Here is a 108,551-nt window from a genome sequence, read left to right as displayed (position 1 = left end):
CGGTGCGGGGGGCGCGTCCGCTGTGCGGCTGGTGGGGGCGCTGGCTATGCGGGCGGCCGGAGCGGTAGAGCTGTCCCACATCAGCGGAGTCGGGGCGGTGAACACTTCTTGGCCGGCGGGGTTGGTGGCCTGCAGGTTGCCGTGCTCGTCCGCTGTGATGTCCAGGCCGTCGGCCTGCAGTTTGAGGGCGATGCTCTGGAGCTCCGGGTGGGTGGCGGCCTCGGCGTTCTTGACGACCAGGAGCTGGCTGAAGCCGGCCGATCCGGCCTTCAGCTTCAAGTCGACCCCGGGCAGGACCTCCGGGTAGGTGGCCGTGTCTCCGTCCACGGCGGGCTCGGGCAGCGCGTCCGGCCAGGACCAGGCCATGCTGCGGCCGTCCTTCACCACGGTGACCAGCGGACCGTCGCCGCCCCCGGAGAACTCCACGCCGACCTCGGTGGCGCGGGCAGCGTAGCTGCCGTCGCCCTGCTGCTTCAGGGTGGTGTCGATGTCGACGAGTCGACCGCCCTGACGTACCCACTGCGGCAGGGCGTAGCTGTCCTGGGTGAAGCTCCCGTCGGGGTTGGCGAAGACCTGCGAGGTCTCGCTGCGCCGGGACGTCACCTCCACCGGCTCACCTGTCCGGGCAGCCTCCTCCGACGCCCACTGCTCCGTCGACTCGGCATCCGCAGTGGCCTGTTCGGTGGCCGAGGCAGAAGGTGCCGGTAGCGTCAGAGGCAGGGCGCAGGCTGCCATGATCGCAGCGAGGAAGACCGGAACTACTCGCGCTCTTCGTCTCTTCGAGCGCACGCCGGCCGTCGTTTTTTCCATCCTGTCGAACCGCTTTCTCGGTAACTGAGTATGCCAGTGCTTTACCCAGATGACTAGCGCGAATGGATGGTGATTGTATATGGAAACCAAAAATACATAAAGATCCACAAGCGTGCAAAATTGCCTCCATTGTCCGCTACAGGCGATAGACGACAATTACATAACCCCACGTCAAAGGCACGTACAGGGGCTCCGGCCGGCCGCCACCCAGACACCCTCACGCCTCCCACCTGACCCCATTCCCGGGCAACCCGGGCGACCCGGGCGACCATGATCACGAGATGATCAATTTACTCAGCCGGGCCCTCTTTTCCTTGCCCTTTCCTTGGCTAAAGTCCATACGTTTATGTCCAAGCAAGAAGCAGGGGGAGAATCCATCATGCGGTGGAGGAGAAACTCCAATCCGCTCTCCAGACGTTCCGTGCACCGGATGACCGCGGTGGGCGTCACCACGTTGATGCTCAGCGGGGCCCTGGGCGGGCCCGTCGCCGCTGCGGCGGAACTGGAGCTGCGCAAGCTGACCGAGACCGAGCCCGTACCGGTGGACGAGGTGAAGACCTCGCCGCTGAAGCCGGTCGATCAGACCCGCGGCAAGAACCACAAGCCCGACGCCAAGGCGCACTGGCCCGAGGCCGACAAGGCCCGCCTGGAGGCGCCCACACCGGGAGCCAAGGCCGCACGCGCGCAGGTCGGCGGCCTGCCGGTGGCGCTCGTATCCCCGGGCAGGTCCGCCCGTGCCGCCCACGCGGTCGACGCCCTCGACGTGCAGGTCCTGGACCGTGACGCGGCGCGCAAGGCGGGCGTGGACGGCGTGCTGCTGGCCGTGCGCGGCACCGCGGCCAAGGAGGCCGACGGTACCGCGCGGCTGAGGATCGACTACTCGTCGTTCGCCGGGATGTACGGCGGCGACTGGGCGTCACGGCTGACCGCGTCCGTGGTGGACGACTGCGCGCTGGCCGATCCCGCGTCCACGAAGTGCAAGCCGGGAACGCCGCTGGCGGTGACGAACGACGTCGAAGCCCAGCAGATTTCCGCCGATGTCCCGTTCACCGCCGTCACTCCCGCGTCCTCCGGCACCACCGCGTCCTCTGACTCCACCGCCTCCGCAGAGTCCGCCGCGCCGTCGGCCGGCCCGTCGGAAGCCGCCGAGACGGCCCCGCAGACGCTGGTGGCCCCGGCGAAGACAAAGAGATCCGCCACCGGGCTGGCCGCAGCGGACGGCGTGACGCTCGTGGCCCTGGCCGCGGCCGCCTCCGGCCCGACCGGCGACTTCTCCGCCAGCCCACTTTCCCCCTCGGGCAACTGGACGGCGGGCGGCTCCTCGGGCGGCTTCTCCTGGAGCTACGACATGCCCACCCCGAGCGTGCCCGGCGGGTTGACCCCCGACCTGGGGCTGTCGTACTCCTCGCAGTCCGTCGACGGCCGTACCGCGGCCACCAACAATCAGGCCAACTGGATCGGTGACGGCTGGTCCATGACGCCCGGCTCGATCGAGCGCCGCTACGTCCCGTGCGAGGACGACAAGACCGACGGCAACAACCCGACCGCCAAGGTCGGCGATCTGTGCTGGAAGAGCGACAACGCCACCCTCAGCCTGGGCGGTGAGTCCAGCGAGCTGGTCAGGGACGACGCCACCGGCGGTTGGAAGAAGAAGCACGACGACGGCACCCGGATCACGCGCGGCACCGCCTCCGGCCGCGCCAACGGCGACAACGACAACGAGTATTGGCTCGTGACCACGCCGGACGGCACCCGCTACTACTTCGGCTACAACCGCATGGCGGGTTACAGCACCGCGCAGGACGAGACCAACTCGACCTGGACCGTGCCGGTGTACGGCAACCAGAGCGGTGAACCCTGCCACGCCACGACGTTCGCCGACTCCTGGTGCCAGCAGGCTTGGCGCTGGAACCTGGACCTGGTCATCGACCCGCACGGCAACGCGATGATCTACTACTGGGACAAGGAGACCAACCACTACCAGCGCAACGTCAACAGCAGCTACCAAGGGACGCTGACCCCCTACACTCGCGGCGGCCACCTCAAGCGCATCGAGTACGGGCTGCGCAGCACCGCCTACTACGGGCAGCCCGCCGGGAAGGCGGAGTTCACCGTCGCCGAGCGGTGTCTTCCCACCGCCACGTTCGACTGCGCCGCGAACAAGTTCACCTCGGCCAACGCCAAGAACTGGCCGGACGTTCCCTTCGACCAGTACTGCACCGCGTCGTCCACCTGCGAGGGGAACTCCTCCCCCTCCTACTTCACCCGCAAGATGCTCACCGGGGTGACCACCTACGCGCTCGACGACGGCGCCCTGCACAAGGTCGACACCTGGACGTTCAAGCACCAGTTCCCCTCGACGGGGGACGGGACGGACCCGGCGCTGTGGCTGGCGGCGATCACCCGCACCGCCCACGCCGGCGGCACGGACATCACCCTGCCCGACGTGACCCTGCAGGGCATCCAGCTGCCCAACCGCGTCGAGGGCGCCGTGGATGAGATCCCGCCGTACAACCGCTACCGGGTCCGCGCAATCGAGAACGAGACCGGATCGACCCTGGGCGTGACCTACTCGGCCGCCGACTGCACCGCCACGTCCCTGCCCAGCCCGGCGTCGAACACCAAGCGCTGCTACCCGGTGATCTGGTCGCCGCCGGACGCCCCGGCCGCCGGCTTCGAGCCGTACCAGGACTGGTTCCACACCTACGTGGTCACCCAGATGCTGGAATCCGACGACGTCGCCGGCGCCCCGGTCAAGCGCACCGACTACCGCTACCTGGACGGCATGGCCTGGGCTAAGGACGACGACGAGTTCACCAAGGCCAAGCACCGCACCTGGGGCAACCGCCTGGGCTACGCCCGGGTGCAGACCCTGACCGGTGACCCGGCCGAGGGCAAGCAGACGCTGGCCGAGGACCGCTACTTCCGCGGCATCGACGGCGCCAAGGTCGCCGACTCCGCCGGCACCGAAGTCACCGACCACGAATCCTTCGCGGGCATGAAGCGCGAGAGCGCCACCTACAACGGCGACGGCGGCGCCCTCATCGCCGCCACCAGCTACACCCCCTGGCACTCGGCGGCCACGGCCACCCGCTCGCGCAGCGCCGACAACCTGCCGACGGTGTACGCCTGGCGCACCGGCACCAAGGAGGAGCAGACCCGCACCGCCGTCTCCGGCAGCAGCACCCCACGCACCACCAGGACCACGCGCACATTCGACTCCTACGGCATGGTCGACTCCGTCTCCGAGACCGGTGACACCACCAAATCGGGCGACGAACGGTGCACCACCACCAGCTACGTCCGCAACACCGGCAGCAACCTGCTGGACCTGGTCGCCGAGACCCGGACGGTGGCCAAGCCGTGCGGTACCACCCCGTCCCTACCGAACGACCTGATCTCCGCCAGCCGCACCTACTACGACGACGCCACCGACACCACCACCGCACCGACCAAGGGCGACATCACCAAGACCCAAGAGCAGGACGGTGCCGGCACCGGCTACGTGACCACCAGCACCAACGTCTACGACGCCTACGGCCGCCAGACCAGGACCACCGACGCCGAAGGCGCCCCCACGAGGATCGAGTTCACCCCGCCCACCGGCCAGACGCCGACCCAGACGGTCACCACCAACGTGCTCGGCCACACCAGCACCGAAATCACCGATCCGCTGCGCGGCGTCACCACGGCGACCATCGACGCCAACGGCAAGCGCACCGACATGGACTACGACGCGCTCGGCCGCCTCACCAAGGCCTGGGACACCGGCTGGCCCAAGGCCGACCACCCGGACCAGCCGTCGGCCGAGTTCGCCTACAGCATCACCCGCACCAAGCCGACGGTGGTCACCAGCAGGACGATCAACCTCGACGGCGCGTACGACACCGCCTACACGTTCTACGACGGCTTGCTGCGCGCCCGCGAGACCCAGTCCTTGGCCCTCGGCACCGGCGGCGCCGGCCGCGTCGTCACCGAAACCCTTTACGACACCCGCGGCCAGGTCTGGAAGACCTACAGCCCCTACTACGCCGACGGCGCCCCGGCCGCCACTCTGGTGACCGGTGACGACACCAAGGTCCCCGCCGCGGCCGAGTACCGCTTCGACGGCGCCGGCCGTACCACCGCGGCCCTGGCCCTGCGCAACGGCGACGAGACCCGCCGCACCGCCACCGAGTACGGCGGCGACCGCACCACAGTCGTCCCGCCCAAGGGCGGCACCGCGACCACCACGGTGACCGACGCCCTCGGCCGCACCACCGAGAAGCGCGCCTACACGGACGCCGCCCGCACGAAGTACCTGACCACCACCTACACCTACGACCCGCGCGGCAACCTCTCCCGGATCACCAACCCGGAGGGCACCGCCTGGAGCTGGGAGTACGACGCCCGCGGTCGGCAGACCAGGGCGGTCGACCCGGACAAGGGCACCACCAGCACCACCTACGACGAGGCCGACCGCCCCGTCACCGCCACCGACGCCCGCGGCATCACCCTGACCACCGCCTACGACGCACTGGGCCGCACCACACAGCTCAAGCAGGGCAGCACCGTGCGCGCCGCCTGGTCCTACGACGACGCGGCCAAAGGCCAGCCCGCGGCCGACACCCGCTACGTCGACGGCCAGGCCTACACCACCCGCATCGACACCTACAACGACCGCTACCAACCCACCCAGACCACCACCACCCTCCCGGTCTCGGCCGGGAACCTGGCGGGCAGCTACAGCTGGACCTTCGGCTACAACAACTACACCGGCGCGCAGATCTTCGTCCTGCACCCGGCCATCGGCAACCTGCCCTCGGAGCGGGTAACCACCGTCTACGGCGAGGGCGACCAGCCGATCAAGACGACCGCGGGACAGGTCACCCTGGTCAACAACACCAGCTACGACGCCTTCGCCCGCCCGGTGCGCACCGAGTACGGCATTCTGGGCCGCAAGGTCTACAACAGCCGCGAGTTCGACGAACACACCGGCGAACTGACCCGCCGTACCCTCGACGGCGACGTGGCCCTGCGCATCGACGACACCCGCTACACCTACGATCTGGCCGGCAACACCACCCGCATCGCCTCCACGACCGGTCAGGACAACACGGTCGCCCACGACACCCAGTGCTTCACCACGGACGCCCTGCAGCGCCTGACGGATGCCTGGACGACCAAGGACGCGGCCGACACCTGCACCGGCGCACCGACCGGCAGCACGGTGGGCGGGGCGGACTCCTACTGGCACACCTACAGCTACGACGACGCGGGCAACCGCACCAAGCTCGTCCAGCACGCCACGACCAGCGCCGCCGCGACCCTGACCAGCGACTACGTCACCGGTGAGGCCACCGCTGCCCAGCCGCACGCCCTGCGCTCGGTGACCACCACCGGTGGCAGCAACGCCGGCACCGAGACGTTCAGCTACGACGAGACGGGCAACACCACCGGGCGCACCGGAGGAGCGCACGGCCAGGCCCTGATCTGGGACCCGGAGGGCCACCTGCAGGAGGTCACCGAGAACGGCAAGACCACGGAGTACCTCTACGACTCCTCCGGCAACCGCATGCTCACCCGGCAGTCGGACGGCTCCACCACCGCCTACCTCCCCGCCGACAACGAACTGACCGTCACCGCGGCCGGCGCCAAGCAGGCCACCCGCTACTACACCCACAACGCCGAGACCGTCGCCGTGCGCACCTCGGCCGGCTACTCCTTCCTCTTCTCCGACCACCAGGGCACCGCCCTGATCGCCGTGGCCTTCGGCACCGGCCAGGCCGTCACCCGCCGCAAGCAGCTGCCCTTCGGCGGCCAGCGCTCCACCACCGGCTCCACCGGTTGGCCCGGCGACCGCGGCTTCCTCGGCGGCACCAGCGACCCCACCGGCTACACCCACCTCGGAGCCCGCGAGTACGATCCGGCCACCGGCCGCTTCCTCTCCGTCGACCCCCTCTTCCTCTCCGCCGACCCCACCCAGCACAACGCCTACCAGTACGCCAACAACAACCCCGCCACCTTCTCCGACCCCACGGGCCAGGCATACGACGACTGCGTCTCCGGCGCCTACAACTGCACCTACGGCCCCGGAGGCACCGCAGACGTCAGAAAGGTCGAATTCAGCCAGGACTACGAGAAGGTCACCCGAGCACGCGGCGGAAAGCCAGCCGCCCACTACTACGCCCAGCAGCAGACCGGCGTGAAGTACACCTACGTCAAGGGACGTGGTGTCACCAGTTACACCAAGTCGCAGATGAGTCAGGCGGAGAAACTTCAGCAGCAGCGGGAGAAGGAGTATCAGCGCTATCTGGCTCAGCTCAAGATGGAACGAGAAAAGGCTGAGAAACAGGCCAAAGAGAACGAGAAGGAAAGTGGTTTCTGGAGCGGAATCGGAACCTCTCTCAAGGGTCGCTGGAACTCCTTCACAGACGATGTGACGAGCCTTGATTGGTGGAAGCACAAGGGGATTGACATCGGAATTGGCGCTCTTGCAACCGTCGGAACGACGGCGTGCATCGCGTCGGTGGTCTGCGGAGGCGGCCTGTTCATCGTCGGCGCATCGACTCTCTTCGTGGCCGGCCTTGGAGCCCACATGGCCGTGGCCAGCGAAGAAGAGCGCAGCCGCGGAGCATCCCAATACCTGTACAGAACCGCCAAAGCAGAGGCAAAAGGCATGTTCTTCGGCGCCACCTTCGGGCGAGGGATGGTAAGCGTACTCCGACACGGAGGGGCCAAGCAGGGAATAGCCGGCCCTGGACTCACCAGTAGAGGAGCATCGGATCCGCTGCTGGCTGGTGTTCCTTGGAGGTCTTGGGGCTCGACGGTGAGGGACCACATCAAGGGACTCTGGTAAACGTTCCCCGACCTAGCGGGTGCCGGGTTGACCATGCCCGGCACCCGCTGTCATCACGACTGGGTAAGCGAAGGACGGATAATGAGGCATGACCGCCATTCGTCCTATTGATCGGAAAGTAGCCGACCTGCAGTCACCATCGAAGCAATCCTGACGATCACTGCCCGCAAGACTGCACGACGTCGCGCAGGAGTCACCGATCGTGGCGACGTGAGATCCTCGGCCGCCTCGATCAGTCGCAGCGTCACACAAAGATCCATATCGCAGAACAGGTCAATCCACTACCTCACCGATCCCTTCCTGGACCTCCGGCTTGCCCCTTCAGCTGTGACGTCAACGCGGAGTCGGGAAACCGGGAGGACGACTGCTTGTCATACGCGCCCCCGGAGGTGTCGAGTAGGTTCCAGTCAGCGAGACTGACGCCAACTATCTTGTTTTGACAGCAACTGACACAACGAGAGAGGAACTGTGATATTCGATGCAGGGCGCCCGAGACGAAGGTGCGGGGGAAGAAGAAAAGGACACCGTAAGCAGGAGTTTCTCGATGCCGGCGGTCTTCCATGAAGATCGACCCTCGGCAGACGTCGGCCTTGCGGTGACGGTCGTTGCCGTCACCGTGGTCAGCCTTCTCTGGAGTGTCGGCTACGGACTCATCGTGGTCGGCGCATTCGCCACCTGGTTCCTGCTTGCCCTGGTTATCATCCGTTCTGGCGGTGCACGGGGGAGGAATACATTTGCGCGCGCATACATAGCCACCTTCGGTTGGGGGAACTGGTTCTGATTGCGTGTTTATCCCTGTTTGACCGCGATGTGTCATCTTTTCCAGCCTCGGCCGCTTCGAGGCTCCAGGGATAGATGTGCCAATGCGCCTGTGATGTGGCCGCAGGGAGCCGTTTCATTCCGACGCCTCCCGCCTCATCCCGACCGCCCCCGGTCGGCGGCCCTTTGCCCGCTGGCCGGAGCGGCTGCCACGCAGTACTACGGAAACATGGCCCGCCGCGGGAGCTACCCCAGCGATCTGTCCGACGAGCGCTGGGCACTGATCGAACCGGTGCTGACCGACTGGCGGGACGAGCGCCGCGGCCGCGGCCTGGTCATCGGCCGACCGGCCGAGCACGACCTGCGCTCGATCATGAACGCGATCCAGTACGTGGACCGCACCGGCATCCCCTGGCGCTATCTGCCGCACGATTTCCCGCCCTGGGCCACGGTCTACGGTTACTTCGCCGCCTGGCAGCACGACGGCGTCTTCGAGCGGCTCAACGGCCTGCTGCGGCGCCTGCTCCGCCAGGCCGAGGGCCGCGACAGCGAGCCGTCCTCCTGCGTGCTGGACTCCCAGACCGTCAAGACCTCCGCCAACGTGCCCCGCGTCGGCCAGGGCCTGGACATGGGCAAGCGGATCACCGGACGCAAACGGCACCTCGGCTGCGACACGCTCGGCCTGCTGCTGGCCGTGGCTGTCACCGTGGCCAGCGTCTCCGACACCGCAGCCGGAATCCGCCTGCTGTCCCGCATCGCCGCCGCCCACCCGCACGTCCGCAAGGCCTGGGTCGACGCCGGCTACCGCACCACCGCCATCGACCACGGCGCCACCCTGGGTATCGACGTCGAGCCCGTCTCCCGCCCACTGGGCAGCCGAGGATTCGTGGTCATCCCGCGCCGGTGGACCATCGAGCGGACCTTCGGCTGGCTCATGCACCACCGCCGCCTCACCCGTGACTACGAGCGGCACCCGCACCGCTCGGTAGCCATGGTTCACCTCGCGATGATCGACCTCATGGCCCGCCGCCTCACCGGCGAAGCCGCCCCGAACTGGCGCGGAACCTAACCCACCGGAACCGAACGCCAATCAGCGAACCAAACACTCAATCAATTATGCGTGTCCACCCCGACAATGATCTCTGTTTGTTCGGACTGCCTCACAGGAACGATCACGGCAACCATCTCCCCTCCGCCGCAGCTGCAGACAACAGCACGCCGGGCGGCACGACGGTCAGACCTGTGACGGTGCCGATGCAAGGCCCCTATGCGGACATGCACGCCCGCCCGACGGCTGCACCATCCCCGGCACGGGCGGCAGATCGCACTCAAGGCATCCACGCGGAGCCAGGCAGGATACGGGCCAGACCGCGCCGCGGAAGGCACCCCTCATCCTCACAGGCAGGATAGATGACCAACGAAGCCCCCGAGCAGCGTGGTTGAGACGTCAGACATCTCGATCAACAGTCCGGGGGACTCGCTTGTTGCACCTCGCGGACCGTCACCTGATCGGTCGCCGCCTCGAAGAAGCTCAGTGAAGGCGAGATTGCGGTTGTCAACGCTGTGGACGAGGCATCGTGCCGGCTCGGCACTCGGAGCGAGGGCTGATTGAATGATCCAGTGATCGAACTAGTGATTGCCTTGGTGGCGGCCGGGCTGGTGGGCTGGCTGTTCCACCGGAAGGCGAAGCAGCGTGCGGACAGTGCCGCTCAGGGAGATGTGATCGAGGTTCCCTGCCTGCTCATGCATCCCTCGGTGGCAGGCCGCTGGCTCCGAGGACGGATGGTGATCGGCCCCTCGACGACGGCCTGGAAGCCCCGCACCAGGGCCGGTGCGGCAGTGTCACTTCCAGCAGGCTTGCGGCAGGTCAGCGTGCGTTCACCTTCGCTGCGCGAAGCAGTAAGGATCAATGGCGGCTCCCGGATTGTCGAGTGCACCTCTTCCGAAGGTGCTGTTCTCGTTGCCGTGATGCCGAATGAGTTGGAACACGTGATCACAGCTCTGGGCAGGAGCGGATCGGAATAAGGTGCGGCTCCTGGCTCATACAAGATTTCTGCAGGTATAGGGATGCTGCTTGTTCCGACAATAGTGACGGGCGCGGCGAGCATGGGTGTGGGTGTGGGAATGACGGGATACTGGCGCTGGCGGCACAGGAAATCATTCCAGGCGTTCCTCATAACTGCTGGTCATGGACGAAATGTCCCTGCGATGACTGGTGGGATCGCCGTATAGAGGGAGGGGCGCTGAGGGTGTGCGTTCCCTGTAGTGCCACTACACGTCTCCCTGATGGTGAACAACGCAGGGCGCGGGACGGAAGGGACAGCCACACGGCTCCCCTGCCATCTGTTTCCCACTGGTACGCCAACAACAACCCCGCCATCTTCTCCGACCCGACCGGGCAGGCCTACGGCAACTGTTCTCCGGCGCCTACAACTGCACCTACGGCCCCGGAAGCACCGCAGACGTGAGAAAGGTCGAATTCGGCCGGGCCTACGAGAAGGTCACCCGAGCACGCGGCGGAAAGCCAGCCGCCCACTGCGACGCCCAGCAGCAGACCGGCGTGAAGTACACATATGTCAAGGGGACGCAGCGTCACCAGCTACACCAATTCACAACGAAAGTGAAGATGACCGTACCGAGACGGCGTTCCTAGCCGATATTCTTCGATATTTTCATCGTAAAGCCGGGAATCTGGATGAGCGTCGCCGTGTGTACGGGTAGTTTCCGGACCGGATGGCAACGAATACCTGTATACGTGATACCCGCTGGAGTTGCCGGACGCGTCGCTAACAGCAAAGTGATACTGCTTGAAGGCGCGCTCGCAGTGATCAACCCCCTTGCGCACCCATATCGTTCCATCAGCAATGATTCATGGGGGCTTGGTCAGTGACGACGGCACGCTACAGGTACGTTTCGGTGGGGAGAGAGCGGCGAACACCGAGGGTGAGGAATACCTCGTGGTCGGTTTCGCCGGCTCGCTGCTCAACCGCGTTTCAAAACCTTCGACAGGGCGGCCACCGAACTCAAGAGGTATCGCAACAGAGGACGACGAGTGCCCGGGGCGGACGGCCCGGGGCGGCGCAAGTTGGTGGCTGATGCCGTCGCGGAGGCAATGCTGCTGACGGCGGCCGTCTGCGCGGTGTGCGCCATGGTCATGAGCTGAGCTCATTTCAGAAGCTCTGTCGTTAACTGGCCGGGAACCAGGGGCTGGCCCAAAGGGCTGCGGTGGTCAGTCACTGGCCGGGTGAGCGGGCACGGAAGAAGGTACGCACCTGTTGTTGGCGGCCGGGCCAGGTGGTGGCGATGTTGGCCAGGCATGCCTTGAGGACGGCCCAGATCCGCTCGACGGTGTTGTCGTGCGGGCGGCTGTTGAGAAGTTGCCGCCGCTCGTCTCAGTTCAGCGGGTGCCGTGGCGTGCTCCCTGACACATACACGAGAAAGGTGGCCCACGCGGTAGGTGACAGTGAGACCTGCCGAGCAGCGGGATATTTGGAGTCGCGTATGTGGATGGCGGTGGGAGCGGTGGCCACTTCGACGCAGTTCGAGCCATCGCCGCTGTAAGTGGACTTGCGCCAGTGGACGGTCTGCACGGCCAGTTCCTCTCAGAGCTCCTTGAAGCAACGGTGAATTAGGTCGCGTGACTTTGTGCTGCTCAGCGCGCACGAGCCCATGCGCTCCAGTACGGCACGGTACTTGCTCAACTGGATCTCCGCGTCGAGGAAGTCGCAAGCTCCATGCTGCAAATCCAGCTGGACCGTGTCGAGCTGTGCGACAGGTCCCTCGACGTAGTCGAAGGACTGCCCTGTGGTGGGGAAGCTGCTTGTGCCGAAGGGAACCACCTGAACGGTGACGTGGGGGAGTTCACTCATGTCGATCAGGTGCTTGAGTTGACTTCGGGAGACAGCGGGACCACCGAAGCCCATACGGAGGGCCGCCTCGTGGATGATTGCCGTGTACGGGGGCGGGTCTTCCCGGTGGAGGGCGCCTTGCCGCTTGATGCGGTGCGTGAGGCGGTATTCGATCTCGTACTGCCGCATGGGGGGCACCACTGCCTGGAACAGAGAACGGGCGTAGTCGGTGGTCTGCAGCAGTGCCGGAATGTGGATGACGAGCGCCGCGTGCAACGCGACGGCGTGATGCTCCAGTTCGGCAAGCTCGACGAGCGCGGCTGGTACGTGCTCGCGATACTCCTCCCACCAGCCGCGTACCCGTCGGCCGGTCATCGCGGCGAGGGCTTCGATCAGCGACTCGTCGGTGCAATCGTAAGCGTGTGCCATGGATCGAACCCGGTCGGCGCTGACAGGCGTACGGCCGGTTTCGATCATGCTCACGCGCGCTTGGTTGACGCCGAGGAGCACGGCGGCTGCAGTGGCGGTGAGCCCGGATCGCTCACGTAGTTTGCGCAGCTCAATGCCTAATCTCCGCTGCCTCAGTGTGGGATTGCTGGTGGGCGGCACTGTCTTTCCTTTCTGGTCGTGACACGGCGTCTACACTCCCTCACACAGGTGAAGACTAGATTCTTCTCACGCATTCAGTGAGATGTATCTCACCCTCTGTCCTACGGTGGTCACATACCACTCAACAGCCCGCGTCCATAAGCCGGAAGCGCACCTGACCCCAGGCACTGCCACCGCCCGGCACGGCCGTCACCGAATACCTCAGACTTCTCTCGCGTTCGGAGGCAAACGATGGTCACCGTATCCCCGCCCGACACCTGGGTCTACGCGCTCCGCCTGCCGCATGACCCCCGCGCCGCACGGGTCGCGCGTATGACCGTGCGGGCGGCACTCCACGGACATGGACTACTTGAAGTCCTCGACACTGTCGAGCTGTTGACGTCCGAGCTGGTCAGCAACGTCTACCGCCACACGAAAGGGCCTGCCGCGCTGCGGCTCGCAGCCCTGGGCGGCGGGCGGTTGCGTGTCGGAGTCCGGGACAGTCATCCGTACGTTCCCGCTCCCTTCGGCAAGCCTCCCTGGGATCGCGTGGCCCCCGCCCCGGCTGGCGCCGAGGATGGACGCGGGCTGCATCTCGTACAGCTGCACGCCGATGTGTGGGGCGGCCTGTCTCTGGGGCGCGATGCGCATGGCCGGAGCGTCGGGAAGCTCTTGTGGTTCGAAGTGGGAGGACAAGGAACGATGACGTGACCGGCGCCCAAAGCGGTCCTCACCGCACGCGGTCTCCCCGACATGCCGCCCTTGTTCATCGTGCCGCGCATGTCTCGGGTGTCCGCGCGTCCCCGGGATGCCCGCGTAAGCGGACCGGGGCCGCCCCTGGGCGGCCCCGGTCACGGTCACCTCTCCTACGGTACGGCGCACCCGTCGGGCCCGCAGACCTCCGCGCCCGCGTCCGGGCCGGCGTCCGCGTCCGTGCTCCGCAGGAGGGTCAGCGGGGAGCGCTCGCCCCAGGCCTGGGTCAGGGCCCGGGTGAAGACCTCGGCGGGCTGGGCGCCGGACACGCCGTACGTGCGGTCCAGGACGAAGAACGGCACGCCGTTCGCACCCAGCGCGGCGGCCTCGCGCTCGTCGGCGCGGACCTCGTCGGCGTACGCGTCCGGGTCGGCGAGGACCGCGCGGGCCGCGTCCGCGTCGAGACCGGCCTCGGCGGCGAGCTCGACCAGGCGGCCGTCGGCGTCGGCGAAGACGGACCGCTCCTCCGCGAAGTTGGCCCGGTACAGGATCTGCAGCAGCTCGTCCTGCCGGCCGTGCGCCTTGGCGAAGTGCAGCAGACGGTGCATGTCGAAGGTGTTGCCGTGGTCACGGCCCTCGGTGCGGTAGGCCAGGCCCTCGGCGGCGGCCTGGGCGCCCAGGTTCTCCTCGCCGGCCCGTGCCTGCGCCTCGCTCATGCCGTACTTCAGGGACAGCATCTTCAGCACCGGCTCGACATCGCCCTTGGCCCGCCCGGGGTCGAGCTCGAAGGAACGGTGGACGACCTCCACCTGGTCGCGGTGCGGGAAGGCCGCCAGCGCCTTCTCGAAGCGGGCCTTGCCCACGTAGCACCAGGGGCAGGCGATGTCGCTCCAGATCTCGACGCGCATGTCTACGGCTCTCTCCAGGTCGTACGGATCACAGGAGACGGAGGCACCCTCCGCTCGGTTCCTGCCAACTCTCACCGGGAGTGCCGTATTCCCCCGCATCGTCCTCACAGGTGACTCATCCTGAGACACCCGCCCCCTCACAGCTGCTTTATGATCGTTAATGAGCCGCCCCTATGTGCCTGCACCCGTTGGCCGGGTGCCATTGGCGACCGCGAACACCATTTGTTCAGCGAATTCTCACGCGACTCCCACACATGTGAAGAAAGGTGAACAGCATGGTCCTCGGACTGCTCCGACGCCGGCGTTCCAGAAGCGGTTCCGGTGCCGCGGCGGGTCTCACGGTCCCCCTGCCGTCCGGCGCGGGCGCGATCGGCTGCGAGGTCGTGGATCCCATGGGCCAGCCCATGGGCGGCGCCGAGGTCACGGTGACCGCGCTGGACAGCCACCGCGTCGCCACCCGTGGCACCACCGACCCCTTCGGCTTCTTCATGGCGACGCTGCCCCCCGGCACCTACAGCATGATGATCGCTGCCGAGGGCCTGACGCCCACCCGGCAGGACGTCGAGGTCGTCGCCGGTGTGTCCGCGCCCACCCTGCGCGTCGCGCTCGAGCCGGCCCGCCAGCTCGAGCTGCCGGCACCGGGCACCTGGCTGTTCGACCCGCCGCACACCGCGATCCGGTTCATCGCCAAGCACGTCGGCATGGCCCACGTCCACGGCCGCTTCACCCGCTTCGAGGGCGGCATACAGGTGGCGCAGAACATGGCCGACTCACGGGTCTCGGCGCGCATCGACGCGTCGAGCCTCACCACGGGCAACAACACCCGTGACGGCCACCTGCGGTCCGCCGACTTCCTGGACGTCGAGCGGTACCCGTTCATCGACTTCACGAGCACCCGCTTCGTCTACCGCGGCGGCTCCAAGTGGACGCTGCAGGGCACGCTCAGCATGCACGGCACCAGCCGCTCGGTGAACCTGGACACGACGTACCTCGGCACGGTGAACGGCGGCTACGAGCAGGAGCTGCGCTGCGCGGCCCTCGCCAAGGCGGAGCTGCACCGCGAGGACTTCACGCTCAACTACCGCTCGATGCTGGCCCGCGGCATCGCGGTCGTCGGCCCCACCGTCCAGCTGGAGCTGGACGTCCAGGCGATGTACCGCACGCACGACACGCCTACACCGCCGGAGTAGGCGGCACGCGCGCGAAGAACCCCGGCCGCTCGAAGCAACCGGGGTTCTTCGTTGCCCCGAAGGGCCGGCGGAGCGTTACCTCTCGAGCCGCCCGTTGAACCGCCGCGGCAGCCCCAGCGGGTTGTCGTCGCGCAGCTCCGGCGGCAGCAGGGCCTCCGGGGCGCCCTGGTACGCCACCGGGCGCAGCCAGCGCTCGATGGCCGTGCCGCCCACGGAGGTGGACGTGGAGGTCGTCGCCGGGTACGGGCCGCCGTGGTGCTGGGCGGGGGCGACGGCGACGCCCGTGGGCCAGCCGTTGACGAGGACACGGCCTGCGAGCGGGGTGAGTTCCGCGAGGATCTCCGCGCCGCGGCCCTCGCCCGCCGCCTCCTCCTCCGACAGGTGCACGGTCGCGGTGAGGTTGCCGGGCAGCCGGGCCAGGAGCGCCTGGGCCTCGGTGTCGTCCGCGTACCGGGCCACGACCGTGAGGGGGCCGAAGCACTCCTCCAGCAGCAGCTCGTGCTCGCCGCCCTCGACGGCCAGCTTCTCCGCCGGGACCGTGAGGAAGCCGGGGCGGACCGTGTGCTCGTCGCCCTCGCCGGCGGTGACCGGGGCCTCGACGCCCGGCAGCTCGGCGCGCTCGGCGACGCCCGCGATGAAGTTGTCGCGCATACGGTGGTCCAGCAGGACGCCGGCGTCGACCTCGCCGACCGCCTCCGTGAACGACTTGAGCAGCCGGTCACCGGCCTCGCCCGCGGGCGCCAGCACCAGGCCCGGCTTCACGCAGAACTGGCCCACGCCCAGCGTCATCGAGCCCGCGAGCCCGGCGCCGATCGCCTCGGCGCGCTCGGCGGCCGCGGCCTCGGTGACGACGACGGGGTTCAGGGAGCCCAGCTCGCCGTGGAACGGGATCGGCACCGGCCGGGCCGCCGCCGCGTCGAAGAGGGCGCGGCCGCCGCGTACGGACCCGGTGAAGCCGGCCGCCGCGACCAGCGGGTGCTTGACCAGCTCGACGCCGGCCTCGAAGCCGTGGACCAGGCCGACGACGCCCTCGGGGATGCCGTGCTCGGCGGCGGCCGCGCGCAGCTCGGCCGCGACCTGCTCGGAGAGCCCGGGGTGGTCGGGGTGGGCCTTGACGACGACGGGGCAGCCGGCCGCGAGCGCGCTCGCGGTGTCGCCGCCGGCGACGGAGAAGGCGAAGGGGAAGTTGGAGGCCGAGTAGACGGCCACGACACCGAGGGGCACCTTGTAGCGGCGCAGGTCCGGGATGGGCGGGGTCGCGGTGTCGTCGGGGTGGTTGATGACGACGTCCAGGAACGCGCCCTCGTCCACGATGTCCGCGAAGGCCCGCAGCTGGTAGCAGGTGCGGGCGAGTTCACCGGTGAGCCGGACCGGGCCGAGCGCGGTCTCCGCGTCCGCCAGCTCGACGAGGCGGTCCTTCGCGCCCTCCAGCCGGTCGGCGGCGGTGCGCAGGAACGCCGAGCGGACCGTGCGGTCGGCGAGGGCGCCGCGCGCGGCGTGGGCGGCGCGGACCGCCTCGTCCACCCCCTGGGCCGTGGCCTCCACCGCGACCTGCTCGCGCTGCTTCCCGGTACGGGGGTCGACACTCCAGACTGGTGCTGCTGCCACCGCGGGTTCCCTCCACATGTCTTGCCGTGCTTGCCGCAGTTCGTACGCCGTCCATCACGTGCGTTCGATATACTGAACGCCATCTCCATTGATGAACACTTGGGAGACTATTTCCCGTCGAACGAAGGGGTCAAGGGCGATGTCGGCTGGCGAGACGGGCGGCGGGGCACAGGTCAAGTCCGCGGTGCGCACGGTGGAGCTGCTGGAGTACTTCGCGGGCCGTCCCGGCATGCACTCCCTGGCCTCGGTGCAGGAGGCGGTGGGGTACCCGAAGTCGAGCCTGTACATGCTGCTGCGCACACTCGTCGACCTCGGCTGGGTCGAGACGGACGCCACGGGCACCCGGTACGGCATCGGGGTGCGGGCGCTGCTCGTCGGCACCTCGTACATCGACGGCGACGAGGTGGTGGCCGTGGCCCGCCCGACGCTGGACCGGCTCTCGGACGACACCACGGAGACCATCCACCTGGCGCGGCTGGACGGCACGAACGTCGTCTACCTCGCCACCCGCCAGTCGCAGCACTACCTGCGCCCCTTCACGCGCGTGGGCCGCCGGCTGCCCGCCCACTCGACGTCGCTGGGCAAGGCGCTCCTCGCCACCCACACCGACGAGCAGGTCCGCAAGCTGCTCCCGGAGACGCTGCCCGCGCTGACCGAGCACACGATCACGGACCGCGAGAAGCTCATCGAGGAGCTCCACCAGATCCGCGAGCAGGGCTTCGCCGTGGACCGCGAGGAGAACACGCTGGGCCTGCGCTGCTTCGGCGTGGCCGTTCCGTACCGCACCCCCGCCCGGGACGCGATCAGCTGCTCGGTGCCGGTGGCCCGGCTGACCCCGGCCCATGAGCAGATGGTCAAGGACGCCCTGTTCGACGCCCGGGACCGGCTGACGCTGGCGACGCGCCGGCTCTGAGCAGGGCGCTCGTGAGGATCCATGAGAGTGCCATGAGAAAACGGACGCCGGGGAACGTCTGATCCCCTCCCGTTCGTCTTCCCGGACGGCATGAACAAGACGATCAGGCGGACCGCCGTCTTCACCCTGCTGCTCGTGTTCGCCCTGCTGATCAGGGCGACATGGGTGCAGTTCTACGACGGCCAGGCGCTCGCGGACGACAAGAACAACCGGCGCAACGTGATGGAGCAGTACGCCCAGCCGCTCGGCGACATCATCGTGGCCGGCGAGGCGATCACCGGCTCCGCGCGCACCCAGGGCAGCGACCTCCACTACAAGCGCACGTACACGGACGGCGAGCTGTACGCCGCCGTCACGGGCTACGGCTCCCAGGTGTACGGGGCGACACAGCTGGAGGGCATCTACAAGGACCTGCTCGACGGCACGGACACCGAGCTCAAGAACCCGTTGGAGGTGCTCACCAAGGAGCCCGCCGCCCCGGGTGACGTGGTCACGACGATCGAGCCGGACGTGCAGAAGGCCGCGTACGAGGCGCTCGGCGACAAGAAGGGCGCGGCCGTCGCGATCGACCCGGCGACCGGCCGGATCCTCGCCGTGGTCTCCACCCCGTCGTACGACCCGGGCACGATCAGCGGTTCCGGCTCCGACGACGCGGCGGCCTGGCAGAAGCTGACCAAGGACGAGGACAAGCCGCTGGTCAACCGGGCGCTGCGGCAGCCGCTGCCGCCGGGTTCGACGTTCAAGCTGGTGGTCGCGGCCGCCGCGCTGGAGGACGGGCTGCACGGATCCGTGGACGAGCGCACGGACAGCCCGGACCCGTACACGCTGCCCGGCACGACCACCGTGCTGCGCAACGAGAGCTCCTCGGCGCCCTGCGAGAACGCCACGATCCGGACGGCCCTCCAGTACTCGTGCAACAACGTCTTCGCGAAGCTGGCCGTCGACCTCGGCCAGGACAAGGTCAGGGCCATGGCGGAGAAGTTCGGCTTCGACGACGAACTGGACGTCCCCGTGCGGGCGTACGCGAGTGTGTACCCGTCCGACATGGACGAGGCGCAGACCGCGCTGTCGGGCATTGGCCAGTTCGATGTGACCGCCACCCCGCTGCAGATGGCCATGGTGTCGGCGGCCATTGCCAACGACGGCAAGCTGGTGTCCCCGCATATGGTGGCGCAGACCAGTGATGCCGACGGCACTGTGCTCGAGGACTACGACGGCGACACGGAGACGAAGGAGATCGTCAGCTCCTCCACCGCAGAGCAGCTCCGGTCCGCGATGCAGACCGTGGTCGAGGAGGGCACGGGCACCAACGCCCGGGTCTCCGGCGCCACCGTCGGCGGCAAGACCGGTACCGCCCAGCACGGCGAGAACAACAGCAAGACGCCGTACGCCTGGTTCACCTCGTACGCGAAGTCGGACACCGGTGACGACGAGGTCGCCGTGGCGGTGATCGTCGAGCAGTCGGACGCGGCGCGCTCCGAGGTCAGCGGCAACGGGCTGGCGGCGCCGGTGGCGCAGGCGATGATGGAGGCGGCGCTGGAGGGCTGAGCCCCGCGCCCGTACGGACCGGGCGCGGGGGCGGCCGTCATCGCCTCAGCGGACCCCGAGCAGCTGCTCGACCGGGTCGATCGCGAAGTACACCAGGAACAGCGCCGAGGTCCCCCACAGCAGCCAGTGCACCTCCCTGGCCCGGCCGAGCACCGTCTTGATCAGCACGTAGGAGACGAAGCCCGCGCCGATGCCGTTGGTGATCGAGTAGGTGAACGGCATCACGGCGATCGTCAGGAACGCGGGGATCGCGATCTCGTACCGCTCCCAGTCGATCTGCTTGACCTGGGTCATCATCAGGAAGCCCACCGCGACGAGCGCCGGGGCCGCCGCCTGCATCGGGACCATGGTCAGCAGCGGGGCCAGGAACAGCGCGCACGCGAACAGCCCGCCGGTGACCAGGTTCGCGAAGCCGGTGCGCGCCCCTTCGCCGACGCCGGCCGCCGACTCGACGTACGACGTCGCGGAGGAGGCCGAGGAGGCGCCGCCCGCGACGGCGGCCGCGCCGTCGATGAGCAGGACCCGGCCCAGGTTCGGCACCCTGCCCGCCTCGTCGAGCAGCCCGGCCTCGGCGCTGACGCCGACGACCGTCCCCATGCTGTCGAAGAAGTCGGACAGCAGCAGTGTGAAGATCAGCAGCACCACGGTGATCACGGTGGTCTCGCCGAAGGCGCCGAACAGGCTGAAGCCGCCGATCAGCCCGAAGTCGGGCGCCGCCACGAGGTCGTCGGGGATCTTCGGTGAGGTCAGGCCCCAGCTCGTGACGTCGGCGGCCTTCTCGATCACGATCGCGACGGCCGTCATCACCAGGATGCTGATCAGGATCGCGCCCCTGACCCCGCGGGCGAGCAGCGCGACGGTCAGCAGCACGCCGAGGCAGAAGACGAGGACCGGCCAGCCCGACAGCGCGCCCGTGCCGCCGAGCTGGACCGGCACGGTGGTGTTCGCGGCGTCCGGTATCCGGCTGACGAACCCGGCGTCGACGAACCCGATGAAGGCGATGAACAGGCCGATGCCCACGCCGATGGCCTGCTTCAGCGGCTGCGGGATGGCGTGCATGACGGCCTCGCGCAGCCCGGTGACCACCAGGACGCAGATCAGCAGGCCTTCCAGGACGACAAGTCCCATCGCGTCGGCCCAGCTCATCAGCGGGGCGATCTGGAAGGCGACGACCGCGTTGAGGCCGAGTCCGGCGGCGAGCGCGAGGGGGAGGTTGCCGCCGACGCCCATGATGATCGTCATCACAGCGGCCACCAGGGCGGTGGCGGTGGCCAGTTCGGCCCCGTCGAGCCGGTGACCGAACTTGTCCTCGGCGCTGCCCAGGATGATGGGATTCAGGACAAGGATGTACGCCATCGTGAAGAACGTGGCGAAGCCGCCGCGTATCTCGCGGGCGAAGGTGGAGCCCCGGGCGGTGACCTGGAAGAACCGGTCGACTCCGGTGGCTGCCGGTGGACCGGCCTTCGGTGGGCCGGCCTCCTGCTGCGTGTCGGACATGGCGGATACTCCTCGAAACCTGCGTGCCGGGTGTGCGGTTGCTGGCTGGATTGTTCCCGCGCCGCGTGCGGTTCAGGTTTTCCGCGTGTTACGGAATCCAAGTTCGGTAGGCCACACACCGTTCGAAGGCCCGTACGAAACACTGCTACGCTTCCGGTCCTCGCCCCGGAGAAACGATCATGCGACGCCGGGTCGAACCCGGGGGCCGTGTCCGCACGCGTACCGAGCCCGGTCCGCACGCCCGCGCCCCCGCACAGGTCATCGTCGAGCCGCAGCGAGAGAGGTCGCCCGTGGGCACTGTCGTCGACGACGCCGCCTCCGTGGAGTTCCACGCCTTCTTCGAGCGGCACTACGCCGAACTGGCTCGGCTGGCCGCCCTGTTGACGGGCGAGGCCGACGCGGCCGACGATCTCGCGGCGGACGCGCTGCTCGCGCTCTGGCACCGCTGGGACCGGGTGCGGGCGGCCGACCATCCGGTGGCGTACGCGCGCGGTGTGGTGGCCAACCTGGCCCGCACCCGCATCCGCAGCGCGGTCCGCGAGCGGCGGCGGATCACGCTGTTCTGGTCGCAGCGCGAGGAGAAGACCGAGAACCCCGACGTCCCCGGCATGGTCGATGTCCAGGAGGCACTGCGCAGACTGCCGTTCCGCAAGCGGGCGTGCGTGGTGCTGCGACACGCCTTCGACCTCTCGGAGAAGGACACCGCGCTCGCGCTGGGCGTGTCGGTCGGTACGGTGAAGAGCCAGACGTCGAAGGGGATGGCCGAACTCCAGCGGCTGCTCGGGACGCAGGACGCCCCGCGGCAGGTGCACAGGGCAGCGGTGTCCGGGGCCACCGGAGGAAGGAACCGATGAGGGACGTGCACGACGAGCTGCGCGCCCGCCTGCGCGAGGCGGCCGCGGCCCATGAGCCCGACCGTGCGCGGATCCTGGCCCGGATCGAACGCGGCATGAGCGAGGAGGCCCGCCCGGCCCGCTCCGCGCACCGCGCGCGCCACCCCCTGAGCGGCTGGGCCGGCTGGATGCGGCTCGCGGGCGCCACGGCCGCCGTCGCCGGGATCCTCGGCGTGGGCGGCTACGCGGTCGCCTCGGCGGTCAAGGGCGACGAGCCGGCGGACCGTACGGTCGTGACGTCGCCCACGCCGGTCGTCTCCCCGGACGCGACGAGCCGCGCCCCGCTCCCGCCCGACGACCCGGCCCCGACCGGCGGCACCAGCGAGCAGCCCAGCGGCACCCCGTCCGCGGAGGGCTCCGAGGAGCCGAAGGACCGGGAGTCGAAGGGCTCCGCGTCGTCCCGCCCGCCCGTGGCACGGGACGTGGAGAGCGGGCCGCTGTGGTCCGACGGCTCGGTCGACCCGCACAGCAACGAGTTCTGGGCGCAGAGCAACGTCACCCTGAAGACGGAGGAGAAGCTCACCGCGCTCACCGTCGAGCTGCGGATCGCGCTGACCGAGGGAGTCACCTCGACCGGCGCCTGGCGCTCGCTGCCCGAGCGGGACTTCACGCTGACGACCGGCGAGGAGGACGGCTTCCTCGTCTACCGGTGGGTGCTCAAGGAGGGCCGTACGGTCCCGGCCGGAGAGTGGGTCTTCGCCGGCCAGTACGACCACGAGCGCGGCGGCCGTGACGCCGGGGACGACGACTACACGATCACCGCGACGGCGGACGGCGAACAGCGCGCCGTGGGCGGCGACTTCGCGCGGCAGGGCGACGACGACTCGGACGAGGGCGACTCGTGAGCCGGTGAGTCCGCCGGAGACGGTGCGGCGGAAAAAAGTTCCGCCCACCCGGCAACCCTTCCCCCACCGGTGGCGACCAGCAGTCGAGAAGCACAGCTCTGATCCCCCACCGAAGGAAACGGGACATGACTTCACCAGCAGAGCACCGTGTGCGTCACCCACGCCGCCGCACCGTGCGTCGGCACGCCCTCCTCAGCGGCCTCGGCGCGCTCGGCCTGACCGGCGCCGCCCTCGTCGGCGGCTCGACCCTGCCGACCGCGAGCGCCGCCACCTGGCCGACCCCCACCGGCAGCCAGGCCGTGAGCTCGACCATCTCCGTGTCCGGCACCCGGGACGGCGGCATGGTGCGGTACTACGGCAGCGGCAACCTGGCCGGCGACGGCCAGGAGGAGGGCCAGGACCCGATCTTCAAGCTCGCGAACGGCGCGACGCTGAAGAACGTCATCATCGGCGCGCCCGGCGCCGACGGCATCCACTGCGAGGGCAACTGCACCCTGCAGAACGTGTGGTGGGAGGACGTCGGCGAGGACGCCGCCACCTTCCGCGGCGGCAACGGCACCGTCGCCACCGTCACCGGCGGCGGCGCCAAGAAGGCCGCCGACAAGGTGTTCCAGCACAACGGCGGCGGCACGGTGAACATCTCCAACTTCGCCGTCAGCGAGTTCAAGACGCTCTACCGCTCCTGCGGCGACTGCTCCACGCAGTACACGCGCAAGGTCAACCTCAACACCATCGAGGTGACCGGCACGGGCTCCACCGCACGGCTCGTCGGCATCAACGTCAACCGCAACGACGTCGCCACCCTGCGGAGGATCACGATCTCCAACGACAGCGGCCGCAAGGTCGTCCCCTGCCAGAAGTACAACAACACCACCGCGGTCGGGACGGGCCCGGACAGCACCAACTGCCTGTACTCGTCGTCCGACATCACCTATAGGTGATCGAACTGTCGGCCTTCACGACCCGTCGTGCCCTCGTGCCGTCGTGCTCATGGTCGTGAAGGCCGACGCCAGGGGGCCGTCGCCGTCAATCCACGTCGGTGACTGACCAATTGGTGTTGGTTTCTGAGAGGACATCGCCTGTCTCACTCCTGGACGGAACCGGCCGTAGAAGGATGAGTGCTCCTTCCCGACCGACCACCCCGACTCCAGGGACATGACATGGCACTCTCCCTCGCCGGAGCCGACTTCCCGCCCCACTGGTGTCCGCTCGAGTCCGCGGTCCATCCACGCGTGCGTCAGGTGGAGAGGCGGGCCGAGGCGTGGATCCGGGACAGCGGTATGTGCGCGTCCGAGGAGGAGCGTGCCTGGGCCGTCGCCACCCACAGCACGGACTTCTACGCACGGTTCGCCCCGGACGCGGCGGACGACGAGCGCCTGCTGGCCACCTCGCTCTGGGTGTACTGGGGCTTCGCGTTCGACGACGCCCGGTGCGACAGCGGGCCGCTGAGCTCGCGGCCCGCGCAGTTCAACGCGCTGGCCGGCCGGATCCAGCGGGCGGTCGAGGCGCCCGGTGCGGACCTGGACGGCGAGCGGTTCGCCGCTCCGCTGCAGGACATCGTCCGCCGTTTCCGTGCCCTCGGCACACCGTCGCAGGTACGGCGGTTCGCCCACGCCCACCGGGCCTGGCTGTCCGGAGCCGCCTGGCAGATCGGCAACCAGGCGGTCGGGCGCATGCCCGGCCCGGACGAGTACCTGGCGATGCGGCTGCTCGCCAGCGGCGGCGAGCCGACCTTCGCCATGCTGGAGCTGGCGACCGGGCAGGAGGTGCCCGACGGGGAGATGCAGCGGCCGGCCGTGCGGGCGCTGACGGAGATGGCCGTCCTGGTGGCGGCCCTGGACAACGACCGGCACTCACTGCGCAAGGAGGCCGAGCGGGACCTCGCCGACCAGAACGTCTTCACCGTACTGATGCAGCACCGGTCGCTGTCCCTGCCCGAGGCGGTGGAGGAGGCCGTCCGGCTCCGGGACCGGGTGCTGCTGCGCTTCCTGCGGCTGCACGACCGGGTACGGCCGGGAGCCTCGGCCGCGCTCGGCACCTATCTCCAGGGCCTGCGGTACGGCATGCGGGGCAACGCCGAGTGGGGGCTGCGCGTGCCGCGCTACCTCAGCCTGGGCCGGGTGCCCGACGCCATGGACGACGACCTGCCGGTGCGGTGGGCCGAGGAACCCGCGGACACCAGCCCGTACGCCCCCGCGGGACTGCCGGCCGTCGCGTGGTGGTGGGACGAGGATCTGGCCTGAACGGGTCGCGGGGAAAAGGCGATGCGCCCACATGAGAGCCGTGAGCCGCCCGGCCTTTCCGCCGCCCGATTCCGCTCACCGCGCACCCCTCTCCACTCACCCCTCTCCACTCACTCCTCTCCACTCACTCCTCTCCGTCTCCGCGACCTTCGGGCCCTTTGCGCCCGCATTTCGGTTTCCCGCCCTCATTCGAGGGACGGCCCGGAATTTCTCCGCCGGGCCTGCGGCGCATATCACTAGCATCGTTGCCGATCTGCTGGATTCCCTTTTCTCCCGAGGAGTCGTCGATGTTCTCCCTCCGCCGTGCTGTGACCGTGTGCGCCGCAGCGGCCGCGCTCGCCGTGGCCGCCGCCCCCGCGGCACCGGCCGCCTCCGCTCCGGCCGCCGGGAGTTTTCCGCCGCCCGGCGACGAGTACCACCATCACCACCGTGAGCGTCCGTTGAACTTCGGCCCGTTCGAGGTACCGCGCCGCGGCGACATCAGCGGCGGCATGTCGTGGAACTTCGGCAACGGCCGCGGCTGACCGCCGGTCTGAAGAGCCGGAAGGGTGCGGGTGGGGTGCGCGCGTGCGCATCCCACCCGCACCCTTCCGGTTCCCGCCCTGTTCCCGCGCCTCAGCGTTTGAGCGTGGCGGCGCTGGCCATCAGGACACCGATCACGCACAGCAGGATCAGCAGGGCGTCCCGTACGAAGATCCCGGTGATGCCCTTGTGGTCGGCGGCCTGGGTGGCGGCCTGCACCGCGTAGGTCATCGGCATCACCTTGGCCAGGGCCGCGAGCGAGCCGTGCATCTCCTCCCGCGGCACGAACAGCCCGCACACCAGGAACTGCGGCAGCACCCCGGCCGGCAGGAACTGCACCGCCTGGAACTCGTTGCGGGCGAAGCCGCTCGCCAGGAGGCCCAGCGCCAGCCCCAGCAGGGCGCCCAGCATCGCGATGACCATGAGCAGCACCGCCGGGCCCTTGATGTCCAGGCCCAGCGGACCGATCGCCAGCAGGGTGGACAGCGTGGCCTGGAGCACGGCCAGGAACGCGAACGCGAGGCTGTAGCCGAGCACGATGTCCAGGCGCTGCACGGGCAGGGTCAGCAGCCGCTCGGCGGTGCCGGTGCTGCGCTCGCGCAGGGTGGAGACCGAGGCGACCAGATACATCACGATGACCGGGAAGATGCCGAAGACCTGGGGGCCGACCCGCTCGAAGCTGTCCTCCGCGCCGTGGAACACCAGTTTCAGCAGCACCATCAGCATGCAGGGGATGACCAGCATCAGGGCGGTGCTGCCCCGGTCCCGGCGGATCTGGAGCAGCACCCGGCCCGCGGTGGCGGTGGTGATGCCCGGCGAGAACGGCAGGGCGCGGGACCTGCGGACAGCGGGATTCAGCATCGTGCCCCCGAGGAGAAGTACGGGCGGTCGGAGTCGGCCGACTCGTCGGTGAGCATCGGGGGAGGCACCCGGCCGACGGCCGTCCGGGCGCTGTCCGCCTCCTCGGCCGCGGCGGAGGCCGACACCAGGTCCAGGAAGGCGTCCTCCACCCGCTCGCAGCCGGTGTGTTCCAGGACGTCCTCGCGCCCGGCGGAGGCGAGCAGCCGGCCGGCGCGCATGAGCAGCAGCCGGTCGCAGTGGTCGGCCTCGTCCATGACGTGGCTGGAGACCAGCAGGGTCGTGCCCTCCTCGGCGAGCCGCTGGAAGACACCCCACAGCTCGCGGCGCACCATGGGGTCGAGGCCGACGGTGGGCTCGTCCATGACCAGCAGTTCGGGCGAGCCGAGCAGCGCCACCGCCAGCGAGACGCGGGAGTACTGCCCGCCCGACAGCCAGGCGACCGGCTTGTCGGCGTACGGGGCCAGGTCCACCTCCTTCACCACGCGCACCACCGCGTCCTCGCGGCGCCAGCCCCGCAGTCCCAGCGCCGCGGAGAAGTAGCGCAGGTTCTCCAGCACCGTGAGGTCCGGGTAGACCGACGGGGCCTGGGTGACATAGCCGATACGGGTGCTCAGGCCCCGTGCGCCGGCCGGGAGTCCCAGCACCTGCACATGCCCCGCCGTACTGGGCTGGATACCGACGACGGACCGCAGCAGCGTCGTCTTCCCGCATCCGCTCGGTCCCAGCAGTCCGACGATGACACCGCGCGGAACGGTGAAACTCACGTCCTGGACAATGGCATTCTCGCCGATGGAAACATGCAGACCAAAAACGCTGACGGCCGGCGGACCGGCCGGCTCCGGGCCTGTCATGGGAATATCCTTCTGTCGCTGCTTCACTGCTTCGCTGCTTCACTGCTGCCCGAGAACCGCTGCCGTCGTCGGCGACAACGGCCCCGGTATGGAAACGCCCGGCCGGGTGCATGGTTACGTATGGAAAAAGCCATGTCGCGGGCCAGGAATGCGTAATGCCGCGCCGAATTCAGCGGTCGCGCCGGGTCGTCGCCATCGCCAGGGAGTGCAGCTGCCGGTACACCTCGGGGAGCGGCTCCGCGGCCGCCAGCGCCCGCAGGGCGACCGTGATCTGCCGCTGGGCCTCCCGTTCCGTGGCCGTGCGTCCTCCGGCCTCCTCCACCAGCCGCGCGGCCGCCGCGACATCGGCGGCGTCCAGCGGTTCGGGCCGCTCGTACAGCTCCGCCAGCCGGCGGCCGGCCGGGCTGTCGGCGGCCAGCGCCACCGCCACCGGCAGTGACTTCTTCCGGGCGGCGAGGTCCGCGCCGACGGGCTTGCCGCTGCGCCGGCTGTCGCCCCAGATCGCCAGCAGGTCGTCGACGCACTGGAAGGCCACGCCCAGCCGCCGACCGAACTCCCGCAGACCGGCGACCCGGTGCTCGCTCGCCCCCGCCAGCAGGCCTCCCAGCGCGCAGGCGCCGCCCATCAGCGCCCCCGTCTTGCCCTCCGCCATGGCCAGGTACTCATGGGCACCGACCCGGGCACGCTCCTCGAAGGCGACGTCCTGGCTCTGGCCCCGCATCAGGTCGGCCAGGGCCGCCACCAGTTCCCGCAGCGCGGCGGCGCCCCGGGGCCCGGGTACCGCCGACAGCGTCCGCAGGGCGACCACCAGCAGCGCGTCGCCCGCCAGGACGGCGGACGGGGTGCCGTAGACCGTCCAGGCGGCGGGGCGGTGCCGCCGCAGCGGATCGCCGTCGATCACATCGTCGTGGAGCAGGGTGAAGTCGTGGACGAGTTCCACCGCCACCGCCCCCGGCACCGCGCACTCCGCCGTGCCCCCGACCGCCCGGGCCGCGAGGAGCACCAGCGCCGGCCGCACCGCCTTGCCGCCCGGCCTCCCGTCCGCCGCGCGCAGCGGTCCGCCGTCCGCCTCGTGCCAGCCGCGGTGGTATCCCTCGACGAGCCGTTCCGGCTCCGGGAGTCCCTCGACCGCCTCCCGCAGCGCGGGGGCCACCAGGTCCCGCGCCCACTGCAGCGAACCGCCCTGCTGTCCCGGAACGCGCGCCTCCGCCTCAGGTACGGTCAGCTCCGCCACACCGCTCACCCGTAGCCACCTCAGCCCTCATCAGCAAGATCCCTACGGCAGCTCACGAGACACCACGGGCCCGGGACTCCGCCACCGGCCACACCGGTGCGCCCTCCCGCACACCGAAAACCGCCTGGACAGCCCACAACGCCCTGATAGCCCGCTCATCGGGCAAGGCGGCCGTACGGGCGCGGTCCGGCCGTACGGGCGCGCGGTCCGGCCGTACGGGCACGACCGGACCGTACGGGCGGGAGATCAGTCCATCGTCGAGCCGATGGCCGTCGAGCCCGTGGTCAGGAACGTCGTCTCCGGCAGGGAGCCGTCGGACCCGCGGGCGCCGTACGCGGTCGTCGCGTCGGTGGAGCGGAAGGACGGGGTGGTGACCCCGCTGTCCCAGTTGTTGGCCGCGGAGACCGTGGCGGAGCCCAGCTTCGCGGTCCCCTTCGCGTTGCTCACGGCGAGGTTCCGGGCCAGGCGGGCCTTGCCGGTGGCGAAGTAGAAGCCGGTCTCGATGTTGGCGTACGCCGTGTTGCGGTTCAGCAGGATTGCGCCGGTGTTGGAGTTCTCGGTGAAGCCGTGGAGGGTGTTGTCCCAGGCCGCGTTGTTGTTGACGGAGTGCGCGACCGAGACTCCGCCGCCGCCCAGCTTGAAGCCGTTGCCGTTGCCTTCGAACCCGGCGTCGTTCCAGCGGTTCTCGCCGTTGCCGAACGCCCAGGAGTGCTCGATGGTGACCGGTGAGGAGAACTGCCAGAGGTCCAGCCCGTCGTCCGCGTTGTTGTAGAGACGGGCTCCGGTGATCTTGTTGCCTGTCCCGGAGCCGAACTTGACGGCGATGCCGTCGGCGTTCTGGCCGTGGTTCGCGGCGTCGTAGTTGCCGTAACTGTCCAGGTCCTGCACGAGGTTGTCCGTCGTGCCGTCGCCGCGCAGGGTGAAGCCGGAGTCGCCGTTGTTCGCGGTGACGAGGTTCTTGAAGATCCCGCCGGTGGAGGAGGTGGCGACGAAGCCCTGGGCCGGGGAGTTCTGCCAGGTGATGCTCTGGACGGTCCAGTAGTCGCCGTAGATCCCGGCGAGCCAGGACCCGTCGGGGAGCTTCGAGCCGTCGATCTTCACCTTCTCGCTGCCGTACGCCTTGAGCGTGATACGGGCCGAAGAGGTGCCGTTCGCCGTCGACTTGAGGGTCGCCGTCGGGTAGTACGTGCCGCCGCGGACCTGGATCGTCGTGCCGGCGGACGCGTTCGCGACGGCCGACTCCAGCTGGGCGGCGGAGGAGACGGTGACCGTGGTGGCGGCCTGGGCTCCGTCGTTCGACAGGCCGAGGTAGACGCCGCAGGCACCCGCGGAGACGGCCACCGCGGCGGCGACCGACAGGTTACGGGTTCTGCGATGGCGTCCGGTGCTGGGGCGCACGGGGGTTCCTTTCCATGGGCTACGGGTCGCGAGGCGGGCCGGAGGGGCCACACCGGCCCGCCTCTTCCCCCTCGTCGCCGCCGCGCCGAAAAAGGTTGCCGCCCACTCGCAACAGAGTCGAAAGTTTTCGCCCTCGCCGTCTCCCGCACACCGATTGACGCACCGTGCCCCGCTGGTGACACTCCGAAGGTCGTCAACCGTCAACAGAATCCACCAGACTCCCACAGGATGTGTCATGCGTCGTACCGCTCACACGCTCCTGCTGCCCCTGCTGGCTCTCGTGCCTCTCCTGGTGAGCCTGCTGGGGGCGCCGTCCGGTTGGGCCCACGCCGAAGGGCACCCAGTGAAGAAACCCCAGTACGCCGGCTATCTCTTCGCCTATTTCACGGGCGAGGGAACCGCCGACGGCGAGCAGATCCGCTACGCCCTCAGCCGCGGCAACGACGCCCTGCACTGGCGTGAGCTCAACGCGGGCAAGCCGGTGCTCACCTCCACCATCGGCGAGAAGGGCCTGCGCGACCCGTTCGTGATCCGCTCCCCCGAGGGCGACAGGTTCTACATGATCGCCACGGACCTGCGCATGTACCGCAGCTCCAGCGGCAGCTGGGACGATGTCCAGCGGCACGGCAGCAAGTCGATCATGATTTGGGAGTCCACCGACCTGGTGAACTGGACCGACCAGCGCCTGGTGCGGGTCTCCCCGGACAACGCGGGCAACACCTGGGCGCCGGAGGCCTACTGGGACGACACGCTCGACGCGTACGTCGTCTTCTGGGCGTCGAAGCTGTACGCCGACGACGACCCGGACCACACCGGCTCGTCGTACAACCGCATGATGTACGCCACCACCAAGGACTTCCGCACCTTCAGCGAGCCGCAGATCTGGAGCGATCCCGGCTACTCGGTGATCGACTCGACGGTGGTGGAGCACGAGGGCACGTACTACCGCTACACCAAGGACGAGCGGAACCCCAGCTCCTCCAGCCCCTGCTCCAAGTTCATCACCGGCGAGAAGTCCACCTCGCTCACCGACACCTCGTACGACTTCGTCGCGGACTGCATCGGCAACGGCGACCTGTCCCGCGGTGAGGGCCCGACGGTCTTCAAGTCCAACACCGAGGAGAAGTGGTACCTGTTCATCGACGAGTACGGCGGCCGCGGCTACGTGCCGTTCGAGACGACGGACCTGGACTCGGGCGAGTGGACCATGTCGGAGGACTACCAGCTCCCGGCGAGCCCGCGGCACGGCACGGTGATCCCGGTGACGCAGGAGGAGTACGACCGGCTGCTGGCCGCCTACCCGGTGAGCCCGACGTCCGTCGTGGACGCCACGGCGCGCGGCCAGAAGGGGTACGCGGTCGTCACCGAGGAGTCCTCCAAGGTGGTCCTGCCCATGGAGCCCGACGCCGACCTGCGCCGCCTCGCCCCGAAGCTGTGGGTGGGCGAGGGCGCGACGGTGAGCCCCAGGTCCGGTACGCGGCGCGACTTCCGCAAGCCGCAGACGTACACGGTGACGGCGGCGGACGGCACGCGCCGCACCTGGACGGTCGAGGCCGTGCCGACCCGCAGCCCGGTCCTGCCGGGGCTGTACGCCGACCCGGACGTCCGGTACATGGACGGCCGCTACTGGATCTACCCGACGACGGACGGCTTCGCCGGCTGGGGCGGTACACAGTTCAAGGCGTTCTCGTCGAAGGACCTGGTCCACTGGAAGGACCATGGCGTGATCCTCGACCTGGGACCGGACGTGTCCTGGGCCGACAAGAACGCCTGGGCCCCCGCGATCGCCGAGCGCGACGGCAAGTACTACTTCTACTTCTGCGCCGAACAGCAGATCGGTGTGGCGGTCGCGGACTCCCCCGCCGGTCCCTTCAAGGACGCCCTGGGCAAGCCGCTCATCGGCAAGACGGACTTCCCCGGCGGCCAGATGATCGACCCGGCGGTCTTCACGGACGACGACGGGAAGTCCTACCTGTACTGGGGGAACGGGCGCGGGTACGTCGTCCCCCTGAACGACGACATGGTGTCGTTCGACGCGGCGCAGGTGAAGGACATCACCCCGGACAACTTCCGGGAGGGCTCCTTCGTGGTCAAGCGCAAGGGCACGTACTACTTCATGTGGTCCGAGGACGACACCCGCAGCGAGAACTACCACGTGGCGTACGCGACCGGGCCGTCCCCGCTCGGCCCGTGGACCAAGCGGGGCACGATCCTGTCCAAGCGGCCCGAGTACGGGATCAAGGCCACCGGCCACCACTCGGTGGTGAACGTGCCGGGTACCGACGACTGGTACATGGTCTACCACCGGTTCGCGCTCAACGGTCCTGGTAAGGCGGGCGGTGACGGCACGCACCGGGAGACGACGATCGACCGTATGAGGTTCGCGGCGGACGGGACGATCGTGCCGGTGGTGCCGACGCTGGAGTCGATCAAGGCGGTGGGGCGAGCCGACTGACGGTCCATCGGCCGGCGTGACGGTGCCCGTGACCACGTATACGTATGTGGTCACGGGCACCGGTGCGTCACAACACAGCGTCCAGCCATGTGAAGACCTCGTCCTGCATGGGCGCGGTGAACACATGGCCCAGCTCCGGCCAGACCTTGGTGTGCAGCCGCTCCCCCGCGTGCCGTGATCTCCACACGGCGCGCATCTTCTCGTACGCGGCCTCGACGCCCTCCGCCGGGAACAGGGTGTCCTGGGCGCCGTGGAAGAAGAGCATCGGCCGGGGGGCGGCGATGCTCGCCACATCGGGGAAGTCGAGGTGCCGGGCGAGTCCGGGATGGAGCATGTAGTACGACGACTGCCCGCGCAGCGTGTTGTTGCCGGGCACCATCATCTCCTTCAGCCCGGTCATCCAGCACACGCTCGCCGCGGCCGCGATGTCGTCGCTGAGCGCGGCGGCCTGCCAGGCGCGGTAGGCGCCCATGGAGAACCCGACGGCCGCGACGCGCCGGGCGTCCACCCGGTCCAGGCCGGCCAGGAACCCCGCGGCCCGGGCGTCCTCGCGGGCCATGAGCCCGGCGAGCGAGGAGCCGAGGTTGTAGAAATTGCTGGCCAGGGCCTGCTGCTGCTCGTAGGTGACGGGCCCGCGGTCGCCCCAGCCGAGGGCGTCCAGGGACAGGACGACGAATCCGCGCCGGGCCAGTTCGTCGCCGACGAAACGGCCGCTGAAGTACTTGTCCGCCCACGCCCGCGCGGAGGCGAGCCGGGTGTCGTCGTCCCAGGGCCGGACCAGCTTCTCCTTGCCGATGTCGAATCTGGCCCCGTGGTCGTGCAGGAGCAGCACGGCCGGGAAGGGACCCCTGCCGTGCGGGGTGAGCAGGCTGCCGCGGACGCGTTCGTAGCGGGTGAGGGAGACGGTCACCGACTGCCGCCGGTAGCCGTCCCCGCCGGGGCCGTCGGTGAACTCCGGGTCGTACGGCGTCCTGTCCTGCCGGTCGACGAGGAGGTGCTCCTCCACCTTCGCCCGGGCGGCCCGCCGCCACGCCCGGAAGTCCCGGTGGGGCGAGGTGCCCCAGGCGAGCGGGAAGCGCAGCTCGTCCTTGAGGGCCGGGTGGAAGTCGGGGAGGTTGCCGCCCACGAGGTCCTCCGCGCGTGCCGGGCCCGCCCCCGCGCCCACCCCCGCTCCGGCGAGCAGCATGGCCGTGGCCGCGCCCGTCACGAAGGTCCGGCGGCCCAGTGGATGGCGAAGCGGCTCAGGGATGTGCATACGGCCTCCCGGTGCCGGCGTGGCGCAGGACGTACCGCTCGACCGCCTTCGCGGACCTGAGGACCCGGTAGTCGTACACGTCGGCCGGGTCCCAGCCGACGTCGCCGGTCAGACCGAGGCCGCTCGCCACCGCGTCCAGCCGGGCGGGCCTGCCGTTGAACCAGGACCCGGTGTCGTGGAAGCGCTCGCCCCCGTAGTCCGCGACGGCGAGGGCGGAGGTGCCCCGCGGATAGGTGAAGACGTTCCGCTCGGAGAAGATCGCGGACTCGACGCCGGCGCCGAGCGCGTACAGGGTGCCGTCCGCCCGGCCCCGGTGGACGTTGTTGACGACGTGCACCTGCCCGAAGCGGACACGCGGGGCGCGCTGCGCGATGCCGGTGAAGAGGTTGCGGACGAAGGTCACCTTCAGATGCCCGCGGTCCCGGTCGCCGCGCCCGTCGCCGGAGCCTATGAGGATCGCCTTGTCGTGGTCGGTGAACCGGCTGTCGGAGACGGTGATGAAGTCGGAGCCGTCCTCGATGTCCAGCAGGCCGTCGTGGCGCTGGACGTGCTCGCCGTGGAAGCCGAGAGGGGCCTCGCGGTCCGGGAAGCGGCCGTCGGTGAAGGTGCAGTGGTCGATCCAGATGTTCTTGCCGGTGATCACGGTCATCGCGTCGAAGCGGGCGTTCCAGTCGCCCGCGCTGCCGTCGTCCGGGGACCAGCTGGTGAAGTGGTCGACGGGGGCTTCGAGGCGGAGGTTGCGGACGATGATGTCGGTGCCGGTGTTGACGGTCAGGAAGACACCGAGGAGCCGGGCGTCGTCGCCCGCGCCGACGAGGGTGGTGTTGCTCGGCACGGTCAGCTGGATCTGCGCCTTCTCCCTGTTCGAACCGGTCTGCCGGAGCTGGCGCTGCTGCTTGCAGTAGTCGTAGCGGGTGTCGGACCAGGTGCTGCCGTCCTCGCCGAAGCAGGACATGTACTTGGTGAGGTCGTAGCCGGGGGCGTAGTCCTGCTCGCCGAGCAGGGTGCCGTCGTCCGCCTCGTGGCCGTCGACGGCGCCGACGACGCGGATCACCTTGGGCGCGGTGGGGTTCCCGTCGTTGGCCAGGGCCTCCTTGAGTTCGGCGCGCGTGCGCACCGTCCAGGTCGTGCCGCCCGCCCCGCCGGTGGTGCCGGAACCCGCGGAGGCCCAGCCCTCGGGCGTCGAAGGCCGTCCGTCGGCGGAGGCCGGGGCCGCCTGCGGCAGCAGCAGACAGGCGCAGGCGAGCAGAGCGGTGGCCAGGGTTTTAGGCATACGCATACGGCCTCCAGTCGCCGAGGTAGGTCTCCCTGGTGTGCGACCGCGCCTCCGCGCGCGTGAGCTGCGGCCGGTTCTCCGGGACGGTGACGGCCGCGCCCGGGCCCGTGTTGCGGTACTCCGCGAACCGCATCGTCTGCCAGGGGTACGCCTCCCGCATGTTCGTGTACGGCGCCTCCGCGTCGATGCCGGGCCCGATCCTGGTGTCCCGGACGACGAGGGAGGGCCAGGCGGTGGTCTCGTACGACGGCACCCAGGGCCGGGCCAGCTTGTACGCCCCGTCCTCGGCGGCGGAGGTGACGCGGCAGTGGACGGCCAGGATGCCGTGGGGGTTGGCGCGGGCCGTGGAGGGGGCGAAGACCATGCCCTTGGGTGTGAAGTCGACGTCCCGCCGCACCGTGTGGAAGCGGCAGTGCTCGAAGACCGCGGTCGCCCGGCCGAAGACGAAGTCGACGTCACCCTCGATGTGGCAGCGGTGGAAGTACTGCCGGTCGAAGACGTCGAGCGCGGTCGTGTCGACGAAGAGGGTGTCCTGGTGGGCCAGCAGCCACACGTTGTCGAAGTGCGTCCGGTCCCCCGTCAGGTACGCGGCGACCGCCTGGGTGCCGGTGATCTCCGGGTGGTCGGCGCGCAGCCAGTCGTTGGCGAGGGTCAGGTCGCGGACGGTGAGGCCGGGGGCCGCCGAGGTGAAGGTGGCGGAGCCCGCCGTGCCGTAGGTGCCCGAACCGTCGGGCTTCGGAGTGCCGTTGGCGTTGTCGTACACGATGACGACGTCGCGCGGGTCGCCGGTGGCGCCGCGCAGGGTGAGGCCGGGCCGGTCGGCGGGGACGGTCACGACCTCGCGGTAGGTGCCCGGGTGCACGACGACCGTCCAGCCGGGGCCCTCGGCCGCGTCCACGGCGGCCTGAACGGTGGTGTGGTCGCCGCGGCCGCCGGGGCGGACGTGCAGGACCCGGCGGCGGCGCGGGGCGGCGAGGGCGGGGGCGGGGGTGACGCCGACGGCCGTGAGGCCGCCGGCGATCCCGGTGAGCAGGGTGCGCCGCCGCACCTCAGCGCACCTTCCAGGGCGTCCAGTCGCCGAGGTACGCCTCACGGGTGTGTGACCGCGCCTCCGCGCGCGTGAGCTGCGGCCGGTTCTCCGGGACGGTGACGGCCGCGCCCGGGCCCGTGTTGCGGTACTCGGCGAACCGCTGGTCCTGCCACGGGTACCCGGACGACATGTTGGTGTACGGCGCCACCGCGTCGATGCCGGCGCCGAGGCGGGTCTCGCGCACGGTCAGCATCGGGCGGGCGGTGGTGTCGGAGCTGGGCACCCAGGGGCGGGCCAGCTTGTAGTAGCCGTCCGGGGCCTCGCTCGTCACCCGGCTGTGGGTCACCAGGTAGCCGCGCGGGTTGGCGCCCGCGGTGGACGGCGCGAAGACGAAGCCGTAGGGCGCGCTCGTCAGGTCCGTACGGATCAGGGTGCGGAAGTGGCAGTGCTCGTACACGGCGGTGGCCCGGCCGAACACGAAGTCCACGTCGCCCTCGACGTAGCAGTGCGCGTAGTACTGCCGGGCGAAGGTGCCGAGCGCCCTCGTGTCGGCGTACAGGGTGTCCTGGTGGCCGAGGAACCGGCAGTGGTGGAACGCGGACCGGTCGCCCTGCACCTTGATCGCGACGGCCTGGGTGCCGCTGAAACCGGGGTGGTCGGCGCGCAGCCAGTCGTTGGCGAAGGTGATGTGCCGGGCGGTGAAGCCGTCGGCCTGCACGGTGGTGGTGGCCGAGCCGCTGGTGCCGTAGGTGCCCGAACCGTCGGGCTTGGGGGTGCCGGCCGCGTTGTCGTACACGATCGTGACGTCGCGGGCGTCGTCCGAGGCCCCGAGCCAGGTCATCTCCGTGCGGGCCGTGCTGACCGCGACCGTCTCACGGTAGGTGCCGGGCGCGATGACCAGCGTGCAGCCGCTGCCCGCCGCGTCCACGGCGGCCTGCACGGTGGTGTGGTCGCCGAGGCCGCCGGGGTGGACGTACAGGGTCTGCCCGTTCAGCCGCGCGCGCGGGGAGCCGTACCGGCCGAAGGGGGAGCGCCGTCCGTGGGCCCGGGCGGGAGAGGCGAGTGCCAGGGCGAGCGCGGCTCCGGCACCGGCACTCGCGCCGACGAACGATCGTCTGCTGAGGGAGGGCCGTTCCAGCGGCCGTTCCACGGTCACCGCACCTTCCCGGCGCCCGCGCCCAGGGCGACGATCAGCGGCACGGCGAGCGGGGAGTCGACCCTCTTCCGCAGCGTGGGTGTCCAGCCGGCGTCCGACTGGAGGGTCTCCCCCGGGATCTCCGCGTTGTGGACGGCGATGAGGTCCGTCCGCTTGCCGTTGACGTAGTTGTTCTTCGCGGTGAGCGGGGCCTCGCTCCACTTCTTCAGCGTCTTGGCGGCGCTGATGCCGGACGGGAGGGAGAAGGCGTTCTTCTCGGCGTACAGCTGCGAGGAGGCGCCGACGCCGAAGGAGTAGCCGTACTTCTGGTCCTTGGTGACCACGAAGTGGTTGTTGTACGCGTCGACCTGGCCGAAGCGGACCCGCGGCGCACGCTCCACGATGCCCTTGAAGCGGTTGTGGTGGAGGGTGACCTTGAGCTTGCCGGTGTCGGTGGCGCCGGCGCTGTCGCTGTTGCCGATGAGGATCGTCTTGTCGTGGTTCTCGAACGAGTTCCAGGACGCCGTCACATAGTTGGCGCCGCGCACCACGTCGAGCAGGCCGTCGTGCTGCTGGTAGGTCTGGCCGAAGTAGGTGGGCAGGGTGCTGTCGGGGTAGCGGCCGTCGGTGAGCGTGTTGTGGTCGATCCACACATGGGTGGAGCCATACACGACGACCGCGTCGTACTCGGAGTTCCAGGCGCCGTTGTCGCCGTCGGTCGGGTCCCACTGGGGGAAGCAGTCGAGGGGGGCCTCGATGGTGAGGTTGCGGACGATGACGTTGTCCACGCCCCGGATCTGGAGGCTGCCGCCTCTGATGCCCGCGTCTCTGCCGACGCCGACGATGGTGGTGTTGGCGGGGATGTTGACCTTGATGGCCTTGTCCTGGGCGGCGGCGGAGGCCGCGCGCAGGCCCTCGGGGCTGTCGGCGGGCTCACCGGACAGGTCCTCGTCCAGGCCCCAGTTCTCCGGGGAGTACTTCTCCAGGTAGGCGTCGAAGTCGTAGCCCTCGGCCTCGAACGAGGCGCAACCCTCGGCGACGGGGTCGATGACGCCCTTCACCTTGACGATCTTCGGGGCGTCGCCGCCGTCGGCCAGCGCGGCCTTGAACCCGTCCCAGGTGGTGACCGTGTACACGTGCTCGGCGGAGGCGGCCGCGCCGCCCGTCGTGCCGGTGCCCTCGGCGGCCCAGCCGTCGCCCGCGGCGAGGGTCTGCCGGGCGTGGTCGCGGGAGTGACCGTGACCGGTGGCGGAGGCGGCGGTGGCGGTGACCGCGAGGACGAGCGCGGTGCAGCCGGCGAGGGCGGTGGTGCGAGTGGCAGGTCCATGCCATGTGCGGGTACGCATGAGAAGAGGTCCTTTCAAGCTCGGGGGGAGGGGCGGAGGTGGTACGGACTCACGCCTCGGGCCAGGTGATCCACGACTCGGGGATCTCGTCGTCCAGGCGCCGCACGTCACGGGGCAGGAGCACCCGGCGGCGCAGCAGCCCGCGCGCGACGAGCCGGGCCACGGCGATCGCACCGGGCGGGTTGAAGTGGGTGTTGTCCTGCTCGGCGGCGGTCCAGTTGAAGTACTTCTTGGTCTCCTCCGGGCCCAGCTCCTGCCAGAGCGCGAGGGACAGCGCCTCGATGTCGAGCAGCGCCACGCCCTCCTCGGCGGCGAGGGCGCGCATGGCCGCCGGGTAGTCGCCGTGGGTGCGCACCGCGGTGCCGTCCGCGGTGAACCTGCGGCGCTCGACGGAGGAGGCGAGCACGGGCCGGGCTCCGCGGGCACGGGCGCCGTCGATGTACTGGCGCAGGTGGTCCTGGTACGTCGTCCAGGGCTCGGTGTAGCGCGTGGGGTCCGCGGACTTGGAGTCGTTGTGGCCGAACTGGACGAGGAGGAAGTCACCGGGACGGATCGCGGTGAGGATCGCGTCCAGCCGCCCCTCGTCGATGAAGCTCTTCGAACTGCGGCCGTTGACCGCGTGGTTGGCGACCTCGACGGTGCGGCTCAGGAAGAACGGCAGGGCCATGCCCCAGCCGGTCTCGGGGGCTGCGTCGGCGTACTTCTGGGCGGCGGTGGAGTCACCGGCGATGTAGAGGGTGCGCTCGCGCCGGGGGCGGCCCTGCGGGCTGGGCGCGGAGGAGGCGAGCGCGGGGGAGGTCGCCGCGACGGCGAGGGGGACGGCGGCCAGGGCCGCGGTGGTGACCTGTCTGCGGGTGAGGGACACGACGGTGTGCCTTTCGGAACAGGAACAGGGGCCTTCCGGACGTGGGGGGTGGGGTACGGCGGGGCGGGGAGGTGAAGGGCCGGCGGCTGGCGCGACGTGTGGACGCCGCCGGCCCTCGATCAGTGACGGGCGTCAGGTCAGCCCTTCTTCTGCTCGTTCCACTCCGCCTGCGCCTCGTTGAGCTGGTCGGCCATCGTGTCCAGGAAGTCCTTGGCGCTCATGTCGCCGAGCAGGACCTTCTGGAAGTTGGGCTCGTTGTCGGTCTTGGACAGGGTGTTCCAGTCCGGCAGGTAGTACGGGAGCTGGACGATGGTGGTGGAGCCGTCGCTGAGGGCGTCCGCGGCGAGCTTGGTCGGCTCGGCCTTGGTGATCCACTCGTCCTTCGCGGCCTCGGTGTTCGCCGGGACCTGGCCCGCCGACTCGTTGAACTTCGAGTTGGCCTCGTGGCCCGCGGCGAACTCGATGAACTTCCAGGCGGCCTCCTTGTTCTCGGAGGTCTTGTAGATACCGAGGCCGTCGACCGGGTTGGAGACCTGGACGCGCTTGCCGCCGGGGCCGGTGGGCTGCGGGATGCCGCGGAACTTGTCGGCGCCGAACGCCTTCACGTGGTCCTGGTAGGAACCCAGGTTGTGGTTGAGCATGCCGATGGTGCCCGAGTCGTACTGGGCGACCATCTTGGTGAAGTCGTTGTTGAGGTCGGCGGACGGGGTGGTCTTCTTGTAGAGGGCCGCGTACTTCTCCAGGGCCTCGACGTTCTTCGGGTCGTTGAGGGTGGTCTTCTCACCGCTCTCGTCCCAGAACGAGGTGATCCCGGACTGCCCGTACATCGCGTCCAGCGCCTGCGCGATGGAGCCCGCGCCGCCGCGGATGGTGTAGCCGAAGGCGTTGTTCTTGGCGTCGGTGAGCTTCTCGGCCGCCTCGTAGAACGCGTCCCAGGTGGACGGCTCCTTCAGGCCTTCCTTCTCGAACAGGTCGGTGCGGTAGTAGAGCACACCGTTGTTGGCCGAGGTCGGTATCGAGTACAGGTCCTCCTCGGAGCCGCCGGCCGCCTTCAGCGACTCGATCATGCTCTCGTTGAGCTTGCCGTCGAGCGAGGACTCGGCGAGACGGTCCTGCAGCGGCTCCAGCGCGTTCTGGGCCGCGATACCGGCGGCCATGGCCGCGCCGACGCCGCCGACGTCCGGCAGCCCGCCGCCCTGGATGGCAGTGTCGACCTTGGACTGGTACTCGGTGGAGGCGACACCGACGTACTCGACGTCGATGTCCGGGTTCGCCTTCTCGAAGTCGGCGATGATCTCCTTCCAGATGTCGGTGCGCACACCGCCGTTGTTGTCCCAGAAGACGATCTTGCCCGTGCCGCTGCCCTCGGCGCCGTCGTCACCCGCCGCGCCGCTGCCGTCGTCACCGCAGGCGGTGAGGGTCAGCGCGAGGGCGGCGCCCAGAGCGAGGGCGGCCGGTGTGCGGCTCGCGCCCCGGCTGTTCCTGAGAATGCTGATCTTCATTGGTCGGCTCTCTTCTTCTGGATCCAACGAGGGTGTGTGACGTTGTGGGGGGCTGACCAGGGAGTGTGCTGTGTGGGGTCGTACTGCGTGGGGATGTGCTGTGTGGGGGTGCTCTATGGGTGTGCGCCATGTGGGGGTGGACCACGTGGGGGCCGACCACATGGGGGTGGACCACATGGGGCCGGGACCAGGGAGCGTCAGTGGTGCGCGGGGCGCCCGCCGATCGTCTTCTGCGGCCCGGAGAAGCGGGTCACCAGCGCGGGCACGGCCGCGGCCGGGTCCTTGCGGTAGGTGTAGAAGTCCTTCGGGTCGAAGGCGGTGCCCCACTCGTCGTGCCGGCCGGTCGTGTTTCTGAGGATCGACCCGCGCTCCACCAGTTCGGCGGTCGCGTCGGCCTGGTGCGGGTGCTGGACGCCGTCGTAGTAGCTGTTCTCGATGACCATCCGGGTCGCGCCGCGGGCCCAGTTGCCGTACGTCCAGGTGGGGTCGCCGTCCACGACCTGGGCCGACAGGTAGTTGTTGTAGAGGTGGGCGTAGGCGCAGTTGTCCGCGGAGGGGTTGCGCTGCTTGGTGCCGGTGAACCAGTTGTGGTCGATGGTGATCTCGGTCCGGACGTTGGTGGTCCAGCCGATGCCCACGGCCTTGTTGTGGTTCTTGAACTGGTTGTACGAGACGGTGACGTACCGGCTGTCCTTGCGGATGTCGAGCAGTCCGTCGCCCATGTGCTCGAACCGGTTGTGGTCGATCCACACATGGTCGACGGTGTCCATCTGGATCGCGTCGAAGTCGGTGGTCTTGCCGTCCCAGTCGCCCTCGACGTAGCTGTCCCGGATCGTCAGGTTGCGGATGATGACGTTGCTCGTGCCGGACTTCAGGTTGAGCTCGCCGTGCACGATCTCGCCGGTGTCGCCGACGCCGACGATCGTCTTGTCCGAGGCCACCACGATCTCCGAGCCGAACGGCTCGACGTCGATCGAGCCGGAGACCCGGATGACATACGGCTCCTCGGCGGCCGCGTACTTCGCCAGGGACGCCTGGTCGGTGACGGTCACCACCTTCCCGCCCGCGCCGCCCGTGGTGCCGCCGGCGAGCGAGGCGAAGCCGTGGGCCTTGTCGCTCCAGGTTCTCCCGGGTGCCGCGGCCTCGGCCGCGTCGGCCGGGGCGAGCGCGCCGAGTCCCAGCGAGGCCACCAGCGCGGTGACCGTGATCAGGGACCGGCCGGGGCCCGGCCGGGAACCCTGCTTCGTACCCGGGCGCGACGGGCGCGTGCTGCGCGATTGCGTCATTGCGGCTCCCAACAGGCTTCAGGGGTGGAGTGGAGGTGACGGTCGTCAGGGCGTCGTCGTGCGTGCGGTGATGCGGAACTGCCCGAACGTGGCCGCTCCGGCGTCTCCCCCGCCGGTGGGCGCGACCGCGAACAGGCCGAGCAGGGCGCCGACCCAGCGCCAGGGCGTGGCGGCGAAGACCTGTCCCGAGGCCTGCGGGCCGCCCCCGGTGTCGTACGAGAAGCGGCAGCGCGCCCCGGCGCCGGTGTCGATCCGCAGCCGGGCCCGCCCCTCGGGGGCCGGCTGCGCGGGCGCGGCGTCCCTCTCGCGCTCGGCGACGCCCTCGCCGAACCGGTGCACGAGCCGTACGGTCCCGTCGTCGCCCCGCTCCAGTCCGATCCAGGAGAACGCGTCACCGAGGACGACGAGACCGGCCTTCGCGCCCGGCTCCTCGCTGTTCAGCTCCAGCTCCACCTCGACGGTGGCCGGGATGCCGGGCAGCCGCTGGGTGAGCACGTTCGGCAGCTTGCGCGGGTCGTGTGCGTCGGCGGTCCGTACGCAGGTCAGGCGCAGTCCGTCGGCCGAGTGCCGGGTGGCCCAGCCGTCCTCCGGGTTGGCGGTCCACTGCCACTGACGGCCGTACCGACCGCCGGGGAAGCCGTCGTCGGTGGCGGGTGCGGCGGGGGGCTGCGGGGGCAGGGCGGGCTTGCGGTGGACGGTCACCGGGGTGCCGTCGTCGCCCATCACCGGCCAGCCCCCGTCACCGTCCCAGCGCATCGGCTGGAGATGCACCACCCGCCCGTACGCGCCCCGCTGCTGGAAGTGCAGGAACCAGTCCTCGCCGGCCGCCGTGCGCACCCAGCCGCCCTGGTGGGGGCCGTTGACGTCGGTGTCGCCCTGCTCCAGGACGACCCGCTCCTCGTACGGCCCGAAGAACTCCCGCGAGCGGAAGGCGCCCTGCCAGCCGGTCTCCACTCCCCCGGCGGGCGCGAGGATCCAGAACCAGCCGTCGTGCCGGTACAGCTTCGGCCCTTCGAGCGTGAACCAGCCCGGGATGCGGTCCGCGTCCACGATCACCTTGCCCTCGTCGAGCAGTTCGGTGCCGTCCGGGCGCATCCGGTGCCCGGTCAGGCGGTTCTTGATCCCGGAGCGGGACTTGGCCCAGGCGTGCACAAGATAGGCCTCGCCGGTCTCCTCGTCCCACAGCGGGCAGGCGTCGATCAGCCCCTTGCCCGCCTTGAGCAGGTGCGGCCGGGTCCACGGGCCGCGGATCTCCGGTGCGTTGATCTGGAAGATACCGTGATCCGGATCGCCCCAGAAGATCCAGAATCGGTCGTCGTGGTGGCGCAGCGAGGGTGCCCACACCCCGCAGTCGTGCCGTGGGACGCGGAACTCGGCCGCGGGCTCCAGCCGGTCGAGCGCGTGCCCGACGAGCGTCCAGTTGACCAGATCGCGGGAGTGCAGGAGGGGCAGTCCCGGAACACGGCCGAAACTGGAGGCCGTCAGGTAGAAGTCGTCACCGACGCGCACGACGTCCGGGTCGGACCAGTCGGCGTCGAGGACCGGGTTGCGGTAGGTGCCGTCGCCGAGATCGGCGCTGAAGGCGGCCGAGCCCTCGAGGGGCGAGGACACGCTCATGCGTTCACCGCCTTCCGTACCAGCGCCGCCGCCTCGCTCCGGTCGAGGACGCCGTCGGCGACGACGGTCACGATCCGCCGTACGAGGGTGTCGCCCGGCTCGATCGGCAGCCGCTCCTCGTGGGCGAGGGACGAGCCGACGCCCGGGTACTCCTCGGCCCGGACGAACCACGGGTCCTCGCGGGTCTCGTCGGTCGCCCCGCTGAACACGAGGGTCCAGTCCGAGCCCGCGAGGGCGAGCCAGTCGGCGCGGGTGCCGTGCACCTCCGCCTCGCCCTCCCTGCCGGGGGTGAACACGAGCGGCGCCGCCTCCTCCTTGCGGGCCCGCCAGAAGAAGCCGCCGTACGCCGCGCCGGGGCGCCCGTTGGTGGCCGGGCTGCCGATCGTCAGCGGGCCGTCGGTGGTGTTGGTGAGCGAGAACGTGAAGTCCAGCGCCCAGGCGGCGCCGGTGAGTTCGGTGGCCGCGACGGTCCGGCGCTCCCGCAGCAGCTCGCCGCCCGCGGCCGTCCAGGACAGTTCCTCCACGAAGCCGTCGGGGTCGCTCAGCTGGAAGGACAGGTGCCGCTGGGTGCCGTGGTTGTCGAGCTCGGTGGGGCCCTGGCCACGGACGAAGGTGCGCCCGCCCCAGAAGTTGTGCCCCTCGACGTCGGGAACGGCGACACCGACGCCGAGGTGGTGCAGGTGGTCCGCGGGCGCCAGCTCGGTGACGGCGGTGCCCGCGAGGGTGGTGACCGGGTGCAGGTAGGGGCGCGGTGAGGACTTGGGCGGCAGCTCGGGCCGGGTGGTGTAACGGGCGACCGGGCGGCCCGCGACCCGCAGGACGAGGGGATCGCTTGTCATGAGGTGCTCACCTTCTTCGCGAGCGCCCAGGCGGCGCCCAGCTCGGAGTAGAGGGCGAGGGTGTCGGCGGCCTCGGCCACCAGGGAGTCGATGCCGGGGACGATCCGGCGCGTCTCCCCCGACTCGGCCGGCTCGAACCGCCAGGCCTCCTCCGGCAGCGCGCCCGGGTCGGGGGCCGTCCGGATCGCCTCCACGACCTTCATGAAGGCGCCGGTCGCGGCGGGCGGGACGAGCAGTTCGGCGCCGTCGGTGAGGTGCGCGACGAGGTTCTCCAGCAGGTCCGTGCGGCCGTACTCGAACTCCTCGGGGCCGTGTCCGGCGCGCTGGACGAGGACGCGGTCCTGTTTGTACCAGAAGGTGATCCGGCCGCTGGTGCCGTGCACGAGGACGTACGGCTCGCCGGGCTGCTCGGCGCACAGGGTGGCGGCGACGGTGATCCGGCCGCCGGCCGCGGTGGTGATCCGTACGCAGGAGGTGTCGTCGGACTCGATGGCGTTGGCGCGCAGCAGTTCGGTCTCGATGCCGGTGACGTCCTCCGCGTGGACGGACCCGTCGAGCGCGAGGGCGGTGGCGACGGCGTGCGCCAGGGGGTTCGTCAGCGCCCCGTCGACCACGTCGACGCCGTCCATGCGGCGCTTGCCCGCCCAGGGCGCCCGCCGGAAGTACGCCTCGTCACGGGCCCACGCCCCGGCCCCGCCGACCCCGGTGATCTCGCCGAGCGCGCCCTCGGCGACCATCCGCCGGATCGCGGGCACGGCGTGCGAGCCCAGCGACTGGAAGCCGATCTGGCAGACCACCCCGGCCGCCGCGACCCCGTCCGCCATCCGCCGGAACTCGGCGTACGACGGCGCCGGCGGCTTCTCCAGCAGCAGGTGCACGCCCCGCTCGGCGGCGGTCAGCGCCAGGTCGGTGTGGGTGGGGATGGGCGTGCAGATCACGGCGATCGCCGCGCCGGTCGAGTCGAGCAGGGCGCCGAAGTCGGACGACTGCTCGGGCGTGCCGAGGCCGTCGCCCAGCTCCTCGGCGGTCAGCGGCGTCAGCTCGCAGATCCCGGCGAGCCGTACGAGGCCCTGCTCCGCCAGGCGGCGGATGTTCGCCAGGTGCCAGTGGCCGTGGCCGCGGGCGCCGGCGAGGACCACGGGCAACGGGGTGGTGTGCGCGGTCATCGGATCCTCCCGGCGCCCGCGTTCCGGGCGACCTCGCGGTCCGCCTGCCGGGCGCTGTCGATCTCGCCGTGCAGCGTGGGCGTCCAGCCGACGTCGGCCGTGAGGTCGCGTTCGCTGCCGGAGTTGTACGCGTTGTAGATGGTCAGCAGGTCGACGGGGTAGCCGTTGAAGAGCGTGCCCGTCTGATGCAGGGCCGTGCCGTTCCAGCTCTTCACCAGGTCGGCGGCCTCGACGTGGCCGGGGGTGATGAAGGCGTTGTTCTCGGCGTAGACCGCGGACTCGGTGGAGATGCCGAGCGAGTAGCGGTAGTCGTGGGCGTCCTCGGGGACGACGTAACGGTTGTTGTAGAGGTGCACCTGCCCGAACCGGACGCGCGGCGCGCGTTGCACGACGCCCTCGAACTCGTTGTGGTGCAGGGTGACGCGCAGCTTGCCGCGGTCGCCGGTGGCGGTGTCGCCGTTGCCGATCAGCATCGCCTTGTCGTGGTCGGCGAACCGGCTCCAGGAGACGGTGACCAGGTCGGAGGCGTTGGTGATGTCCAGCAGACCGTCGTGGCGGAGGAAGTTGCGGCCGTAGTACGTGGGCTCGTCCTCGTCGAGGTGCCCCTTGTCGAAGGCGGTGACGTGGTCGATCCACACATGGGTGGCGCCGCGCAGCCAGATGGTGTCGTACGCGGTCTTCCAGTCGCCGAGGCCGCCTGTGTTGGGCTGCCACACTGGGAAGCAGTCGTAGGCGTCGCGGACCTCTATGTTGCGGATGATGACATTGTCCGCGTCCCGCACCTGGAGGCTGGCGCCCTTGAGGACGGCCTTGTCGCCGACGCCGACGATGGTGGTGTTGGACCCGACCCGCAGCTCGACCCGCTCGGCCTGGCGCGCGGCCGACGCCTGCCGGGCCTCCTCCTGCTCCCCGCTCGGCTTGGCGGAGCCCCAGGTGCGCGGGTCGTACGCGGCGAGGTACTTCTTCAGGTCGTAGCCGTCGGTCGCGTAGTCCTCGCAGTCGAGGCGGCGGCCGGTGTCGGAGGTGTTGGCGTCGATGGCGCCCGCGATCTTGATGATCTTCGGGGTGTCGCTGCCGCCGTCGAGGGCGCGGACGAGTTCGGCGCGGGTCCGCACGGTGAAGACGTGGGCGTCGTCGGCGGCGGAACCCCCCGTGGTTCCACCGTCGGCGGCGGCCCAGCCGTCACCGTCGGCGAGCGTCTCGCGGCTGATGTCGCGGGTGCCGGCCGCGGCCGGGGCGGTGCCTGCCCCGGCCGAAGCGGCGTCGGTACCGGGGGCGCGGGTCTCCGCCCCGGCCGGGGTGCCGAGCAGCAGACCCAGCACGCCGGCCACGGCACCGATCCGAACGGCTCTCTTCCGTGCTCCCAGGCCTGCTCTCGTACCTGCTCTCATCCCTTGTCTCACCCCTTCACCGCCCCGGCGCTGAAGCCGGTGATCAGCCACTTCTGGATGAAGGCGAACACGATCACCACGGGGACGGCGGCGATGATGCCGCCCGCGGCGAGCGCGCCCAGGTCGACGCTGTCGGCGCTGAGCAGGGTGTTCAGGCCGACGGGGATGGTCTGCTTCTCCTGGTTGCTGAGGAACATCAGCGCGAACAGGAAGTGGTTCCAGGAGTGCACGAAGGCGAATGAGCCGACGGCGATCAGACCGGGCCGCAGCAGGGGCAGCACCACCACGACGAACGCCTTGAACCGGTTGCAGCCGTCGACCCAGGCCGCCTCCTCCAGGGAGTACGGCACGTTCTTGATGAAGTTGCTGAGGAGGATCATCGACAGCGGCAGCTGGAAGACCGTCTCGGCGATGATGACGCTGCCCAGCGAGTTGATCATCTGGAGCTCGGCGAAGATCTGGAACAGCGGCACCAGCAGCAGCGCACCCGGCACGAACTGCGAGCACAGCAGCGCCAGCATGAACCCGCGCTTGATCTTGAAGTCGAAGCGGGCGAGGGCGTAGCCCCCGGCAAGGGCGACGACCGTGGTCATCACCAGGGTGGCGATGCCGACGTACACGCTGTTCTCGAAGTAGGTGCCGAAGCTCCGCTCGGTCCACACCTTCTCGAAGTGCTCGAAGGTGATCGGCCAGGGCACGAGCGAGGTCGAGCCGGCCGGGCGCAGCGAGAACAGCAGGATCCAGTAGAAGGGGACGAGCGTGAAGACGAGGTAGATCCCCAGCGGCAGGTAGATCTGCCAGCGCGGGACCTCGTCCCAGGCGCGCTGGGCCTTCTTCGGGCGCTGCGGCGGTTCCTCGGCGGCGGGGGCGGGAGCGACCGGACGGGTCCTCTCGACGGCGTTGGTGGTCACTTGTTGTCGCCTCCGAACTTGCTCAGCCGCAGGTAGACGATCGAGCAGAAGAGCAGGATCACGAACGCCACGGTCGTCAGGGCGGACGCGTAGCCGAAGTTGTGGGCGTCGACGCTGGTGTTGGCGATGTACAGCGGGAGTGTCGTCGTCTCGCCCGCGGGTCCGCCGCCGGTGAGGGTGTAGAGCAGGTCGACGTTGTTGAACTCCCACACGGCGCGCAGCAGCGTGGACAGGATGATCGCGTCCTTCAGGTGCGGCAGCGTGATGTGGAAGAACTGCTGGATCCGGCTGGCTCCGTCGACCTCGGCGGCCTCGTACAGGTCCTTCGAGACGGACTGGAGGTCGGCGAGGATGAGGATCGCGAAGAAGGGCACGCCGCGCCACAGGTCGGCGACGACGGCGGCCGAGAAGACGGTCGAGGTGTCCGACAGCCAGCTGGTGCCGTACGAGCCGATGCCCATGTCCGCGAGGTAGCGGGTGATACCCGTCTGGGAGTTGTAGAGCAGCACCCAGATCGCGGAGGTGAGCACGCCGGAGACGGCCCAGGGCGAGAAGACGAGCGCGCGGCCGAGGGCGCGGCCCACGAAGGTCTGGTTGACGATCAGCGCCAGCGCCAGACCGAACAGCAGCTGCAGGCCGACCTCGACGACGACCCACTTGGCGCTGAAGACGAGGGTGTCCCAGAACAGCGGGTCCTCGGTGAACGCGTGGACGAAGTTGTCGAAGCCCGCGAAGCCGTTCCGCCATGGCTTGGTCGGGTTGTAGTTCTGCAGGCTGTAGTAGAAGACGCTGATGACGGGATAGGCGATGAAGCCGAGCATCAGCAGGGCCGCCGGCGCGATCAGCAGGTACGGGAGCCTGCGCGGCGTGGCCGATCCGCGGCGCCGCCGGGGTGGCGCGGGCGATTTCGCCACGGCTGCGGCTTGGGCCATGACTGTTCTCCGTTCTCGGGGTTGCGGGTCGAGCCGGTGGTGCGGGTGCTCGGTCTTGGCAGGTGCGGGTGCTCGGTCTTGGCAGTACCGGCGGTAAGCGCTTTCACAGAGGGTGTCCGGGGCCGTCGCCGCATCGGGGACGGCCCCTCGGCGCGCTCACCCGGCGTACGGGTCCGGTACCTTGCCCGGCCGGGCCAGGAAGGCGAAGTCGCAGCCGGTGTCGGCCTGGGTGATCTGTTCGTTGTAGAGCGCGCCGTAGCCGCGCTCGTACCGCTCGGGCGGAGGCGTCCAGGCGGCCCTGCGCCGCTGAAGCTCCTCGTCGTCCACGTTCAGGTGCAGGGTGCGCGCCTCGACGTCCAGGGTGATGGTGTCCCCCGTCCGCACCAGCGCGAGGGGCCCGCCGATGTAGCTCTCGGGCGCCACGTGCAGCACGCACGCGCCGTAACTCGTGCCGCTCATCCGGGCGTCGGAGATCCGCACCATGTCCCGCACGCCCTGCTTCAGCAGGTGGTCGGGGATGGGCAGCATCCCGTACTCGGGCATGCCCGGACCGCCCTTCGGACCGGAGTTCCGCAGCACGAGCACGGTGTCGGCGGTGATGCCGAGCTCCGGGTCGTTGATGGTCCGCTGCATCGTCCTGTAGTCGTCGAAGACGACCGCGGGACCGGTGTGCTTGAGCAGGTGCGGCTCGGCGGCGATGTGCTTGATGACGGCGCCGTCCGGGCAGAGGTTGCCGCGCAGGACGGCGACCCCGCCCTCGTTCGCGACCGGGTTCTCCCGGGCGCGGATGACGTCGTCGTTGTGCACGAGCGCGCCCTCGAGCTGCTCGCGCATCGTGTCGTACGAGACGGTCGGCCGGTCCAGGTGCAGGAGGTCGGTGATCCGGGACAGGAACCCGGGGAGCCCGCCCGCGAAGTGGAAGTCCTCCATCAGGTACGTCTGGCCGCCCGGCCGGACGTTCGCCAGCACCGGCACGGTCCGGGCGATCCGGTCGAAGTCGTCGAGCGTGAGCCGGACGCCGGCCCGGCCCGCCATGGCGATCAGATGGATCACGGCGTTGGTGGACCCGCCGAGCCCGAGCACGGTCATGACGGCGTCCTCGAACGCCTCCCGCGTCAGGATCTCCGACAGCTTCCGGTCCTTGCGCACCAGCTCCACGATCCGCATCCCGCTCTTCGCGGCCATCCGGTCGTGCCCGGAGTCCACGGCCGGGATGCTGGACGCGCCCGGCACCGTCACCCCGAGCGCCTCGGCGGCGGCGGTGAGCGTGGACGCGGTGCCCATGGTCATGCAGTGGCCGGGCGAACGGGCGAGCCCGTTCTCCAGTTCGGCCATCTCGCAGTCGCCGATGAGCCCGGCACGCTTGTCGTCCCAGTACTTCCACATGTCGGTGCCGGACCCGAGGACCTCGTTGCGCCAGTGGCCCGGCAACATGGGCCCGGCGGGCACGAACACGGTCGGCAGGTCGACGCTGGCCGCGCCCATGAGCAGCGCGGGCGTGGACTTGTCGCAGCCGCCCATCAGCACGGCCCCGTCCACGGGGTAGCTGCGCAGCAGCTCCTCGGTCTCCATCGCGAGCATGTTGCGGTAGAGCATCGGGGTGGGCTTCTGGTACGTCTCGCTCAGCGTCGACACCGGAAACTCCAGCGGGAACCCGCCGGCCTGCCACACCCCGCGCTTGACCGCCTGGGCCCGGTCGCGGAGGTGGACGTGACAGGGGTTGATGTCCGACCAGGTGTTGAGGATCGCGATAACCGGCTTGCCGAGGTGCTCCTCGGGCAGATAGCCGAGCTGGCGGGTGCGGGCGCGGTGGCTGAAGGAACGGAGCCCGTCGGTGCCGTACCACTGGTGGCTGCGGAGCTCCTCCGGCTTCTTCTGCTGCTCCTGAGGGTCCGTCACAGCGACCACCCGGCGGCGATGGCGGCGACCGTGGCCCGCTCGTCCTCGGGCAGCGGCTTGCTGGGCGCGCGGACGTCACGGCGGCACAGGCCGAGCGAGGCGAGGGCCTCCTTGACCACGGTGACGTTGTTGGCGGAGCCGTTGGCGGCGCGCAGCTCCTCGAAGCGGCGGATCTGCTCCCAGACCTTCATGGCGGCCGGGTAGTCGCCCGATCGAAGCGCTTCAATCATGTTCAGCGAGACGGACGGGGCGACGTTCACGAGCCCGGAGGTGAAGCCGGTGGCGCCCGCCGAGAAGTACGAGGGCGCGTACGGCTCCGCGAGCCCGGCCACCCACACGAAGCGGTCCAGACCGGCGTCGCGGGCGAACCCGGCGAAGCGCGCGGCGTCCGGGACGGCGTACTTGACGCCGATGACGTTGGGGCAGGCGTCGGCGAGTTCGGCGAGCCGGGCGCCCGGCAGCAGCGGGTTGCGGACGTAGGGCACGACGCCCAGCTCGGGCACGGCCTCGGCGACCGCCCGGTGGTAGTCGACCCAGCCGCCGTCGGAGACGTACGGGTGGACGGGCTGGTGGACCATCACCATCTGCGCGCCGACCTCGCGGGCGTGCCGCGCGGAGGCGACCGCGGTGGGGACGTCGTGCCCGACACCGACGAGGACGACGGCCCGGTCACCGGCCTCCTCCATGGTCAGCTCGGTGACGAGGCGGCGCTCCTCGGGGGTCAGCGCGTAGAACTCACCGGTGTTGCCGTTGGGCGTGACGGTGGTGATCCCGCCGTCGAGCAGCCGACGCAGCAGCGCCCGGTACACGTCCCGGTCGACGGTGCCGTCCTCGGCGAACGGAGTCACCGGGATCGCCACCACGTCGGCCAGGGCCGTCCGCCCGGTCTCGAACGTCACGCTGCTCATTGATGACCTTCCTCTTCCCGGACCTCCGGAAAGGCCCGATGGACGAACGACGCGATGTGCCCGTGCAGCGCGGCGGCGGCTCCGTCGGCGTCGCCGTCGAGCGCGAGCCGCAGGATCTCGCGGTGCTCCTCGGCCTCCCGCTCCCAGGAGGGGTCCGCGGCCCAGGCGACCGCGGAGACCAGCGCCGCCTGATCGCGGACCTGGTCGAGCAGCCGGCCGAGCAGCGGGTTGCCGCAGCACAGGTACAGCGCTCTGTGGAACTCACGGTTGGCCAGGGATCTCTCCGCGGTGTCGGCCGCCCGGTCGGAGCGGGCGAGCGCGTCCCGGGCCGCCTCCAGGGAGGCGCCGCGGCGCACGGCCCGCCGCAGGGCCTCCGGCTCCAGCAGCAGCCGCACGTCGTAGACCTCGCGCGCCATGTCCGCGTCCACCATGCGCACCGTGACGCCCTTGTACTGGCTCATCACGACGAGCCCGGTGCCGGCCAGGGTCTTGAGCGCCTCGCGCACGGGCGTCTTGGACACCCCGAACTGGGCGGCGAGCTCGGTCTCGACCAGGGCCTGCCCCGGGGTCAACTGCCCGGTGAGGATGCGGTGTTTGATCCCCTCCAGCACGTACTGCGTCCTGGAGGGGATCGGCGTCGGCACAGAGGTCATACGGGCCTCTCGGAGTCACGGAGACAGCACGGAACCACGACCGTCACCGGTGCGGGGCTCGCGTATCTGATCTCGCGTATCGCGTCTCATATATGACGTACGAAGTACGACGCGATGAAGTTAGAAGTGGCTCTGTGTTTCGTCAATGCTTCTGACAAAGAAAGTGCCAGCGACTTGAAAGCGCTTACTACGTTGGCGTCCGGGGCCGCCGGGCATGCCGCCCTCAGACGGTCACGGTCTCGCCCTCGCGAGCGGACCCGGTCGGTCCGCCGAAGGCCGCGGCGGCCCGCCCGGTCGCCGACTCCCGGGTGAGCGTGGGTCCGACATGGGTGACCAGGAGTCTGTCCGCGCCCTTGGCGTACGCGCCCGCGTCCTCCGGCGTGAGGTGCACGGGCCGTTCGCCTTCGCCATGCCGGTCGACGTCGGCCTCGCACAGGAACAGGTCGGCGCCGTCGGCGAGTTCGGTGAGCGCCGGGCACGGTCCGCTGTCGCCGGAGTAGGCGAGGACACGCCCCCCGCACTCGGCGCGCAGCCCGTACGCCTCGGTGTCGTGGTGGACGGCGCGCGCGGTGAGGCGGAGGTCCCCGTGCCGCACCGTGTGGCCGTCGCACAACGGCCGGAAATCGAGGATGCCGCTCAGGAAGCCCGGGTCCGGCCGCCCGAGGAACCGCGCGATCCGCTGCCCGCAGTCACCCGGCGCGTACACGGGCAGCGGCGCGGGCAGGTCGAGTCCGCCGTACGCGTACGCGTAGGCGGCCGCCAGCAGATCCGCGCTGTGGTCCGCGTGCAGATGGGAGATCCAGATCGCCGTGAGCCGTCTCGGGTCCATGTGCCGCTGCAACGCGGCGAAGGTCCCGAACCCGGCGTCCACCCACACGTGAGCGCCCCCGCCGCGCAGCAGATAACCGGAGCACGGGTGACCCGGCCCGGGGTGCGGCGAGGCGGTGCCGAGAACGGTGAGATCGAGGGCCATGAGGGGAGCGTACGGGGCCCCGGGGCGCCCCGTACGTGGGTCGCCCGGCTCCGCCCGCCGTCCCCGGACGGGACCGGCGCCTTATGGCCGAACCCGTCGCCCGCCCCGCGCGCCGCCGCCGTATCGGGCATCCGCCCGATCCCTACGGGAGGGCCTTAGCACCACGCTCACCTCCCATGACATGGACGTTGACGCGCGTCCTCAAGGACCGCGACGCGGGCCTGTACCTGGCCGCGGTGGTGGTGTCGGGCTTCGGCTCCTCCGCCCTGGGCCTGGTGGCGGGCATCTGGACGAAGGATCTCACCGGCTCGAACGCACTGGCCGCGCTGTGCCTGTTCGCCCTGTGGGCACCCACCCTCGCCGGCCCCCTGCTCGGCACCCTCGCGGACCGGGTGCGCCGCCGCCCGCTGCTGATCGGGACGAACCTGGGCCTCGCGGCCCTCGTCCTCGCCCTGCTCGCCGTGGACTCTCCGGCCGGCGTCGGGCTTCTGCTCGCGGTGCTGCTGGTGTACGGCGCCGTGGGCGTCGTCCAGGACGCGGCGGAGTCGGCCCTGCTGACGTCGGTCGTCGGCCCGACCCTGCTCGGGGACTACAACGGGCTGCGGATGACCGCCAACGAGGGCATGAAGCTGCTGGCGCCCCTGACGGGAGCCGGTCTGTATGCGGCGTACGGCGGCCCGTGGGTGGCACTGCCGGCCGCGGTCACGTTCGCCGTCGCGGCGGCGCTGCTGACCCTCCTGCGGATGCGGGAGCCCGTTCCCGTACCGCCCGAGGGGGTCTGGCGGGAGCGCGCCGCCGAGGGTGCCCGCCACATGTGGGCGCGGCCCATGCTGCGCCTGCTGGTGCTGTGCGCGGGCGCGACGATGCTGTGCGCGGGCGTCAACGGGGCGCTGATCTACGCGGTGGTGGACCGGTTGGGCCGCTCCCCCGCGTACACGGGTGTGCTGTACGTCGCCCAGGGCGCCGGGTCGGTGACGGTCGGGCTGGTCACGGGGCCGCTGCTGCGCCGGCTCGGGGAGTGCCGTTTCGCCGCGTACGGCATCGCGCTCACCGCCTGCGCCGTGGCGCTGCGCGCCGGCCCGCACGACGCGGTGGCGCTGGTGTGCAGTGCGGCCGTCGGCGCGGGGCTGCCGTGCGTGCTGATCGCGGCGCTCACTGCCGTCCAGCGGGGGACGCCGGGGCACCTTCTCGGTCGTACGGCGGCCACCGCGACCACCCTGATGTACGCCCCGAACGCCGTCGGCCTGGCCGTGGGCGCGGCGCTCGTCGCACACGTCGACGTGCGGGTGCTCCTGGTGGCCGTGGGGGTGGTCTGCCTGCTGCCGGTGCCGTGGCTCGTCGCACGGCACCGGCGGCAGGGGGTGTCCGGTGGCCTCGGTGGCTCCGGTGGCCCCGGTGGCCCCGGTGACTAGCCCAGCCCGGCCAGGGCCTCCCGTACCGCGGCCAGGTCGCCGTCCGACGCCAGCCCGGCGTGGTACAGCCGCAGTTCGGTCGCGCCGAGCTCCGCCGCGCGGGCCGCGTCCGCCGCCAGGGTGCCCGGGCTGCCGCCCATGCCCGACACCACCGTGAAGTTGGCGGCCAGTACGGCACCCTCCCGGCCCTGCTCCGCGAACGGGGCCAGCAGTCCGGGGCCGCCCGTGCAGGGCACGACCACACCGTCCGCCACCCCGAGAATGTGCCCGGCGTCCACGCCCGCGTTGGCTCCGCAGTGGTACGGCACGGGGTCCGCGTGCAGCAGCACCTGGAAGCCCTCGGGCGCGGCCGCCCGTACCGCCGTGACCGTCTCCTCCTGGAGGGTGCGGGCCCTCTCGTCGCGCCACGCGCGCGTGCCCGCGGCGCGCTCGGTGCCGAGCAGCTTCCCGACCAGCGGCCAGCCGCCGTCGGACACCTCTCCGCGCCACAGGGGCTCCAGCGCCTCCCGCACGGCCGCGGCCAGCCCGTCCGGGTCGAGTCCCGCCCCCGCGTACCCGTCCCGGCACGTCCCGCAGAAGCACAGCGACATCAGGTACTGCCCGGCCTCCCCGAGCCCCACGCCACCGGTCTTGTCATGGGCGTGCAGGTGGGCCAGCCCGTACCAGCCGAGCGACTCCAGCTCCGTGCCGGACGCTCCCGGCCGTACCGCCGCCTCGACCGCCAGGTCCACCAGGTACCGACGGGTCTCCGGCTGGGCGACGCAGGGCGCCCACGGATAGCGGTCGCCGTAGGCGTTGACCACGGAGGTCTCCGGGTGCTCGGCGCCCAGGCGGGAGCTGTGGGCGAGCACCACCCAGGTGTGCACCTCGAGACCGGCATTCGCCAGAACCGCCGCCGCCATGCCGAACGCGTCGCCGGGCGCCCAGTCCCCGGCGGGGTACGGGCGCAGCCGGCGGCCCGACCACCGGGCCTTCACCGGCGGGTACAGCACCGCGGCGTGCTCGGCCGTGACGATCCGGTGGCGGGGGTGGCGGGGGGTCAGCGCGCGCGTGGAGTGGTAGGCGGAGGCGAGCGTCACCTGTTGCACGCCGAGCCCCGCGATGAACTTCCCCGCCGCCGGGTCCCCGTTGACGTCCCAGGGGTAGACGAACGCCGACGCTTTCACTGTTCCTCCTCGTCGAGCAGCGCGTACCCGCGCTCGATCAGCTGCGCGAGCTGCTTGACATGATCCTCCGTCGGCTCGTGCAACGGGGGGCGTACTTCGCCGACGTCGAGACCGCGCAGCCGTACGCCCGCCTTGACCAGCGACACCGCGTAGCCGCGGCCCTGGGCGCGGAGTTCGACGAACGGGCGGTAGAAGCCGTCGAGCAGCCGCTCCACGCGCGCGTCGTCGCCCGTGGCGAGCGCCCGGTGGAAGGCGACCGCGACCTCGGGGGCGAAGCAGAACGCGGCGGAGGAGTAGAGGGTGATGCCGATGCCCCGGTAGGCGAGCGCGGTCATCTCGGCGGTCGGCAGGCCGTTGAAGTACAGGAAGCCGCCGGGTACCGCGCCGCGTACGGCGCTCACGGTCCGCTGCATCAGGTCCAGGTCGCCGAGGCCGTCCTTGAGGCCGATGATGCCGTCGGTGCGGGCGAGCCGGGCGACCGTCGCGGGCGTGAACACGGCGTTGTCGCGCTGGTAGACGATGACGTCGAGGGAGGTCGCCGCCGCCAGTTCGCGGTAGTGCCGCAGCAGGCCCTCCTGGGCGGCGAGCACGAGGTAGGGCGGCAGGGCGAGCAGTCCGTCGGCGCCCGCCTCCTCGGCCAGCCGCGCGTACCGGATCGCGAGCGCGGTGCCGTAGCCCGCGCCCGCCAGGACCGGCACCCGTCCCGCCGTCTCCTCGACGGCGGCCCGTACGCAACTCTGGAACTCCTCGGGCGTGAGGGCGTGGAACTCGCCGGTGCCGCAGCAGGCGAAGACGGCGGCGGCGCCGGCCTCGACGCCCCGGCGGACGTGCGCCCGGTAGACGTCGAGGTCGAGCGCGCCGTCCGGGCCGTACGCCGTCACGGGGAAGAACAGCGGCCCGCCGGGCGCGCCGAGTCGGGCGGCGAGAGGGGCTGACGTCACGGGCTCTCCCTGGGCAGGTTCATGCGCACGCACTGGTGCACGCTTCTGATTGGTGTTTACATTTCTGAACGCGCACCAAGCTAAGCCGCCCCCCGCGGCCGGTCAAGCACGCCAACAAGGCCGCACAGCAGCGGAATTCACCCCTCCGGAGGGCACCTGCCACTATCCTCCCGCGGCACTTGACGCGACAGGTGGCAGATCCTTAACTAGTCTCCGCAGTCCACGCATGTGAATGCCGTACATCCACGTGCACGACCGTCATGACACGCCCACGGCCTGCCGCCCCAAGGAGACCCGAGGATGCCCGCTCCCCGCACCGTTCTGCTCACCGGCGCCGCCGGCGGACTCGGCACCCTGATGCGGGAGCTGCTCCCGGAGTACGGCTACGAGCTGCGCCTCCTCGACATGCGCCCCGTCGACGGCGCACCGGACGCGATCGTCGCGGACCTCGCCGACCGGGACGCCCTGCGCGAGGCCGTCCGCGGTGCCGACGCGATCATCCACCTCGCGGGCATCTCCCTGGAAGCCCCCTTCGAGAAGATCCTGAAGGCGAACATCGAGGGCACGTACAACCTGTACGAGGCGGCCCGCGAGGAGGGCGTGCGGCGCATCGTCTTCGCCTCCTCCAACCACGCGGTCGGTTACACCCCGCGGCCCCAGGGCGACGACCCCCTCATCCCCGTCGACACCCCGCGCCGCCCCGACACCTTCTACGGCCTGTCGAAGTGCTTCGGCGAGGACCTCGCCCAGCTCTACTGGGACCGGCACGGCATCGAGACGGTCTCGGTGCGCATCGGCTCCTGCTTCCCCGAGCCCACCAGCGTCCGCATGCTGTCGGTGTGGATGAGCCCGGCCGACGGCGCCCGCCTCTTCCACGCGGCCCTGACGGCGGACGGCGTACAGCACACCGTCGTCCACGGCTCCTCCGCCAACACCCGCCTGTGGTGGGACCTCACCAGCGCCCGCGCACTGGGCTACGAGCCCCAGGACGACTCCGAGCCGTACGCCGAGAAGCTGATCGCCGAGCAGGGCGAGCTCGACCCGGACAACCCGGCGCACGCCGCCCTCGGCGGGCACTTCGTGAACGACCCGCCGATCTGGCCGTACTGACACACCTCGCATCGAGCGGGCGGGCACCGAACGGGCCCGCCCGCAGTCGTGTTCGGGCACACGCCCTGCCCGATCCCACCTTCCGCCCAGGTCCGACACGGGCGGCCGGCCCGCGAAACGGGCACGGACGGGCACCATCGGGCGCGCAACAGACCTGGTCAGCGACGCACACCGCCTGTAGAACTTCCCCCAGGGGCTCCATCGGGCCCGAACGGGCAGCGACAGTTCAAGGGAGAGCGGGTGTCGGCCATGAGTGCGGAAGAACGTCAGCGCGCCATCGTCACGGCCGCCCGCCGTACGGGGTCCGTCGACGTCACCGCGCTCGCCGCCGAACTGGGCGTCGCCAAAGAGACCGTACGGCGTGATCTGCGCGCCCTGGAGGACCACGGTCTCGTCCGCCGTACCCACGGCGGGGCCTACCCCGTGGAGAGCGCCGGGTTCGAGACGACGCTCGCCTTCCGCGCCACCAGCCACGTCCCCGAGAAGCGGCGGATCGCGGCCGCCGCGGCCGACCTGCTCGGTGACGCCGAGACCGTCTTCGTCGACGAGGGCTTCACCCCGCAGCTCATCGCCGAGGCCCTGCCCCGGGACCGGCCGCTGACCGTGGTCACCGCGTCCCTGCCGGTCGCGGGCGCGCTCGCCGAGGCCGGCACCGTCTCCGTGCTGCTGCTCGGGGGACGGGTGCGCCCGGGCACCCTCGCGACCGTCGACCACTGGACGACGAAGATGCTGTCCGGCTTCGTCATCGACCTCGCGTACATCGGCGCCAACGGCATCACCCGCGAGCACGGCCTCACCACCCCCGACCCGGCCGTCAGCGAGGTCAAGGCGCAGGCGATCCGGGCCGCGCGGCGCACCGTCTTCGCCGGGGTGCACACCAAGTTCGGAGCGGTCAGTTTCTGCCGCTTCGCCGATGCCGGCGCCCTGGACACGATCGTCACCAGCACCCTGCTGCCCGCGTCCGAGGCCCACCGCTACTCGATGCTCGGCCCGCAGGTCCTCCGGGTCTGAGCCCGCTTTCCCCTCGGCCCACTGCCCCCGCACGGGCCGGACGCACCCCTCACTGACCCCAGATGCACCCTTTATATCCCCATACGTCCAGGAGCGATCCATGCGAACCCCGAGCCGACGGAGGCCACGCGCGATAGCCGCGGCCGCCGCAGGGACGCTGCTCGCCCCGCTGCTCTCCGGCTGCTGGACCGGAGCCGGCGGGGCGGGTTCGGGTGGCGACGCCATCAACGTCCTCATGGTGAACAACCCGCAGATGGTGGAGTTGCAGAAGCTCACCCGCGCCCACTTCACCGCGGAGACCGGCATCAAGGTGAACTTCACCGTCCTGCCGGAGAACGACGTCCGCGACAAGATCAGCCAGGACTTCGCCAACCAGGCGGGCCAGTACGACGTCGCCACCTTGAGCAACTACGAGATCCCGATCTACGCCCGCAACGGCTGGCTGCGCGCGATGGACGACTATGTCGCCGAGGACCGGGACTTCGACGAGCAGGACATCCTCGCACCCATGCGCCAGTCGCTGACCGGCGACGACGGGAAGACGTACGGGCAGCCCTTCTACGGCGAGTCGTCCTTCCTGATGTACCGCAAGGACGTGTTCGAGGAGCAGGGCCTCACCATGCCCGAGCGCCCCACCTGGCAGCAGGTCGCCGACCTCGCCGCGCAGGCCGACGGCGCCGAAGGGGACATGAAGGGCATCTGCCTGCGCGGCCTGCCCGGCTGGGGCGAGGTGATGGCGCCCCTCACCACGGTGGTGAACACCTTCGGCGGCACCTGGTTCGACCAGGACTGGACGGCACGGCTCGACTCCCCCGAGTTCGAGAAGGCGACCAAGTTCTATGTCGACCTGGTCCGCTCCCACGGCGAGTCCGGCGCCGCCCAGGCGGGCTTCGCCGAGTGCCTGAACAACATGACGCAGGGCAAGGTCGCCATGTGGTACGACGCCACATCGGCGGCCGGATCCCTGGAGGCGGACAAGTCCCCCGTCAAGGGCAAGATCGGCTACGTACCGGCGCCGGTCGAGAGGACGGAGTCCTCCGGCTGGCTCTACACCTGGGCGTGGGGCATCCAGAACGCCTCCCGGAACACCGACAAGGCGTGGGAGTTCGTCTCCTGGGCGTCGAGCAAGGAGTACGAGGAGCTGGTCGGGGAGGAGTTCGGCTGGTCCAACGTCCCGGCGGGCAAACGGGCGTCGACGTACCAGAACCCCGCCTATCGCGAGGAGGCCGCCGCCTTCCAGGAGATGACCCGTGAGGCCATCGAGGCGGCCCGGCCCACCGATCCGGGGGTGCAGCCGCGGCCGGCGCCCGGCATCCAGTTCGTCGGCATCCCCGAGTTCACCGACCTCGGCACCAAGGTCGCCCTGGAGATCAGCGCGGCCGTCGCCGGGCGCCAGTCCGTCGAGACGGCCCTGGACAAGTCCCAGGAACTCGCCGAGCAGGTCTCCGAGGAATACGAGGGACGCTGATGACCGCCATTACGACACCCCCGGCCGCCGCCGCGCCACCCGCTCCCGCCGCCGGCCGGCCGCCCTCCACCCGGCTGCGCGCCTGGGCCACCCGGGCCCCGCTGCTGCCCGCCCTGATCTTCATGATCGTCGTCACCCAGCTGCCGTTCGTGGCGACGCTGGTGATCTCCTTCCTGGACTGGAACTCCCTCTACCCGGACGCCCGGCGCTTCGCGGGCTTCAGCAACTACGGGGAGGTCCTCACCGATCCCGACCTGCGCCGCTCGGTGTGGACGACGATCGTGCTGACCGTCACGGTCGTCCTGGTCAGCCTGGTCCTGGGACTGCTCCTCGCTCTCCTCCTGGACCGGAGGTTCCGGGGCCGGGGTGTGGTCCGCACCCTGCTGATCGCGCCTTTCCTGGTGGTCCCGGTGGCGGCGGCCCTGCTCTGGAAACATGTGCTCTTCAACCCCGAGTACGGCCTCTTCAACGGGTTGCTGCACTATGTGGGCGGCCCACAGCCGGACTGGCTCTCCGAGATGCCGCTGCTCGCGGTGGAGGCCTCGCTGATCTGGCAGTGGACGCCGTTCATGATGCTGATCCTGCTGGCCGGGCTGCAGAGCCGCGACCACCAGCAGATCGAGGCGGCCCGCGTGGACGGCGCGAGCGACTGGCAGATCTTCCGTCACCTCACGCTGCCGCATCTGCGCCGCTACCTCGAACTCGGCGCCCTGCTCGGCTCGATCTACATCGTTCAGAACTTCGACGCCGTCTTCACCCTCACCTCGGGCGGCCTCGGCACCGCGAACCTCCCCTACACCGTCTACCAGACCTTCTACCAGGCCCACGAGAACGGTCTCGCCTCCGCCGCGGGCGTCCTCGTCGTCATCGGATCGATCATCATCGCGACGTTCGCGCTGCGCGTGGTGTCGTCGCTGTTCCGCGAGGAGGTGTCGCGCTGATGAGCGCCACTGCGAACACCGCGAACTCCGCGATCCGCGTTCCCGGAGATCACCGGACGGGACGCACCCGCCGATGGAGGAGCGCCGGCCTGGGCGTGGCCGCCTGGCTGGCCGGACTGCTGTTCTTCCTGCCCATCGCCTGGATGGCGCTGACGTCGTTCCACTCGGAGGCCGACGCGGCGACCAACCCGCCCTCCTTCACGGCCGCCCTCACCCTGGACGGCTACCGCGAGTTCTTCGGCGTGGGGGGCGGCGCGAGCCCCTGGCCGGCGCTGATCAACTCGACGGTGGCATCCCTGGCCTCGACGCTCCTGGTCCTCGTCCTGGCCCTGCCGGCGGCGTACGCGCTGTCGATCCGCCCGGTGCGGAAGTGGACGGACGTCCTGTTCTTCTTCCTCTCCACGAAGATGCTGCCGGTGGTGGCGGGCCTGCTGCCGATCTACCTCTTCGCCAAGAACACGGACCTGCTGGACAACATCTGGCTGCTGGTCGTCCTCTACACGTCGATGAACCTGCCGATCGCCGTCTGGATGATGCACTCCTTCCTGGCGGAGGTCCCGGTCGCGGTCATCGAGGCGGCCCAGCTCGACGGCGCCCGTCTGCCGACGGTCCTCGCGCGCGTGGTGGCCCCCATAGCCGCCCCGGGCATCGCCGCCACCGCCCTGATCTGCTTCATCTTCAGCTGGAACGAACTGCTCTTCGCCCGGGTGCTCACGGGTGTGGTCGCCGAGACCGCCCCCGTCTTCCTGACCGGCTTCATCACCAGCCAGGGCCTGTTCCTGGCGAAGGTGTGCGCCGCGTCGCTCGTCATCTCCCTGCCGGTGCTCGCCGCGGGGTTCGCCGCCCAGGACAAGCTGGTCCAGGGCCTGTCGTTGGGAGCCGTGAAATGAAGGCCGCCGTCATCGAGTCCGTGGGGAAGGCCGTCGTCGCCGAGGTCCCGGACCCGACGCCAGGGCCGCGCGAGGTCGTCGTCGAGGTCGCCGCCTGCGGCCTGTGCGGCACGGATCTCCACATCCTCCAGGGCGAGTTCGCGCCCAAGCTGCCCATCGTTCCCGGGCACGAGTTCGCGGGCGAGGTCGTCGGGGTGGGCACCCAGGTCACCGAGGTGGCGGTCGGCGACCGGGTGGCGGTGGACCCGTCCCTGTACTGCCACGAGTGCCGCTACTGCCGTACGGGCCACAACAACCTGTGCGAGCGGTGGGCGGCGATCGGGGTGACCACGGCGGGTGGCGCGGCCCAGTACGCCGTGGCCCCGGTGGCGAACTGCGTGAAACTCCCCGACCACGTCCGCACCCAGGACGCCGCCCTGATCGAGCCCCTGTCCTGCGCGGTCCGCGGCTACGACGTCCTCCAGTCCCGTCTCGGCGCCCACGTCCTGATCTACGGCTCCGGCACGATGGGCCTGATGATGCTGGAGCTCGCCAAACGCACGGGCGCGGCGAGCGTGGACGTGGTGGACCTGAACCCGGCCCGCCTCGCCACAGCCCAGCAGCTCGGCGTCTCGGCCTCCGCCGCCACCCCCGACGAACTCGACCGTCCCCAGGGCTGGGACCTGGTCATCGACGCCACCGGCAACGCGGCGGCGATCCAGGACGGGCTGGGCCGGGTGGCGAAGGCGGGTACGTTTCTCCAGTTCGGCGTCGCCGACTACGCGACCCGCGTGGAGATCGACCCGTACCGCATCTACAACCAGGAGATCACTATCACGGGCTCCATGGCGGTCCTGCACAGCTACGAACGCGCGGCGGAGCTGTTCGCGAACGGGGTCCTGGACCCGGAGGTCTTCATCAGCGACCGGCTGCCGCTGGAGCGGTACCCGCAGGCGCTGGAGCAGTTCGCGTCCGGGGTCGGCAGGAAGATCGTGGTCGTCCCTTGATCAGGACTCTTGCAGCTGACCAGCTGATCAGCTGACCAGTTGACCAGGGACTTCTAGGGTGGGGGCATGCGACTCGTCCCCCACCCCGGCCCCGCTCCCGATTCCGGTCACGGGGCGCGCATGACCCGTGAGACCCGCTCCCTCCCCGTGCTCGCGCCGGACGCGGTGGACACGCCCTTCACCATCCTCGGCTATGGCGAGGTCTTCGCCCGCGACACCACCTGGAACGACCACTCCCACCCGTTCCACGAGCTGCTCTGGAACGAGCGCGGCGCGTCCACGGCCGTGGTCGGCGCACGTGTCTGGACGGTCACGCCCGCGCTGGGGCTGTGGATGCCCGCGGGCACGCTGCACTCCGGTTCGGCGGTCGCCGGCACCCGGATGCGCGCGAGCTTCTTCGGCTACGCCACCACGACCTCCATCTCCGACACCCCCGTGGCCGTGGAGATGACCCCGCTGCTGCGGCTGCTGCTGGAACGGCTCGGCGACCCCGGCCTCTCCCCCGCCTCACGGGCGACGACCGAGGCCATGGTGCTCGACGTGCTGGAGCCGTCGCCCCGCGAACTGCTCGTGCACGCGCCCACGTCCGCACTGCTGCGCCCGATCGCCGAGGCGGTGCGCGAGAACCCCGGCGACCAGCGGACGCTGGCGGACTGGGCGTCGGAGCTCGGCGTCAGTTCCCGCACGATCACGCGCGCGTTCAACGCCGAGACGGGCACCAGTTTCGCGCGCTGGATCGCGACGGTCCGCGCGCAGCACGCGGTCGCGCTGCTCACCCGGGGCTGGGACGTCGAGACCGTCGCGGAGCAGGTCGGCTACCGGTCGGCGAGCGCCTTCGGCGTGGCGTTCCGGCGTACGACCGGACTCACTCCGGGGATGTTCCGCGCCTAGGGTCACACATCGCCGCTTGTCCCGATCTCTACAACAGCTGTCCCAAAGAATCGATTGCGACACGGTTCACCCTCACTTAGAGTCCACGGAAGGCAAGCCTTACCTAACTGACTTGCCGGACAGTGGAGTACGAATCATGCGTTCATATCGCCTTCGGTCGCTCGCCGTGGCAGCGGTGGCCGTACTGGGCCTCTCCGCCTGCGGCGGTCAGTCCGACAACACCGACAACGGCGCCGCCGACAAGGGGGCGAAGGCGAGCGGCAGCAGCGCCGGCGCGTTCCCCATGACGGTGAAGCACGCCCTCGGCACGACCACCATCGACTCGAAGCCCAAGCGGGTCGCCACCGTCAACTGGGCCAACGACGAGGTGCCGCTCGCCCTCGGCGTCGTCCCGGTCGGCATGGCCAAGGCGAACTTCGGCGACGACGACGGCGACGGGGTCCTGCCCTGGACCGAGGAGCGGCTGAAGGAGCTCAAGGCCGACACGCCCGTCCTGTTCGACGAGACCGACGGCATCGACTTCGAGGCCGTGGCCGACACCAAGCCGGACGTCATCCTCGCCGCCTACTCGGGTCTGACCCAGCAGGACTACGACACCCTGAGCGAGATCGCGCCCGTGGTGGCGTACCCGGACGCCGCGTGGGCGACGCCGTGGCGCGAGATCATCCGCATGAACAGCAAGGCGATCGGTCTCGCCGACGAGGGCGAGAAGCTGATCTCCGACCTCGAGGGCGACATCGAGCAGACCGTCGCCAAGTACCCGCAGCTCAAGGGCAAGTCGGCGATGTTCATGACACACGTCGACCCGGGTGACGTCAGCAAGATCGGTTATTACAGCGCGCACGACACCCGGACGCTGTTCTTCGAGGACCTCGGGCTGAAGATCCCGGACAGCATCGCGAAGCTCTCCGAGGGCACGGAGAAGTTCTCCGGGACGCAGAGCGCGGAGCAGATCGACGTGTTCGACGACGTCGACATCATCACCGGGTACGGCGACGAGAAGGGCGAGCTCCTCAAGACGCTCGAGGAGGACCCCCTGCTGTCGAAGCTCCCCGCCATCGAGCGCGGCTCCACGGCCTTCCTCGCCGGCTCCGGCCCCGAGGCGACCGCGGCGAACCCGACGCCCCTGTCGATCTCCTGGGTGCTGGAGGACTACGTCGCCGCGCTCGCCAAGGCCGCGGACAAGGTCAAGTGACGACGGTCGACACCCGAGCAGTGCCGGAACCGGACGCCGCCGTGGTGCGGCGTCCGGCCCGTGTCCGGGCCCTGTGGCTGCTGGCCGCCCTGCTGGTCCTGGCCGCGGTCATGGTGGCGTCCGTCGCCTTCGGCTCGCGCAGCGTCGCCTGGTCCGACGTGTGGGCGGCGCTCGGCGGCGCGGACGGCACCCTGGAGGAGGCCGCGGCCACGAAGCGCATCCCCCGTACGGTGCTCGCGGTGCTGGTCGGCGCGGCGCTCGGGCTGGCCGGCGCCGTCATGCAGGGCGTGACCCGCAATCCGCTGGCCGACCCGGGGGTCCTCGGCGTCAACATGGGGGCCTCGCTCGCCGTCGTCACGGCGGTCGCGTTCTTCGGGCTCACCTCGGCGACCGGGTACATCTGGGTCGCGCTGGCGGGTGCCGCGGTCTCGGCCGTGTTCGTACACACGGTCGGCTCGTTCGGCCGGGGCGGCGCCACCCCGCTCAAGCTCGCGCTCGCCGGAGCCGCCACGTCGGCGGCGTTCGCCTCGCTCGTCACCGCCGTCATCCTCCCCCGCAACGACGTCACCGGAAGCTTCAAGCTCTGGCAGATCGGCGGCGTCGGCGGCGCGTCCTTCGACCGCATCGGGCAGGTGCTGCCCTTCCTGGCGGTGGGTTTCGCCGTCTGCCTGCTGTCGGCGCGGGGCCTGAACTCCCTCGCGCTGGGCGACGAGCTCGCGGCCGGACTCGGGGAACGCGTCGCCGTCGTACGGGCCACGGCCGCGCTCGGCTCCGTGATCCTGTGCGGCGCGTCGACCGCGATCGCCGGGCCCATCGGCTTCGTCGGCCTGGTCGTGCCGCACGCCTGCCGGCTGCTGGCCGGTGTCGACCACCGCTGGCTGCTGCCGTTCTCGGCCCTGCTGGGCGGCTCGCTGCTCACCGCCGCCGACGTGGTCGGACGGGTCGTGGCGCGTCCCGCCGAGATCGACGTGGGCATCGTCACGGCGCTGCTCGGCGCCCCGTTCTTCATCTACATCGTCCGCAGGCAGAAGGTGCGTGCCCTGTGAGTGACCCCGTCGTCACCCGGCCGCCGACGGTTCCGACGGTCCACGCCGTCGCCCGCGGCCGCGTCCGCCGCGCGTCCCGGCGGCGCCTGGTCGTCCTGACGCTGGCCCTCCTCGTCGTCGCCGGCTTCGTCGTGTCCCTGATGTTCGGGCAGACCTTCTACCCGTTCGACGACGTGGTCCGTGTCGTCCTCGGCGAGCAGGTGCCGGGCGCGTCCTTCACCGTCGGGCGGCTGCGGCTGCCGCGTGCGGTGCTCGCCGTGGTCGCGGGGTTCAGCTTCGGCCTGGCCGGTGTCACCTTCCAGACGATGCTCCGCAACCCCCTCGCGAGCCCGGACGTCATCGGCATCAGCTCCGGCGCGAGCGCCGCGGCCGCCATCGCGATCGTGACCCTGTCCCTCGGCGAGACGGCGGTGTCGGCCCTCGCCATCGTCGCCGGGCTGGGCGTGGCGCTGCTGGTGTACGGCCTGGCGTTCAAGGACGGTGTCGTCGGCACCCGGCTGATCCTGATCGGCATCGGGATCGCCGCCATGCTGGACAGCGTCATCTCGTACGTGATGTCCCAGGCCGCCGAGTGGGACTTCCAGGAGGCGATGCGCTGGCTGACGGGCAGCCTCAACGGCACGACGTGGGAGCAGGTCGTCCCCGCCGCCGTCGCCCTCGCCCTGCTCGCCCCCGTGCTGCTGTCGCAGTCACGCAACCTCTCCGCGCTGCAGCTCGGCGACGACACCGCCTCCGCCCTCGGCGTCCGCGTCGAGCGCACCCGGATCACGGTGATCGTCGCTGCCGTCGGCCTGATCGCCTTCGCGACCTCGGCCTGCGGGCCGATCGCCTTCGTGGCGTTCCTCTCCGGTCCCATCGCGGCCCGGATCGTCGGCCCGGGCACCTCCCTGCTGGTGCCCGCCGGGCTCGTCGGCTCCCTGCTCGTCCTCGTCGCCGACTTCACCGGCCAGTACGCCTTCGACACCCGGTTCCCGGTCGGCGTCGTCACCGGCGTCCTGGGCGCGCCCTACCTCGTCCATCTGATCATCCGCACCAACCGGGCGGGAGGCTCCCTGTGACCACGTCCCACACCCTGGCGGCCGAGCGGCTCACCCTCGGCTACGGCGACCGCGCCGTCGTCGAGTCCCTCGATCTCGCCGTGCCGCCGGGCCGGGTCACGGCCGTCGTCGGCGCGAACGCCTGCGGCAAGTCGACACTCCTGCGCTCGATGTCCCGGCTGCTCGCGCCCCGCGAGGGCCGCGTCGTCCTGGACGGCAAGGAGGTGCACCGCCTGCCCGCCAAGGAACTGGCCCGCACCCTGGGGCTGCTGCCCCAGTCGCCGCTCGCCCCCGAGGGCATCACGGTCGCCGACCTAGTCGGCCGCGGCCGCCACCCCCACCAGGGCCTCTTCGCCCGCTGGAACGAGAAGGACGACGAGGCGGTGGCGGCGGCCCTGGACGCCACGGACACGGCGGCCCTCGCCGACCGCGCCGTGGATGAACTCTCCGGCGGCCAGCGCCAGCGGGTGTGGATCGCGATGGCGCTCGCCCAGCAGACCGACCTGCTGCTGCTCGACGAGCCCACGACCTATCTCGACGCCAGCCACCAGGTCGAGGTGCTGGACCTGCTGACCGACCTCAACCGTTCGCGCGGCACCACCATCGTCATGGTCCTGCACGACCTCAACCTCGCCGCCCGCTACGCGGACCACCTGATCGCCCTCGCCGGGGGACGGCTCCACGCGGCCGGTACTCCGGAGGAGGTCCTGACGGAGGACACCGTCCGCACCGTGTTCGGCCTGGACAGCCGCATCATCGAGGACCCCGTCTCGGGCAGGCCCCTGATGCTCCCGATCGGCCGCCACCACGTCAGACCGACGGCCGACGCCCGATCGGCGGCAAAGTAAGGGAACGGCAAAGCGGGTCCGGTCGTTCACCAGGCATGACAGCTATGACCCCCGGCTCGAACATCCCCCTCTCCGCCGCCCGCGTGGCGGTGGACGTCGCCGCGCCCGTGCGGCTCGACGTATCGGGCCTGCTGCTCACCGCCGACGGCAAGGTGCGCTCGGACGACGACTTCATCTTCTACAACCAGCCCACGGGCCCCGGCGTGACGTACCGCTCCGGCGGCGGCACCACCCCCGACTCGGTCACGGTCGACACGGCGGCCGTCCCGCCGGGCATCGAGAAGATCGTCATCACCGCGAGCCCGGACGCGGCGGGCCAGACCTTCCAGGGCATCGAACCGACGGCCACGATCCGCGACGCGGACGGCGGCTCGGTGCTCGCCACCTTCACCCCGCCCCAGCTCGGCACCGAGACGGCCCTGGTGATCGTGGAGATCTACCGGCGCAACGGCGCGTGGAAGGCCCGCGCGGTCGGCCAGGGCTACGCGAACGGCCTGGCCGGCATCGCCACCGACTTCGGCGTGACGGTGGAGGAGCCCGCCCCGGCCGCCGCCCCCGCTCCTGCCGCCGCTCCCGTCACTCCGCCCACGCCCACAGCCACGCCCGCACCCGCGACGCAGCCCCCGGTGACCCCGCCGGCCCCCGCCACGCCCCCGCCCGGCACCGGCACCGGCACCGGCACCGGCAAGATCAACCTGGACAAGGGCCGCGTCAGCCTCCAGAAGAACCAGACCGTCTCCCTGGTCAAGGGCGGCAAGCCGCTCCTCTCCCAGGTCAAGATGGGTCTCGGCTGGGAGCCGGCGTACCGGGGCAAGGACATCGACCTGGACGCCTCGGTCATCGCGTACGGCCCGCAGCGCAACCACATCGACAGCTGCTACTTCGGCAAGCTCTCGATCGTCAACGGCGCGATCAAGCACTCCGGCGACAACCTCACCGGCGAGGGCGGCGGGGACGACGAGGTGATCGTCGTCGACCTCGGCCGTCTCCCCCAGGAGGTCACCGGCCTGGTCTTCACGGTCAACTCCTTCTCCGGCCAGAAGTTCACCGAGGTCGCCAAGGCCTACTGCCGGCTGATCGACGCCGCGTCCGGCGAGGAACTGGTCCGGTTCGACCTGACCAGCGCCCAGCCGCAGACCGGCGTGATGATGGCCAAGCTGATCCGCCAGTTCTCCGGCGAGTGGGAGATGACCGCGATGGGCGACTTCGTGAAGTCCCGTACGGTCCGGGGCATGGTGAAGCCGGCGGCCCAGGCGCTGTGACCCCGCCGGTCCGCAACCCCGCCGGTCTGTAGTCCAGCCGGTCCGTAGTCCAGCCGGTCCGTAGTCCAGCCGGTCCGTAACCCCGCCGGTCACCGGTTCAGGGGGCCGCCCGCCCGCACAGGGGATCATGCGGCGGGCGGCTCCTCACGTCGTCCTTCCGTGCGCACCCGCACACCTCCTGTCACTCGCGCCCCTCGTACCCCTCGCGCCCCGCACTCCCTTTCCCTCACGCCGGTGGACTCTCCCACACGCCCCTGCTCCCGGCTCTTCGTACCGCCGGTCCCCCTGCGCCGCACCGGCTTCCGCCCCTAAGCTGCCCTCGCTCCGACAGCGCGGTGGCGATACGTATCCGCACCCGCTGGCAGCCATCCGCACGCACCGACGGGGAGCAGATGGAACCCGCCGCCATTGGCGCCCGGCTCGCGTCGAGCGTGGTCGCGCCGCTGATCAGAAAACTGTTCGTGACCGAGGGCCCCGGTGCCGGTCTCGTCGACCGGCCCGTCCGGGTCTCCTGTCTCGTCTCCTTCCGGGGCGAGAAACGCGTCCTGTCCGAGGACGACCTGCACAAGATCGCCAAAGAGCTGGTCAGCCGCGCCGCACAGTCCACGGGCGTACGGGAACAGCTGCCGATGTACGAGATACGCGCGGTGGCGCACGCGGTGGCGAACTCCCTGCGCGCCATGGACTGCATCGACATGGACGATGTGCAGGCCGTCCAGCTGGGGCACATCGCGCTCTCCAGCCATCTGCGGGCGCAGAGCCGCTCCGCCACGCTCGGGCTGTCGAACGACGCCGTGCTCCTCTACAAGTGCGTGCTCGACACTGCCTGCCTGCACATCCTGCACTTCTTCACCCAGCGGTCGACCTTCGTACCCCGCACCCTGGTCGAGCAGAGCCGCGGGATCGCGGAGCTGTCGCGCCGGATCGACACGCTGATCGCGCGGACCCCGTCGCCCGCCGACGGCCCGTTCGAGGAGCGGTACGCCCAGTACATCGCCGCGAAGCACGGCAGGCTCACCATCTTCGGGCTGGACCTCACCGAGTCCCCGGACACCTGGCCGCTCGACGCCGCCTACCTGAGCCTGGACGCGGTGGGCGCCACCGCCGGCCCCATTCCGCTGCTGCTCCCCGCCGACCAGGTGCTGGCGGGACGGAACCGGGTGCTGCTGCGCGGCGTCGCCGGCTCGGGGAAGACCACGCTGGTGCAGTGGCTCGCGGTGTCCACCGCCAAGAACCACCTCGACGAACGTCTGCTGTACCTCTACGGCCTCGTGCCCTTCGTGCTCCCCCTGCGCACCCTCACCCGCGGCGGGGCGAAACTCCCCACCCCCGACGAGTTCCTGTCCGAGGTGGGCTGTCCCCTCGCGAGCGCGCAGCCGACGGGGTGGTTCGACCGGGTCCTGCGGTCGGGGCGCGGCCTGATCCTCGTCGACGGCATCGACGAGGTCCCGGAGAGCGAGCGGCAGGAGGCCCGCCGCTGGCTGCGGGACCTGGTCGCCACCTATCCCCGCAACCGGTGGCTGGTCACCTCACGGCCCTCCGCCGTACGCGAGGACTGGCTGGTCGACGACGGTTTCGCCGAGCTCGACCTGGCCCCCATGAGCCGGGACAACGTGGCCGAGTTCGTGAAGCGGTGGCACAAGGCCGCCGGCGTCGGCGACCAGTACGCGCAGGACCTGCTGCGGGCGCTGCGCGCCAAGCAGGACCTGGCGCGGCTCGCCACCAACCCCCTGATGAGCGCGCTGATCTGCGCGCTGCACCAGGACCGCCGCGGCTACCTCCCCGACGGCCGCAAGGAGATCTACGACGCCGCCCTGTCCATGCTGCTGTCCCGGCGCGACCGTGAGCGGGGCATCTACAAGCCGGGCACCGTCCGTATCGCCGAGGCCCACCACGTCCAGCTGATCCAGAAGCTGGCGTACTGGATGATCCGCAACGGCCGCTCGGAGATGGACCGCGCGGACGCCGTCGACCTCCTGGCGCGGGCCCTGCCGGCCATGCCCCAGATCGCCGAGCAGGGAACGGCGGAGGAGATCTACCGCCATCTGCTGATCCGCAGCGGTCTGCTGCGCGAACCCCACACGGGCTCGATGGACTTCATCCACCGCACGTTCCAGGACTACCTGGGCGCCAAGGCCGCGGTGGAGAACCTCGACTTCGACTTCCTCATCGCGCACGCCCACCTCGACCAGTGGGAGGACGTGATCCGGATGTCCGTCGCCCACGCGCGGACGATGGAGCGGACCCGGCTGCTCACCGGCCTCATCGAGCGGGGCGACACCTCGGACCGCGACGGGCGGCGGCTCCATCTGCTGGCCGCCGCCTGCCTGGAGCACGCCACGGAGCTGGACCCGGACGTGCGGGACGCGGTGCAGCGGCGGGCCGCGGCGCTCATCCCGCCGCAGTCGGCCGAGCAGGCGCGTGCCCTGGCCGACGCCGGCCCCGTCGTCCTCGATCTGCTGCCCCGGCCGGACGGGCTGACCGACGACGAGGCCTACTTCACCGTGCTGACCGCGACCCGCGTCGCGACCGACGCGGCGATCCCGGTACTGGCCCGGTACCGGGACCACCAGGACATCCGGGTGCGCGGCGAACTGGCCCGGGTCTGGAGCCGGTTCGACTGCGAGCGGTTCGGCGAGGAGGTCGTCGCCCATCTCAACGGCGACCATCTGTACTTCTCGGTCTCCAGCTCCCGGCAGCTGCGGATGCTGCGCGGTTTCGGCGGCCGGTCCCACATCAGGATCGCCGGATCGTTCACACCCGACGAGTTCGTGACGGCGTACGGCACGAGCAGCCTCCAGCATCTGTGGGTGGAGGTGGATCCCGGCTGCACCTGGCGGTGGCTGGGCGCCTTCCCCCACCTGCGCACCGTCTTCTTCGAGATCCCGGTCACGCATCGGGAGACCCTGCCGCGCGCGGTACGGGTGCTGGACGAGCCCCTCAGTCCGCCACCGGATCCGCCGGCGGCGACGGCCGACCGTACGGGAGACCCGTGGGGTCTGCCCCAGCCGTCACCGCCGTCCTGACGTCCCGTCCGCCCGGACCGTCAGGCGGCCCCGGCCTTTGCCTTCACCCGAGTGCCGCACTGTTCACACATTTCTGGCATGCATGGACGCTATGTCCGAGCCCGCCAGTCGGCTCGACAATCAAATACGATCACCCGTTCGAGTGAGGCGTCCTATCGCCGCTGCCGCTTCCACGGCCCCGTGATGGCCAGCATGATCCCCGGCTCCTGGATGTTGGCGTACAGCGTCTTCCCGTCCGGCGAGAACGTGACCCCGGTGAACTCGCTGTACTCCGGCTCGTCCGCCGTGCCGATGTTGAGCTCGTTGCGGGCGATCGGGTACGTGCGGCCGCTGTCCGTAGCGCCGAAGAGGTGCTGGAACCCGTCGCCGTCCTCGGCGATGACCAGGCCGCCGTACGGGGAGACGGTGATGTTGTCGGGGCCGTCGAGGGCGCCGTCCACGGACGGGTCGCGGTCGACGCCGAGCCGCACCTTCAGGGTGAGGGTGCGGCGCCGCGGGTCGTAGAACCACACCTGGCCGTCGTGGCCGGGTCCGGGGCTCTCCTCACGGGCGTACGAGGAGACGATGTACGCCCCGCCGTCGCCCCACCACATGCCCTCCAGCTTGCGGGCGCGGGTGACCTCGCCGGTAGCGAACTGCTCGCGCACCTCGACGGTCCGGGCGTCGCGGTCGGGGACGTCCACCCAGTCGACCCCGTACACCGTGCCGGTGCGCGTGGCGCGGGACAGGTCGTCGACGTACCGGCCGCCGGAGTCGTAGCAGACGGGCGCCTGAAGGACACCGGCGTCGTCGGCGAGGGCGCGGAACCGGCCGGGGCCGTGGTGGAAGCCCTTCGGCGGGGTCCAGCGGTAGAAGAGGCCGTTGGGGCCGGAGGCGTCCTCGGTGAGGTAGGCGTGACCACGCTTGGGGTCGATGACGACGGCCTCGTGGTCGTACCGGCCGAAGAACTTCAGCGGCTTCGGGTCGCGGTTGGCGCGCCGGTCGGCGGGGTCGACCTCGAAGACGTAGCCGTGGTCCTCGGTCATGCCGTTCTCGCCGGCCCGGTCGGAGTTCTCCTCGCAGGTGAGCCAGGTGCCCCAGGGAGTGCTGCCGCCCGCGCAGTTGGTGGAGGTACCCGCGAGGCCGACCCACTCGGCGACCCGGCCGTCGGGGCGTATCTCGACGACCGTGCAGCCGCCGGACGCGGCCGGGTCGTACACGAGGCCCTCGGTGAGCGGGACCGGGTGCTCCCAGTCGGCGCGGGGGCCCTTCAGCTCGTGGTTGTTGACGAGGAGGGTGGTGTCGCGAGGGCCGGGGAAGGCGGCGGTGCCGTCGTGGTTCGAGGGGGTGTACTCGCCCGACTCCAGTCTCGTCCTGCCGCTGTGGGTGATGACGCGGTACGAGAATCCGGCGGGCAGCGCGAGGATGCCGTCCGGGTCGGGAACTAGGGGCCCGTACCCGACGCCGACTCCGCCGTGCCGGTCCGTGTCCGTCCCGTGCTCCTCCGCGCTCTCGGTGTCGGTGGACGCCAGGGCGTGCGGCGCGGTGGCCAGGGCACCGACGCTGCCGGCCAGCGCGACGCCGGTCCCGGCGAGCGCGGAGCGTCCGGCGAAGTCCCTGCGGGTGAGCGGCATGCTGTCTCCCGTGGCGGTGAGGCGGACCGTGGGGCGGTGGCGGGGGCCGGGGGCGGTGGCGGACCCGGTGGTGCCGCCATACCGTCGCCCCCTTGCCTGAACACCCGTTGAACGCTCACCCTCCTTGCTGCGACCGCGCCTTGAACGCCGCCTTGCGCGCCTCCTTGGCCACCTTCTTGTCGGGGTGCAGGCGTCCCATGGCCTCCAGAACGTCCGCGGTGGCCGGGTGGTCCACCCGCCAGGCCGTGGCGAAGAAGCCGCTGTGCCGCCGGGCGAGATCCTCCACCAGGGCCTGGAGCTCGAACGAGTTGCCCTCGGCCGCCAGTTGCGCGGCCACCGTGTCGACGGTCAGCCAGAAGACCATCGCCTCGGACGGCGCGGGGACGTCCGGGGCGCCGTGCTCGGTCAGCCACACCCGGGCGAGGCCGCCCAGTTCGGGGTCGTCGAGGACCTCGCGCAGCGCGGGCTCCGCCTCCGGGCCGACGAGGGTGAGCGCCTGCTGGCAGCGCAGCCGGCGCAGCGGGGCCCCGGGGTCCGCGCCGCGTGCCGCCGCGAGCAGCTCCTGGGCGGCGGCGAGGGGTGCGCGGCGGGCGAGCCACTGTTCGGTCTCGGCCTGGGCCGCCGCCGCGGGGAAGTCCGCCGTGCCGTCGAGCAGCGCGTCGGCGCCCTTGTCCGCGAGGTCGCCCACGGCGGGGGCCACGGCGCCCGCCTCGAGGAGCCGGGCGCGCACGCCGAACAGGCCGAGCGGGGTGAGCCGCACCATGCCGTAGCGGGTGACGTCGGCGTCGTCGATGTCGTCGACGGGCGCGGCCGGCTCCTCCGCGGTGCCGTCGGCGTCCGTCATCAGCGCCTCGTCGACCGGCTGGTACTCGACGAGTCCGGCCGGCTCCAGCAGGCGGAACTGGTCGTCGAGCCGCATCATCGCGTCCGACACCTGTTCCAGTACGTCGTTGGTGGGCTCCCCCATGTCGTCCGGGACGATCATGGACGCGGCGAGGGCCGGCAGCGGCACCGGGCGCGGGCCGGGCCCGTCCTCGCTCACGGTCAGCAGGTACAGGTTGCCGAGCACCCCGTCGAGGAACCGCGCCTCCGCCTCGGGATCCCAGTCCAGCCGGGACAGGTCGACCGTGCCGCCGCCCTCCTCCAGCGCGTCCACGAGGTCGTCGAGGTCGGGCACGGTCGCGTCCGCCAGTACGGTCTCCAGCGCGGCGAGCCAGACGCCCAGCACGTCCTGCGGGCCCCCGGAGGTGAGCATCCGCAGGTCGGCGCCCGCGGCGACGGTGCCCTGCTCCTCGTCCACGACCTCCACGAGCCCGGTGTCGACGGCCACCCGCCAGGCCTCGCTCGCCAGGGCCGCCGCGTCCTCCCCCGTCAGCCCCAACTCTTCGGCGGCCTCGGGCAGTTGCTCCTCGACGAGCTCGCCCCCGGCGCCCACCCGGGTCCCCGGTCCGGACCAGCGGGCGAGCCGCGCGGCACGGGAGAGCAAGGGTGTGCCGAGCGCGTCCCGCGCCAGTTCGGCCTCGGCGGGCAGCCGCACCGGCGGCAGGGGGGAGCTGTCTGACATCGGCTGGTTTCTCCTCGGGACGAGCGCCGCGTGCGGTCGGGCACGCCCACGGCGCGGGACGTACGCAGTCCGGGGGTCCGGGCGCCGCCTTCGGCCATATGCGACCCGGCGACCGCCCCGTCACACCCGGCAGCGGCTCAGCCTAGACGGATTTCCACCCATGCCGCCCGGTTCACGGCCTCCTCGGGGGCGACGCCTGGCCGAAACCTTGACAAGTGGCCGGGGCAGGCTGGAGATTGACGCGCGTAGAAAACGCGGGGGAAGCACGATCGACTCCCGCACAGTCGTTCGCCGGCCGCTCCGCGCGTCGCCACCGCCCCCACCGGTTGCGTTCGCCGTCCGTTCCCTTTTCCGTTCCACCCTCGTCCCGGCGCCCACGCATGTCCCCGGAGGGATTTCCTTGCCGAGCAAGAAAACCGCGCGCATCTCCGCGCTGACCGTCGCCGCCGTCTGCTCCGCGGTGTCCACCGTGGTGGTCACCTCGCCCGCGCAGGCCGACTCCGTGCGCATCCACGACATCCAGGGCAGCACCCGGATATCCCCGTTCGCCGGACAGCAGGTCACGGATGTGGCCGGAATCGTCACGGGTGTGCGGACGTACGGGTCGTCCCGGGGCTTCTGGATCCAGGACTCCCTGGCGGACGACGACCCGGCCACCAGTGAGGGCGTCTTCGTCTTCACCAGCTCCGCCCCGAAGGTCGCCGTCGGTGACTCGGTCACCGTCTCCGGCACGGTGTCCGAGTACGTACCGGGCGGCACCTCGTCCGGGAACCAGTCCATCACCGAGATCACCAAGCCGACGGTGACGGTGCTGTCCAGTGGCAACGCCGTCCCGTCCGCGACGACGATCAACGCCAGGTCGGTGCCGGACGCGTACACCCCGGCGGGCGACCCGGCCGCGAACGGCTCGGTCAACGGCCTCACGCTGCGACCGAAGAAGTACGCCCTGGACTACTACGAGTCCCTGGAGGGCATGAACGTCCGCGTCTCCGACACCCGTGTGGTCACGGCCACCGACCCGTACACCGAGCTGTGGGTCACCGTGAAGCCGCGGGAGAACGACGCCCGGCGCGGCGGCACCGTCTACGGCTCGTACGAGTCCCAGAACACGGGCCGGCTCCAGATCCAGTCGCTGGGCGCGACCGCCGACTTCCCGGAGGCGAACGTCGGTGACGTCCTGAAGGGCACCACGGCGGGCCCGCTCGACTACACCCAGTACGGCGGCTACACGCTCGTCGCCAACGAGATCGGCGCCCTGGAGCAGGGCGGCCTGGAGCGCGAGACGACCCGCGAGCAGGCGCGCGGCGAGCTCGCGGTGGCGACGTACAACGTCGAGAACCTGGACCCGTCCGACGGCACCTTCGCGGACCACGCCGCCGCGATCGCGAACAACCTCCAGTCGCCCGACATCGTGGCCCTGGAGGAGATCCAGGACAACACCGGCGCGAAGAACGACGGCGTGGTCGACGCGGACCAGACCGTGAACAAGCTGATCGACGCCATCGTCGCCGCGGGCGGCCCGGCGTACGAGTGGCGCTCGGTCTCGCCCGTGGACGGCGCGGACGGCGGCGAGCCGGGCGGCAACATCCGCCAGGTGTTCCTCTTCAACCCGGAGCGGGTGTCCTTCAGCGACCGGTCGGGCGGCGACGCCACCACGGCCGTGGGTGTGGAGAAGGTGCGCGGCAAGGCGCGGCTGACCGCCTCCCCGGGCCGGATCGACCCGGCGAACGCCGCCTGGGAGAACAGCCGCAAGCCGCTCGTCGGCGAGTTCGTCTTCCGCGGCGAGACGGTCTTCGTGATCGCGAACCACTTCGCGTCGAAGGGCGGGGACCAGCCGCTGCACGGCCAGTACCAGCCGCAGACGCGCAGCTCGGAGACCCAGCGCCACCTCCAGGCGACCGCGGTCAACACGTTCGTCAAGGAGATCCTGGCGACGCAGAAGAACGCGAACGTGATCGCCCTCGGCGACATCAACGACTTCGAGTTCTCCCGCACCGCGAAGCTGCTGGAGCAGGACGGCGCCCTCTGGTCGGCGATCAAGTCGCTGCCGAAGAGCGAGCGCTACACGTACAACTACCAGGGCAACAGCCAGGTCCTGGACCAGATCCTGGTCAGCCCGTCGATCCGGCGTTCGGGCGGCCTGCGTTACGACAGCGTGCACATCAACTCGGAGTTCCACGACCAGATCAGCGACCACGACCCGCAGGTGCTGCGGTTCCGCCCGTAGCGGCCACCGGCCGGCCCTCGTCATCGGCGAGGGCCGAACCCGTCGGCCGGTCTCACCCGGGCACGAGGCCGAGGGCGTACGTGTACCGGCTGCCCTCGGCCCCCTTCATGCCGGGGAACGCCCGCACCCGCTCCCACTCCGGTGTGGGCGCCGTGTCGGCGAGGGCCTTGTCGTACGCCTCCTCGCTCTCCCACTCGGCGTAGTTCAGGACGTGGGTGCCGTCCTGGCTGAGGTGGAAGTGGGCGGAGATGAGACCGCGGTCGCCCGCGACGTTCCCGGCGAGGGCGGCCAGGACGAGGTCGACCCACTCGCGCCGTCTGTCCGCGGCCCCCTCCTCGTCCTCGAAGTCCACCCGGACCGTCACGACGAGGCCTGGCGTACGGGTGTCCCCGGCGGCGCGCTCGTGGCTGCGGTAGCGCCGGTAGCGGTGCAGGCCCACCCGTTCGATCCCCGGTGCGGCGGCGTCGATCCGGTCGTTGCGTCCCTGCCGCTGCGTCCGGACGAACTCCTCGTAGTCCTCCTCGCGCACCCACTGGGAGTGGTGCAGCAGCGTCGTTCCGTCGTGCCCGGTGTAGACGTAGTAGGCGAGCGGACCCTGAGCCGGATACGGCGCGGCCAGCCAGGTGGCGGCGATCGCCTCCACCGTCGCGCGCTGCCGCTCGGGGGTGCCCACCCGCCAGGTGCTGAAGAAGGGCGCCGTAGCGTCGGGCCTGGTCAGGTCGGGGTGCTCGGTGGTACGTCGGGTCATGGCGGCCTCCTGGAACCGGCAGGGAATCGGCAGGGAGCGGCGCGGTCCACCGGTGCGGTGGTCCGCGCCCGCACATGCCACCCTCCGACCTCGACCTAGGTTCAGGTCAAGGCCGGACGCGCATCCGGTTCCGGGAGGTCCCGCAGGGCGGCCTCAGCGGCGGCGCCACACGTAGACCCCGGCGGCGGCAACGGCCACCGCGCCCATGCCGCCCATCACCACGGCACGCGGCACACGTTCCCGGACGGTGTGGGCGGCGTGTGCGCAGGAGTCCTTCGCGGAGTGGACGGCGTACGACGCCGTGCCCTTGAGGTCCGCCATCTGTGCCTGGGCGCGCGCCTTCACATCGGCCTTGGCGGCGAGCTCCTCGACGGTGTCCCCGAGCCGGGCCCTGGTCTCCGCGATCTGCTGCCGCAGTTCGTCGGGGCCCTTGGCCCCGGTATGGCCCTTGGGTTCCGAAGCACCGGGTGTGCCGCTGGCACCGGGTGTGCCCGACGTACCGGGTGTGCTGGATGTACTGGTCATCGGTGCGCCCTTTCCTTGATTGCCTCGACATCGGCCTTGACGCTGTCGATGGTCCGCGCGGGCATGGGCGGCGTGGCCCGGCGCAGCTGGGCCCGGCCCATCATCGCGAGCACACCCGCGACGACGAACAGCACGCCCGTCACGATGAGGGCCGCCGCCCACACGGCCAGCACCAGCGAGAGCGCGGCGACTCCGGTGCCCGCGAGGGCCATCAGCCCGACATAGGCCACGGCGCCGGCTCCGCCGAGCAGGCCGCCGCCCTTCCCGGCGCGTCGCCCCTTCTCGGCCAGTTCCTCCTTGGCGAGGGCGATCTCCTGCCGTACGAGCAGGGAGAGCTGCTCGGTGGCCTGCCCGACCAGCTCGCCGACGGTGTGGTGCTGGTGCGCCTCCGCCGCCGGCCGTACGGTCCGGTGCCCGTCCGCCGTCGGCCGCACGGAACGCTGCCCGTCCACCGCCGGCGGCGTCGGCCTGGTGTCCAAAGTCCCGGTCACGGTGTCCCGCCTCCTCTCAATCGGGCCACCCGGGTACCCGGCCGGGCCCGCGCTACCCCTGCGGGGGTCCGCCCCACGGCGGCGCCCCGGGACCGCGTCCGCCGAGTTCTGCCAGCCGGCTCTGGAACCAGTCGAGCCGCGCCTGGAGCAGGGCCGCCTCGGCGACGAGCTCGGGCACGCCGAGACCGTCCGGCAGGCCCGGCCCTCCGGGCGGTCCGCCGACGCCCGGCAGCTCCGTACCCGTGCCCGTGCCCATACCCGTACCGGCCCGCACCTTCAGGCCGTTGCCGGCCAGCCGCGCGAAGGAGGCCGGGGACATCGACGGACGGCCGCGGACACAGGCCGGACAGGATCCGGCCAGCACACGCCAGCCCGGCCGCCCCCAGCCCGCGTCGGCCAGGGCGACGGCCGGCGCGCCGCACACGCACGGTCCGACGGTGGCCGTGCGCACCCGCTGGCGCGCGCAACGGAAGCCGCGCTCGAAGCGGATGTACGCGCCGAGGACGGACACCTCCAGCACGACCGCCGTACGGTTCTCGGCGGTGCACAGCAGCGCCTCGGCCGCCGCGCGGTCGTGCACGCTGTGGAAGCCGCAGTCGCACAGCCGCGCGGGCGGGCGGTGCCGCCGGCCGTAGAGGCACCGGGCTTCGTCGAGGACCCCGTAGGGCAGCGCGCCGCCCAGCGACACCCCGGTGAAGGCGGCCCGGGTGCCGTCCTGGGACAGCACCGGGTGGGCGATCTTGTACCCGGTCGGCGGCTCCGCCGGACGTTCCTCGGGGAGCCGGAACCTCATCGCCGGGCCGGCGCCTCTTCGGCTGCCGCGCCCTCCGACTGCTCGTGTTCGGGGGGCGATTGCAGCTCTTGGGTCCCTTCTTGGATCCCCTCCCGGTGTCCTTCCCGGACGGGGATCCGCTCCTCCGCGACTCCGGTGGCGAGTGCCTTGCCGAGCCTCATGGCGCCTCCCGTGGCATGACCGTGTCCGACAGGTCCGACAGTGCCTGCCCTTCTCGCCATGGTGACCCACCAGCCGCCCATCCAATACAGCAAAACTGGCCGGTACCGTGAAGAAGATCTAAGTGGTGCTTCACGCTGATCCCGCACGACACTGCGCCCATGACGACACGACGCCCCGCACCCTTCGGCCGCGCCCTCTGCGCGATGATCACCCCCTTCACCGAGTCGGGGGCACTGGACGTCGACGGCGCGCAGCGGCTCGCCGACCGGCTGGTGGCCGATGGCTGCGACGGCCTGGTGCTGTCCGGGACGACGGGCGAGTCGCCCACCACCTCCGACGAGGAGAAGGCACAGCTCGTCCGGGCGGTCCGGGAGGCGGTCGGCGGCCGGGCCGCGATCGTGGCGGGCGTGGGAACAGCCGACACCCGCCACTCCGTGGAACTCGCGCTGGCGGCCGAGAAGGCGGGCGCGGACGGTCTGCTCGCGGTCACGCCGTACTACAGCAGGCCCCCGCAGGACGCCGTCGAGGCCCACTTCCGCGAGATCGCCGACTCCTGCGGCCTCCCGCTCGCCCTGTACGACATCCCCGGCCGCACCGGCACCCGCATCGAGCCGGCCACCATGATCCGGCTGGCCCGGCACCCGCGGATCGTGGCGGTCAAGGACTGCGCGTACGACCTGCTCGGCACGCAGAAGGTACTGGCCGAGACGGAACTGGCGTACTACACGGGCTGCGACGAGTACGTGCTCGCGCTGTACGCGATCGGCGGAGCCGGTTACGTCGGCACGGTGGCGAACGTCGTCCCCTCCCGCTTCCGCGCGATCCTCGACGCCTTCGACGCGGGGAACACGGACGAGGCCGCCCGTCTCCAGCGGCTCACCGTCCCCCTGACCGAACTGATGATGGCCTCCGGACTGCCCGGCACGGTGACGGCCAAGGCGCTGCTCGGACGGCTGGGCCTGCCGTCCGGCCCGGTACGGGCACCGCTGCGGCCCGCCGGCCCCGAGGTGACCGACGGACTGCTGGCGGCGTACGAGGCGCTGGCCGGGGCCGACTGAGCGGTCACCGCTCGGCGAGGACCGGCTCCCGGCCTCTCCGGTGTCGCGCCGAATCGTGGGGCGTCCGACGGGTGGGGCGTCCGACGGGTGGGCGCGACTACGCTTTCGGACACGGGGCTCGGATGCCCCGGCGTACGGCCGGTATGAGGACCAGGTGCCGGGGCGCTCACATGGTGCGGGAGCGCCCCGTTCGGGGGTGCGGTGTGGCTGAGGCCGAGCGGTTCGACGCGTTCGTGTCGTATGCGCATGAGGACGAGCCATGGGTCACGACGTTGGCGGAGAACCTGCATCGGCTGGGCCTCGATGTGTGGCTGGACCGGTGGGAGATGGCCGGGGGCCAGCTGGTGGCGTCGCGGTTGCAGGACGGTTGGCCGGGGCCGGGGCCGTGGTGGCTGTCGTCAGTCGGCACTGGGTGGAGTCCGGTTGGTGCGGGCAGGAGTTCGCGGCCGCCGTGACTGCCGCGGTGGAACAAGGGAAACGCCTGATCCCGGTCCTGACGGGCGAGGTGGAGCTGCCGCCCTTCATCGCTTCTCGGCTGTAGGCAGAGAGCTCTCCTCGGCGACGACATCTTCCGGTCCGTCCTCGACGACCTCCTGCCGAACGACGCAGCGGCAACGGTCATGCAGGTTGTGCAGCCCCAGGACGAGATACCGCCATAAGAGGAATCAACCGGTCCGAGCGACTTCACGAGCACGGACCAGGCATGAACCGAGTCGGACACGACCCGGACCCGGCCGACCGAGACCGAGCGTGATGGAGCCGGTCGGAAACACCCCCTAATCGGCACGGTCCGCTGCGGGAAAGTCCTCGTAAGCACGCTCGAAGTACTTGGCCATCTGGACGTCCCGGTCCGATATTCGATGACCGATGTCCCATGTCGTGAGGAATACTCGGACGGTACGCCAGACATTCTCCCAGACAGGATGATGGATGGCGATGTCGCAGCCAGGTGCGGTCGCATGCATGAAGGACACCGCATCCTGAAAAGTAAGGAACCGGTATTCTCGGTACAATCCTGTTTGTTCTTGCCCGGATTCCCCGACAGCCGCCGAGGGCCCGCCTGGTCGACGTTGCTGTACACGCCAGTGGCGCAGGCTTCCCTGTAGTGCGACCTTGATCTTCTCCTTGCTCAAGGGGTCGGGCAGCTCGGGGGCGGGACGGGGATAAAGCCCCGTTTCCCCGTCCTTTTCGGCACCTCCCAGCAGCCCGACGAGATGGTTGACGATCCGATCGATATCACCCGCGTCGCGCAGTTCCACGGCCTGGAGCCGCGCGAGCGACGCAATGGGGACAGGGAGCGCTTCGGCCGGAGGCATCGCGGCGCCACGAACCAGAACCGGGAGGACGTTTTTATTCGATGCCAATGACTCCGCTATCTCCAGCCGAACCCAGTCGTCCTCCTGGTCGATGCGCCGCCGGGACCATTCGTCAGCCGCAACGACCCAATGCGGACCGATTACCACGATCACGGCCGATGCGCTGTCCAGTGCCCGTCGGATTCGGTCAGGCCATACAGCCCCTGGTGGAATAGCGTAATCGTCCAGGAAAACAGCCGCGCCGCCCAGCCGATCACTCAGCCTGGCTTGGAGCAACCATGCCTCAGCGGCACCGTCCTCCCTGCGGTAGCTGACGAAGATTTTTTCCATCTTTGCCCCCGATTATCCGCCCAGCAATGCTAGTCCGGGCACCGCTGCGGAGCCACCGTCCGGCCCGCCGGCGCCCCTGATGCGGGGGCTCGCGCACGAGCGCCCTCCCTGGCCGTCCTCGGCCGTGGAAGGGCGCTCGACAATGACCAACGACGACATCTGCCGACAGGGCAGCAGCAGGTCAGGACGCTGATCGCGCAGGCGGCCGCGGGTCACGGCCGCCGGTGGTCAGTTGTGGCTGTGCAGAACCTCGTTCAGGCCGCCCCAGACCGCGTTGTTCGGGCGGGCCTCGACGGCGCCGGTGACCGAGTTGCGGCGGAAGAGGATGTTCGAGGCGCCGGACAGCTCGCGGGCCTTGACGATCTCACCGTCGGGCATCGTCACCCGGGTGCCGGCCGTCACGTACAGACCGGCCTCCACCACACACTCGTCGCCCAGCGCGATGCCGACGCCCGCCTCGGCGCCGATCAGGCAGCGCTCGCCGATGGAGATGATGACGTTGCCGCCGCCGGACAGGGTGCCCATGGTGGAGGCACCGCCGCCGATGTCCGAGCCGTCGCCGATGACGACGCCCGCGGAGATGCGGCCCTCGACCATCGAGGTGCCGAGCGTGCCCGCGTTGAAGTTCACGAAGCCCTCGTGCATGACCGTGGTGCCCTCGGCGAGGTGGGCGCCGAGGCGGACCCGGTCGGCGTCGGCGATGCGGACGCCCTTGGGGGCCACGTAGTCCGTCATCCGCGGGAACTTGTCGACCGAGGTCACCTGGAGGTGCAGCCCCTCGGCGCGGGCGTTCAGCCGGACCTTCTCCAGGTCGTCGACGGCGACCGGGCCGAGCGAGGTCCAGGCGACGTTGGCGAGGTGGCCGAAGATCCCGTCGAGGCTCTGGCCGTGCGGCTGCACCAGGCGGTGCGAGAGCAGGTGCAGGCGCAGGTAGACGTCGTGCGCGTCGACCGGCTTCTCGTCGAGCGAGGCGATGACCGTACGCACCGCGACGACCTCGACGCCCCGGCGGGCGTCCGGGCCGATCGCCTTGGCGGCGCCCTCACCGAGCAGTTCCACGGCCTTCTCGGCGGACAGCCGCTCCGTACCGGACGGGCCGGGCCCGTCGGTCAGCTCGGGAGCGGGGAACCAGGTGTCGAGAACGGTGCCGTCGGCGGCGATCGTGGCGAGGCCGGCGGCCACGGCGCCGGTGGTGCGAGGAACAGTCGTGTCGGTCATGAGGGCAACCTAACCGGCCGGGGGCCCCGCAGGCCAACCGGTCCCGGCGTACGGACCGGACCGTCACCGGACCACCCTCACAGCCCGGCTCCCTCGTCGGTAAGAACGCGACTCAGCGCCGTACGGACCTCCTCCCGGTCGTACGGCCGCCCGGTCAGCAGGCACTGCAGCAGCACCCCGTCGACGAGCGCGACCACGGCCCGCGCGGTCGCCTCGTCGGCCACATACGGCCGCAGCACCCGCGTCATCGCGTCCAGGTACTCCGCGGCGACCGGCCGGACCGCCTCGCGCCGCAGCGCCGCCAGGTACAGCTCGTACTCCAGCTCCAGGCGCGCCCGGTCCCCGGCCAGCCACCTCCCGAGCAGCCGCGCCAGCTCGTCCGCGAGCGCCGCCTCCCCCGGCAGGCCCCGTCGCGCCAGCCGTTCAATGCCTGCCACCCACTCGGCGCTGACCTGCCGCAACGCGGCGACCACGAGCTCGTCGAGCGTCTTGAAGTGGTACGTCGTCGAGCCCAGCGGTACGTCCGCCGCAGCGGCCACGGAGCGGTGGCTCAGCCCGGCGAGCCCCTTGTCGGACACCACGCGGACGGCCGCGTCGATGATCCGGCGGCGCCGTCCGGGGTCGTGGCGGCGGGGCATCAGTGCGCGCCTCCCAGGTTCAGCACCACCACGCCGAGGATGATCAGCGCGATACCGGCCACCTTCGCGGCGGTCAGTCCCTCGCCGAAGAGGACCAGTCCGATCACCGCGATCGTCGCGGTGCCGACCCCGGACCAGATCGCGTACGCCGTACCGATCGACATGCTCTTCAGGGCCTGGGCGAGCAGGTAGAAGGAGACGAGGTACCCGAGAGCGGTCAGCAGCGAGGGCCACAGCCTGCTGAAGCCCTCGCTGTACTTCAGGGCGGTCGTGGCGACCACCTCGGCGGCGATGGCCCCGGCGAGCAGCAGATATCCCATGCGTACGAGCGTAGATATCGCTGTGTACGCCCGTACGCATCAGCACGCGCCCGTGTGCCTGCTTCAGCACGCGCCCGTGTGCATGCATCAGCACGTACGGGATGTCACTCGACGAGCGACTTCTTCGGACTCAGGACGCAGAACTCGTTGCCCTCGGGGTCGGCGAGCACCACCCAGGACACGTCGTCGCCCTGCCCCACGTCCGCGTGCCGGGCCCCGAGGGCGAGGATGCGCTCCACCTCGGCCTCCTGGTCGTCCGGTGCGAGATCGATGTGCAGCCGGTTGTGGGCGGTCTTGCGCTCGCCCTCGGCGACGAAGCACAGGCCCGGGTAGGCGTGCTCGTCGGCACCGACGACGATCTCGTCGTCGGACTCGTACAGCACCCGCCAGTCCAGGACCTGGCACCAGAAGCGGGCCAGCGCGGGCATGTCGTGGGCGGGCACGACGATGGAGTAGAAGGAAACGGCCATGGGCCGCAGTGTCACCCGCTCGTGCGGCCTCCGCACCCCATTTTCGGCAGCGGCGCCCCGGCACAGCGTCCCCGGGCGTCAGGCCCGCAACTCCGGCACCTCCGTCAGCCGGCAGTCGACGGGCCCGGACTCCCGCGTCCTGGTCATCGTCCGGTCGAGCAGGCGCCGTCTGGCGTGGGCGGCGCGGCGCATCAGCTGCACCCGGCGGTAGCGCAGCAGCTCGGCGGGGTCCGGGCGGACGGCTCCGGCGAGCTCGTAGCCGTGCCGGGCCAGCCGCTCGCCGAGCACCGCCTCGCACAGCCGGATCTGGTCGACGGTCAGCCGCTGTCTCCAGCTTCCCGCGCGCGAGGAGTCCAGCGCCCCGTGGGTGCGCCGGTGCCAGGTCTTGCGGGCGGGTACGGCGATCCCGGCGACGCGGTGCGGCTCGAGCGTCTCCGGGGCGTACTCCTCCCCCAGGAAGCCGCAGAGCGCTCGGAGGCTGCGCTCGGGGTCGGCCACGAGGTCCTCGAAGTGCAGCTCGTGCCAGCTCCCGGGGCCCGGTGCGCGGGCGTGGCGGCGGGTGGTATCCATCACCTGTGCCCAGGTGGCCACGGCCTCGTGGAAGCCGCGGTGCCACCAGGGCATCCCGAGCAGCGAGGCCACGCAGTCCCGGCCGTCGCGGACGAGGTGGACGAACTGTGCGTCGGGGAAGAGCCGCAGGATCTCCGGCACGTACAGGGCGTACGCGGGCCGCTTGTCGCCCCAGCGGGCCTTGCCGTGCTCCTCGGCGTACGACCTCAGCGCGATGCCCAGTGCGGAGCCGAGCGTCGGCGGTCCCGCCACGATGCGCTCGGCCACCCGGCCCGCGTCCACTCCCAGCTCCTGGAACCGGGTCTCCTTGCGCTCGGTGATCCACTCGGCGAGGGCGGCCCGGTTCGCGTGCTCCCGCAGGTCGCCGAAGGAGAGCCGGTGCTCGTATGCGGGAAGGACGAACCGGGTTTCGGGCGGCAGCGCGATCCGGGGGTGGGCGTGGAGCATCAGCTGGAGGAGGGTGGTGCCGGAGCGGGGACAGCCGAGGACGAAGACGGGTCGTGCGGAGGTGATCACTCCGCCACGCTGCCGCGGGCCGATGATGGCGCGCTGGGAGTGCGCTGTGAGCAGCATGTGAATGACGAACGGCGGCACCCCACAGGGTGCCGCCGTTCGTCACATCACGTCTCAGACGTTGAACCCCAGCGCCCGCAGCTGCTCGCGGCCATCGTCCGTGATCTTGTCGGGGCCCCACGGCGGCATCCAGACCCAGTTGATGCGCAACTCGCTGACCAGGCCGTCCGTGGCGGACTTCGCCTGGTCCTCGATCACGTCCGTCAGCGGGCAGGCCGCCGACGTCAGGGTCATGTCGACGGTCGCGATGTTCGCGTCGTCGACGTGGATGCCGTAGATCAGGCCGAGGTTGACGACGTCGATGCCCAGCTCGGGGTCGACGACGTCCATCAGGGCCTCGCGGAGTTCCTCCTCGGAGGCCGGCTTCATCTCTACGGTCTCGCTCATGCCGTCTTCCTTTCGGCGTCGGCCGCACCCAGGGCCTGGGCCGTCGCGTCCTTCCATGCCATCCAGCTCAGGAGGGCGCACTTCACGCGGGCCGGGTACTTGGAGACCCCGGCGAACGCGACCGCGTCCTCCAGGACCTCCTCCATCGCGTCGTCGGGCTCCAGCTTGCCCTTCGACTGCATCAGCTCCAGGAAGGTCTCCTGGATCTTCTGGGCGTCGGCCAGTTCCTTGCCGACCAGGAGCTCGTTCAGCACGGAGGCCGAGGCCTGGCTGATGGAGCAGCCCTGGCCCTCGTACGAGACGTCGCTGATCGTGGTGCCGTCGTACTTCACGCGCAGCGTGATCTCGTCGCCGCACGTCGGGTTCACGTGGTGCACCTCGGCGTCGCCATCCCGCAAGCCCCGCCCGTGCGGGTTCTTGTAGTGGTCCAGGATGACGTCCTGGTACATCGAATCCAGCTTCACCGTTTAAGCACGCCCCTCAGCCGAAGAAGTTCCGTACGTGCTCCAGCCCCTCGACCAGTGCGTCGACCTCGGCGGGCGTGGAGTACAGATAGAACGACGCCCGCGTGGTCGCAGGAATTCCGTAGCGGAGGCAGACGGGCCGGGCACAGTGATGACCGACACGTACCGCGATGCCCTGCTCGTCGAGGACCTGGCCCACGTCGTGCGGGTGGATGTCGCCGAGCGTGAAGGAGATCGCCGCACCGCGGTCCTCGGCCGTGCTGGGGCCGATGATGCGCAGGTCGGGTACCTGGGTGAGCTTCTTCACCGCGTATTCGGTGATGGCGTGCTCATGGGCGAGGATCTTGTCCATGCCGATGGACGACAGGTAGTCGATCGCCGCCCCGAGGCCGACCGCCTGGGCGATCGGCGGGGTGCCCGCCTCGAACTTGTGGGGCGCCGGGGCGTACGTCGAGGAGTGCATCGACACCGTCTCGATCATCTCGCCGCCGCCCAGGAACGGAGGCAGGTCCTCCAGCAGCTCCTGGCGGCCCCACAGCACGCCGATGCCGGTCGGGCCGCACATCTTGTGGCCGGTGAAGGCCACGAAGTCGGCCTGGAGGGCCTGTACGTCCAGCGGCATGTGCGGCGCGGCCTGCGAGGCGTCGATCAGGACCAGGGCCCCGACCTCCTGCGCGCGGCGCACGATGGCCTCGACGGGGTTCAGGGTGCCCAGGATGTTCGACACCAGCACGAAGGAGACGATCTTCGTCTTCTCCGTGATGACCTCGTCGATGTTGGAGAGGTCCAGGCGGCCGTCGTCGGTGAGACCGAACCACTTCAGCTTCGCGCCCGTGCGCTGCGACAGCAGCTGCCACGGGACGATGTTGGAGTGGTGCTCCATCTCCGTGATGACTATCTCGGTGTCGTGGTCCACCCGGTAGGGCTCGTCGGCCCAGCCGAGCATGTTGGCCACGAGGTTGAGGGACTCCGAGGCGTTCTTGGTGAAGATCACCTCGTCGCGGCTGGGCGCGTTGATGAACGCGGCCACCTTGTCGCGCGCGCCCTCGTACAGTGCCGTGGCCTCCTCGGCCAGCACGTGCACGCCGCGGTGGACGTTGGCGTTGTGCTGTTCGTAGTACTCGTCGAGGACGTCGATGACCTGGCGCGGGGTCTGCGAGGTCGCGGCGTTGTCCAGGTAGACGAGCTTCTTGCCGTCGTGCAGAACGCGATCGAGGATCGGGAAGTCCTTGCGGATCGCCTCGGTGTCGAGGAGGCCCGGCAGCTGTGTCACGCGGATGCGCCACCCTTCGTGTACGCCTCGTAGCCCTCGGCCTCCAGCTTGTCGGCCAGCTCGGGACCGCCGGACTCGACGATCTTGCCGTTGGCGAAGACGTGGACGTGGTCGGGCTTGATGTAGCGCAGGATGCGCGTGTAGTGCGTGATCAGCAGGGTGCCGACCTCGCCGGTCTCGCGGACGCGGTTGACGCCCTCGGAGACAATGCGCAGCGCGTCGACGTCCAGGCCGGAGTCGGTCTCGTCGAGAATCGCCATCTTCGGCTTGAGCAGCTCGAGCTGGAGGATCTCGTGGCGCTTCTTCTCACCGCCGGAGAAGCCCTCGTTGACGTTGCGCTCGGCGAAGGACGGGTCCATGTTGAGGCGCTCCATGGCCTCCTTGACCTCCTTCACCCAGGTGCGCAGCTTGGGGGCCTCGCCGCGGATGGCGGTGGCGGAGGTGCGCAGGAAGTTGGAGACCGAGACGCCGGGGACCTCGACCGGGTACTGCATGGCGAGGAACAGGCCGGCGCGGGCGCGCTCGTCCACGGACATCTCGATGACGTCCTCGCCGTCGAGGGTGACGGTGCCGCCGGTGATCGTGTACTTCGGGTGACCCGCGAGGGAGTAGGCGAGGGTCGACTTGCCCGAGCCGTTGGGGCCCATGATGGCGTGCGTCTCGCCCTGCTTCACGGTGAGGTCGACGCCCTTGAGGATCTCCTTCGTGGCGTTGTCGGCCTCGACGGTGACGTGCAGGTCTCGGATTTCAAGCGTAGCCATGGGTGCCTCAGGACTCCTGGGTGAGGGAGGCGCGTACGTCAACAAAGACGCTGCCCCCTTCGATCTTTACGGGGTATACGGGGACGGGGCGCGTCGCGGGAAGGCCGGACGGCTTGCCGGTGCGGAGGTCGAAGGCGGAGCCGTGCAGCCAGCACTCGATCTGGCAGTCCTCCACCTCGCCCTCGGAGAGCGAGACGTTCGCGTGCGAGCAGATGTCGTTGATCGCGAACACCTCGCCCTCGGTACGGACGACCGCGACCGGCGTGCCGTCGAGTTCCACCCGCTTCGGGGTGTCCTCCTCCAGCTCACTCAGTGCGCACGCGCGTACGAAGGTGGTCATGCGACCGCTGCCTCCAGCTCCTCGTCGATCTTGGCGAGCAGGCGCTCCTCGATGTCCGCGACGCCGATCTGCTGGACCAGCTCGGCGAAGAAGCCACGGACGACCAGGCGGCGCGCCTCGTACTCCGGGATGCCGCGGGCCATCAGGTAGAACAGCTGCTCGTCGTCGAAGCGGCCGGTGGCGGACGCGTGGCCGGCGCCGACGATCTCGCCGGTCTCGATCTCCAGGTTCGGGACCGAGTCGACGCGCGCGCCGTCCGTGAGGACGAGGTTGCGGTTCATCTCGTAGGTGTCGGTGCCCTCGGCCTTGGCCTCGATGAGCACGTCACCGATCCACACGGCGTGCGCGTTGTCGCCCTGGAGCGCGCCCTTGTAGACGACGTTCGACTTGCAGTGCGGCTCGTCGTGGTCGACCAGGAGGCGGTGCTCCTGGTGCTGGCCCTTGTCGGTGAAGTACAGGCCGAACAGCTCGGCCTCGCCGCCGGTGCCCGCGTAGTTCACGCGCGGGTGCAGGCGGACGACGTCACCGCCGAAGGTCACGACGACCGACTTGAAGCTGGCGTCGCGGCCGACGAGCGCGTTGTGCTGGGCGACGTGCACGGCCTTGTCGTCCCAGTCCTGGACGGAGACGACGGTCAGCTTGGCGCCGTCACCGAGGACGTAGTCGACGTTGGCGGCGAGCACCGCGTCACCGGTGTGGTCGATGACGACCACGGCCTCGGCGAAGGCGCCGAGCTCGACGACCGTGTGGCCGAAGGCGGTGCCGCCCTCGCCGTGCACGGCGATACGGATCGGCTCGGTGAGCGCGGTCTCCTTGGGCACGGTCACGACCGAGGCCTGCTCGAAGGCGGAGTACGCCTGGGCGGCGATACGGTCCACCGGGGTGCCCGCCTTGCCGAGCCGGGCGTCGTCGCGGCCGACGGCCTCGACGGTGACGCCTTCGGGGGCCTGGACGTCGACCTTCACACCGGTGCCGGTGGCGACGGCGGTGCCGTCGTGCAGCCCGCGCAGGCGCTCCAGCGGGGTGAACCGCCACTCCTCCTCGCGGCCGTTCGGGACCGGGAAGTCCGCGACGTCGAAGGACGGGGGAGCGCTCATGCGCGTGGCGACGGTCGAGTCGGCCTCCGCCGCCACCGCGATGGCGCCGGCGGTGGTGCTCCCCACCGGGATGTTCTGGGCCTCAGCCATGGCTGTCGTTCTGCTCTCTTCCTACGTCAAGTCAGTTGTGATCGGGCGGCCCGCCCGCACGGGGGGCGGGCCGTCACTGCCGGGGAGCGGCGGTCGTCAGCCGACCGCGCCCTCCATCTGCAGCTCGATCAGCCGGTTGAGCTCCAGCGCGTACTCCATGGGCAGCTCCTTGGCGATCGGCTCGACGAAGCCGCGCACGATCATCGCCATCGCCTCGTCCTCGGAGAGACCGCGGCTCATCAGGTAGAAGAGCTGGTCCTCGGAGACCTTGGAGACGGTCGCCTCGTGGCCCATGGACACGTCGTCCTCGCGGACGTCCACGTAGGGGTACGTGTCCGAGCGGGAGATGGTGTCGACGAGCAGCGCGTCGCACAGCACGTTCGACTTGGCGCCCGGGGCGCCCTCGCCGATCTCGATCAGACCGCGGTAGGAGGTGCGGCCACCACCGCGCGCCACCGACTTGGAGACGATGTTGGAGGAGGTGTTCGGGGCCATGTGGACCATCTTGGCGCCGGCGTCCTGGTGCTGGCCCTCGCCCGCGAAGGCGATGGACAGGGTCTCGCCCTTGGCGTGCTCGCCCATCAGGTAGACGGCCGGGTACTTCATCGTCACCTTGGAGCCGATGTTGCCGTCGATCCACTCCATGGTCGCGCCCTCGTACGCCACGGCGCGCTTGGTGACCAGGTTGTAGACGTTGTTCGACCAGTTCTGGATGGTCGTGTAACGGCAGCGGGCGTTCTTCTTGACGATGATCTCGACGACCGCGGAGTGCAGCGAGTCCGACTTGTAGATCGGCGCGGTGCAGCCCTCGACGTAGTGCACGTAGGCACCCTCGTCGACGATGATCAGGGTCCGCTCGAACTGGCCCATGTTCTCGGTGTTGATGCGGAAGTAGGCCTGGAGCGGGATCTCCACGTGCACGTTCTTCGGCACGTAGATGAAGGAGCCGCCGGACCACACGGCGGTGTTCAGCGCGGCGAACTTGTTGTCACCGGCCGGGATGACCGTGCCGAAGTACTCCTTGAAGAGCTCCGGGTGCTCCTTCAGCGCGGTGTCCGTGTCGAGGAAGATGACGCCCTGCTCCTCCAGGTCCTCGCGGATCTGGTGGTAGACGACCTCGGACTCGTACTGCGCGGCGACACCGGCGACGAGGCGCTGCTTCTCCGCCTCCGGGATGCCGAGCTTGTCGTACGTGTTCTTGATGTCCTCGGGCAGGTCCTCCCAGGACTGGGCCTGCTTCTCCGTGGACCGCACGAAGTACTTGATGTTGTCGAAGTCGATGCCCGACAGGTCGGAGCCCCAGTTCGGCATGGGCTTCTTCTCGAAGAGCTTCAGGCCCTTGAGGCGGAGCTTGGTCATCCACTCGGGCTCGGACTTCTTCGAGGAGATGTCCTTGACGACGTCCTCGTTCAGGCCGCGCTTCGCTGCGGCACCGGCCTCGTCGGAGTCGGCCCAGCCGTATTCGTACTTGCCCAGACCCTCGAGCTCAGGGTGGGCAGTCTCCGTGGGGAGAGTCATGCGGGGTTCCTCCCGGCCGTGCTTGCAGATGTGTTGTGAGTGGTCTTGGAAGTCTTCTTCGTCGCGGCGGTCCGTGAGACCTCCGCGGCGGTGCGCAGCGCCTTGGCACTCTGGGCGGCCTTGGCGCTGTGCGACGCCTTGGGGATGAACGTCGTGCAGACGCCGTCGCCGTGCGCGATCGTCGCCAGCCGCTGGACATGTGTCCCGAGCAGCTGGGAGAAGATCTCGGTCTCCGCCTCGCAGAGCTGCGGGAACTGTTCGGCGACGTGGGCGACCGGGCAGTGGTGCTGGCAGAGCTGCTCGCCCGCCTGCGGGAGCGGCGCGCTGCGCGCCGTAGCAGCGTACCCGTCCGCGCTCAGCGCCTTGGCCAGGGCTTCGGTCCGCTGTTCGGGCGGTACCTGCTCCATCGCCGCGCGGTACGCCTCCGCCTGGGCGGCGATCCGCGCGCGGGCGAACGCGACGACCGCCTCGTCCCCGCCCGCGTGCTCGGCGATCCAGCGCAGCGCGTCGGCGGCGAGCTTGTCGTAGGACTGGTCGAAGGCGTCCCGGCCGCAGTCGGTCAGGGCGAACACCTTGGCCGGCCGGCCACGCGTCCGCGCGCCATAGACTCGCTGCTCACGGGGCTGTACGACATCGTCGGCGACCAGTGCGTCGAGATGCCGCCGGACGGCCGCCTGGGTCAGCCCGAGGCGTCCGGCGAGGTCGGCGACGGTCGACGGCCCGTGGTCCAGGATGGACCGCGCGACCCGGTTGCGCGTCGAGCGCTCACCGGTCGCGAACTCCTCCTGAGGGGCCCCCGTGGGGGTCTCCCGAGCCTCGCCGACGTTTTTCACAACGCCATTGTTGCGTAATTCCTCAGAGCCCGGCAAGCCACGTCCGGTCCGCCCGACGGTGCGGTACGTCACTTAGGCATACCTAATCTGACCTGCGGAAACGATCTTTGATCGATCAATTCGCTGGTGCCTCCGACGAGCTTCCGGAAGACTCCCCTTTCATGGCGACACCCCCTCCCACCGGCCCACTCGTCACTCGTGACGCACTCGCCGCGGACCTGCGCTCCCTCGGCGTCCGCCCCGGTGAGACCCTGCTGGTCCACTCGTCCCTCAGCGCGCTCGGCTGGGTCAACGGCGGCGCGGTCGCCGTCGTCCAGGCCCTGCTGGATGCCCTCGGCCCGGACGGCACCCTGGTGGTCCCCACCCAGAGCAACGACCTCTCCGACCCGGCACTGTGGGGCAATCCGCCAGTGCCCGAGGAGTGGTGGGAGACCATCCGGGCGACCATGCCCGCGTACGACCCGCTGATCACGCCCACGCGCGGGGTCGGCGTCGTCCCGGAGACGGTACGGAACTGGCCCGGCGCCCTGCGCAGCGCACACCCGGAGACGTCGTTCGCGGCGCTCGGCCCGGATGCCGCCCCGATCCTCGACGGGCACGCGCCCGACTGCCGCCTCGGCGAACGCAGCCCGCTGGCCCGGCTGGAGGAGCGGGGCGCGCGGGTCCTGCTGCTGGGCGCGGGCTACGACGCCTGCACCGCCTTCCATCTCGCCGAGTACCGCATCCCGGCCCCGCTGGCCGAGGTGGGACGCCCGGCACCCGGGGGCGGCTGGCAGACGGTGACCGAGGTGTCGATCACCGCCGACCGGTTCGACGAGCTCGGCCACGACTTCGAGCGGGACCGTCCCGTCGTACGGGGAAAGGCCGGAGCGGCGGACGCGCGGCTGTTCCCGGTGGCCGACGCGGTGGCGTACGCGGAGCGGTGGCTGGCCCTGCACCGCCCCCGTGAGGAGGACGTCGCCGCCCCCGCCCGGCCCGCCCCGCCGCCGCGTCCCTAGACTTGGCGCCCATGCGAAGTGAGCCCGTGGTCCAGGTCCAGGCCCTGGTGAAGCGGTACGGAACCAAGACCGCGGTGGACGGCCTCGACCTGGTGGCCCAGGCGGGCGTCACCGCCGTCCTCGGCCCCAACGGAGCGGGCAAGACCACCACGGTCGAGACCTGCGAGGGCTACCGGAGACCCGACTCGGGCACGGTGCGCGTGCTGGGCCTCGACCCGGTGCGCCAGGCCCGTGAGCTGCGCCCCCGCATCGGGGTGATGCTCCAGTCCGGCGGTGTCTACTCCGGCGCCCGCGCCGACGAGATGCTCCGCCACACGGCGAAGCTGCACGCGCACCCGCTGGACGTGGACGCGCTGATCGAACGGCTCGGCCTCGGCTCCTGCGGCCGCACCACCTACCGCCGGCTCTCCGGCGGCCAGCAGCAGCGCCTCGCCCTCGCGATGGCCGTGGTGGGCCGGCCGGAACTGGTCTTCCTCGACGAGCCCACCGCGGGCCTCGACCCGCAGGCGCGCCGGTCCACCTGGGACCTCGTGCGCGAGCTGCGCGCGGACGGCGTGTCCGTCATCCTCACCACCCACCACATGGACGAGGCCGAGCAGCTCGCCGACGACGTGGCGATCATCGACGCGGGCCGCGTCATCGCCCAGGGCTCGCCCGAGGAGCTGTGCCGCGGCGGCGCCGAGAACACCCTGCGCTTCACCGGCCGCCCCGGCCTCGACGTGGGCTCGCTGCTGAAGGCGCTCCCCTCCGACACCGCGGCCGCCGAGCTGACGCCGGGCGTCTACCGGGTGAGCGGCAAGATCGACCCCCAGCTCCTCGCGACCGTCACGTCCTGGTGCGCCCAGCACGGCGTGATGCCGGACGGCATCTCGGTGGAGCGGCACACGCTCGAGGACGTCTTCCTGGAGCTCACCGGCAAGGAGCTGCGCTCATGACCACCGCCGGCGGTACCTACACCCCCAGGCCGGGTGCCGCGCCCCTGCCCCGCATGATCGCGGCGCAGGCGGCGCTGGAGACGAAGATGCTGCTGCGCAACGGCGAGCAGCTGCTCCTCACCGTGATCATCCCAACGCTGCTGCTCGTGCTGTTCGGCTCGGTGGACATCGTGGACACGGGCGAGGGGAAGGCGGTCGACTTCCTCGCCCCGGGCATCCTCGCCCTCGCGGTGATGTCGACCGCGTTCACGGGCCAGGCCATCGCGACGGGCTTCGAGCGCCGCTACGGCGTCCTCAAGCGCCTCGCCGCCTCGCCGCTCCCCCGCTGGGGCCTGATGACCGCGAAGACGATATCCGTGCTGGTCACGGAGATCCTCCAGGTCGTCCTGGTCACGGTGATCGCCTTCGCGATGGGCTGGTCCCCGCAGGGCAACCCCTTCGCCGTCCTGCTCCTGCTGGTCCTCGGCACGGCCGCCTTCTCCGGGCTCGGCCTGCTGATGGCGGGCACCCTGAAAGCGGAGGCCACGCTGGCGGCCGCCAACCTGGTCTTCCTGCTGCTGCTCGTGGGCGGCGGGGTGGTCGTACCGCTGGACAAGTTCCCGGACGCGGCGCAGTCCGTGCTGGGGCTGCTGCCGATCTCGGCCCTGTCGGACGGGCTGCGGGACGTCCTGCAGCACGGCGCCGGGATGCCGTGGGGTGACCTCGGGATCCTGGCCGTGTGGGCGGTGCTGGGGCTGGGGGCGGCGGCGCGGTTCTTCCGCTGGGAGTAGCCGGGTGGCGGCGGGCCCGGTACGGCCGAGTCCCGCCCCCTCGTGAATCGGTGCACAAGCGTGCGCCTACCATGGTGCCCGTGCCAAACGTGACCCGCGCAGACGCGACGGCTGCCCTGCGCAACCCCCTCGCCTACATCGCCGCACGCTGGACCCCGGATCCCCGGACGGTCCGGCGGGCGGCCCTCGCCGCGCTCGTCATGTCGGTGGTCATCGTGGTCACCGGCGGCGCCGTGCGGCTCACCGGTTCGGGCCTCGGCTGCCCGACCTGGCCGAAGTGCACCGAGGACTCGCTGACCAACACCCATGAGATGGGCATGCACGGTGTCATCGAGTTCGGCAACCGCATGCTGACGTACGTGCTGTGCGCCGCCGTCGGCTGGGCGATCATCGCCGCGCGCTCGGAGAAGCCGTGGCGGCGCGATCTGACGCGGCTGGGCTGGGCGCAGTTCTGGGTCGTGATGGGCAACGCGATCCTCGGCGGCATCGTCGTCCTGGTCGGCCTCAACCCGTACACGGTCGCCGCTCACTTCCTGCTCTCCACCGCGCTGATCGCCGTGGCCACCCTGATGTGGCAGCGCACGCGCGAGGGCTCCGGGGCGCCGCGCCCGCTGGTCGGCAAGTCGGTGCAGCAGCTGGTGTGGTTCCTGGTGGCCGCGACCGTCCTGCTGATCGCCGTCGGCACCGTCGTCACGGGCGCGGGTCCCCACGCGGGCGACTCCAGCGACGTACCGCGCATGCCGGTGGACTGGGAGGCCGTGAGCAAGCTGCACGCGGTGCTCGCCTGGATCGTGGTGACGCTGACGTTCGCGCTGTGGTTCGTGCTGAAGGCGGTGGACGCGCCGAGGGGGCCGCTGGCGCGGACGCGGGATTTGTTCATCGTGTTGTTGTGCCAGGGCGCGGTGGGCTACATCCAGTACTTCACGGATCTTCCCGAGCTTCTGGTCGGCGCCCACATGCTTGGCTCGTGCCTTGTGTGGATCGCCACGCTGCGGGTGCTGCTCTCGCTGAGGGAGCGTCCCGTCGGAGACCCGGATGTCCGGGTTCCGTCCTCGGCTGATCAGCTCGCGTCTGCCTCGAGCTGACGGAAGGCGTGCGCCGCACGGGGCGGGGAGCAACTCGCTCAAGGCGCGATCGGGTACGTCCAGTAGGGACCACCCCCGCAGGCGACGCACGCCTCCTGCCTCAACGAGCCGCGCGGGTCTCGGTCACCCTTTCAGCCCGTACACCCGCCGCGCGTTCTCCGAAGCGATCATCCCCGCCACGCGCTGCGCGTCGGTGAGCGACCACGCGCCCTCGGCCACCCAGGTCCCCAACACCCGCGCCAGCGCCTCCCGGAACAGCCGCGCCCCCACCACGTGCAGCTCGGGCAGGCCCCGGGCGCCGCTGGAGAAGATCAGCTTGCCGAAGGGGGCCAGCTCCAGGACCTCGGCGAGGACGGCCGCAGCCCGTGCGCCCGTACGGACGAGCACGGCGCCCAGATCGGCGTACACATGCGGGAAGACCCCGGCGAGATGGGCCGCGTGGCGGTGGTACGGGTAGCCGTGCAGCAGGACGAGGTCGGTGCCGAGGCCCGCCGTGGCGCGGGCGAAGTCGGTGAGCAGGACCGGGTCCGTACGGTCGATACGCAGGCCCGGCTCGCTCTCGCCGAGTCCGGCGTGCAGTTGCAGGGGGCGCCCGGAGGCCACGGCGATCCACAGCAGATGCCGCAGCAGCACCTGGTCCGTGAGCGTGCCGCCGACCGGCCGGTCCGCGAGCCAGCGGCCGGCCGCGCCCCGCACCTCCCCCGGTCCGGGCGGCTCGGGAGCCAGCGCCAGCCCGTGCCGTACGCCCGCCAGCGAGGTGAAGGCGACCGCGTTCACGGCCGCGCCGTGCACCGACTCGGCGAGGTTGGCGAGGAAGGACTCGACCGTGCCGGAGGTGTCGGCGACCTGTTCGGCGAGGAGCTCCAGCCGGATGATCTCGTGGGCCTCGGCCGTGCCCGCGGCGGCCAGCTCGCCGGGTCCGGTGAGGTCGCCGGGCAGTCCCGTGTCGACGAGGTACGTCGTGATGCCACTGCCCCGCAGCAGCCGCCGGCCGGCCTCCGGGACGCCCAGCTCACGGCGGCGGGCGAGGTAGCGGGCGGGCGGGCAGTGCGGTTCCAGGCCGAGCAGGGGCGGGCACCAGCGGCGCACCGCGAAGCCGGTCTGGGTGTCGAAGAAGGTGGTGCCGGGCGCGGGCGGGCCCTCGCCGCGGGCGAGGTGGGCCTCGAAGGTTCCCAGGCCCAGCTCCGTGCGCAGCACTCCATGGCAGTACTGGTCCACCAGGGACGGCGTTTCGATCATCCGGGTCTCCCGTGACTGGACCGTGTCTCCACACGTCCTAACGGGTGAACCGGGCACCAGGTGTTGCTGTCACCCGGCCCGTACGGACGACCGAGGGGTGCCGGTCGTCCGGTGGCGCACACGGCTCCCGGGGGCGTACGCGGGCGCCCGGGGCGTCACGCAAGCCGTCCGTCCCCCGACGTTCCCGGACATCGTCCGAGGTCAGCCGTTGCTGGGGCCGCCCACCTGGATGCCCGCCATCCGCGACCACTCGTACGGGCCGGTCCGCACCTTGGCCGCGAAGTCGCCGTCGAATTCCTCGTGCACGGTGATCCCGGCCTTCCGCACCGCCTCCTCGGCGAGGGCGTGGGCGGGGGCCACCAGGTCCCCCCAGGCGCCGTCCTCACCGACGAGCACGATGCGGGCGCCGCGCTGCCCGAGGTACTCGACGTGGCCCTCGGCCCCGCCGTGCTCCTTGGCGAACGCGGAGATCCGCTGGGCGAGCTTGGCGGCCTTCCGCTCGGCCCGGGCGTCCTGGGCGGTGCCGGTGGTCTCGTCAACCTGCTGGGTGTCTGCCATGGCCAGGATGCTACCGACGGGTAGATCAAACGGCGACGGGCGGGGTGCGTGGCCTTGGCCACGCACCCCGCCCGTCAGCGGTCCGGGAGAACCGCTCAGCGCAGGAACGGATCCACCGCCACCGCCACGAACAGCAGTGACACATAGGTGATGGACCAGTGGAACAGGCGCATCTCCTTGAGCTTCCCGCCAGTCACGCCGCCCTTGGCGCGGTTCTGGAGGGCGTGCGCCTCCCACAGCCACCAGCCGCCCGCCGCCAGGGCGACAGCGGTGTAGAACCAGCCCGTGTAGCCCAGCGGCGTCAGCAGCAGCGAGACGGCCACCATCACCCAGCTGTAGATCACGATCTGCCGGGCGACCACCTTGTTGGAGGCGATGACCGGCAGCATCGGCACGCCCACGCGCGCGTAGTCGTCCTTCACCTTCATCGACAGCGGCCAGTAGTGCGGCGGCGTCCAGAAGAAGATGACCAGGAAGAGGATGACGGCGGCCCAGGACATGGAGTTGGTGACGGCCGACCAGCCGATCAGCACCGGCATACAGCCCGCGATGCCACCCCACACGATGTTCTGCGCCGTACGCCGCTTCAGGATCATCGTGTAGACGACGACGTAGAAGAGGAGTGCGCCGAGCGAGAGCCACGCGGACAGCCAGTTGACGAGCAGCCCGAACCAGAGGGTGGAGATCACCGCGAGGGAGATGCCGAAGACCAGGCCCTCACGCGGAGTGACCATGCCCGTGACGAGCGGCCGCTGCGCGGTGCGCTCCATGAGGGCGTCGATGTCGCGGTCGATGTACATGTTGAGCGCGTTGGCGCCGCCCGCGGAGAGGTATCCGCCCACACATGTCGCCAGCACCAGCCACAGGTCCGGAACACCCTGTTCCGCCAGGAACATCACCGGAACCGTGGTGATCAGCAGCAGCTCGATGATCCGCGGCTTGGTGAGCGCCACGAACGCTTTCACGCGGGCCCCGAACGGCCGCTGACCCCGGTTGCTAGCGCTGTTCGCCCCGAGCACACCCGGTGGACGGGATTCGACGGCCGTCACGCACACCCCTGACAGAGACATCCCAGCAAGCCTCCGGCTGTGAACTCCCGGTAAAGGCTCGCGCGTACCACGCCACTGTAGACGTTGCCCAGAGCGAGCCCTTCAGAGGGGTGGGGTCGTGTTGGGAGGTGCCGCGCGAAGGGCGCAGCGGGGATGAATCCGGCGCACACGGAGAGCCACATTCCGCTCGATCGGGCACACGCGACAAGAGCTGGATGCCGCTCGATCGAGCACGTGCCGCAAGAGCCGGACTTCGCTCGATCGAGCACTCGATTGAGCAGCCTCCCGAGCGGATGCGTATTCATGTGCCGGACATGGAATTTCATGCTCCCGACCTGCGGAAGCGTCCGGTCGAGAGGCGGATGGGCGACAGTCCCGGCAGTCTGGAATGAAGTCTGGAATGACTCGAAAAGATGCACGTGTTTGCGGGGGTAGGCTCGTCAACGGCCGGTGCCGCCGAGAACACCGGCATTCGACCTGTGGAGAGGAGCCCTGACTCAGGGTGAGCACCAAGCCGACCACATCAGACCTCGCGTGGACCGAGCTGGACCAGCGCGCCGTGGACACCGCCCGTGTCCTCGCCGCCGATGCCGTACAGAAGGTGGGCAACGGCCATCCCGGTACGGCGATGAGCCTCGCGCCGGCCGCGTACACCCTCTTCCAGAAGGTGATGCGCCACGACCCGACCGACACCGACTGGACCGGCCGTGACCGTTTCGTCCTGTCCGCGGGCCACTCGTCCCTGACCCTCTACACCCAGCTGTACCTGGGCGGCTTCGGCCTGGAGCTGGAGGACCTGGAGTCCTTCCGCACCCACGGCTCCAAGACGCCGGGTCACCCGGAGTACGGGCACACCAAGGGCGTCGAGACCACCACCGGCCCGCTGGGCCAGGGTGTCGCCAACGCGGTGGGCATGGCCATGGCCGCCCGCTACGAGCGCGGCCTGTTCGACCCGGAGGCCCCGGCGGGCGAGTCCCCGTTCGACCACCACGTCTTCGTGATCGCCGGTGACGGCTGCCTCCAGGAGGGCATCTCCGCCGAGGCGTCCTCGCTGGCCGGGCACCAGAAGCTCGGCAACCTGATCATGCTGTGGGACGACAACCACATCTCGATCGAGGGCGACACCGAGACCGCGGTCTCCGAGGACACCGTCAAGCGGTACGAGGCGTACGGCTGGCACGTGCAGCGTGTGGAGCCCGCCGAGGACGGCGACATCGACGTCCGTGCCCTGTACGCGGCGATCGAGGCCGCGAAGGCCGTGACGGACCGCCCGTCGTTCATCGCGATGCGCACGATCATCGCCTGGCCGGCCCCGAACGCGCAGAACACCGAGGCCGCGCACGGCTCGGCGCTGGGCGAGGAGGAGGTCGCGGCCACCAAGCGCGTCCTCGGCTTCGACCCGGAGAAGCACTTCGAGGTCTCCGACGAGGTCATCGCGCACACCCGCGCGCTGGCCGAGCGCGGCCGTGAGGAGCGCGCCGCGTGGGACAAGAAGTTCCAGGAGTGGCGTGACGCCAACCCGGAGCGGGCCGCCGAGTTCGACCGGATCGCCAAGGGCGAGCTGCCCGCGGGCTGGGAGGAGAAGCTCCCGGTCTTCGAGCCGGGCAAGGGTGTCGCCACCCGTGCCGCGTCCGGCAAGGTCCTCCAGGCGCTCGGCGCGGTGATCCCCGAGCTGTGGGGCGGCTCCGCCGACCTCGCCGGCTCGAACAACACCACGATCGACAAGACGAGCTCCTTCCTGCCCGAGGGCAACCCCCTCCCGGAGGCGAGCCCGTACGGCCGTACGATCCACTTCGGTATCCGCGAGCACTCCATGGCCGCGGAGATGAACGGCATCGCGCTGCACGGCAACACCCGCATCTACGGCGGCACCTTCCTGGTGTTCTCCGACTACATGCGCAACGCCGTCCGCCTGTCCGCGCTGATGCACCTGCCGGTGACGTACGTGTGGACGCACGACTCCATCGGCCTCGGCGAGGACGGCCCGACGCACCAGCCGGTCGAGCACCTGGCCTCGCTGCGCGCGATCCCGGGCCTGAACGTGGTCCGCCCGGCCGACGCCAACGAGACCGCCATCGCCTGGCGCGAGATCCTCAAGCGCTGGACCAAGGAGTACGGCAAGGGCGCCCCACACGGTCTGGCGCTGTCCCGTCAGGGGCTGCCGACCTACGAGCCGAACGAGGACACGGCGCGCGGCGGTTACGTGCTGTTCGAGGCCGACGGCGGCGAGCCGCAGGTCGTCCTGATCGCCACCGGTTCCGAGGTGCACGTGGCCGTCGAGGCGCGCGAGCAGCTGCAGGCCGACGGTGTGCCCACGCGCGTGGTGTCCATGCCGTCCGTGGAGTGGTTCGAGGAGCAGGACCAGGGGTACCGGGACAGCGTTCTGCCGCCGTCGGTCAAGGCGCGCGTCGCGGTCGAGGCGGGTATTGGGCTGACCTGGCACAAGTACGTCGGGGACGCCGGCCGCATCGTTTCGCTCGAGCACTTCGGCGCTTCGGCCGACGGCAAGGTGCTGTTCCGCGAGTTCGGTTTCACTGCCGAGAACGTGGCCGCCGTCGCCCGGGAATCCCTCGCGGCCGCCCAGCGCTGACGCTCATATACGACACGTAGGAGATGTAATTTCCATGACAGACGCACTGAAGCGCCTTTCCGACGAGGGCGTCGCGATCTGGCTGGACGACCTGTCGCGCAAGCGGATCACGTCCGGCAACCTCGCCGAACTGATCGACCAGCAGCACGTCGTGGGCGTCACCACCAACCCGTCGATCTTCCAGAAGGCGATCTCCGAGGGTCACGGTTACGACCAGCAGGTCTCCGACCTGGCCTTCCGCAAGGTCACCGTCGAAGAGGCGATCCGCATGATCACCACGGCGGACGTCCGGGACGCCGCCGACATCATGCGCCCGCTCTTCGACTCGACGAACGGCCAGGACGGCCGGGTCTCGATCGAGGTGGACCCGCGTCTGGCGCACAACACCAAGGCGACCGTCGCCGAGGCCAAGCAGCTGGCCTGGCTGGTGGACCGTCCGAACACGCTCATCAAGATCCCGGCCACCCTGGCGGGTCTCCCGGCGATCACCGAGGTCATCGGCCTCGGCATCAGCGTCAACGTCACGCTGATCTTCTCGCTGGAGCGTTACCGCGCGGTCATGGACGCCTACCTCGCGGGCCTGGAGAAGGCCAAGGAGCGCGGCCTGGACCTGTCGAAGATCCACTCGGTGGCGTCCTTCTTCGTGTCCCGCGTGGACACCGAGATCGACAAGCGGATCGACGCGCTCGGCACCGACGAGGCCAAGGCCCTGCGCGGCAAGGCCGGCCTCGCCAACGCGCGCCTCGCCTACCAGGCGTACGAGGAGGTCTTCTCCTCCGACCGCTGGCAGGCGCTGGAGAAGGCGGGCGCCAACAAGCAGCGTCCGCTGTGGGCCTCCACCGGTGTGAAGGACCCCGCGTACAAGAAGACGCTCTACGTCGACGAGCTGGTCGCGCCGAACACGGTGAACACCATGCCGGAGGCCACCCTCTTCGCCACTGAGGAGAGCGGCGACATCCGGGGCAACACCATCGCCGGCACCTACGAGCAGTCCCGCACCGAGCTGGACGCGCTGACGAAGATCGGCATCTCGTACGACGAGGTCGTCGAGCTGCTGGAGAAGGAGGGCGTCGAGAAGTTCGAGGCCTCCTGGAACGACCTGCTGGAGTCGACCAAGGCGGAGCTCGAGCGCCTCGCTCCCTCGGAGGGCTGACACCTTGTCGAGCAGCAATCCGCTGCGTGACGCCGCGGACCGACGGCTCCCGCGTATCGCGGGGCCGTCGGGCCTGGTCATCTTCGGCGTCACCGGCGACTTGTCACGTAAAAAGCTGATGCCTGCCGTGTACGACCTCGCCAACCGCGGATTGCTGCCCCCGGGCTTCTCGCTCGTCGGGTTCGCCCGCCGGGAGTGGGAGCACGAGGACTTCGCCCAGGAGGTGCACGAGGCCGTCAAGGAGCACGCCCGCACCCCCTTCCGCGAGGAGGTCTGGCAGCAGCTCATCCAGGGCATGCGCTTCGTGCAGGGCACGTTCGACGACGACGACGCGTTCGTGCGGCTGCGCCAGACGATCGAGGAGCTGGACCAGGCCCAGGGAACCGGCGGTAACTTCGCCTTCTACCTCTCCGTACCGCCGTCCGCCTTCCCCGTGGTCATCCGGCAGCTGAAGAAGCACGGCCTGGCCGACCAGACGAAGGACTCCTGGCGCCGCGCGGTCATCGAGAAGCCCTTCGGTCACGACCTGAAGTCGGCCGAGGAACTCAACGGGCTCGTCCACGAGGTCTTCGCCCCCGACCAGGTCTTCCGTATCGACCACTACCTGGGCAAGGAGACCGTCCAGAACATCCTGGCGCTGCGCTTCGCCAACCAGATGTTCGAGCCGATATGGAACCGGTCCTTCGTGGACCATGTCCAGATCACGATGGCCGAGGACATCGGCATCGGCGGCCGCGCCGGCTACTACGACGGCATCGGCGCCGCCCGCGACGTCATCCAGAACCACCTCCTCCAGCTCCTCGCCCTCACCGCGATGGAGGAGCCCTCCTCTTTCGACGCCGACGCGCTCGCCGCCGAGAAGACCAAGGTGCTCGGCGCGGTCCGGCTGCCGAAGGACCTCGGCCGCGACACCGTGCGCGCCCAGTACTCGGCCGGCTGGCAGGGCGGCGCCAAGGTCATCGGCTATCTGGAGGAAGAGGGCATCGACCAGGAGTCGGGGACCGACACCTACGCCGCGATCAAGGTGGGCATCGACAACCGCCGCTGGGCGGGCGTCCCCTTCTACCTGCGCACCGGCAAGCGGCTCGGCCGCCGCGTGACCGAGATCGCGGTCGTCTTCCAGCGCGCCCCGCACTCCCCCTTCGACACCACCGCCACCGAGGAACTGGGCTCCAACGCGATCGTCATCCGCGTCCAGCCCGACGAGGGCATCACGGTCCGCTTCGGCTCCAAGGTGCCCGGCACCTCCATGGAGATCCGGGACGTGTCCATGGACTTCGCGTACGGCGAGTCGTTCACCGAGTCCAGCCCGGAGGCGTACGAGCGGCTCATCCTCGACGTCCTGCTCGGCGACTCGAACCTCTTCCCGCGCACCGAGGAGGTCGAGCTGTCCTGGAAGATCCTCGACCCGATCGAGGAGTACTGGGACACCCACGGCCGCCCCGCCCAGTACCCGGCGGGCACCTGGGGCCCCGCCGAGGCGGACGAAATGCTCGAACGAGACGGACGGAGCTGGCGCCGGCCATGAAGATCGACCTCACGGACACCACGGCCGGAAAGGTCAACAAGGCGCTCGTCCAGGGCCGCCGCGCCATCGGCACGCCCGCCGTCGGCATGGTGCTCACCCTGGTCATCGTCACCGACGAGGAGAACGCCTACGACGCCCTGAAGGCCGCCAACGACGCCTCCCGCGAGCACCCCTCGCGCACGCTCGTGGTCATCAAGCGCGTCTCCCGCTCCCCGCGCGGCCGCACGCAGTCGCGGCTGGACGCCGAGGTCCGGGTGGGCGCCGACGCGGGCACCGGAGAGACGGTCGTGCTGCGGCTGTACGGCGAGGTGTCCGACCACGCCCAGTCGGTGGTCCTGCCACTGCTGCTGCCGGACGCCCCCGTGGTCGTCTGGTGGCCGGTGAACGCGCCGCTCGACCCGGCGAAGGACCCGCTCGGCGCCCTCGCCCAGCGAAGAGTCACCGACACCTATGCCGCCGAGCACCCGGTGCGCGAGCTCGCCGCCCGCGCCGACGCCTACACCCCCGGTGACACGGACCTGTCGTGGACCCGCATCACGCCCTGGCGCTCGATGCTGGCCGCGGCCCTGGACCAGGTCACCTGCGAGGTGGAGGCGGTCGAGGTGGAGGGCGAGGAGTTCAACCCGAGCTGCGAGCTGCTCGCCATGTGGCTCGCGGACCGGCTGAAGGTCCCGGTGCAGCGCTCGCAGTCCTCCGGTCCCGGTCTCACCGCGGTACGGATGTCCACGTCCTGCGGTCCGATCACGCTGGACCGCGCGGACGGCTCCCTCGCGACCCTGTCGATCGAGGGCCAGCCCGCCCGGGCGGTCGCGCTGAAGCGCCGCGAGACGTCGGAGCTGATCGCCGAGGAGCTGCGCCGGCTGGACCCGGACGACACGTACGCGGCCGCGCTGCGGTACGGGGTGGGGCGGCTGGCCGCTCCCCGGGCCGACGAGGCCGCCGCGTCCGGCGGGTCCGCGGCGGCGGTGAATCCCGAGGTCGGGACTTTGGCGCGGGCCGCCAAGAAGACGGCGGCACCGGCTGCCGCGAAGGTGGAAGCGGAGCCTGCGGCCCCGGCGTCCGATCCGGCCGCCGCGGACGCGACCGAGGCGGCCGAGGCGGTGGAGTCGGCACCGTCCGCGGAACCGGCTCCGAAGCCGACGGCACCCGAGGCGTCCTCTCCTGCTCCGGCCGAGCAGGCGGCGGCCAAGGCCCCGGCCAAGAAGAGCGCGGCCAAGACCACGGCCAAGAAGACCACGTCGAGGAAGGCGGCCGCCAAGTGAGCACTCCCCAGCTGGTCGTCCACCGCGACAAGGAGCTGATGGCGCAGGCCGCCGCGGCCCGGCTGATCACGAAGATCGTGGACGCGCAGGCCTCGCGCGGCTCCGCCTCGGTCGTCCTCACCGGTGGCCGCAACGGCAACGGCCTGCTGGCCGCGCTGGCCGCCGCCCCCGCCCGGGACGCCGTCGACTGGAGCCGGCTCGACCTGTGGTGGGGCGACGAGCGGTTCCTGCCCGAGGGCGACCCCGACCGCAACGTCACCCAGGCCCGCGAGGCCCTCCTGGACTCCGTACCGCTGGACCCGAAGCGCGTGCACGCCATGCCCGCCTCCGACGGTCCGTACGGGAACGACGCGGACGCGGCGGCGGAGGCGTACGCGGAGGAGCTGGTGCGGGCCGCGGGCCCGGAGAACCACTCCGCGGTGCCGGCGTTCGACGTGCTGATGCTGGGCGTCGGCCCGGACACGCACGTGGCGTCGCTCTTCCCGGAGCTGCCCGCGGTGCGGGAGACCGAGCGGACGGTGGTCGGTGTGCACGGCGCCCCGAAGCCGCCGCCGACCCGGATCACCCTCACCCTGCCGGCGATCCGCTCGGCGCGTGAGGTGTGGCTGCTCGCCGCCGGCGAGGACAAGGCCAACGCCGTAGCGATGGCCCTGTCGGGCGCGGGCGAGGTACAGGCCCCGGCCGCGGGCGCGTACGGGCGCTCCCGGACGCTGTGGCTGCTGGACGCCGCGGCGGCCGCACAGCTGCCTCGGTCGCTGTATCCGCCGGCGTCTCCCTGACGGACACGGGTCGCACGGACCCTGCACGGTGCGGCGGAGGGCGTCCCGAAGGGACGCCCTCCGCCGTTTCCGTCTGGTTCCCGTCTACTTGCCGTGCCCGCGCAGCTCCCGGTACTTCGCGACCAGCACCTTCGAGGACTCGTCCAGGCCCGGCACCTCGGCGCCTTCGGTGAGGGCGGGTTCGACGCGCTTGGCGAGGACCTTGCCGAGCTCGACGCCCCACTGGTCGAAGGAGTCGATGTTCCAGATCGCGCCCTGTACGAACACCTTGTGCTCGTACAGCGCGACCAGCTGGCCCAGCACCGACGGGGTCAGCTGCGGGGCCAGGATCGTGGTGGTGGGCCGGTTGCCGCGGAACGTCTTGTGCGCCACCAGCTCCTCGGCCACGCCCTCGGCGCGCACCTCGTCGGCGGTCTTGCCGAAGGCCAGGGCCTGGGTCTGGGCGAAGAAGTTGGCCATCAGCAGGTCGTGCTGGGCGGCCGGCTCGGCGCCCAGCTCGTCCACCGGGCG

General features: G+C 70.6%; 91 protein-coding genes and 4 pseudogenes. 40 read left to right on the top strand and 55 right to left on the bottom strand.

The window, feature by feature from the left end; translation table 11 throughout:
* Positions 1-609 (bottom strand): annotated as a pseudogene (locus IE242_RS31005) (VCBS repeat-containing protein); the annotation flags it as partial.
* 631 nt (positions 610-1,240) lie between these two features.
* Between IE242_RS31005 and IE242_RS31000 the strand changes: the two are divergent.
* From IE242_RS31000 to IE242_RS30985, 4 genes are all read left to right on the top strand, one after another.
* Entirely contained in the window at positions 1,241-7,648 is a 6,408-nt protein-coding gene (locus IE242_RS31000; protein WP_229859668.1) for an RHS repeat domain-containing protein, read from the top strand.
* Between the two features lie 478 nt (positions 7,649-8,126).
* The gene (locus IE242_RS30995) at positions 8,127-8,429 is read left to right on the top strand and encodes a hypothetical protein (protein ID WP_189865211.1); all 303 of its coding nucleotides are present in this window, start codon (positions 8,127-8,129) and stop codon (positions 8,427-8,429) included.
* Positions 8,430-8,636: 207 nt separating this feature from the next.
* A complete protein-coding gene (locus IE242_RS30990) occupies positions 8,637-9,476 on the top strand; it encodes an IS5 family transposase (RefSeq protein WP_189865209.1) in 840 nt (279 codons plus the stop codon).
* A 551-nt stretch (positions 9,477-10,027) separates the two neighbouring features.
* The gene (locus tag IE242_RS30985) at positions 10,028-10,432 is read left to right on the top strand and encodes a hypothetical protein (RefSeq protein ID WP_229859666.1); all 405 of its coding nucleotides are present in this window, start codon (positions 10,028-10,030) and stop codon (positions 10,430-10,432) included.
* Between the two features lie 1,211 nt (positions 10,433-11,643).
* Here the strand turns inward: IE242_RS30985 and IE242_RS38955 are convergent.
* The 3 genes and pseudogenes from IE242_RS38955 to IE242_RS30975 all read right to left on the bottom strand — a co-directional run.
* Positions 11,644-11,769 (bottom strand): annotated as a pseudogene (locus IE242_RS38955) (IS630 family transposase); the annotation flags it as partial.
* A gap of 30 nt (positions 11,770-11,799) precedes the next feature.
* A complete protein-coding gene (locus tag IE242_RS30980; RefSeq protein WP_189865206.1) occupies positions 11,800-11,997 on the bottom strand; it encodes a DUF397 domain-containing protein in 198 nt (65 codons plus the stop codon).
* 12 nt (positions 11,998-12,009) lie between these two features.
* A complete protein-coding gene (locus IE242_RS30975; protein WP_189865204.1) occupies positions 12,010-12,864 on the bottom strand; it encodes a helix-turn-helix domain-containing protein in 855 nt (284 codons plus the stop codon).
* 231 nt (positions 12,865-13,095) lie between these two features.
* Between IE242_RS30975 and IE242_RS30970 the strand changes: the two genes are divergently transcribed.
* On the top strand, positions 13,096-13,554 hold the full coding sequence (locus IE242_RS30970; protein ID WP_189865202.1) for an ATP-binding protein: 459 nt from the start codon (positions 13,096-13,098) through the stop codon (positions 13,552-13,554).
* A gap of 155 nt (positions 13,555-13,709) precedes the next feature.
* Here IE242_RS30970 and IE242_RS30965 read toward each other — a convergent pair whose 3' ends face one another.
* Positions 13,710-14,444 carry a DsbA family oxidoreductase gene (locus IE242_RS30965; RefSeq protein WP_189865200.1) on the bottom strand — a complete coding sequence of 245 codons (735 nt, stop codon included), beginning with the start codon at positions 14,442-14,444 and terminating at the stop codon, positions 13,710-13,712.
* 275 nt (positions 14,445-14,719) lie between these two features.
* On the opposite strand from IE242_RS30965, the gene IE242_RS30960 reads away from it, so the two are divergent.
* Positions 14,720-15,634: a YceI family protein gene (locus tag IE242_RS30960; protein WP_189865198.1), complete on the top strand. Its 915-nt coding sequence runs from the start codon at positions 14,720-14,722 to the stop codon at positions 15,632-15,634.
* A gap of 75 nt (positions 15,635-15,709) precedes the next feature.
* Here IE242_RS30960 and IE242_RS30955 read toward each other — a convergent pair whose 3' ends face one another.
* Positions 15,710-17,242: an aldehyde dehydrogenase (NADP(+)) gene (locus IE242_RS30955; RefSeq protein ID WP_268249510.1), complete on the bottom strand. Its 1,533-nt coding sequence runs from the start codon at positions 17,240-17,242 to the stop codon at positions 15,710-15,712.
* A 139-nt stretch (positions 17,243-17,381) separates the two neighbouring features.
* On the opposite strand from IE242_RS30955, the gene IE242_RS30950 reads away from it, so the two are divergent.
* Together IE242_RS30950 and IE242_RS30945 are read left to right on the top strand one after the other, a co-directional pair.
* Positions 17,382-18,155 (top strand): IclR family transcriptional regulator, encoded by a 774-nt coding sequence (locus tag IE242_RS30950; protein WP_189865194.1) that lies wholly within the window; start codon positions 17,382-17,384, stop codon positions 18,153-18,155.
* Between the two features lie 90 nt (positions 18,156-18,245).
* Positions 18,246-19,703 (top strand): peptidoglycan D,D-transpeptidase FtsI family protein, encoded by a 1,458-nt coding sequence (locus tag IE242_RS30945; RefSeq protein WP_189865192.1) that lies wholly within the window; start codon positions 18,246-18,248, stop codon positions 19,701-19,703.
* A 45-nt stretch (positions 19,704-19,748) separates the two neighbouring features.
* Here the strand turns inward: IE242_RS30945 and IE242_RS30940 are convergent, their stop codons facing one another.
* Positions 19,749-21,200 (bottom strand): NCS2 family permease, encoded by a 1,452-nt coding sequence (locus IE242_RS30940; RefSeq protein ID WP_189865190.1) that lies wholly within the window; start codon positions 21,198-21,200, stop codon positions 19,749-19,751.
* 290 nt (positions 21,201-21,490) lie between these two features.
* On the opposite strand from IE242_RS30940, the gene IE242_RS30935 reads away from it, so the two are divergent.
* The 5 genes from IE242_RS30935 (at position 21,491) to IE242_RS30915 (ending at position 25,705) form a co-directional block, all read left to right on the top strand.
* Complete coding sequence (locus IE242_RS30935) at positions 21,491-22,054, top strand: SigE family RNA polymerase sigma factor (RefSeq protein ID WP_189865410.1); 564 nt, start codon at positions 21,491-21,493, stop codon at positions 22,052-22,054.
* On the top strand, positions 22,051-22,938 hold the full coding sequence (locus IE242_RS30930) for a hypothetical protein (protein ID WP_189865188.1): 888 nt from the start codon (positions 22,051-22,053) through the stop codon (positions 22,936-22,938). The genes IE242_RS30935 and IE242_RS30930 overlap by 4 nt, the downstream gene beginning before the upstream one ends.
* Positions 22,939-23,063: 125 nt before the next feature.
* Positions 23,064-23,879, top strand: coding sequence for a pectate lyase (locus tag IE242_RS30925; protein WP_189865186.1), 816 nt, complete (start codon positions 23,064-23,066; stop codon positions 23,877-23,879).
* A gap of 219 nt (positions 23,880-24,098) precedes the next feature.
* Positions 24,099-25,181, top strand: a complete 1,083-nt coding sequence (locus IE242_RS30920) for a terpene synthase family protein (protein WP_189865184.1) — start codon at positions 24,099-24,101, stop codon at positions 25,179-25,181.
* A gap of 287 nt (positions 25,182-25,468) precedes the next feature.
* Positions 25,469-25,705: a hypothetical protein gene (locus tag IE242_RS30915; protein ID WP_189865182.1), complete on the top strand. Its 237-nt coding sequence runs from the start codon at positions 25,469-25,471 to the stop codon at positions 25,703-25,705.
* A 91-nt stretch (positions 25,706-25,796) separates the two neighbouring features.
* On the opposite strand, the gene IE242_RS30910 is transcribed toward IE242_RS30915, so the two are convergent.
* The 4 genes from IE242_RS30910 to IE242_RS30895 form a co-directional block, all read right to left on the bottom strand.
* Positions 25,797-26,564 (bottom strand): ABC transporter permease, encoded by a 768-nt coding sequence (locus IE242_RS30910; RefSeq protein ID WP_189865180.1) that lies wholly within the window; start codon positions 26,562-26,564, stop codon positions 25,797-25,799.
* Positions 26,558-27,328, bottom strand: coding sequence for an ABC transporter ATP-binding protein (locus tag IE242_RS30905; RefSeq protein ID WP_229859665.1), 771 nt, complete (start codon positions 27,326-27,328; stop codon positions 26,558-26,560). The genes IE242_RS30910 and IE242_RS30905 overlap by 7 nt, the downstream gene beginning before the upstream one ends.
* A gap of 256 nt (positions 27,329-27,584) precedes the next feature.
* Complete coding sequence (locus tag IE242_RS30900) at positions 27,585-28,658, bottom strand: polyprenyl synthetase family protein (RefSeq protein ID WP_229859660.1); 1,074 nt, start codon at positions 28,656-28,658, stop codon at positions 27,585-27,587.
* 237 nt (positions 28,659-28,895) lie between these two features.
* Positions 28,896-30,047, bottom strand: coding sequence for a right-handed parallel beta-helix repeat-containing protein (locus IE242_RS30895; protein ID WP_189865176.1), 1,152 nt, complete (start codon positions 30,045-30,047; stop codon positions 28,896-28,898).
* 235 nt (positions 30,048-30,282) lie between these two features.
* Between IE242_RS30895 and IE242_RS30890 the strand changes: the two genes are divergently transcribed.
* A complete protein-coding gene (locus IE242_RS30890; RefSeq protein WP_189865174.1) occupies positions 30,283-32,502 on the top strand; it encodes a family 43 glycosylhydrolase in 2,220 nt (739 codons plus the stop codon).
* Positions 32,503-32,569: 67 nt separating this feature from the next.
* On the opposite strand, the gene IE242_RS30885 is transcribed toward IE242_RS30890, so the two are convergent.
* The 18 genes and pseudogenes from IE242_RS30885 to IE242_RS30800 all read right to left on the bottom strand — a co-directional run bounded on the left by IE242_RS30885 (position 32,570) and on the right by IE242_RS30800 (position 53,486).
* Positions 32,570-33,757: a dienelactone hydrolase family protein gene (locus IE242_RS30885; protein ID WP_189865172.1), complete on the bottom strand. Its 1,188-nt coding sequence runs from the start codon at positions 33,755-33,757 to the stop codon at positions 32,570-32,572.
* Positions 33,744-35,036: a pectate lyase family protein gene (locus IE242_RS30880; RefSeq protein ID WP_229859658.1), complete on the bottom strand. Its 1,293-nt coding sequence runs from the start codon at positions 35,034-35,036 to the stop codon at positions 33,744-33,746. The genes IE242_RS30885 and IE242_RS30880 overlap by 14 nt, the downstream gene beginning before the upstream one ends.
* Entirely contained in the window at positions 35,023-36,081 is a 1,059-nt protein-coding gene (locus IE242_RS30875) for a pectinesterase family protein (RefSeq protein ID WP_189865169.1), read from the bottom strand. The genes IE242_RS30880 and IE242_RS30875 overlap by 14 nt, the downstream gene beginning before the upstream one ends.
* A 1-nt stretch (position 36,082) precedes the next feature.
* Positions 36,083-37,201, bottom strand: a complete 1,119-nt coding sequence (locus IE242_RS30870) for a pectinesterase family protein (protein ID WP_189865405.1) — start codon at positions 37,199-37,201, stop codon at positions 36,083-36,085.
* Between the two features lie 14 nt (positions 37,202-37,215).
* Positions 37,216-38,544, bottom strand: coding sequence for a pectate lyase family protein (locus IE242_RS30865; protein WP_189865167.1), 1,329 nt, complete (start codon positions 38,542-38,544; stop codon positions 37,216-37,218).
* 49 nt (positions 38,545-38,593) lie between these two features.
* Positions 38,594-39,409, bottom strand: coding sequence for a rhamnogalacturonan acetylesterase (locus IE242_RS30860; RefSeq protein ID WP_189865165.1), 816 nt, complete (start codon positions 39,407-39,409; stop codon positions 38,594-38,596).
* Positions 39,410-39,546: 137 nt separating this feature from the next.
* Entirely contained in the window at positions 39,547-40,911 is a 1,365-nt protein-coding gene (locus IE242_RS30855) for an ABC transporter substrate-binding protein (protein WP_189865163.1), read from the bottom strand.
* Between the two features lie 218 nt (positions 40,912-41,129).
* A pseudogene (locus tag IE242_RS30850) lies at positions 41,130-42,197 on the bottom strand (pectate lyase family protein); the annotation flags it as partial.
* 45 nt (positions 42,198-42,242) lie between these two features.
* Positions 42,243-43,814 carry a glycoside hydrolase family 43 protein gene (locus IE242_RS30845; RefSeq protein ID WP_189865160.1) on the bottom strand — a complete coding sequence of 524 codons (1,572 nt, stop codon included), beginning with the start codon at positions 43,812-43,814 and terminating at the stop codon, positions 42,243-42,245.
* Positions 43,811-44,653 carry a DUF6807 domain-containing protein gene (locus IE242_RS30840; protein ID WP_189865158.1) on the bottom strand — a complete coding sequence of 281 codons (843 nt, stop codon included), beginning with the start codon at positions 44,651-44,653 and terminating at the stop codon, positions 43,811-43,813. The genes IE242_RS30845 and IE242_RS30840 overlap by 4 nt, the downstream gene beginning before the upstream one ends.
* Positions 44,650-45,819: a Gfo/Idh/MocA family protein gene (locus tag IE242_RS30835; RefSeq protein ID WP_189865156.1), complete on the bottom strand. Its 1,170-nt coding sequence runs from the start codon at positions 45,817-45,819 to the stop codon at positions 44,650-44,652. The genes IE242_RS30840 and IE242_RS30835 overlap by 4 nt, the downstream gene beginning before the upstream one ends.
* Positions 45,816-47,210, bottom strand: a complete 1,395-nt coding sequence (locus IE242_RS30830) for a pectate lyase family protein (RefSeq protein WP_189865154.1) — start codon at positions 47,208-47,210, stop codon at positions 45,816-45,818. Before IE242_RS30830 ends, IE242_RS30835 begins: the two co-directional genes overlap by 4 nt.
* Before the next feature lie 8 nt (positions 47,211-47,218).
* Positions 47,219-48,121, bottom strand: a complete 903-nt coding sequence (locus IE242_RS30825; protein WP_189865152.1) for a carbohydrate ABC transporter permease — start codon at positions 48,119-48,121, stop codon at positions 47,219-47,221.
* Complete coding sequence (locus IE242_RS30820) at positions 48,118-49,053, bottom strand: carbohydrate ABC transporter permease (RefSeq protein ID WP_189865150.1); 936 nt, start codon at positions 49,051-49,053, stop codon at positions 48,118-48,120. Before IE242_RS30820 ends, IE242_RS30825 begins: the two co-directional genes overlap by 4 nt.
* 156 nt (positions 49,054-49,209) lie before the next feature.
* A complete protein-coding gene (gene araD, locus IE242_RS30815) occupies positions 49,210-50,952 on the bottom strand; it encodes an L-arabinonate dehydratase (protein ID WP_189865148.1) in 1,743 nt (580 codons plus the stop codon).
* The gene (locus tag IE242_RS30810; protein WP_189865146.1) at positions 50,949-51,860 is read right to left on the bottom strand and encodes a dihydrodipicolinate synthase family protein; all 912 of its coding nucleotides are present in this window, start codon (positions 51,858-51,860) and stop codon (positions 50,949-50,951) included. The genes araD and IE242_RS30810 overlap by 4 nt, the downstream gene beginning before the upstream one ends.
* Positions 51,857-52,513, bottom strand: coding sequence for a GntR family transcriptional regulator (locus IE242_RS30805; protein ID WP_189865145.1), 657 nt, complete (start codon positions 52,511-52,513; stop codon positions 51,857-51,859). The genes IE242_RS30810 and IE242_RS30805 overlap by 4 nt, the downstream gene beginning before the upstream one ends.
* A gap of 223 nt (positions 52,514-52,736) precedes the next feature.
* Positions 52,737-53,486 (bottom strand): MBL fold metallo-hydrolase, encoded by a 750-nt coding sequence (locus IE242_RS30800; protein ID WP_189865143.1) that lies wholly within the window; start codon positions 53,484-53,486, stop codon positions 52,737-52,739.
* A 176-nt stretch (positions 53,487-53,662) separates the two neighbouring features.
* On the opposite strand from IE242_RS30800, the gene IE242_RS30795 reads away from it, so the two are divergent.
* A complete protein-coding gene (locus IE242_RS30795; protein ID WP_189865141.1) occupies positions 53,663-54,898 on the top strand; it encodes an MFS transporter in 1,236 nt (411 codons plus the stop codon).
* Here the strand turns inward: IE242_RS30795 and IE242_RS30790 are convergent.
* Together IE242_RS30790 and IE242_RS30785 are read right to left on the bottom strand one after the other, a co-directional pair.
* Positions 54,895-56,064: a hypothetical protein gene (locus tag IE242_RS30790; RefSeq protein ID WP_189865139.1), complete on the bottom strand. Its 1,170-nt coding sequence runs from the start codon at positions 56,062-56,064 to the stop codon at positions 54,895-54,897. The genes IE242_RS30795 and IE242_RS30790 overlap by 4 nt on opposite strands.
* Positions 56,061-57,005: a 5-dehydro-4-deoxyglucarate dehydratase gene (locus IE242_RS30785; protein ID WP_189865138.1), complete on the bottom strand. Its 945-nt coding sequence runs from the start codon at positions 57,003-57,005 to the stop codon at positions 56,061-56,063. Before IE242_RS30785 ends, IE242_RS30790 begins: the two co-directional genes overlap by 4 nt.
* Positions 57,006-57,305: 300 nt before the next feature.
* On the opposite strand from IE242_RS30785, the gene IE242_RS30780 reads away from it, so the two are divergent.
* The 13 genes from IE242_RS30780 (at position 57,306) to IE242_RS30720 (ending at position 72,716) form a co-directional block, all read left to right on the top strand.
* Positions 57,306-58,115 carry an NAD-dependent epimerase/dehydratase family protein gene (locus IE242_RS30780; RefSeq protein WP_189865136.1) on the top strand — a complete coding sequence of 270 codons (810 nt, stop codon included), beginning with the start codon at positions 57,306-57,308 and terminating at the stop codon, positions 58,113-58,115.
* Positions 58,116-58,355: 240 nt separating this feature from the next.
* Complete coding sequence (locus IE242_RS30775) at positions 58,356-59,126, top strand: DeoR/GlpR family DNA-binding transcription regulator (protein WP_189865134.1); 771 nt, start codon at positions 58,356-58,358, stop codon at positions 59,124-59,126.
* Between the two features lie 100 nt (positions 59,127-59,226).
* The gene (locus tag IE242_RS30770) at positions 59,227-60,594 is read left to right on the top strand and encodes an ABC transporter substrate-binding protein (protein WP_189865132.1); all 1,368 of its coding nucleotides are present in this window, start codon (positions 59,227-59,229) and stop codon (positions 60,592-60,594) included.
* The gene (locus IE242_RS30765) at positions 60,594-61,535 is read left to right on the top strand and encodes a carbohydrate ABC transporter permease (RefSeq protein WP_189865131.1); all 942 of its coding nucleotides are present in this window, start codon (positions 60,594-60,596) and stop codon (positions 61,533-61,535) included. The genes IE242_RS30770 and IE242_RS30765 overlap by 1 nt, the downstream gene beginning before the upstream one ends.
* On the top strand, positions 61,535-62,425 hold the full coding sequence (locus IE242_RS30760) for a carbohydrate ABC transporter permease (protein WP_229859656.1): 891 nt from the start codon (positions 61,535-61,537) through the stop codon (positions 62,423-62,425). Before IE242_RS30765 ends, IE242_RS30760 begins: the two co-directional genes overlap by 1 nt.
* On the top strand, positions 62,422-63,411 hold the full coding sequence (locus tag IE242_RS30755) for a zinc-dependent alcohol dehydrogenase family protein (RefSeq protein WP_189865130.1): 990 nt from the start codon (positions 62,422-62,424) through the stop codon (positions 63,409-63,411). The genes IE242_RS30760 and IE242_RS30755 overlap by 4 nt, the downstream gene beginning before the upstream one ends.
* Positions 63,412-63,531: 120 nt before the next feature.
* Positions 63,532-64,302, top strand: coding sequence for a helix-turn-helix domain-containing protein (locus IE242_RS30750; RefSeq protein WP_189865127.1), 771 nt, complete (start codon positions 63,532-63,534; stop codon positions 64,300-64,302).
* Positions 64,303-64,438: 136 nt separating this feature from the next.
* Positions 64,439-65,497, top strand: coding sequence for an iron-siderophore ABC transporter substrate-binding protein (locus tag IE242_RS30745; RefSeq protein WP_189865125.1), 1,059 nt, complete (start codon positions 64,439-64,441; stop codon positions 65,495-65,497).
* Positions 65,494-66,543 carry a FecCD family ABC transporter permease gene (locus IE242_RS30740; protein ID WP_189865123.1) on the top strand — a complete coding sequence of 350 codons (1,050 nt, stop codon included), beginning with the start codon at positions 65,494-65,496 and terminating at the stop codon, positions 66,541-66,543. The genes IE242_RS30745 and IE242_RS30740 overlap by 4 nt, the downstream gene beginning before the upstream one ends.
* On the top strand, positions 66,540-67,601 hold the full coding sequence (locus tag IE242_RS30735) for a FecCD family ABC transporter permease (RefSeq protein ID WP_189865121.1): 1,062 nt from the start codon (positions 66,540-66,542) through the stop codon (positions 67,599-67,601). Before IE242_RS30740 ends, IE242_RS30735 begins: the two co-directional genes overlap by 4 nt.
* The gene (locus tag IE242_RS30730; RefSeq protein ID WP_189865119.1) at positions 67,598-68,428 is read left to right on the top strand and encodes an ABC transporter ATP-binding protein; all 831 of its coding nucleotides are present in this window, start codon (positions 67,598-67,600) and stop codon (positions 68,426-68,428) included. Before IE242_RS30735 ends, IE242_RS30730 begins: the two co-directional genes overlap by 4 nt.
* 44 nt (positions 68,429-68,472) lie before the next feature.
* Entirely contained in the window at positions 68,473-69,690 is a 1,218-nt protein-coding gene (locus IE242_RS30725) for a TerD family protein (RefSeq protein ID WP_189865401.1), read from the top strand.
* 335 nt (positions 69,691-70,025) lie between these two features.
* Positions 70,026-72,716 carry an NACHT domain-containing protein gene (locus IE242_RS30720; protein WP_229859655.1) on the top strand — a complete coding sequence of 897 codons (2,691 nt, stop codon included), beginning with the start codon at positions 70,026-70,028 and terminating at the stop codon, positions 72,714-72,716.
* A gap of 152 nt (positions 72,717-72,868) precedes the next feature.
* Here IE242_RS30720 and IE242_RS30715 read toward each other — a convergent pair whose 3' ends face one another.
* Both IE242_RS30715 and IE242_RS30710 read right to left on the bottom strand, forming a co-directional pair.
* On the bottom strand, positions 72,869-74,329 hold the full coding sequence (locus tag IE242_RS30715) for an alkaline phosphatase PhoX (RefSeq protein WP_189865117.1): 1,461 nt from the start codon (positions 74,327-74,329) through the stop codon (positions 72,869-72,871).
* 115 nt (positions 74,330-74,444) lie between these two features.
* On the bottom strand, positions 74,445-75,893 hold the full coding sequence (locus tag IE242_RS30710; protein ID WP_189865115.1) for an amino acid adenylation domain-containing protein: 1,449 nt from the start codon (positions 75,891-75,893) through the stop codon (positions 74,445-74,447).
* A 400-nt stretch (positions 75,894-76,293) separates the two neighbouring features.
* Here IE242_RS30710 and IE242_RS30705 point away from each other — a divergent pair, with 400 nt between their 5' ends.
* Complete coding sequence (locus tag IE242_RS30705; RefSeq protein WP_189865113.1) at positions 76,294-78,120, top strand: DUF8508 domain-containing protein; 1,827 nt, start codon at positions 76,294-76,296, stop codon at positions 78,118-78,120.
* Positions 78,121-78,172: 52 nt separating this feature from the next.
* Here the strand turns inward: IE242_RS30705 and IE242_RS30700 are convergent, their stop codons facing one another.
* From IE242_RS30700 to IE242_RS30685, 4 genes are all read right to left on the bottom strand, one after another.
* Positions 78,173-78,868, bottom strand: coding sequence for an antibiotic biosynthesis monooxygenase (locus tag IE242_RS30700; protein WP_189865111.1), 696 nt, complete (start codon positions 78,866-78,868; stop codon positions 78,173-78,175).
* Positions 78,869-79,021: 153 nt separating this feature from the next.
* Complete coding sequence (locus tag IE242_RS30695; protein ID WP_189865109.1) at positions 79,022-79,393, bottom strand: DUF3618 domain-containing protein; 372 nt, start codon at positions 79,391-79,393, stop codon at positions 79,022-79,024.
* The gene (locus IE242_RS30690) at positions 79,390-79,827 is read right to left on the bottom strand and encodes a phage holin family protein (protein WP_189865397.1); all 438 of its coding nucleotides are present in this window, start codon (positions 79,825-79,827) and stop codon (positions 79,390-79,392) included. Before IE242_RS30690 ends, IE242_RS30695 begins: the two co-directional genes overlap by 4 nt.
* A 109-nt stretch (positions 79,828-79,936) precedes the next feature.
* Positions 79,937-80,677 (bottom strand): hypothetical protein, encoded by a 741-nt coding sequence (locus IE242_RS30685; protein WP_189865107.1) that lies wholly within the window; start codon positions 80,675-80,677, stop codon positions 79,937-79,939.
* Between the two features lie 320 nt (positions 80,678-80,997).
* Between IE242_RS30685 and dapA the strand changes: the two genes are divergently transcribed.
* Positions 80,998-81,897 carry a 4-hydroxy-tetrahydrodipicolinate synthase gene (dapA, locus tag IE242_RS30680; protein WP_189865105.1) on the top strand — a complete coding sequence of 300 codons (900 nt, stop codon included), beginning with the start codon at positions 80,998-81,000 and terminating at the stop codon, positions 81,895-81,897.
* A gap of 122 nt (positions 81,898-82,019) precedes the next feature.
* A pseudogene (locus tag IE242_RS38155) lies at positions 82,020-82,438 on the top strand (toll/interleukin-1 receptor domain-containing protein).
* Between the two features lie 235 nt (positions 82,439-82,673).
* Here the strand turns inward: IE242_RS38155 and IE242_RS30665 are convergent.
* The 14 genes from IE242_RS30665 to IE242_RS30600 all read right to left on the bottom strand — a co-directional run bounded on the left by IE242_RS30665 (position 82,674) and on the right by IE242_RS30600 (position 94,095).
* Entirely contained in the window at positions 82,674-83,543 is an 870-nt protein-coding gene (locus tag IE242_RS30665) for a 4a-hydroxytetrahydrobiopterin dehydratase (protein ID WP_189865099.1), read from the bottom strand.
* 228 nt (positions 83,544-83,771) lie between these two features.
* Positions 83,772-84,761, bottom strand: a complete 990-nt coding sequence (dapD, locus tag IE242_RS30660; protein WP_189865097.1) for a 2,3,4,5-tetrahydropyridine-2,6-dicarboxylate N-succinyltransferase — start codon at positions 84,759-84,761, stop codon at positions 83,772-83,774.
* Between the two features lie 77 nt (positions 84,762-84,838).
* Positions 84,839-85,399, bottom strand: coding sequence for a TetR/AcrR family transcriptional regulator (locus IE242_RS30655; protein WP_189865096.1), 561 nt, complete (start codon positions 85,397-85,399; stop codon positions 84,839-84,841).
* Positions 85,399-85,719 carry a DMT family transporter gene (locus IE242_RS30650; RefSeq protein WP_189865094.1) on the bottom strand — a complete coding sequence of 107 codons (321 nt, stop codon included), beginning with the start codon at positions 85,717-85,719 and terminating at the stop codon, positions 85,399-85,401. Before IE242_RS30650 ends, IE242_RS30655 begins: the two co-directional genes overlap by 1 nt.
* A gap of 104 nt (positions 85,720-85,823) precedes the next feature.
* Positions 85,824-86,189 (bottom strand): VOC family protein, encoded by a 366-nt coding sequence (locus IE242_RS30645; protein WP_189865092.1) that lies wholly within the window; start codon positions 86,187-86,189, stop codon positions 85,824-85,826.
* A 78-nt stretch (positions 86,190-86,267) separates the two neighbouring features.
* Positions 86,268-87,332 (bottom strand): sulfotransferase family protein, encoded by a 1,065-nt coding sequence (locus tag IE242_RS30640; RefSeq protein ID WP_189865090.1) that lies wholly within the window; start codon positions 87,330-87,332, stop codon positions 86,268-86,270.
* Between the two features lie 54 nt (positions 87,333-87,386).
* Positions 87,387-87,719: a metal-sulfur cluster assembly factor gene (locus IE242_RS30635; RefSeq protein ID WP_030403776.1), complete on the bottom strand. Its 333-nt coding sequence runs from the start codon at positions 87,717-87,719 to the stop codon at positions 87,387-87,389.
* Positions 87,716-88,183: a Fe-S cluster assembly sulfur transfer protein SufU gene (gene sufU, locus IE242_RS30630; RefSeq protein WP_189865088.1), complete on the bottom strand. Its 468-nt coding sequence runs from the start codon at positions 88,181-88,183 to the stop codon at positions 87,716-87,718. Before sufU ends, IE242_RS30635 begins: the two co-directional genes overlap by 4 nt.
* A 16-nt stretch (positions 88,184-88,199) precedes the next feature.
* Positions 88,200-89,456 (bottom strand): cysteine desulfurase, encoded by a 1,257-nt coding sequence (locus IE242_RS30625; RefSeq protein ID WP_189865086.1) that lies wholly within the window; start codon positions 89,454-89,456, stop codon positions 88,200-88,202.
* Positions 89,453-90,217 (bottom strand): Fe-S cluster assembly ATPase SufC, encoded by a 765-nt coding sequence (gene sufC, locus IE242_RS30620; RefSeq protein WP_030578082.1) that lies wholly within the window; start codon positions 90,215-90,217, stop codon positions 89,453-89,455. Before sufC ends, IE242_RS30625 begins: the two co-directional genes overlap by 4 nt.
* Before the next feature lie 7 nt (positions 90,218-90,224).
* The gene (locus IE242_RS30615; RefSeq protein WP_030578080.1) at positions 90,225-90,557 is read right to left on the bottom strand and encodes a bifunctional 3-phenylpropionate/cinnamic acid dioxygenase ferredoxin subunit; all 333 of its coding nucleotides are present in this window, start codon (positions 90,555-90,557) and stop codon (positions 90,225-90,227) included.
* Positions 90,554-91,744 (bottom strand): Fe-S cluster assembly protein SufD, encoded by a 1,191-nt coding sequence (sufD, locus tag IE242_RS30610; RefSeq protein ID WP_030578077.1) that lies wholly within the window; start codon positions 91,742-91,744, stop codon positions 90,554-90,556. Before sufD ends, IE242_RS30615 begins: the two co-directional genes overlap by 4 nt.
* Before the next feature lie 96 nt (positions 91,745-91,840).
* Entirely contained in the window at positions 91,841-93,262 is a 1,422-nt protein-coding gene (sufB, locus tag IE242_RS30605) for a Fe-S cluster assembly protein SufB (protein WP_030578074.1), read from the bottom strand.
* Complete coding sequence (locus IE242_RS30600) at positions 93,259-94,095, bottom strand: helix-turn-helix transcriptional regulator (RefSeq protein WP_189865084.1); 837 nt, start codon at positions 94,093-94,095, stop codon at positions 93,259-93,261. Before IE242_RS30600 ends, sufB begins: the two co-directional genes overlap by 4 nt.
* Positions 94,096-94,256: 161 nt before the next feature.
* Here IE242_RS30600 and IE242_RS30595 point away from each other — a divergent pair, with 161 nt between their 5' ends.
* From IE242_RS30595 to IE242_RS30580, 4 genes are all read left to right on the top strand, one after another.
* Complete coding sequence (locus IE242_RS30595) at positions 94,257-95,093, top strand: AAC(3) family N-acetyltransferase (protein ID WP_189865082.1); 837 nt, start codon at positions 94,257-94,259, stop codon at positions 95,091-95,093.
* An 11-nt stretch (positions 95,094-95,104) separates the two neighbouring features.
* A complete protein-coding gene (locus IE242_RS30590; protein WP_189865080.1) occupies positions 95,105-96,028 on the top strand; it encodes an ABC transporter ATP-binding protein in 924 nt (307 codons plus the stop codon).
* The gene (locus IE242_RS30585; protein ID WP_189865079.1) at positions 96,025-96,798 is read left to right on the top strand and encodes an ABC transporter permease; all 774 of its coding nucleotides are present in this window, start codon (positions 96,025-96,027) and stop codon (positions 96,796-96,798) included. The genes IE242_RS30590 and IE242_RS30585 overlap by 4 nt, the downstream gene beginning before the upstream one ends.
* 71 nt (positions 96,799-96,869) lie before the next feature.
* Positions 96,870-97,883 carry a COX15/CtaA family protein gene (locus IE242_RS30580; RefSeq protein ID WP_189865076.1) on the top strand — a complete coding sequence of 338 codons (1,014 nt, stop codon included), beginning with the start codon at positions 96,870-96,872 and terminating at the stop codon, positions 97,881-97,883.
* A 123-nt stretch (positions 97,884-98,006) separates the two neighbouring features.
* On the opposite strand, the gene IE242_RS30575 is transcribed toward IE242_RS30580, so the two are convergent.
* The 3 genes from IE242_RS30575 to IE242_RS30565 form a co-directional block, all read right to left on the bottom strand.
* A complete protein-coding gene (locus IE242_RS30575) occupies positions 98,007-99,122 on the bottom strand; it encodes an amidohydrolase family protein (protein ID WP_189865075.1) in 1,116 nt (371 codons plus the stop codon).
* A 201-nt stretch (positions 99,123-99,323) separates the two neighbouring features.
* On the bottom strand, positions 99,324-99,680 hold the full coding sequence (locus IE242_RS30570; protein WP_189865073.1) for a hypothetical protein: 357 nt from the start codon (positions 99,678-99,680) through the stop codon (positions 99,324-99,326).
* A gap of 95 nt (positions 99,681-99,775) precedes the next feature.
* The gene (locus IE242_RS30565) at positions 99,776-100,729 is read right to left on the bottom strand and encodes a heme o synthase (RefSeq protein ID WP_189865071.1); all 954 of its coding nucleotides are present in this window, start codon (positions 100,727-100,729) and stop codon (positions 99,776-99,778) included.
* 502 nt (positions 100,730-101,231) lie between these two features.
* Here IE242_RS30565 and tkt point away from each other — a divergent pair.
* The 5 genes from tkt to pgl are packed head-to-tail and all read left to right on the top strand — an operon-like array spanning position 101,232 to position 108,041.
* Complete coding sequence (tkt, locus tag IE242_RS30560) at positions 101,232-103,319, top strand: transketolase (protein ID WP_189865069.1); 2,088 nt, start codon at positions 101,232-101,234, stop codon at positions 103,317-103,319.
* 34 nt (positions 103,320-103,353) lie between these two features.
* Positions 103,354-104,472 carry a transaldolase gene (gene tal, locus IE242_RS30555; protein WP_189865067.1) on the top strand — a complete coding sequence of 373 codons (1,119 nt, stop codon included), beginning with the start codon at positions 103,354-103,356 and terminating at the stop codon, positions 104,470-104,472.
* Between the two features lie 4 nt (positions 104,473-104,476).
* The gene (gene zwf, locus IE242_RS30550; RefSeq protein ID WP_189865065.1) at positions 104,477-106,000 is read left to right on the top strand and encodes a glucose-6-phosphate dehydrogenase; all 1,524 of its coding nucleotides are present in this window, start codon (positions 104,477-104,479) and stop codon (positions 105,998-106,000) included.
* Entirely contained in the window at positions 105,997-107,262 is a 1,266-nt protein-coding gene (opcA, locus tag IE242_RS30545; RefSeq protein WP_189865063.1) for a glucose-6-phosphate dehydrogenase assembly protein OpcA, read from the top strand. The genes zwf and opcA overlap by 4 nt, the downstream gene beginning before the upstream one ends.
* Complete coding sequence (gene pgl / locus IE242_RS30540) at positions 107,259-108,041, top strand: 6-phosphogluconolactonase (protein WP_189865061.1); 783 nt, start codon at positions 107,259-107,261, stop codon at positions 108,039-108,041. The genes opcA and pgl overlap by 4 nt, the downstream gene beginning before the upstream one ends.
* Positions 108,042-108,125: 84 nt before the next feature.
* Here the strand turns inward: pgl and IE242_RS30535 are convergent.
* On the bottom strand, positions 108,126-108,551 hold a 426-nt coding region (locus tag IE242_RS30535), incomplete at its 5' end, for a phosphoglucose isomerase-related protein (protein WP_506417258.1).

Origin of the sequence: Streptomyces poonensis, from assembly GCF_014650915.1 — a bacterium.
Taxonomy (GTDB): Bacteria; Actinomycetota; Actinomycetes; order Streptomycetales; family Streptomycetaceae; genus Streptomyces; species Streptomyces poonensis.
The sequence above is the reverse complement of the archived record's forward strand: the minus strand, read 5'-3'. Positions and strand labels throughout refer to the sequence as shown.

What these genes read in the sequence shown, in the direction of transcription:
- IE242_RS31000 (WP_229859668.1), top strand. Translation starts at nt 1,241, where the DNA reads ATGACCGCGGTGGGCGTCACCACGTTGATGCTCAGCGGGGCCCTGGGC.
- IE242_RS30995 (WP_189865211.1), top strand. Translation starts at nt 8,127, where the DNA reads ATGCAGGGCGCCCGAGACGAAGGTGCGGGGGAAGAAGAAAAGGACACC.
- IE242_RS30990 (WP_189865209.1), top strand. Translation starts at nt 8,637, where the DNA reads ATGGCCCGCCGCGGGAGCTACCCCAGCGATCTGTCCGACGAGCGCTGG.
- IE242_RS30970 (WP_189865202.1), top strand. Translation starts at nt 13,096, where the DNA reads ATGGTCACCGTATCCCCGCCCGACACCTGGGTCTACGCGCTCCGCCTG.
- IE242_RS30965 (WP_189865200.1), bottom strand. Translation starts at nt 14,444, where the DNA reads ATGCGCGTCGAGATCTGGAGCGACATCGCCTGCCCCTGGTGCTACGTG.
- IE242_RS30960 (WP_189865198.1), top strand. Translation starts at nt 14,720, where the DNA reads ATGGTCCTCGGACTGCTCCGACGCCGGCGTTCCAGAAGCGGTTCCGGT.
- IE242_RS30950 (WP_189865194.1), top strand. Translation starts at nt 17,382, where the DNA reads ATGTCGGCTGGCGAGACGGGCGGCGGGGCACAGGTCAAGTCCGCGGTG.
- IE242_RS30945 (WP_189865192.1), top strand. Translation starts at nt 18,246, where the DNA reads ATGAACAAGACGATCAGGCGGACCGCCGTCTTCACCCTGCTGCTCGTG.
- IE242_RS30940 (WP_189865190.1), bottom strand. Translation starts at nt 21,200, where the DNA reads ATGTCCGACACGCAGCAGGAGGCCGGCCCACCGAAGGCCGGTCCACCG.
- IE242_RS30930 (WP_189865188.1), top strand. Translation starts at nt 22,051, where the DNA reads ATGAGGGACGTGCACGACGAGCTGCGCGCCCGCCTGCGCGAGGCGGCC.
- IE242_RS30925 (WP_189865186.1), top strand. Translation starts at nt 23,064, where the DNA reads ATGACTTCACCAGCAGAGCACCGTGTGCGTCACCCACGCCGCCGCACC.
- IE242_RS30920 (WP_189865184.1), top strand. Translation starts at nt 24,099, where the DNA reads ATGGCACTCTCCCTCGCCGGAGCCGACTTCCCGCCCCACTGGTGTCCG.
- IE242_RS30915 (WP_189865182.1), top strand. Translation starts at nt 25,469, where the DNA reads ATGTTCTCCCTCCGCCGTGCTGTGACCGTGTGCGCCGCAGCGGCCGCG.
- IE242_RS30910 (WP_189865180.1), bottom strand. Translation starts at nt 26,564, where the DNA reads ATGCTGAATCCCGCTGTCCGCAGGTCCCGCGCCCTGCCGTTCTCGCCG.
- IE242_RS30890 (WP_189865174.1), top strand. Translation starts at nt 30,283, where the DNA reads ATGCGTCGTACCGCTCACACGCTCCTGCTGCCCCTGCTGGCTCTCGTG.
- IE242_RS30885 (WP_189865172.1), bottom strand. Translation starts at nt 33,757, where the DNA reads ATGCACATCCCTGAGCCGCTTCGCCATCCACTGGGCCGCCGGACCTTC.
- IE242_RS30880 (WP_229859658.1), bottom strand. Translation starts at nt 35,036, where the DNA reads ATGCGTATGCCTAAAACCCTGGCCACCGCTCTGCTCGCCTGCGCCTGT.
- IE242_RS30865 (WP_189865167.1), bottom strand. Translation starts at nt 38,544, where the DNA reads ATGCGTACCCGCACATGGCATGGACCTGCCACTCGCACCACCGCCCTC.
- IE242_RS30855 (WP_189865163.1), bottom strand. Translation starts at nt 40,911, where the DNA reads ATGAAGATCAGCATTCTCAGGAACAGCCGGGGCGCGAGCCGCACACCG.
- IE242_RS30845 (WP_189865160.1), bottom strand. Translation starts at nt 43,814, where the DNA reads ATGAGCGTGTCCTCGCCCCTCGAGGGCTCGGCCGCCTTCAGCGCCGAT.
- IE242_RS30840 (WP_189865158.1), bottom strand. Translation starts at nt 44,653, where the DNA reads ATGACAAGCGATCCCCTCGTCCTGCGGGTCGCGGGCCGCCCGGTCGCC.
- IE242_RS30835 (WP_189865156.1), bottom strand. Translation starts at nt 45,819, where the DNA reads ATGACCGCGCACACCACCCCGTTGCCCGTGGTCCTCGCCGGCGCCCGC.
- IE242_RS30830 (WP_189865154.1), bottom strand. Translation starts at nt 47,210, where the DNA reads ATGAGAGCAGGTACGAGAGCAGGCCTGGGAGCACGGAAGAGAGCCGTT.
- IE242_RS30820 (WP_189865150.1), bottom strand. Translation starts at nt 49,053, where the DNA reads ATGGCCCAAGCCGCAGCCGTGGCGAAATCGCCCGCGCCACCCCGGCGG.
- IE242_RS30810 (WP_189865146.1), bottom strand. Translation starts at nt 51,860, where the DNA reads ATGAGCAGCGTGACGTTCGAGACCGGGCGGACGGCCCTGGCCGACGTG.
- IE242_RS30805 (WP_189865145.1), bottom strand. Translation starts at nt 52,513, where the DNA reads ATGACCTCTGTGCCGACGCCGATCCCCTCCAGGACGCAGTACGTGCTG.
- IE242_RS30800 (WP_189865143.1), bottom strand. Translation starts at nt 53,486, where the DNA reads ATGGCCCTCGATCTCACCGTTCTCGGCACCGCCTCGCCGCACCCCGGG.
- IE242_RS30795 (WP_189865141.1), top strand. Translation starts at nt 53,663, where the DNA reads ATGACATGGACGTTGACGCGCGTCCTCAAGGACCGCGACGCGGGCCTG.
- IE242_RS30780 (WP_189865136.1), top strand. Translation starts at nt 57,306, where the DNA reads ATGCCCGCTCCCCGCACCGTTCTGCTCACCGGCGCCGCCGGCGGACTC.
- IE242_RS30770 (WP_189865132.1), top strand. Translation starts at nt 59,227, where the DNA reads ATGCGAACCCCGAGCCGACGGAGGCCACGCGCGATAGCCGCGGCCGCC.
- IE242_RS30765 (WP_189865131.1), top strand. Translation starts at nt 60,594, where the DNA reads ATGACCGCCATTACGACACCCCCGGCCGCCGCCGCGCCACCCGCTCCC.
- IE242_RS30760 (WP_229859656.1), top strand. Translation starts at nt 61,535, where the DNA reads ATGAGCGCCACTGCGAACACCGCGAACTCCGCGATCCGCGTTCCCGGA.
- IE242_RS30755 (WP_189865130.1), top strand. Translation starts at nt 62,422, where the DNA reads ATGAAGGCCGCCGTCATCGAGTCCGTGGGGAAGGCCGTCGTCGCCGAG.
- IE242_RS30750 (WP_189865127.1), top strand. Translation starts at nt 63,532, where the DNA reads ATGACCCGTGAGACCCGCTCCCTCCCCGTGCTCGCGCCGGACGCGGTG.
- IE242_RS30745 (WP_189865125.1), top strand. Translation starts at nt 64,439, where the DNA reads ATGCGTTCATATCGCCTTCGGTCGCTCGCCGTGGCAGCGGTGGCCGTA.
- IE242_RS30725 (WP_189865401.1), top strand. Translation starts at nt 68,473, where the DNA reads ATGACCCCCGGCTCGAACATCCCCCTCTCCGCCGCCCGCGTGGCGGTG.
- IE242_RS30715 (WP_189865117.1), bottom strand. Translation starts at nt 74,329, where the DNA reads ATGCCGCTCACCCGCAGGGACTTCGCCGGACGCTCCGCGCTCGCCGGG.
- IE242_RS30710 (WP_189865115.1), bottom strand. Translation starts at nt 75,893, where the DNA reads ATGTCAGACAGCTCCCCCCTGCCGCCGGTGCGGCTGCCCGCCGAGGCC.
- IE242_RS30700 (WP_189865111.1), bottom strand. Translation starts at nt 78,868, where the DNA reads ATGACCCGACGTACCACCGAGCACCCCGACCTGACCAGGCCCGACGCT.
- IE242_RS30695 (WP_189865109.1), bottom strand. Translation starts at nt 79,393, where the DNA reads ATGACCAGTACATCCAGCACACCCGGTACGTCGGGCACACCCGGTGCC.
- IE242_RS30685 (WP_189865107.1), bottom strand. Translation starts at nt 80,677, where the DNA reads ATGAGGTTCCGGCTCCCCGAGGAACGTCCGGCGGAGCCGCCGACCGGG.
- dapA (WP_189865105.1), top strand. Translation starts at nt 80,998, where the DNA reads ATGACGACACGACGCCCCGCACCCTTCGGCCGCGCCCTCTGCGCGATG.
- IE242_RS30665 (WP_189865099.1), bottom strand. Translation starts at nt 83,543, where the DNA reads ATGGAAAAAATCTTCGTCAGCTACCGCAGGGAGGACGGTGCCGCTGAG.
- dapD (WP_189865097.1), bottom strand. Translation starts at nt 84,761, where the DNA reads ATGACCGACACGACTGTTCCTCGCACCACCGGCGCCGTGGCCGCCGGC.
- IE242_RS30655 (WP_189865096.1), bottom strand. Translation starts at nt 85,399, where the DNA reads ATGCCCCGCCGCCACGACCCCGGACGGCGCCGCCGGATCATCGACGCG.
- IE242_RS30650 (WP_189865094.1), bottom strand. Translation starts at nt 85,719, where the DNA reads ATGGGATATCTGCTGCTCGCCGGGGCCATCGCCGCCGAGGTGGTCGCC.
- IE242_RS30645 (WP_189865092.1), bottom strand. Translation starts at nt 86,189, where the DNA reads ATGGCCGTTTCCTTCTACTCCATCGTCGTGCCCGCCCACGACATGCCC.
- IE242_RS30640 (WP_189865090.1), bottom strand. Translation starts at nt 87,332, where the DNA reads ATGCTGCTCACAGCGCACTCCCAGCGCGCCATCATCGGCCCGCGGCAG.
- IE242_RS30635 (WP_030403776.1), bottom strand. Translation starts at nt 87,719, where the DNA reads ATGAGCGAGACCGTAGAGATGAAGCCGGCCTCCGAGGAGGAACTCCGC.
- sufC (WP_030578082.1), bottom strand. Translation starts at nt 90,217, where the DNA reads ATGGCTACGCTTGAAATCCGAGACCTGCACGTCACCGTCGAGGCCGAC.
- IE242_RS30615 (WP_030578080.1), bottom strand. Translation starts at nt 90,557, where the DNA reads ATGACCACCTTCGTACGCGCGTGCGCACTGAGTGAGCTGGAGGAGGAC.
- sufD (WP_030578077.1), bottom strand. Translation starts at nt 91,744, where the DNA reads ATGGCTGAGGCCCAGAACATCCCGGTGGGGAGCACCACCGCCGGCGCC.
- sufB (WP_030578074.1), bottom strand. Translation starts at nt 93,262, where the DNA reads ATGACTCTCCCCACGGAGACTGCCCACCCTGAGCTCGAGGGTCTGGGC.
- IE242_RS30595 (WP_189865082.1), top strand. Translation starts at nt 94,257, where the DNA reads ATGGCGACACCCCCTCCCACCGGCCCACTCGTCACTCGTGACGCACTC.
- IE242_RS30590 (WP_189865080.1), top strand. Translation starts at nt 95,105, where the DNA reads ATGCGAAGTGAGCCCGTGGTCCAGGTCCAGGCCCTGGTGAAGCGGTAC.
- IE242_RS30585 (WP_189865079.1), top strand. Translation starts at nt 96,025, where the DNA reads ATGACCACCGCCGGCGGTACCTACACCCCCAGGCCGGGTGCCGCGCCC.
- IE242_RS30580 (WP_189865076.1), top strand. Translation starts at nt 96,870, where the DNA reads ATGGTGCCCGTGCCAAACGTGACCCGCGCAGACGCGACGGCTGCCCTG.
- IE242_RS30575 (WP_189865075.1), bottom strand. Translation starts at nt 99,122, where the DNA reads ATGATCGAAACGCCGTCCCTGGTGGACCAGTACTGCCATGGAGTGCTG.
- IE242_RS30570 (WP_189865073.1), bottom strand. Translation starts at nt 99,680, where the DNA reads ATGGCAGACACCCAGCAGGTTGACGAGACCACCGGCACCGCCCAGGAC.
- tal (WP_189865067.1), top strand. Translation starts at nt 103,354, where the DNA reads ATGACAGACGCACTGAAGCGCCTTTCCGACGAGGGCGTCGCGATCTGG.
- opcA (WP_189865063.1), top strand. Translation starts at nt 105,997, where the DNA reads ATGAAGATCGACCTCACGGACACCACGGCCGGAAAGGTCAACAAGGCG.